Consider the following 115,343-nt stretch of genomic DNA (forward strand, 5'->3'; position numbering starts at 1 on the left):
GTGGGGATGTCGTCGTCCCAGCCCGGGCCGTAGACCGGCCCGGAGTAGACCGAGCCGTCGACGGTGACGCTCGTCGGCGGTGTCCCGCCGAGCGCGGAACGCACCTGGGCGGCCAGATCGTCGAGCCGTGCCGCGCCCGGGTAGTAGCCCTTCTTGTCGATCGCCAGGGTCGGGTCACCGCCACCGACGATCACCACCTCGCCAGCCTTCGCGCCGGCCACCGCACGAGTGGGGATCCGGTAGCCGGGCCCCCGGGCTGCCAGCACCGTCACCGCGGTCACCAGCTTGGTCACCGAGGCGGGGACGGTGCCGTCGTCCGCCCCCTTGGCGAACAGCGTCTGACCGGTGATCACGTCGGCGACCGACACGTTCACCCGGTCACCCAGGGCGGCGACGCCGACCAGGGGATCGAGCACGGCACTGACCCCCTCGGGGGTGGGCACCGGGGCGTTCGAATCGGGGCCGGCCAGCACCTCCGACGGGGCGGGGTCCGGGGGCACGCCGCCCGCGTTCGGCCCGGCCGCGGCGTCGTCGCCCAGCCACCCGGCGACCGGGCCGGGACGGGTGATCACCACTGCGACGCTGGCGAGCACCAGCACGAGCACGGCGGCCAGCACCAGCGGCAACCGCCGGCGGCGCGACGCGGGCGAGGGCTGCGGGGTGGGCGTGGCGCCGGCCGGTGCCGGCAACGCGGAGATCGGCGGGCCCACCGGGGGGACCCCACCGGGGCCGGCACCGACCGAGGGGCTGACCGGCGCCGGGCTGACCGGGACCGTGGCACTGCCGCGCGGCGGGCCGCTCACCGGCCGCTCGCCGGCGACTACCGGGAAGTGACCGGTGTTCGGGGTCGGTGACGCCGGACCGGCCGGCGGACGCCAGGGCAGCGGCGGGGGCCGTTCGGGCACCGTCTCCGGTGCCGTGTTCGGTGCCTCGGGAGCCCGTGGGAGGTGTGCCTCCGGCACCGGGACCCGTCCCTTGGCACTGCCCGAGCCGGATCGTCCGGTACCGTGCGCGGAGCCCCCGTCCGGGCGGTAGTGTGAATCTTCCCTCCCCACGACCCCCTCCTCCCCCAGCGAAAATCGGCTTGGGTGACACTACTTCGGTCCGAAGACTATGCGGCGGCCGGAGTCGGCGGGTGGGCATTCACCTGTCCGGAGGGCAGCCAGTGGTTCCGTTAGCCAGCGTGGGCAGACGAGGGAGCGTGCAGATGGATTTCGACGTGACGGTTGAGATCCCCAAAGGTCACCGGAACAAGTACGAGGTGGACCACAAGACCGGCCGGATCCGGTTGGACCGCACGCTCTTCACCTCCACCCAGTACCCGGCCGACTACGGGTTCATCGAGGGCACGCTGGGCGAGGACGGCGACCCGCTGGACGCCCTCGTGCTGGTCCCCGAACCGACCTTCCCGGGTTGTCTGATCCGCTGCCGCACCATCGGCATGTTCCGGATGACCGACGAGAAGGGCGGGGACGACAAGGTCCTCTGCGTGCCCTACGAGGACCCGCGCCAGGAGCACCTGCGCGACATCCACCACCTGGGCGAGTTCGACCGCCTGGAGATCCAGCACTTCTTCGAGGTGTACAAGGACCTGGAGCCCGGCAAGTCGGTGGAGGGCGCGACCTGGGTCGGCCGCACCGAGGCCGAGGCCGAGATCGTGGCCTCCTACCAGCGGGCCAGGGACGCCGAGGCGCGCGGCGAGACCATCCACTGACACACCCTGACGCACCGGGCCCGAGGGTCGCTCAACCGAGCAGCCCTCTGGCCCGGTCGTACAGGTCGAGCACCGCGCAGGCGATCGGCACCACTGCCACCACCAGTGCCGTGTCGGTGAGGTCCGCGACCCTCCCGACGTACGGCGAGACCGGCCGGCGGGCGTACCCGGTGCCGCTGGCGACCGCCACCACGGCCAGTGCCGCCCCGCCGAGGACCAGCACCAACCGCCCGGTCTCGTCGGCCCGACCGACCAGCGCCGCGCCCAGCACCGCGTAGCCGGCCAGCCCGGCGAGCACCGTCGGCACCCGCTGCCGCAGCGCCACGAACAGCCGCGACCGCAGCAACAGCACGGCCGACGTGACCGCCACCAGCACCCGACCGGCGGTGCCACCGGAAACCACGAGTACGACCGCTGTGGCCGCCGCCAGCAGGGCGTGGCCGATCAGCATCCCGGTGAGCATCTCCTCGGTGCGGATCACCGCGGCGTGCACCCGGCCCCGGTCCGGCAGGTCCCGGGCCCGCTCCGGCTCCGGCGCGGGCGTCGAAGCCGGCAGGGTGATCGGCGGCAGCGGCAACTTGCCCAGCCGGATGGCCAGCAGCGGGATCACGCCGACGGCGAAGACCAGTGCGCTGAGCAGCACCGCCGCCGTACCGGCCGTGGTCATCACCAGCGCACCGAGCGCGGCCCCCGCACCGATCAGCCCGACAGTGACACCGGCCACGAAGACCCGCAGTCGGCTGGCCACCCCGAGGAAACCGATCAGCGCCACCAGCAGCAGCGCGACCGAGCCGGCCAGCAGTTCCGGAGCGCCCACCCAGCGGGCCGGCCCGAACGGTCCGACCGGGTCGCCGGAGCCGATCGCCAGGGCTCCGGCCGTGAACGCGTAGGGCAGCGCGTAGCCGCCGAGCGTCGCCCCGGCGGCGCCGTCGCCGTTGGCCCGGGAGGCCACCGTGGCGGCGACGGTGAGCACCAGCGCCACCGCGCCGGCCGCCAGCCAACCGGCCCGGTGGGTCGGTCCACCGGCGAGCAGCGCGAGCAGTCCGACAGCGAGCGGTACGGCGGCACCGGCCAGACCGGCCGCCCGGGTGGCGGTGGGCGACCAGGCGCCACCCCGGCGACGGGCACCCTCGGCGATCGCCTCGATGACGTCGTCGTACTCCAACTCGGGCCAGTGGGCGCGGGCCGGCACGAGGTGCAGCACCTCACCGTCGCGGACCCCCTGCGGCAACAACGCCTGTGCCGTCACCAGCAGCGCCCCGTCGGTGCGGCGGAGCACCCAACCGCCGTGCTGCTCGCCGTCGTCGGCCAGCCCGACACCGGCGTGTCGGAGCACGTCGGGCAGCAGCTCGGCCAGCGGCACCTGCTCCGGCAGGGCGACGTCCACCCGTCGTTGCGGCGCGCTGATGGTGACGCGTGCCAGCCCGGTAGTCATCGACTGATCTCCATATCGAGTGGGATCGGAGGCTGCGCGGACGACAGGACTTTACCTACCATGAGCCAGGCTCGGGTTACCCAGCGCTGTCAGGAGGCCGAGTGTCCACCGTCGTCATCAAGCGCCCACCACGCCGACCAGCGCCGGAGATTCCCGCCGGTGAGGTGTCGGTGGAGGCGCCGCCGGAGATCCCCGTGGTGACCGGTGGACGGTGGCAGCAGATGCTCATGGTGCTGCCCATGCTCGGCGGCACGGTGGCGATGGCGATGATGTTCGGCCGCGGTGGCGGCGCCTACTCGTACGTGGTGGGCGGGATGTTCGGGCTCTCCTCGTTGGCGATGCTGGTGACGTCCTGGGGCAGCGCCTCCGGCACCCCGAAGAAGTCCGAGATGATGGCCGCTCGCAGGGAGTACCTGCGCCACCTGGCCACGCTGCGGCGGCGGGTCCGGCGGACCGCCGGCCAACAACGGGCCGGGCTCTACTACCGGCACCCGGATCCGGGTCGGCTCTGGTCGACGGTGGACAGCCACCGGGTCTGGGAGCGGCGTCCCGCCGACCGGGATTTCGCCGTGGTACGCGTCGCCGTCGGGCCGCAGACCCTCGCCACGCCACTCGTCCCACCGGTCACCCGACCGTTGGAGGAGCTTGAGCCGATGACCGCCGGCGCGCTGCGCCGCTTCCTGGACGCGTACTCAGTGGTGCCGGACCTGCCGGTGGCGCTGTCGCTGCGCAGCTTCGCCCGGGTGCACGTGCGACCCGCCGGCCGCACCCCGGCGACCACCCCGACCACCGGCGCGCCCCCCAGCGCGGACCCGGCGGCGCAGGCGCTGGTCCGGGCCGTTCTGACCCAACTGGCGGTCTTCCACGCCCCCGACGAACTGCTCGTCGCGGTCTGCGCCGGGCCGGAACGCCGTGCCTGCTGGGAGTGGGTGAAGTGGCTCCCGCACGCCCACCACCCCACCCGCACCGACGCGCTCGGCCCGGTACGGCTGGTCACCAGCTCCGCCGCCGAACTGGAGTCGCTGCTGGCCGACGTGCTGGCCACCCGGTCCCGGTTCAGTCCGGCCGGCCCGGCCACCGACGGCCCGCACGTGGTGGTGGTCCTCGACGGCGGCGACCTGACCGGGGCCAGTGAGCTGACCGGCGACGGCGGCATCGACGCGGTCACCGTGCTGGACCTGGACACTCCGCCGCCCCGACTGCTGGACCGGTACGCGCTGCTGTTGGAGTTGCACGGCCGACGGCTGCACTCGTGGTCGTCCGACGGGCACGCCGAGGTGGGCACCGCCGACCAGTTGGACCTGGCCGACGCCGAGGCGGTCGCCCGACGGTTGGCGCCGCTGCGCCTCGCCGGCACGGCCCGTGGGCCGGACGCCCCGTTCCAGGCCGACCTGGGTCTGCCCGAGCTGCTCGGTCTCGGCGACCCGGAGAGCTTCACAGCGGAACAGGGCTGGTTGCCGCGTTCGGCACGAGACCGGTTGCGGGTGCCGATCGGGGTGGGCGCCGACGGCGGCGCCATCGAGCTGGACCTCAAGGAGTCCGCCCAGGACGGCATGGGCCCGCACGGCCTGCTCATCGGGGCGACCGGGTCCGGCAAGTCCGAGCTGCTCCGCACGCTGGTGCTGGGGCTCGCCGCCACGCACAGCTCCGAGCAGCTCAACTTCGTGCTGGTCGACTTCAAGGGTGGGGCCACCTTCGCCTCGTTCGACCGGCTGCCGCACACCGCGGCCGTGATCACCAACCTGGCCGACGCGTTGCCACTCGTCGACCGCATGGTGGACGCGATCAACGGGGAGCTGGTCCGCCGTCAGGAGTTGCTGCGGCGCGCCGGCAACTTCGCCAGCGTGCGCGACTACGAGCGGGCCCGGGCGGCCGGCAGCCCGCTCGCACCGCTGCCGTCACTGCTGCTGATCTGCGACGAGTTCTCCGAACTGCTCTCCGCCAAGCCCGACTTCATCGACCTGTTCGTGCAGATCGGCCGACTGGGCCGGTCGCTCGGCGTGCACCTGCTGCTCGCCAGCCAACGGTTGGAGGAAGGCCGGCTCCGTGGGTTGGACACCCACCTCTCGTACCGGATCGGGTTGCGCACCTTCTCGGCGCTGGAGTCCCGCACGGTGCTCGGCGTCGCGGACGCCCACGAGCTGCCCCGCTCGCCGGGCCACGGCTACCTGCGCGCCGGCACCGACCCGCTGGCCCGCTTCAAGGCCGCGTACGTGTCCGGTGCCGTCCGCCGACGGACCGCACCGGGCGTCGCCGCCGCCGAGGGGGGTGCCCGGCTGCTCACCTTCACCACCCACGTCGTACCGGTGGCCGAGCCGGCGTCCCCGGTCGTACCGGTCGTGACGGAGGAGGAGGGGGGCAGCACGCTGCTCGACCTGCTGGTGGACCGGCTCGTCGGGCAGGGCCCCCCGGCGCACCAGGTGTGGCTCGCACCGCTCGGTCAGCCGCCGGCCCTGGACGAGGTGCTCGGCCCGGTCGAGGTGCACCCGAAGCGCGGGCTCACCGTCGGCAACCCGGAGCTGCACGGCGCACTCGGCGTGCCGATGGCGATCGTGGACAAACCCTTGGAACAGCGCCGGGACCTGCTCTGGCTGGCACTGGACGGCGCCGCCGGGCACGTCGCGGTGGTCGGTGCGCCGCAGAGCGGCAAGTCCACCGCCCTGCGCACGCTGATCTGCGCGCTGACGCTCACCCACACGCCGGCCGAGGTGCAGGTCTACTGCCTCGACTTCGGTGGCGGCGGGCTGGCCGCACTGCGCGACCTCCCGCACGTGGGCGGTGTGACCGGCCGCGCCGACCCGACCGCGGTACGACGCACCGTCGGCGAGATGACCACCCTGCTGGTCGATCGGGAACGCCGCTTCGCGGAGTTGGGCGTGGAGTCGATGGCCGCGTACCGGCAGCGGCGAGCGGCGGCGGGGACGGCCGGCCAGCCGGGCGTCGACCCGTACGGTGACGTGTTCCTGGTGATCGACGGGTGGAGCACCATCCGCGGCGAGTACGACGACCTGGAGCCACTCGTCACCGACCTGGCCACCCGGGGCCTGTCGTACGGACTGCACGTGGTCGCCACCGCGCTGCGCTGGCTGGACTTCCGCCCGGCGATCCGGGACCTGTTCGGCTCCCGACTGGAGCTGCGCCTGGGCGACCCGGCCGACTCGCTGGTGGCCCGGCGTGCCGCCGCGAACGTGCCGGAGCGCCCCGGCCGAGGGGTGACCGCGGAGGGCCTGCACTTCCTCACCGCACTGCCTCAGCTCGGTACCGCCGGTGGCGACACCGCCGATCTGGTCAAGCGGGCCGCCGAGGGGTGGGCGGGTCCCGTGGCGCCCCGGGTGCGGCTGCTCCCGCCGGCGCTGCCGTACGCCGATCTGGACCTCACCTCGACGACCGGGCTGCGGCTGCCGGTCGGGATCGCGGAGGCGGACCTGCGCCCGGTGCTGCTCGACTTCGCCGCCGAGCCGCACTTCGTGGTCTTCGGGGACTCGGAGTGCGGCAAGTCGTCGTTCCTGCGCGCGCTGGCCACGTCGATCATCACCCGGTTCACTCCCGAGCAGGCCCGGGTGATCCTCGTCGACTATCGGCGCAGCCTGCTCGGCGCGATTGAGACACCACATCTGATCGGGTACGGCACCGCCGCCGCGCACACCGCCGACCTGATCGAGTCGGCCGCCGGTTACCTGGAGCGGCGGGCACCGGGGCCGGAGGTCACCCCGCAGCAGCTGCGGGACCGGTCCTGGTGGTCCGGGCCGGAGCTGTTCGTGCTGGTGGACGACTACGACCTGGTGGCGGCGGGGCCGGCGAACCCGTTGCGGGCGCTGGAGGAGCACCTGCCGCACGCCCGGGATATCGGACTGCACCTGGTGCTGGTCCGCCGTTCCGGTGGGGCGGGCCGCGCCCAGTACGAGCCGATCGTGCAGCGTCTGCGGGAGCTGTCCACCGCCGGCCTGGTGATGGCGGGCAGCCCCGAGGAGGGCGCGCTCGTCGGGCCGGTCCGGCCCGGACCACTGCCGCCGGGGCGTGGCCGACTGGTCACCCGACGGGAGGGCGTACGTCTCGTTCAGCTGGCGCATCTGCCGCCGCAATGAGCTGACTCGCCGGTTCTTCCCGTGACGGGTGGGGAAACCGGTAATCTCCGATCGTCATGGTTCCGTCGGGATGAATGGCTGGGGATGTGACTGGGGTGCGGCACAGCGGTCCGTCAGCGGCCCGACGAACGACCGGCCGAGTGCTGCTCGGCGTCGCCGCGGCGCTCGCCGTCGTGGCACCCACCGCGGCGGCCGTGCCGGTCGCCGCGCCCACGAACGGTGGACAGCTCGCCGGCGCGCCGATGGCGTTCGCCCCCGGTGACGCCGTCGCCCGCACCGACCAGGTCCGCGATGAGCAGTGGCAGCTCGACGAGTTGCAGGCCGAAACGGCGTGGCGCAGCTCGACCGGGCGGGGCGTGACCGTGGCGGTGGTCGACTCCGGAGTGGACGGCACGCATCCCGACCTGGTCGGTCAGGTGCTCCCCGGCAAGGACCTGGTCGGCGCCGGCGGCGCTCCGGGCCCGGACCCGGTGGGCCACGGCACCACTGTCGCCGGCCTGATCGCCGGGCGCAGTGACGACAAGCGGGGCGTGGTCGGCCTGGCACCGGACGCCCGGATCCTGCCGGTCCGGGTGCTGGACGAGGAGAACCGTTACGACGACGCGCTGATCGTCGCCCAGGGCGTGCGCTGGGCGGTCGACAACGGCGCCCGCGTGATCAACTTGTCGCTGGGTGGCAGCGGCGACAGCCCGGCCCTGGCCGCCGCCCTGGACTACGCGTTCGTCCGGGACGTGGTCGTGGTTGCCTGCACCGGCAACCTGGCCACCTCCACCAGCACCAAGGTCTGGTATCCGGCTCGGGAGCCGGGTGTGATCGCGGTGGCCGGTCTCGAACGCAGCAGCGACAACCTGTGGTCCGGGTCGATCACCGGCCGGGCGACGGTGCTCACCGCCCCCGCCAGCGGGCTGGTCGGCGCCAAGCCGCCCAGCGGGTACTGGCGGGTGCAGGGCACCAGCTTCGCCGCGCCGCTGGTGGCCGCCACCGCCGCGCTGGTCCGGTCCCGTTATCCGCAGATGCCGGCGGGTGAGGTGGTCAACCGGTTGTTGGCCACCGCCCGGGACCTCGGCCCGACCGGGCGGGACGACCGCTTCGGGTACGGGGTGGTCGACCCGGTGGCCGCGTTGACCGCCCAGGTGCCGCCGGTGACCGTCAACCCGCTCGACGATCAGACGTCGCCGGGCGTGACCGGCTTCGGTCCGGCGCCCGGCTCGGTCGACGACGGTCCGGTGTCCGGTGCCGGTAGCGATCCCCTGGGTCTCGCCGCGTCCGGTCAGCAGAGCCGGTGGACGGCTCGGGCGGCGGGCGGTGCGGACACCCCCGCGCCGGAGCAACTGGCGACCACCGTCGTGCTCCTGGTCGCGCTGGTCGCCGGGGCGGCGCTGGTGGTTCGCCGGCTCCGCCAGCGGACCCGTTGATCGCAGCCAACCGGTAGGCCTGACCGGCCGTCTGGTCGGGTAGAACAAGGTCATGAGGACGCACCGGCCGCCCACGCTCGCCCCCACCGGCCGGCCGTCGTGGCGGCACCGCCGATTCGACCCGGACCACGCGCTGGGGCTACGGCTCACGCTCGCCGCGACGGCGGCGTTTCTGGTGCTGGTGCCGTTCGCGCTGCTCACACTGCTGGTGCTCGACGCCTGGGCACCGCTGCACCGGTTGGACACGACGGTCACCGACGCGCTGCACGGCTACGCCCAGGATCATCCCGCGTGGGTGGTGCTGATGCGGGTCTGGACCGAGGTGTTCGCCCCGATGCCGCTGCGCGCCGTCGTCCTGCTCCTGGTGGTCTGGTTGCTGCGCCGGGGCGCCCGCCGCCTGGCCCTCTGGGCGGCCACCACCATGGTCGTCGGCGGGTTGCTCGGTCCGCTACTCAAGCTGCTGGTCGGCCGGGACCGACCGGAGCTGCTGGACCCGGTGGCCCGGGCCGCCGGTTACTCGTTCCCCTCCGGGCACGCGCTGAACGCCACCCTGGCCGCCGGGGTGCTGCTGCTGGTGCTCCTTCCGTACGCCCGGCGGTGGCCGGCGCGGGTGGCGCTCTGGGTCGCGGCGGTGCTGCTCACCGTGGTGACCGGCCTGAGCAGGGTGGCGCTCGGCGTGCACTTCACCAGCGACGTGGTGGGTGGATGGCTGCTCGGGGTGGCGGTGGTCGCGGCCACCACCGCCGCGTTCACCAGTTGGCGGGTACACACCGGGCTGCGGCCGGTCCAACCGATTCGCGACGGCGTCGCTCCCGAGGTCGAGCGGCACCCCGGGGCTGCCTGAGGACTGACGACGGGGCCGGCCGGGTACTGGCGCACCCATGTCCGACCTCGTGCTCCAGATCGTTCGGCGGGTGCTGCTGCCGGTGTCCCTCCTACTCGGACTCATGGTGCTGCTCGGGGTGCTGGTCACCCGGGTGTTCGCCCGCACCTGGCCGTTCACCGCAGAGGACACGGTGAACCGGGAACTGGCCGCCGACCGCACCGGTGACTGGAACAACGTCTCGCTGGTGTTCAGCACGCTGGCCAGCACCCAGATGATCGTCGTGGTGACCGTGCTGGTGGCGTTGGCGCTGCGGCTCTGGCTGAAGCGTTGGCGCGAGCCGCTGTTCCTGTGCGCGGCGGTGACCGCCCAGGCGCTGGTGTTCCTGCTGACCACTCTCGCGATCGACCGGCGGCGGCCGGCGGTGGAACACATGGACGTCTCGCCACCGACGTCGAGCTTTCCGTCCGGGCACACCTCGGCGGCGGTGGCGCTCTACGTCGGCATCGCCGTGCTGATGGCGCTGCGCGCCCGGAGCACCGGGGCGAAGGTCGCCTGGTGGACGCTGCTGCTGATGGTGCCGCTGGGCGTGGCGCTGACCCGGATGTACCGGGGGATGCACCATCCGAGCGACGTGGTGGCGTCCTTCGTCAACGGCGGCACCTGCGTCGCGATCATGGCTCGTGCGGTGCTGGACCGGGGGCTGCGATGGGGTCGGGCGAAGTTGCCGACGGCCGGGAGACGCGCTCTGCCGGCTCAGACCTGAGCTGACCCGCGGCGACTCAGGTGCACTCGCCGGTGCCGACCTGCCGGTTGCGTTCGGCTCCCGCCAACGCCACCGGACGGGCCTCGGCCGCCGTCACCGCGAAACCGGTGTTCGGGTCGTCCGACGCCGCCGCGAAGATCACGCCGAGCACCAGGCCGTTGGCGGAGAGCAGCGGGCCGCCCGAGTTGCCGCTGCGGACCAGCGCCCGGATCGTGTAGATCTCCCGGGTCACCTCGTTGGCGGAGTAGATGTCCGGGCCCTTGATCCGGTCGACGTCCCGGACCCGTGCCGACTGCGCGTTGTACGGGCCGTCGAGCGGGAAGCCGAGCACGATGGCGTCGGCGCCGCTGCCCGCGTTGCCGGCGGCGAACCGTAGGGACGGTCCGGGCAGTCCGGGTACCAGCAGCACCGCCAGGTCACGGTTCGGGTCGTAGACGACCACCTTGCCGTCGTACCGCTCGCCGCCCAGCTCCACGGCGACCGAGCGGGTGCCGGCCACGACGTGCGCGTTGGTCATCACCCGGTCGTCCGCGTAGACGAACCCGGAACCCTCGATCCGGCGTGAACAACTGGGTGCCGAGCCGAGCACCTTGACGACCGACTGCTGACCGCTGACCACCACCTGCGAGCCGGCCAGTGCCGGGTCCGGCGGGTCGACCTGCCGGGCCCGGGTGGGCGCGAGGTCGCCGAAGACGTCCGGGAAGCCGTCGGTGTCGACGGTGTCCTCCAACGCCGTGGACAACCGGTGGGCCTGCTCCGGTAGGACCTGGTTGACCACCGTGATCAACGCGCTGTTGCGGACCGAGGCGGCGAGCCAGGGCACCGAGGACGAGCCGAGCGGCACGGCCACCAGCCAGGCCAGCAGGAGCACCGCGAACAGCGAGACCAACGCCCCTCCGACGTCGTCGGCCCGTTTGCCCACGTCGCTGGTGATCGTCTTGCGCAGGTGCGAGCCGAGCCAACCGGCGAGCGCCTGCCCGACCACCGCCAGCCCGAAGATGGCCACGAGCGAGATCAGCACGCGGGTGCCGGCGTCCACGAACTGTCTGGCGAACAGCGGCCCGAGCTGGAGACCCAGCAGGAGACCCAGGAAGAAGCCGGACAACGACGTGACGCCGATGACGAAACCCTGGCGGTATCCGCTGATCGCGAACACGAGCATGAGCAGCAGCAGGACGAGATCCACGACGGACACGGGTCAAGCGTACGGGCAGTGTGCCCGGCGGATGACCATCGCTTGCGGAAGGTGACCGTGCGGTCAGCGCAAGGCGTTCTCGTCGGCCTCTTCGGTGCCGGCGGACGGGGCCGGTGTCGCCCCGCTCGGCGGAAGTTCCAGCACCCGGCCCGGCGACCACGGACGCGCCCAGCCGCCCATCTCGAGCAGGGTGGCGAGCACCCCCGCGGTGAAGCCCCAGACGAGCATCCCACGCGCCGAGAACGCCGGCCCGATCCAGCCGCTCGGGTGGCGGACCCGCAGTCGGTTGGCCGGATCGACCAGCTCGCTCACCGGCAGCCGGGCGACGTGTGCCACCTCGGCCGGCTCCCGTGGGTGCACCGGGTGCGGGTCGTGCCACCAGGCCAGCACCGGCGTGACCACGAAGTCGCTGACCGGGATCCACAGTTTCGGCAGCTCGGCCAGCACCGTCACGCTGGCCGGGTCGAGGCCCACCTCCTCGTTAGCCTCACGCAGGGCGGTGGCACGGACGTCGGCGTCCTCCGGGTCGGCCGCACCGCCGGGGAAGGCCGGCTGACCGGCGTGGTTGCGCAGGTTGGCGGCGCGTTGCAGGACCAGCACGTCGGGGCCCACGCCGGGCTGCTCGCCGAGCAGCACCAGCACAGCGCTCTCCCGACCGCCCTCGGCCGGGGTGGTGAGCCGGGTGAAGTCCTCGGCGCGGGCGGTGCCCAGCCGGGTCAGCAACGGTTCGATCCACTCGGGTGGCCGACGGGTCACGCCGGCACCGCCAGGTTGAGGTGCTGGCGGACCAGCGTGGCGAGCGTGGCGTCGTCGAGAGCGCCGGTGGCGTCGATGTGCCGGATCTGACCGTCGGCGGCGACGAAGAGGGTCAGCGGAATGGCGTTGCGCCTCAGCTCCCGCTGCAGCGCCTCACCCTGGTCGACCAGCATCGGGAACCGGACGCCGAAGTCCTCGCCGATGGACTGGGCGCCGCTGCGGCTGTCCCGGCTGTTGATTCCGACGACCTGGAGCTGACCGGCGGCCCGCTCGCTGAGGCGTTGGAACGCCGGCAACTCCTTGCGGCACGGCGGGCACCACGACGCCCACACGTTGATCACCGCCGGTCCGGCCACCGCCCCCAGCGCGACGGGGGCACCGCCGGTGAAGCAGGAGAGCGTCAGCGCCGGCAGTGCCTGCCCACCGGCGGCGGGCGCTGACGTGCCGGAGCCGGGGGTCGCGGAGGTCGACGCGCCGGAGCCAGGGGTCGCGGCCGTGGGCGCGGTGCTCAGCGTGGCGCAGTCCCGGAACGGCGATGGCCGCTCGGCGGCGGCCGGACGGGGGGCCGGCTCGTCGTCGGCGGTGCCGCTGGTGCAGGCGGTGACGGCCAGCAGCAGTGGCAGGACGGCGAGGGCGAGGCGGCGGTTCACGGCACCTCCGCCGTGACCGCCTGCGCGGGCACCAACTCCGGGTCGACCCCGGCGGCCACCGCGAGGTCGCGTGCCCGAGGGCCCTTGAGCAGCTTGGCGGCGGCTGCCGGCTCGGTCGGGCCGGTGCCGTACGAGGGGCAGAGCCTGGCGAGCGTGCACGCCCCGCAGGCCGGTTTGCGGGCGTGGCAGACCCGTCGCCCGTGGAAGATGATCCGGTGCGAGAGCATGGTCCAGTCGCGCTTGTCGTACAGCGCGCCGATCGCGTGCTCGATCTTGACCGGGTCGGTCTCGGTGGTCAGCCCCCACCGGTGGACCAGCCGTTGGAAGTGCGTGTCGACGGTGATGCCCGGGACGTCGAAGGCGTTGCCGAGGATCACGTTGGCGGTCTTGCGGCCGATGCCGGGGAGCGTCACCAGGTCGACGAGCCGGCCGGGGACCCTGCCGTCGTACCGGTCGAGGAGGGCCTGACCGAGCTTGAGCAGCGAGTCGGTCTTGTTGCGGTAGAAGCCGGTGGGCCGGATCAGCTCCTCCATCTCGCCCCGGTCGGCGCCGGCGTACGCGGCCGCGTCGGGATAGCGGGCGAAGAGCTTCGGGGTGACCTCGTTGACTTTCTTGTCCGTGCACTGCGCGGACAGGATCGTGGCGACGGCCAACTCCAGAGCGTTGGAGTGGTCCAGCTCGCAATGCGCGTCGGGGTGCGTCTCGGCCAGCACCCGGCCGATCTTGCGGGCACGGCGTTTGCGCCCGAGGTCGGTCTCGCTGGCACCGGGAGGGCTACTGGTCACGACGGTCAGCCTACGTCGCACCCCGGACGTCCTCCTCGGGTCAGCCGGCGGTTGGCGGCGAGATCTTCCCCTGCCCGTCGAACCGGGCGCCGGCCTTCGGGAAGTCGGCGCGGCTCAACTCGGTGACCAGACCCAGGCCCCGGTCGTCCGGGTCCATCGTCGGCTTGCCGGCGGAGTTCATGTACGTGGAGGTGAACGAACCACCCGCCCAGCTACCGTCCGGCTTGAGCGACACCTTCAGCACCCCGCCCCAGCCGAGGCGACCGGCGTTGCTCAGCGAGTTGCCGCCGCCGGCGAAGTTGCCCAGGCTGTACGCGATCAGCCGGCCCTGGTAGAACTCCATCCCGCGCAGCACGTGCGGGCCGTGCCCGACGATCAGGTCAGCGCCGGCGTCGATCATCGCGTGTGAGAACTTCACCGGGTCGCCCCGGTTCTCGCCCAGGAACATCTCGGTGCCCGGCTTCACCCGGGTCTTGTCGGCGCCCTCGCCGCCCATGTGCACCTGCACCACGACCAGGTCGGCCATGGTGGCGGCCTTGGCAACCACTGTCTTCGCCTTGGCGATGTCGACGAGACTGTTGGACCAGACGTACGACGAGAAGCCGGCGACAGCGACCTTGACGCCCTTGACGTCGACCACGGTGATCTCGTTCGGCGCGCCGGTGTGCTCCAGCTCGTACTTCTGCAGCGCCTTCTGGGTGTTCTCGTAGCCCTTCGGGCCGTAGTCGTAGCCGTGGTTGTTGGCCTGGTTGAGCACGTCGAAGCCGGCGTCGCGCAGGTGCCCGGCGTACTCCGGCGGGGCGCGGAACTGGAAGCAGCGGGTGGAGTTCGCCCCGCACTTGCCGGTGCCGGTGTCGACGGTCAGCGGCTCCTCCAGGTTGCCCATCACCAGATCGGCCTTGAGCGCCTCGGTGACCGAGTTGAAGAAGCCCTTACCGCCGGCGGCGGGCAGCCGACTGGGCGCGTTGCCCATGATGATGTCGCCGGTGGCGGAGAGCGAGATCGCGCCACCCGCACCGGAGGAGGCGGGCCCGGTGGCCTTCGGGCCGGCGGTGGAGACCGGTGCGCCGGTGCCACCACCTCCCGCGCCGGGCTGCCAGACGGGTGCCTCACCACCGGGGTCGGCACAGCCGGCCACGAGGAGGGCGGCCAGCAGCGCGGCGAGGCCGAGGGCGACGCGGCGACGCGGGCGGGACGCGAGGGGGGCGGGAGCGTACATCGCCCGCGACCCTACCGGTCGTTAAACCCGCCGACGATGGCCGATCGGTTGGACTTTGCACCCTTGAGCTGCTCAGACCACGGCACGACCGGCCGGGCGCCGCCGGCCAGGACTGCCGCGTGCACCGCTCGGGCGAGCGCGGCGCCCCAGGTGGAGCGCGGCCCGCCGTACGCGGCCTCCGGCCCGTCCACCGGGCAGAGCACGGTGACCGCGTCGGTGGGCGTGCCGGTCCCGGGCACCCCCAGCTCGGTGATCGCCTGGGTCTTCGCCTCGGTCGCGGTGGCCACCGCGTTGACGAGTGCCGAGTCGGCGAGCCGGGCCGGCACGTACACCACGATGTTGACTGTGCCGACGCGTTCGGCGAGCGCGGCCGGCGTCGGCGCGGCCGCGGGCACCGGCGTGCCGAGCCCGACCGTCGCCCAGGCCCGCACCCCGGTGTCGGTCCGCGCCACCACCTCGGCCACATCGACGCCGGTCAGCAGACCGACCCCGGCGCCGTCGAGGGCCAGCTCAGCGGCGAGCGAGGCCAGGTGCGCCGCGGGGTCCTCCCGGTCGTACGACATCGGTACCGTCGCGTTCAGCACCCACCGCCGGACCCCGATGCCACCGCCCAGCGGGCCACTGCTCACCGCCCGCAGCGGGACGTCCGCGCGCCAGACGAGCAGCGGGACGTGCCGCCCGTCCTCGGCGCGGCTGGTCAGAATCGGCTCGCTTAGCACGTCGGGCAGGTTACGCCCACCGATCAAGATTCCAGGGGCGACCTCTGATTCATGCTCACGTGCGCCTAGACTTGGCGGCGCGCGAGGGGATCAGCGGACGGCGGCCCCGGCCGACGGACGGCACGCGCAACCGGAGGTGCGCAATGGACGAGGTACTGGCCCGCAGCGGGATCTTCCAGGGTGTTGACCCGGAAGCTGCCGAGGCGCTTGCCAAGGAGATGGAGACGATCGAGGTCCGCAAGGGCGAGATCGTCTTCAATGAGGGCGAGCCCGGTGACAGCCTCTACATCCTGCTGTCCGGGAAGATCAAGGTTGGTCGCCGCGCGGCGGACGGCCGGCAGAACCTGATCGCGGTGATGGGGCCGTCGGACATGGTCGGTGAGCTGTCGCTCTTCGACCCGGGTCCGCGTACGGCGACCGCTACCGCGGTGACCGACACCCGGCTGGTGCGGCTGCGTAAGCAGGCGCTGCGGCCGTGGCTCAACAACCGCCCGGAGATCGCCGAGCAGTTGCTCCGGGTGTTGGCCCGTCGACTGCGCCGGACCAACGACTCGCTCGCCGACCTGATCTTCACGGACGTGCCGGGCCGGGTCGCCAAGAACCTGCTGCAGATGGCGGGTCGCTTCGGCACCCGCGACGGTGGCGTTCTGCGGGTGACCCACGACCTCACCCAGGAGGAGATCGCCCAACTCGTCGGCGCCTCCCGGGAGACCGTCAACAAGGCGCTGGCCGACTTCGCCTCGCGCGGTTGGCTGCGCCTGGACGGCAAGAGCATCATCATTCTGGACCCGGAGCGCCTGGCCCGTCGCGCCCGCGTCTGAGTGGCACAGCACGTCCCCGCCTGCGGCCGGTGCCGGCCGCAGGCGGGGACGTTTGCCATCTGCCTGGCGCAGAATCGCTGGCCCCGGGGCGGTACCAGCGGTGAGGGTGGGGCCATGGTGAACCGTGTTGCGGTGCTCTCTGACATCCATGGTGTTCTGCCGGCGCTGGAGGCCGTACTGGCTGAGCCGGACGTCGCCACCGCCGATCTGATCGTGCTCACCGGTGACATCGCCGCGGGTCCGCAACCGGTCGAGGTGCTGGACGTGCTCGCCGACCTTGGCGACCGGGTGTGCTGGGTCGGTGGCAACGCCGATCGCGAGCTGGTCGAGGCCCGGGCCGGGCATCCCGCGTCGATCGAGGTGTCGAACTGGGCCGCCGGGCAACTGCGTGATGACCAGGTGGCCCGGCTGGGCGCGCTGCCGGCGACGGTGACGTTGGAGGTAAACGGCCTCGGGCCGACGCTGTTCTGCCACGCAACGCCCCGCGACGACGAGGAGGTAGTGCTCGTCGACTCCCGGTTGGGCCGCTGGACGGAGGTGTTCGACGGTCTTCCCGCCGAGGTTTCCACGGTGGTCTGCGGCCACACGCACATGCCCTTCACCCGGCTGGTCGACCGGCGGCTGGTGGTGAACCCGGGCAGCATCGGCATGCCATACGGGGGCGCGGGGGCGTGGTGGGCGCTGCTCGGGCCGGGCGTCCAACTGCGCCGCACCGCCTTCGACATGGACGCCGCCTGCGCGCGGGTGGCAGCGGAGTCGACCTTCCCCGATGCCGCCGCCTGGGCCGACGAGTACCTGCGCTCCCGACACAGCGACGCCGACGCGCTGACCGTCTTCGGCCCCCGCGACGGCCGCTGAGCCGGCAGCCTGACGGCGCAACGGCGGCGCAACGGCGGCGGGCCGAGGCATGGAGCCGACGGTCCGAGACGGCGCACAGCTGGCGGCCCGTCGCTGGGAAGACCGCCCGACAGCCGCTGACACGGCGTCCGGCGGTCGCCGAGCAGGCATCCGACGGGCCACGCCGGCAGCACTCCGATTACGGGTCAGGGGCCCTTTGGAGCTGAATCGTTTGCGGCATCAGCGGTCGGCGATCGGCAGGCCGATCCAAGGCAAGGCCAGTGGGCGACGGGCAGTGGGCATCAGGCATCAGGCATCAGCAACGGGCAACGGGCAATCGGCAAGGAGCAAGGGGCAAGGGGCGATGGGCAACGGGCAGCGGGCAGCGGGCAGCGGGGCCGACGGGTGATTCGTTTGTGACATCAGCTCCAAAGCGAGGCCACTGCCCCCATGCCGTCTCCTGGGCGGCGCCACCATGACCCACCCGAAGTCCCGTCACCCGTCCACTGCGCCCTTCGCGGGGCCCGAGCCCGCCCGGCTCGCGCCCGAGCGACACAGGCCTAGAAAAAGTCAGTCTTGACTGTTTGTTTCGTAGGCCCCAGGCTGTTCGCGTGCCCCCCGCATCGACGCGTGTCCCCCAGCAGGAACGCAGCCGCGCCACCCAGGCCCGGCTGCTGGAGGCGACCGTCGACTGCCTGATCGAGCACGGTTGGTCCGGCACCACGACCACCGTCGTCGCGGCGCGGGCCGGTGTTTCCCGTGGGGCTCAGCTGCACCACTACCCGACGAAGGCGGCGCTGGTCACGGCCGCCGTGGCTCACCTGGCCGAGCGTCGGGCCGACGAGTTGCGCACCGAGGCCGAAGCGTTGCCTGCTGGCCCACAACGGTTGGACCGGGTCGTCGACCTGCTCGCCGTGGCGTTCACCGGTCCGCTTTTCGTGGCCGCGCTCGAGCTCTGGGTCGCCGCCCGCACCGACCGGGAACTCCGCGACGCCCTGGTGCCGCTGGAGGCGACGGTCGGGCGGGAGATGCACCGGCTCACCGTCGCCCTGCTCGGTGTCGACGAGCGTCGACCCGGCGTCCGCGAAGCGGTGCAGGCCACCCTCGACCTGCTCCGCGGGCTCGGGGTGGCCAACCTGCTCAGCGACGACTCGGCCCGCCGGGCCGCCCTGCTGACCACCTGGAAGCGCCAGCTCACCACTCTGCTCACCCCCTGACCGCCGGCCGCACCGGCCCCCACCGACCGGAGGCACCATGGTCGACCTCAGCGACCTGCTCACGGACCTGGCCGACGAGTCCGCCCAGCTGGACGCCCTGGTGGCCACACTGCCCGCAGCCGACTGGGCGAGGCCGACCCCCGCGCCGGGCTGGAGCATCGGGCATCAGATCGCACACCTCGCCTGGACCGACCACGTGGCACTGTTGGCCGCCACCGACGCGGAGGCGTTCTACGCGACGGTGACCTCCGCGCCGGACGTGACGCGGATGGTCGACGCGGGGGCCGAGGAGTTCCTGGCACCGCCGGCCGAGCTGCTCGCCCGCTGGCGGGCCGGACGAACCGCGCTCGTCGACGCGCTGGCCGCCGTTCCGGCCGGTGACAAACTGCCCTGGTACGGCACCCGGATGTCGGCCACCTCGATGGCCACCGCCCGGCTCATGGAGACCTGGGCACACGGCGGGGACGTCGCCGACGCCCTCGGCGTGGTCCGCCCCGACAGCGACCGGCTTCGGCACGTGGCGCACCTGGGCGTGCGTACCCTCGGGCACGGTTTCATCGCGCACGGCCGGGAGGCGCCGACGGCGCCGGTCCGGGTCGAGCTGGTCGGGCCCGGCGGCGACACGTGGAGCTGGGGCCCGGCGGACGCCGCCGACCGGGTCACCGGCCCGGCCCGGGACTTCTGCCAGCTGGTCACCCAGCGCCGACACCGTGCGGACCTCGCACTGGTCGCCACCGGGCCGGTCGCCGACGACTGGCTCGACGTGGCACAGGCCTTCGCCGGGCCGCCGGGTGACGGCCGCAAGCCGGCTGGCGGGAACGGGGTACGGGCATGATCCGTGTCGGCAACGCCTCCGGCTTCTACGGCGACCGGTTCACCGCCTGGCGGGAGATGCTCGACGGCGGTGAGCTGGACGTGCTGACCGGCGACTACCTGGCCGAGTTGACCATGCTGATCCTGGCCCGGGATCGTCTCCGCGACAGCGACCTGGGCTACGCGAAGACGTTCCTGCGGCAACTGGAGACCTGCCTCGGCACCGCCCTCGACCGAGGGGTGCGGATCGTGACCAACGCCGGCGGGTTGAACCCGGCCGGCCTGGCCGCGGCCATCGAGAAGCTCGCCAACCGGCTCGGCCTGGCGGCCCGGATCGGATACGTCGAGGGCGACACGATCCAGCGGCCGGACGCGTTGAGCGCTAACGCCTACCTCGGCGCGTTCGGGATCGCCGCCTGCCTGGACGCGGGTGCCGACGTGGTGGTCACCGGCCGGGTCACCGACGCGTCGCTGGTGGTCGGCCCGGCCGTCGCCCGGTACGGGTGGGGCCGCGACGACCTCGACGAGCTGGCCGGGGCCACCGTCGCGGGGCACCTCGTCGAGTGCGGCGCACAGGTCACCGGCGGCAACTTCAGCTTCTTCACCGAACTGCCCGACGGCGGTCACCGGCCCGGGTTCCCGATCGTCGAGGTGCACTCCGACGGCTCGTCGGTGGTCACCAAGCATCCGGGCACCGGTGGCGCGGTCACCGTGGAGACGGTCACCGCCCAACTGCTCTACGAGATCGGCGGGCCGTCCTATCTCGGGCCGGACGTGGTCACCCGACTGGACACCGTGGCGCTGCACCCCGACGGGCCGGACCGGGTCCGGGTCTCCGGCGTACGGGGCACGCCGCCACCGCCAACCCTCAAGGTGGGCGTCAACAACCTCGGCGGCTTCCGCAACTCGATGACGTTCGTCCTCTGCGGTCTGCACATCGAGGCGAAGGCGGCACTGGTCCGGGGGCAGATCGAGGAGGCGGTGGGCGCTGACGGGCTGGAGTTCACGCTGGCCCGCACCGACCACGAGAACGCCGCCGACACCGAGGCGGCCAGCGCCCTGCTGCACGTACACCTGCGTGACGGCGACAAGACGCGGGCCGGTCGGGCGTTCTCGGCCGCCGCGGTGGAGTTGGCCCTGGCCTCGTACCCGGGCTGCACCCTGACCACGGTGCCCGGCGACGCGACACCGTACGGCGTCTTCACCGCCGACGCGGTGCCGCAGGACGCGGTGGCGCAGGTCGCGGTGCTGCCCGGTGGCGAGCGGGTGCCGATCGCCCCGCCGATCCGCACCGCCCCCACAGCGCAGGACGAGCCCGCCTCGGGTGGCGAGGTGGCGGTCGACGGCCCGACCCGGCGCGGGGCGCTCGGCGAGGTGGTCGGCGCGCGCTCCGGGGACAAGGGCGGGGATGCCAACCTCGGTGTCTGGGCGCGTTCCGACGCCGGGTACGCCTGGCTGCGGGCCTGGCTGACAGTCGACCGGCTGGCCGAACTACTGCCGGAGACCGCGCCGCTGACCGTGCGGCGCTACGAGTTGTCGAACCTGCGCGCTGTCAACTTCGTGATCGAGGGCCTGCTCGGCGCGGGGGTGGCCGCGTCCACCCGGTTCGACCCACAGGCCAAGGCGCTCGGCGAACTGCTGCGCGCCCGGATCGTCGACCTTCCGGCCGACCTGTCGACGGAGGCGCCGTGAGCATCGTGGACACCCCGGAGCGCCGGCAACTGCGCGAACTGACCCGGGCGTTCGTGACCCGGGAGGTGTTGCCGCACCTGGACGACTGGGAGCGGGCCGGCGAGGTGCCCCGGGCGTTGCACGCGACCGCCGCGAAGCTCGGCCTGCTCGGCATCGGCTTCCCGGAGTCGGTCGGTGGCAGCGGCGGTGACCTCCTCGACTCGATCATCGTGACCGAGGAGCTGATCCGCTCCGGCGGCTCGTCCGGGCTGGTGGCGGCCCTGTTCACGCACGGGATCGCGTTGCCGCACATGGTCGCGACGGCCGGTGCCCGCACCGGCGGCTCGCTGGGCGGTCGGCTCGGCGGCACCGCGTCCCCAGCCGACGACAGCCTGATCGAGCGGTACGTCCGGCCCACCCTGTCCGGCACGATGATCGGGGCGCTGGCCATCACCGAGCCGGACGGCGGTTCGGACGTGGCGGGCATCCGCACCACCGCCCGCCGCGACGGCGACCACTACGTGGTGAACGGGTCGAAGACGTACATCACCAGCGGCCACCGGGCCGACTTCGTGACCACCGCCGTGTGTACCGACTTCCCCGGCAGCGGTGAACTCACCCTGCTGGTCATCGACAAGGGGTCGCCCGGGTTCACCGTGGGACGCCGGTTGGAGAAGCTGGGCTGGCACTGTTCGGACACCGCCGAGTTGTCCTTCGCTGACGTGCGGGTGCCGGTCGCCAACCGGATCGGCGCGGAGAACACCGGCTTCCTGGCGATCATGCAGCACTTCGCTGCGGAACGGCTGTCGCTGGCGACCCAGGCGTACGCGACCGCGCAGCGCTGCGTCGAGCTGGCGGTGCGTTGGTGCCGGGACCGGGAGACCTTCGGGCGTCCGCTGGCCAGCCGGCAGCTGATCAGGCACCGGTTGGCCGAGATGCACACCCGCACCGAGGCGGCCCGGTCGTACGTGCACGACGTCGCCGCTCGGGTGGCTGCCGGCGAGCCGGTGGTGACCGAGGTGGCGATGGCCAAGAACATGGCGGTGGCCGCCTGCGACCACGTCGTCGACCAGGCGTTGCAGCTGCACGGCGGCTTCGGCTACCTGCGCGACGCCGAGGTGGAGCGGCACTACCGCGACGCGCGGATCCTCGGCATCGGCGGCGGCACCACCGAGATCATGAACGAGATCATCGCGAAGGGCATGGGCTTATGACGATCCTGGACAGCTCGGTTGACCCGTCCGCGCCCTCGTATGTGGCGAACCGGGCGGCGTTGCTGGAGCGGCTGGCCGAGTTGGACGCCGCGCTGGACCAGGCGCGGGCCGGTGGTGGCGAGAAGTACGTGACCCGGCACCACGCCCGCGGCAAGCTGCTCCCCCGGGAGCGGATCGAGCTGCTGGTGGACGCCGACAGTCCTTTCCTGGAGTTGTCGCCGGTCGCCGCGTACGGCTCGGACTTCCCCGTCGGAGCCAGCGTGGTCACCGGTATCGGGGTGGTCGAGGGCGTGGAGTGCCTGATCGTCGCGAACGATCCGACCGTACGCGGCGGCGCTGTCAATCCGTGGTCGCTGGCGAAGACCCGGCGGGCCGGCGAGATCGCGCTTGCCAACCGGCTGCCCATGGTCAACCTGGTCGAGTCGGCCGGGGCGGATCTGCCCACCCAGGCGGAGATCTTCATCCCCGGTGGTCGGGTGTTTCGTGACCTCACCCGGCTCTCGGCGGCGGGCATCCCCACTGTCAGCGTGGTCTTCGGCAACGCGACGGCCGGTGGCGCGTACGTGCCGGGGATGTCCGATCACGTGATCATGATTCGGGACCGGTCCCAGGTCTACCTGGCCGGTCCGCCGCTGGTGAAGATGGCGACCGGCGAGGTCACCGACGACGAGTCGTTGGGTGGAGCGGCGATGCACGCCGGCACGTCCGGGCTCGCCGATCACCTGGCCGCCGACGAGCGGGACGGCATCCGGCTGGCCCGGCAGTGTGTCCGCCGGCTGAACTGGCGTAAGCAGGGCCCGTCGCCGCGTACGGCGGTGCCGCAGCCGCCGAAGTACGACCCGGAGGAGTTGCTCGGCATCACCAGCGCCGACCTGAAGGTGCCGTTCGACCCCCGGGAGGTGCTGGCCCGGATCCTCGACGGCAGCGACTTCGACGAGTTCAAGCCGGCGTACGGGGACGCGCTGGTCACCGGTTGGGGCGAGCTGCACGGGTACCCGGTGGGGGTGCTGGCGAACGCCCGAGGGGTGCTGTTCAGCGCGGAGGCGCAGAAGGCGGCCCAGTTCATCCAGCTCGCGAACGCCTCGGACACCCCGTTGATCTTCTTGCAGAACACCACCGGCTACATGGTCGGCACCGAGTACGAGCAGCGCGGCATCATCAAGCACGGCGCCCTGATGATCAACGCGGTGTCGAACTCGACGGTGCCGCACCTGACGGTGAACCTGGGTGCCTCGTACGGGGCGGGCAACTACGGCATGTGCGGCCGGGCGTACGAGCCGAGGTTCCTGTTCACCTGGCCGAACGCGAAGTCGGCGGTGATGGGCCCGGCGCAGCTCGCGGGGGTGCTGTCCATCGTGGCCCGGCAGGCGGCTGCCGCCCGGGGGCGCGACTACGACGAGGAGTCCGACGCGGCGATGCGGATGATGGTCGAGCAGCAGATCGAGTCGCAGTCCGGGGCACTCTTCCTCTCCGGCCGGCTCTACGACGACGGGGTGATCGATCCTCGGGACACCCGGACCGTCCTCGGGCTCTGCCTCTCGGCGATCCACAACGGACCCGTCAAGGGTGCCGACGGCTACGGCATCTTCCGGATGTGAGGGGTCAATCGATGATCGAACGCTTGCTCGTGGCCAACCGGGGCGAGATCGCCCGTCGGATCTTCGCCACCTGCCGTGCGATGGGCGTGCAGACCGTCGCCGTGCACTCGGACGCGGACGCCGACGCGCCGTTCGTCGCCGAAGCCGACCAGGCGGTCCGGCTGCCCGGGAACACGCCGGCCGAGACGTACCTGCGGGTGGATCTGATCCTGGACGCGGCCCGGCGCACCGGCGCGGACGCCGTCCATCCCGGTTACGGGTTTCTCGCCGAGAACGCCGAGTTCGCGGCGGCGGTGACCGACGCCGGCCTGACCTGGGTCGGGCCGCCGGCCAAGGTGATCGCCGCGATGGGCGACAAGCTGGCGGCGAAGGCGCTGCTCGCCGAGGCGGGCGTGCCGATGCTGCCCAGTTGGACCGACCCGGACGAGATCACGGACTTCCCGGTGCTGGTGAAGGCGTCGGCCGGCGGTGGCGGCCGGGGGATGCGGATCGTCCGGACCGCCGACGAGCTGGCCGAGGCGGTCGCCTCCGCGCGCCGCGAGGCGGCTGCCGCGTTCGGCGACGGCACTGTCTTCATCGAGCGGTACGTCGAGCGCGGCCGGCACGTCGAGGTGCAGATCTTCGGCGACACCCACGGTCGGGTGGTGGCGCTCGGCGACCGGGAATGCTCGATCCAGCGGCGGCACCAGAAGATCGTCGAGGAGGCACCGGCGGTCGTACCGGAGCGGGTGCGGACGGCGTTGCACGAGGCGGCGGTGGCGGCCGGGCGGGCGGTGGACTACCTGGGCGCGGGCACTGTGGAGTTCCTGCTCGCCCCGGGTGGCGAGTTCTTCTTCCTGGAGATGAACACCCGGCTCCAGGTGGAGCACCCGGTCACCGAGCTGTGCACCGGCCTGGACCTGGTGGGGTTGCAACTGCTCGTCGCCGAGGGTGAGCCGCTGCCGGCGGACCTTCCGGGGAGCACCGGGCACGCGATCGAGGTGCGCCTCTGCGCCGAGGACGCGGCGGCGGGGTGGCGGCCGGACACCGGGACGCTGCACCGGTTCAGCGTCGGCGCGGTGGTGACCGAGTTCGGTGGGCTGGCCGGGCCGGGGCTGCGGCTCGACTCGGGTGTGGTGGCCGGCTCGGTGGTCGGGGTGCACTACGACTCGATGCTCGCGAAGCTGATCGCCTGGGGTCGTACCCGGGCGGAGGCGACCCGGCTGCTGGCCGGCGCGCTGGCCCGGGCCGAGCTGCACGGGGTGACCACGAACCGGGACCTGCTGGTCCGGGTGCTGCGCAGCCCCGCGTTCGCCGCCGTGGAGATCGACACGGGTTTCCTGGACCGGCACCCTGAGGTCTTCGACCCGCTGCTCCCCACTGACCAGGTGCCGCTCACCGCCCTCGCCGCCGCGCTGGCGGGCGCGGCGCACCGTCGGGCGACCGCGCCGGTGCTGTCCGGGCTCCCCTCCGGGTGGCGCAACGTGCCCGCCGTCCCGCAGGTCACCCGCCTCGTCCAGTCGGACGGCCACGAGATCGAGGTCCGCTACCGCCTGGACCGGACCGGCCGGCTCACGGACTGGGGCAGCACAGCCCCGGGCTCCGACGCCGCTGGGTCGGCGGACCCGCCGGCGGTGGCGCTGGTTCAGGCCGCAGCGGACCGGGTGGTGCTCGACGTCGACGGGGTTCGGCGCGGGTACCGCGTACACCGGGTGGGGTCGGCTGTCTTCGTGGACGGCCCGGACGGGGCGGCGAGCCTGACCGAGCTGCCGCGCCTTCCCCTGCCCACGACGGAAGTGGGTGCGGGGTCGCTGCTCGCGCCGCTGCCCGGCGCCGTGACCCGGGTGCACGTCCAGGTCGGCCAGCGGGTCACGGCCGGCGATCCGCTGCTCACGTTGGAAGCGATGAAGCTGGAACATCCCGTGCTCGCCCCGATCGACGGTGTGGTCGCCGAGTTGCCGGTGCCGACCGGTGGTCAGGTGCAGGCGGGCGCAGTGCTGGCCGTCATCGACAGCTCCCCCGCATCCGCCGATCTGGAGCCGTCGAATCCCGAGGAGGACCCCCGATGACCTTCGACCTCACCCCCGAGCAGGACCAGTTGCGCGACGCCGTGCGGGCCCTGGGCCGCCGCTACGGCCACGGCTACTTCGTCGAGAAGGCGAAGGCCGGTGAGCACACCACCGAGTTGTGGGCCGAGGCGGGACGGCTCGGCTACCTGGGGGTCAACATCCCCACCGAGTACGGTGGCGGGGGCGGCGGCATCACCGAACTGGCCATCGTCTGCGAGGAGTTGGCGGCGGCCGGTTGCCCGTTGCTGCTGCTGGTGGTCTCCCCAGCCATCGCGGCGACCGTGATCAACCGACACGGCACCGAGGAGCAGCGCAAACGGCACCTGCCGGGCCTGGCCGACGGCTCCCAGAAGATCGTCTTCGCGATCACCGAGCCGGAGGCCGGTTCCAACTTCCACCGGCTCGGCACGGTGGCCCGGCGCGACGGTGACGACTGGGTGCTCAACGGTCGCAAGTGCTACATCTCCGGAGTCGACGAGGCCGGACACGTGCTGGTGGTGGCGCGTACCGAGGATTCCTCGACCGGCAAGCTCAAGCCGGCGTTGTTCCTGGTGCCGACCGACGCGGCCGGGCTGACCCGGTCCAAGCTGGACATGGAGATCGTGTCTCCGGAGAACCAGTTCCTGCTCTACCTGGACGACGTGCGGGTGCCCGCCGACGCGCTGCTCGGTGAGTCGCTGGACGCGGGACTGCCGGCACTCTTCGCCGGGCTCAACCCGGAGCGGATCACGGTGGCCGCGATGGGCGCCGGCACCGGCCGGTACGCCATCGAGCGGGCCAGCGAGTACACCGCCACCCGCAAGGTCTGGGGTGGTCGGACCATCGGCACCCACCAGGGCGTGTCGCACCCGCTGGCCCACGCGGCGGTGCAGGTGGAGCTGGCCCGGCTCATGATCCAGAAGGCGGCCACGCTGTACGACGCCGGCCGCGACCTGGAGGCCGGGGTGTCCGGCAACATGGCCAAGTACGCGGCCGGTGAGGCCGCCGCGCTCGCCGTGGACACCGCCGTCCAGGTGCTCGGCGGGGCCGGCATGACCACCGAGTACGGGGTGGCGACCCTGCTCGGCGCGGTCCGGGCCGGCCGGATCGCCCCGGTCAGCCGCGAGATGATCCTCAACTTCGTGGCCCAACACGTCCTCGGCCAGGACAAGTCGTACTGACCCGGCCTGCACGGCCACGCCGATCTTGCAGTTTCGGTCGTCGATATGCGTGAGATGCCCTTTACGTCGGGACAGTAAGTGCAAGATCGCGGCATAAGGGGCGGGACGGGGTCAGGCCGGCGTACGGCAGGCGGCGTCGATGCGGTGGACCGGGCGGACCCGACGGCCCATGCCCTCCAACAGTGAATCCTCGACGTGGAAGTCGTGAATGCGCAGTTGGTAGCGGGGCAACTCCTCCTCGCTCGGGCACAGCACCTGGGCGCGGACCTGATCGACAGGGACGTACCGGACCCCACCCCGTTCCTGGAGAATCACCATGTTGACGTCGTCGGTGGTGACCACGTGCCCGCGGACGTCCTCGGTGGGCCCACTCTCCGGGCCCACGGTGGTGACGGTCAGCGGCAGCACCGGTGTGCTGATCACCGGCACCGCTGCCCAGACCAGGGTGGCGAGCACCGCCACCTCGGTCACCGACGCCAGCGGCCGGATCACCATGCCCGGCAGCGGCCCCGCGATGAACAGGGCCAGCAGCGGAGGCACCACGATGAGCGCCAGCACCAGCCACTCGCCACCCTGCTGCACCGCCGCACGCAGAGTCGGCAGCATCAGCCAGCCGTACCCGGCAAGCAGCGCGCCGATCAGCAGCAGCCGAGGCACCACCCGTTCGTGCAGCCGCCCGGGGCGCAGCTGGAACGCGGCCACGAACGCCGGCAACAGCAGCGGAAGGTAGAGCAACGGCCAGGTGATCAGGGCGAGCAGGAAGCTGGCCAGCACCACCCAGGCCGGCGTGATGTCGGCCCAACGGGCGAAGAGCGGGCGACGCCGGGCGCCCGGCGGGAGTCGGTCCGCGCTGACGGCCAGCACCGCGCCGAGCGCGAACACCGCGACCAGGCCGGTGGAGAGCAGCCGGGCCGCCGTGGTCAGGAAGCCGGCGAGCAGGTTGACCGGCCCGACGTTGGCCACCAGCAGCAGCGTGGTCTGAAGCTCGCCGCCGGCCTCCACGCCGAGGCGGAGCACCGAGAAGATCGCGGGTACGCCCACCACGGCGGTCCAGAACGACTGGCTGGCCCGGGCCCGCCGCTCCGCCGGATCCCAGCGGACCCGCCCGGGCTGCACCTCGGCGACGACCGGTTCGGCCGGTTCGGCGACCGGCACGGCGGCCGGCCAGGCGACCTCACCGTCCGGTCCGGCCGGTGGAGGGTCGACGACCGGTGCTGCGGTGACCGTACCGTCGACTCTCGGCGCCTCGGCAGCGCCGCCGGGCACGGAGCTGCGGGGCGGCGGCACCGGCCCGTCGCCGCCGGTGGCGGTCGGTGCCGCGCTCACTTCGCGGGCGCCTTGTCGTCGAAGTCGACGAGCTTCGGCACCTCCAGCGGCTGCGGCTGGCGCTTCTCGGCCTTCAGCCACGGGCCGAGGGTTCGGTTGTACGCGGTCTGCCAGGGGCTGGCATCCCCGTCGCGACCCTGCTCGTAGCTCTTCTGCAGGAAGTACGCGACCAGGTCGCGCAGCGCGGGATCACCGATAGGCACGCCGATGCCCAGCAACTCGCTGGTGCCGAACGGCATGTCGACGATCTCGAACTCCTTGGGGAAGCTGGCCAGGAAGCCGGCGAGGATCGACTCGTCGGAGCTGACCGCGTCGTAGCGGCCCTTCCGGATGCCGTCGACGCAGTCGCCGACGTTCTTGACCACGAACGTCTTGACCTGGTGCTTCTCCAACTCGGCCTCGGTGGTGGAGCCGCCGCTGGTGCAGACCTTGTAGGCCGGGTCGCGCAGGTCCTCAATGGTGCGGATCTTGTCCTTGAGTCGGACCGGCACCATCACCTCCTGCGTGGTGACGAAGTACGGCCCGGCGAAGCTGACCAGCTTCTTACGGTCCTCGGTCATGGAGAAGCTGGACACCACCAGGTCGACGGTGCCGCCCTGGAGTGACGGGATGCGGTCCTCGGTGGCGACCGACACGAACTCCAGCCGCTGCTCACCCTCGTAGCCGAGGGAGGCCGCGATGTACCGGGCGATCTCGACGTCGAACCCGACGTGCTGGCCGTTTCGCAACTCACCCATGAGCGGCTCGTTCGTGGCGACACCGATGCGCAGCTTCGACTGGCCGTAGATGTGGGTCTCGCGCATCTTCTCCTGCACCGACAACAACTCCGGTTCCTTGCGGCTGTCGCAACCGGCGGCAGCGGCCAGGGTGAGAGTCAGGGCGACCGCCAGCGTCGACGCGATCGAGCGGAGCCGGGATTGCGAACTGCCTGAGCTCATGGGCGACCTCGCTGCCGGAAGAGCCTGCGGGACACTGAGAGTAGCGGTTCTTGTCCAGTCCGTGTGGGTGCCGTGGGCCATGTCGGCCGGGTCGGCCGGGATCGACGCCGATCGGCACGACAGTCGGCTCTGCGGTTGACAGCCGGCCTCGTCACGACATGCTGGACGGGTGAGCCGATTGCCCAGACCCGATGCGCGCACAGTGGCGGTGCTCGCGGCGCTCGGAGCCCTTGCGCCGCTGGTCATGCTGGTCGTGTGGCGCCGGCAGGATCTGCTCGGCGTGGTTCTCGCGCTGCTCTGCGTGCTGATGACCATGGTCGCCGGGGTGGCCGTCTCCGCCGCTCGTCAGGTCGACGGTCCGGAGCCGGTGGACCGGTCGGCAGCCGTCGGGCCGCCCGAGCTGATGCCGTACGGCATCGACGCGGACACCCTCGACGCGTTGGACAGTCGGGACGCGTTGCGTGCGGTGCGTGACCGCCGACGCGGGTCGAACGGCCTCAGCGGCCGGTGAGCGTGGGCGCGGTGAGGGCGTCCACGCCGCGCCCCGCCAGACACCGGTAGGTCCGGTCGATGCTGCCGTCGACCGGCGGTAGCACCTCCAGGTGCCAGCCGGTCACCTCGGCGATCCCGGTGGTCAGCCGGAACGTGGTGACGCTGCACACCTGCCGCACCGGTTCAGCGGCGGCCACCTCGTCGTAGGTGGCGCCGACCAGCGACACCGGCAGGATGCCCTCGGCGTACGTCTCCCAGGTGTGTCGGCCGGCGCAGGACAGCCGGGCCGCCTCGGCGCGGCTGCCGCGGATCCGCATCGGGCCGAAGCACTCCAGCTCGGGCAGGCACCGGGCGCCCTCGGGCAGGGCGGTGGGCCCACCGGTGCCGGTCGCGCAGCCGGGCAACGGCCCGGTCGCCGGCGCGGCGATCTGGGTGGCGGACGGGTACGGGGTGGGTGGTGGCGCCCGGTCCGCGACCCAGGCCCCGGCGGTCGCGGAGGCGGCCAGGGCGAGCACCCCGATGCCGCCGAAGAGCCACCGCCGCCAACGCCGGCCGGTGGAGAGGGTCGGCTGGGTGTCCTCAACGGGTGGGCGGGGCACCGGCTGGCTGGCCGCGTACGGGCCGGACAGCGTCGCGCCCCCGCTGATCGGAGCGCCGCTGACCGGTGCCGACGGCGAGCCGAGCGGCAGGTTGCTGAGCAGGTCGTGCAACTCCAGGGCGGAGGGGCGCTCGCCCGGGTCGTTGGCCATGCCCGCGCGCAGCACGTCGATCAGCTCGTCCGGCACGCCCGGCAGGGCGGGGAGCGGCTGGTTGAACATCTCCAGCACGGTGACCAGGCTCGGGTTGCGCTCGGACTGCCAGCGCGGCGGTCGGCCGTGCATCACCGCGTAGAGGGTGGCGCAGAGCGCGTACACGTCGACGGCCGGCGATGGCGGGCTGTGGCTGAACATCTCCGGCGGCGCGTACGCCGGGGTGAGCACCTCGAGGGTGACCGAGGCGTCCCGGTGCTCGGCGAGGACGGCGAGCCCGAAGTCGGCGAGCACCGCCGAGTTGAAGCCCGAGTAGAGGATGTTGGCCGGTTTCACGTCCCGGTGCAGCACCCCGGCGGCGTGCGAGTGGGCCAGGGCGTCCGCGATCTTGATGCCCAGGTCGCGGGCCTCCACCGGGCCCAGCGGCGAGGTGCGCATCCGTTCGGCGTACGAGCCGTCGCAGAGTTCCATGATCAGGTAGGGGTGCTGATCGATGGTGACCCCCACGTCGAAGAGGTCCACCACGTGCGGGTGTGACGACATCCGCCCGGCGGCCCGCGCCTCGCGCAGGAAGCGGGCCTGGTCGCGCTCGCTGTCCAGCGTCCGGTTCTCGACCTTGACGGCGACCTCGCGGTCCACGGAGATCTGGGTGGCTTGGTAGACGGTCGCGTACCCGCCCCGGGCAAAGACCCGCAAATCAGTCAGGCCGGGCACGATCGGCACGCGCACGCCGCCGGTCGGGGAGTCGGTCACCGCTCGAAAATACCCAACCCGACCGATGGCTCAGCGCGCCGCGTCCGCCGGAGCCGCACCGGTGGGACCGGTACCCTCCTCGGCGACCGCGGTCGTCCCGGCACCCTCGGACGTTCCGGACCCGCCGGCCGGGATGCCCCGTCGGGCATCCAGACGCAGACCGATGGCGGTGGCGACCGCGCCCAGCCCCTCCCACGCCGCCACCCCGAAGAACCGGTCGGGAGCGATGTCGGCCAGCACCGCGATGGTGAACACGGTGAACGTGACCAGCCGGAAGACCACTGTGAAGCGGAAGAACACCCGCCACTCGGTCACCGTGGCGAGCAGGTAGTAGACGCCCATGTTGAACGCCGCCATCGACGACGCCAGCAGGAACGTCCCGGTGTGGTCACCGACGGCCCGCGTCGCCGGCACCTCGAACCCGAGCATGCGCAGCTGTGCCTCCGGCCAGAGCAGCCCGACCGCGCCCATCACCAGCGCCAGCACGCCGAAGACCGCGATGGTCCAGCCCGCGATGGATCGCGGCAGCTTCATGAAGGGCCTCCCCAGGCACGGCGACGGTCACCACTGTGGACCCGTACGCGGTGGTGACACGCTAGCCCCTCACCCCGGGCACCACATCCCCAGAACCGGCAGAACCTGCACCCTCCCCGGGACGGGTTCAGACCACTGCGGCCAGGCGGGCGTGGAGGGCGTCCGCCGCGGCCCGCTCGCTGCGCTGCTCGGTCGCGTACGCCAGGCGGACCGCCTCATGCGCACAGGACAGCGCCTCCGCCGGACGCCCGCAGGCGGCCAACGCCTCGGCCAGCACACTCGCCGCGATCACCTGGCTGCGCACGTCCTCGGCGGGTGCGCCGACCGCTCGGCGGGCCCAGTCCAACGCCTGCTCCCGCTGACCGTGCGCGAGCAGCGCCGCAGCGTACTGGGCCATCGTCTGGCGGCGGGAGAAGAGCAGCGAGGGTGCGTTGGCGGCGGCAGTGGCCACCGGAGCGAGCAGTCCCACAGCGGTCGCGGAGTCGCCGGCGGCGAGCCGGGCCGTCGCCAGCAGCACCCGGGGCGCCACCTGCGCCGGGGCCTGCGGGTTGTGCGGCTCCACGGCGGTCAGCACCGCCCGGGCCACCTGCTCGGCCGTCTCGCAGTCGCCCATGTCCAACGCGACGAACCCACGCAGCGTCCCGGCCATCCCGGTGAGCAGGGGGTGCGAGGTGCGCTCCGCGTACGCCAGGGCGTCGGTGAGCAGGTCGGCCGCGTGCTCCGGCTCGCCCAGCCCGCGTGCCACCACCGCCCGCACCACCAGGGCGAAACCCCGGCCCCAGTCGTCGGAGGCGGCAGCGAACTCCCGGTACGCCCGCCGGGCCTCCCGGTCCGCCTCGGCCAGATCGCCCAGCTCGGCGGTGGCGAACGCCGCCACCGCGCGCAACGTCCCCACCGCCCACGCCTCGCCGACCCGCTCACCGAACGGCAGGAACACCTGCGCCATCCGACACGCCTCGCGCAGTCGACCGGCGAGCAGCCGGGCGAACGCCGTGGTGCCGCGCAACCAGGCCCGCCCGTACGGATCCTTCAGCTCGGCGAAGAGCCGGGCCGCCCGGCCGAGCACCGCGTCGGTGCCGGCGAAGTCACCCCGGGTGGTGGTCACCCAGGCCAGGTTCTGCAGGGACCACGCCTGCCCGCGCCGGTCCTGGACGCCCAGGCTCACCTGGTACGCGGCCGCCAAGCGACTGCTCGCCTGACTCAGCCGCCCGGCCACGAAGTCGGCCATGCCGAGCCGGCGCATGGCCGTGGCGCGCTGGGTGGGCAGCTGACCCTCCGTGGCCACCTGCAACGCCTCCTGCCAGGCGGTCACCGCCCGGTCCTGGTCCCCGAGGGTCTCCTGGGCCTGCCCCGCCAGCAGCAGGGCGCTGACCCGGGTGGCCTCGTCCCGCGCGTTCGCGGCGATCTTCTCGGCGTACGCCAACGCGTCGGAGACCCGGCCGACCTGGAGCAACGCCCGGGCGTGCACCACCTGGTCGGCGGCCGGCACCCCGTCGCGGGCCAGTTCGGTGGCGCGCTCGGCGTACTCGACTGCCATTGCCGGCTCACCGGCGGACAGCGACCGGCGCGCGGCCCGGCCGAGCGCGGCGACGCCGAGCGGAACCACCGCCCGGGCCGGCGCGTCCGGACGCAGCTTCACCGCGTCGGCGAGCGTGGCGGCCCGCTCGACGTGCATCGCCACGAAGTCGTCCCGGGCCTCGTCGGTGAACCCGCCCACCGTGCTCGGGGTGGCATCGTCCACCGGTGCCGCCCAGCGGGCCAGCGCGGCGTGCCGCTCAGCCAACTCGGCCTTGCTCACCCCGGCGTACGCGGCCTCCCGCATGAGCGGCGTCGCGAACGAGTAGCCGGCACGCGAGCGGTGCAGCATCCGGCGTTGCAGCAACTCCTCGACCGCCCGGTCGAGTTCGACGGCGACCACCGCCGACGGCCGGCCGTCGCGACCGGCCCGCTGCTCGCGCATCGCCTCCAGCGCGCCGGTCGGCACCGTGTCACCGGTGACCGCCGCGTCGCGCAGCACCGACCGGGCGTCCGGCGGCAGCGCGTCGATCCGGGCCGCCAGCACGGCGGCGAGGTCGCGGGAGAGCAGCCGGCTGCCCAGCGAACCCGGCACCAACCGCCAACTGGCCGTCCCGCTCTGCTCCCGATCACCGGAACCGGACCGCTCCACGGCGACGCCGCGGACGGACGCGGCACCGGCACCGCGCACCGACTCGGTGGTGAGCGCACCCCGCTCGATCAGCAGGGTGACCAGTTCGGCCAGGTAGAACGGGTTGCCCTGGGCGGTGGCGAGCAACCGGTCGGCGTCGGCCTGGGGCAGCTTGCCGCCGCCGAGGTAACTCGTCAGCAGCCGGGCCGCGTCGGCGCCGCGCAGCGGCGGCAACGAGTGCACCTCGGCGTCCGCGACCCGGGTCAGCGCTCCGGCGGTACGCACCAGTTCGGGGCGGCCGAGCAGCAGCACCAGCACCGGGCCGGTGAGCCTGGACAGCGTCAACCCGAGGGCCCTGATCGTCTCTGCGGTGGCATCGTGCAGGTCGTCCACCACGATCACCAGCGGGGCCTCCGAGGCGAGCCCGCTGAGCAGGTCGGCGACCGCGTTCGGCACCACTTCGGCATCCGCGGCCGGGGTACCCGACCCGCCCCACTCGCCGCTGTCGGTGCCGCCGTGCGCCGGGAGTTCGGCATAGCCGAGCAGGGCGAGCAGCTGCTCGGTGGCGATCGGCGCGGTCTCCGCACCGGATCGGGCGAGCCGCTGCCCGAGCCGACGCAGCCGCTCCTCCACCGCCGGGCGGGTCAGTGCGGTGGACGCGTCGCTGGGCAGGCCGACAGCGGCCCGCACCAGGTCGGCGAGGGGCGCGAGCCGTCGCCGCTCGCCGAACGCGGCACAGCGCACCGAGAGCACCCGGGCCCCGGTGTGCGCCGCGTACCGGCCGGCACCGACGTCGTACCCGGCGGCGAGGCGCTCCACCTCGGCGGCGAACCGGGACTTGCCGATACCCGCCTCGGCGGTCATCAGCAGCACCCGTGGGTCGCCCTGGTCGATCACCTCGGCGAGCCGGCCGGCGACCCGACCGATCTCCGTCTCCCGGCCGACGTACGGCGCCTCGTCGCCGAGCCCCGAGCGGGTGCCCGGCGCGTCCAGCAGACCCAACAGCTCGTACGCCTCGACCGGTTCACGCTTGCCCTTGAGGCGCAGCGGGCGCAACGCCCGCCAGGAGGAGACGTGCCTGGTCGCCGCGGCGGTCCGCCCGCCGGCGTAGACGGCTCCGACCGCGGCGGCGTCGGCGAGCCGGGCCGCGGTGTTCACCGTGTCGCCGATGACCGTGTACTCGATGGCGGCCTGGATGCCCGCGATGACGTCGCCGGTGTTCAACCCGACCCGCAGCCCGAGCGGCGCGCCGCCGCCCCGCTCGTCGTCGAGCACCCGGCGGACGGCCCGCTGCATGGACAGGGCGGCCCGCACGGCGCGTTCGGCGTCGTCCTCGTGCGCCACCGGGGCGCCGAAGACCGCCATGATGCCGTCACCGGTCAGCTTGTCGACGTGCCCGCCGAAGGTCTTCACCGCACCGGCGAGGGCGGCGAGCACCCGGTCGGTGACCGCGCCGACGCGTTCCGGGTCGAGGTCCTCCGACCAGGAGGTGAACTCGGAGAGGTCGCCGAAGAGCACGGTGACCACCCGACGCTCGGCAGCCGGCAACGTGGCGGCGGCCGGCAGCGCGGCACCACAGTTGTGGCAGAACCGCGCACCGGGAACGGCAACGGTTCCACACACGGGGCAGGTCACATGTGCTCCAACCCACTGACCCCGGGCGGGGATTCCCCGGTGTCGACGCCCAGATACTCCAGCTGGGCACGGACCGACCATTCGGCCGCCCACCAGAGCGAGCGGTCCACGTCCGCGTAGACCGCTGCCACCACGTCGGCGGGAGTGTGGGCACCGGCGGCGACCGCCGCCCGGACCTGGTCGAGCCGGGCCCGACGGTGGGCGAGGTAGAAATCGGCGGCGGCGGCGCAGTCGGCCAGCGCCGGGCCGTGTCCGGGCAACGCCGGAATCCCCCGGTACGCGGACAGCAGCTCCAGGCTGGTCAGGTAGTCACCGAGGTGCCCATCCGGGTGGGCGACCACGGTGGTGCCCCGGCCGAGGATGGTGTCGCCGGTGAGCACCACCCGCTCGTCGTCGTGCTCGACCAGGAAGCAGACCGAGTCGGCGGTGTGCCCCGGCGTCGGCAGCGGACGGATGCGCAGACCGAAGTCACCGAAGCTCTCGCCCGGCCCGGTCAGCGGCTCCACGCCGATGGTGTGCGCCGGGTCGACGGCGAGGACGGGCACCGCGCCGAGCAGCTCGCTCAGCCGGGCGGCGCCCTCGGTGTGGTCGGGATGGCCGTGGGTGATCAGGATCAGCCCGACCGGACCGTGCTCGACGATCCGGGTCAGGTGCCCCTCGTCGGCCGGCCCCGGGTCGACCACGGTGGCGTACTCGGCGGCCGGGGCGCGCAGCACCCAGGTGTTGGTGCCGTCGAGGGTCATCGGCCCCGGGTTGGGGGCACGCAGCAGCGAAACCCAGCGGGGCAACTCGTCGGCAAGCGCCGCCACCGCCCCCGTCACGTGCCCGCTCATGGCTGCGATCGTACGACCCCGCCCGCCACACCCCACGATCTTGCACTGGCGGCCCCTGATTCATCCCCGTTCAGGGCTTTCGTCCGAGCAGAAAGTGCAAGATCGCGGGGCGATGGGGACGCGTCAGGCGACCTCGACGATCAGTTCGATCTCCACCGGGGCGTCGAGGGGCAGCTCGGCCACACCTACCGCACTACGCGCGTGGCGGCCGGCCTCCCCGAAGACGGTGCCGAGGAGGTCGGAGGCACCGTTGACCACGGCGGGCTGACCGGTGAAGCCGGGCGCGGAGGCCACGAACCCGGTCACCTTCACCACCTTGACCACGTTCTCCAGGCCGACCAGCGAGTCGACAGCGGCCAGCGCGTTGAGCGCACACCGCTGGGCCAGATCCTTCGCCTGCTCGGCGGAGATCCCGGCGCCGACCTTGCCGGTCCCGAGCAGCTTGCCCTCGGCCATCGGCAACTGGCCGGAAACGTACACGTGCTGCCCGGACTGCACGGCCGGGACGTAGCTGGCCACCGGCGGCACGACCTCGGGCAGTTCGAGGCCGAGCTCGGCGAGCTTCGCGTGCGGACCGTTGCTCACGCCTTCGGCCGCTTCAGGTAGGCGACCAGCTGGTCCGGGTTCGGGCCGGGGACCACGGCGACGAGCTCCCACCCGTCCTCGCCCCAGTTGTCGAGGATCTGCTTGGTCGCGTGGACCAGCAGCGGGACCGTGGAGTATTCCCACTTCTGCATCGCTGAAGGGCTCCCTCTCGGTGCGGAATTGTTCGAGGGACAGCCTACGGTCCGCTGGCGGGACGGGGTACGGGACGCTGCTCCGACGTGGCCGGCAGTTCCCCGCAGCGCCCTTCGTGCTCGTACCCCTGGGGGCAGCGGGACCGGTCCGGCAGCAGCAGGTCGCAGAAGACCCGGTGCCGGTTGTTCTGATCGTCGGCATTGGACACGGTGGTCTCGCCGGCGTCCAGCTCGGGCAGGAACCCCAGGGACACCGCGACCCGTCCGGCCAGCACCGTCGCCGCCGCCAGGTTCGGCACCCGGATCGGCAGATGGATGACGAAGCCCGGCTCGTCGTCGTCGCGGATCCGCTCGACGGGCTGGCTCGGCACCCGGGCCGCCTCCGCCTGCTCCGGCGTCCGGCGGTACGACCGTTCGTTGATCGGCTGGTTGGTGACCTGCCCGCCGGCCTCGGCCACGGTCCCCGGCCGGCGGGGCCGGTCGTTCGTCGGGAAGTGGGTACGAGGAACGTTGTCCGCGTCGCGCATGCACTGCCTCCGGTCGTACCTCTCGGACCATGCTTCCGGCCCGGCCCCATTCGTCCGTTCCGGCCCCCGCACCGGGGACGAAGGTAGGTCTGTGGCCCCAGTCCCGCCAACAGGACGCGCACAAGAGGTCACCAACAGTCACATATGCGACACACCGCAGGTCGGGGGCCCGACACCGGAACCGACCCGGGTACCGCTCACCGGATCGCTGGACCTCCCGGGCAGGCAGGGGCGACACCGAGGGGGTCATCGACCGCTACCCTTCCGGTCGGACGGTCGCGCAGCGCCCGGACGCCCGCTCGATCACGCTCGGCGCCAGGGGTGGCGGCGGGCGCCGCACCCCTGGGGGAAAGACATGACCCACCCGCCCAGCGGCGACCAGGCCGGCCCACCCGTCCACCCGCCGGCGCACCCGGATCAGCCCGGCGCGCCGGGTGTCCCCAGCCAGTCCACCCCCACCCCGCCGCCGGGGCAGCCCAGTCTCCCCGCGCCCCCCGCCCGGGCGGCGCTGCCCGCCGCCCCGGCCTCGGCCGCCGCGCCGACGTCGGGCACCCCGAACCCCTCGCCGATCCCCCCGGCCCCGCCGGCCTACCCGCCCTACCCGGGCACGGCCGAGCCGAAGAAGAAGCGCGGCCTGCTGATCGCGGCCATCGCACTCGTTGTGATCATGGTGCTGTGCGTGGGCGGCGGCGTGGTGGCCTTCCTGACCCTGCGCAATGCCGAGACCGGCGAGGGCGCCAAGGAGCCGGCGGTCGCCGTCGACGAGTTCCTCACCGCGATCTACAAGGACCGCGACGCGACAAAGGCCGCCAGTCGCGTCTGCGCCGCGGCCCGCGACGACGACAAGATCGCCGCGAAGGTCGCCGAGGTGGACAAGTACGCCTCCGCGTACCAGAACCCGCGCTTCCGGTGGACCACCCCGAAGGTGGACAACCAGACCGGGGAACGGGCCACCGTCTCCACCCGGCTCACCATGACCACCGCCGACGAGAAGGTGGCCGACCAGGAACTGCGCTTCACTGTGGTGCAGAAGACGGGTTGGTGGGTCTGCGAGGTCGCGTGACCCCGATGCCTGGATAGGCTCGACGGGTGTGTGCAGCTGAGCGCCCGATCGACCCGGCCGGTGCCGGATGGCCTGCCCGTCTCCACGTGGTGACCGGCAAGGGCGGCACCGGTAAGACCAGCGTGGCGGCGGCGCTGGCCCTCGCGCTCGCCGCCGGGGGTCGGCGCACCCTGCTGGTCGAGGTCGAGGGGCGGCAGGGCATCGCGCAGCTGTTCGGCATCGACCCGCTGCCCTACGAGGAGCGGCACCTCGCCGACGCGCCGGACGGCGGTGAGGTGCGGGCGCTCGCGGTGGACGCCGAGGAGGCGCTGCTCGAGTACCTGGACATGTTCTACAAGCTGGGCGCGGCCGGCCGGGCACTGCGCAAGCTCGGTGCCATCGACTTCGCCACCACCATCGCGCCCGGCCTGCGCGACGTCCTGCTCACCGGCAAGGTGAAGGAGGCCACCACCCGCACCAACGGGCAGCGGCGCACGTACGACGCCGTGGTGCTGGACGCCCCGCCGACCGGGCGGATCGGCCGGTTCCTCAACGTGACGGCGGAGACCGCCCGGCTGGCCAAGGTGGGCCCGATCAAGACCCAGAGCGAGGGGGTGGCCGCGTTGCTGCGGTCCCCGATGACCGCTGTGCACGTGGTCACGCTGCTGGAGGAGATGCCGATCCAGGAGACCGTCGACGCGATCGCCGACCTGACCGCGCTCGGCTTCGGCGTCGGGAAGGTGCTCGTCAACGGCGTCCGACCCCCGCTGCCCGCCGGGCAGGCGGTCACCGCTGCGGAGTTGCGGCGCGGACTGGTCGCCGCCGGGCTCCCGGCCGATCGGGACATCGTGGCCGGGCTGCACGACGAGGCACGTGACCAGGTCATCCGGCGCGAACTGGAGGATTCGCTCCGCGCCGACCTGGTGGAGTTGGGGCTGCCGATGATCGAGCTGCCGTTGCTGCCCGACGGGGTGGACCGGGCGGGGCTGGCGACGCTGGCCCAGGCGCTCGTCCGCGCCGAATGACTCACACCTGAGCGCAGCACGGGCGCGCGGGCCCACCGGCCCGATACGCTCGATTGGTGCCTTCCGAAGACGCGGCGCCGCAGCTGGACGTCGACCAGATCCTCGCCGATCCGGGCGTGCGGATCGTCGTGTGCTGCGGTGCCGGCGGAGTGGGAAAGACGACCACGGCCGCGGCGCTGGCGCTGCGGGCCGCCGAGCACCACGGCCGACGCACCGTGGTGCTCACCATCGACCCGGCCCGCCGGCTGGCCCAGTCGCTGGGCCTGACCGAGCTGGACAACACCCCTCGCCAGGTCAAGGGGATCGACGTCGAGGGCAGCGGCGGCGAGTTGCACGCCATGATGCTGGACATGAAGCGCACCTTCGACGACGTGGTGTTGCAGCACACCGACCCGGCGAAGGCCGCGGAGATCTTCGCGAACCCGTTCTACCAGGCGATGAGCTCGACCTTCGCCGGCACTCAGGAATACATGGCGATGGAGAAGCTGGGTCAGCTGCACGCCCGGGGCGAATGGGACCTGATCGTGGTGGACACGCCACCGTCCCGTTCGGCACTTGACTTCCTGGACGCGCCGGCCCGACTCTCCCGTTTCCTCGACGGCCGGATGCTGCGACTGCTGCTGGCCCCGGCGCGAAGCGGCGGCCGGAGCATGTTCAGCCTGGTCACCGCCTCGTTCGGGATGTTCTCGAAGGTGGTGCAGAAGGTGCTCGGCGCGCAGCTGCTCACCGACCTGTCCGGCTTCGTGGCGGCGCTGGATTCGATGTTCGGCGGTTTCCGGCAGCGCGCCGAGCAGACGTACCGCATCCTGCAGGCGCGGGAGACGGCCTTTCTCCTGGTCGCGACGCCGGAGCCGGACGCGGTCCGGGAAGCCGCCTACTTCGCGGGCCGGCTGCGCGAGGAGCAGATGCCACTGGCCGGCCTGGTGCTCAACCGGGTGCACCGCCCGGCGGTCCCGGAGCTGGACGCCGAGCAGAGCCGGGTCGCCGCCGAGCGGCTGACCGAGCTGGGTGGGCACGAGGCCACCGCCGACGTGCTGCGGGCGCACGCGGCGCTGGCGCGCCAGGCGGTACGCGAGCAGCAGGTCGCCGCACGCTTCACCGAGGCGTTCCCGGCCGTGCCGGCGGTTTCGGTTACGGCGCAGCCCGCCGACGTGCACGACGTCGACGGGCTACGGACGATCGGCGCGGCGATCAGCCGGCCGTGACCGGCGTCAGTTGGCCGCGCTGACGAGAATCTTGTCCTTGCCGGCCTTGTCCTTGCTGTTCTTCTTCATCGCGGCCTCGAACATCTTGCGCCAGCTCGTCACCTGCGGGTGACGACGCAGCAGCGCCCGCCGTTCGCGTTCGGTCATGCCGCCCCACACACCGAACTCGATCCGGTTGTCCAGCGCGTCGGCCAGGCACTCGTACCGAACTGGGCAGCTCCGGCAGATCCGCTTCGCCACGTTCTGTTCGGCGCCCTGTACGAACAACGCGTCCGGGTCCCCGTTCTGACATGCCGCCAGTGACGGCCAGTCAGTGATCATGCCCATGTGTACACGTCCCCCCTTGCAGTACCTACCGACCTCGTCGATGCACGTCAGCCGGCAATTCCCCCCGATCGCCCGGCCCGCCTTCCCCAAGGCGGCGCGGACGACATGTGGCGCTGTCGCCGCCCCCATCATGCTCTGTAGTCGACCGATTACGCAACGTTGTCGACGAAATCCATCATTCCGGACACTCCCGGCTTCCCGGGCCTTCGACCGCCGGTTACCCCGCCGAGGTCAGCGATAACGCTGCGCCGCCTCACTGAATCGGAGGAGACTCACGCCAGGTCACACGCAACCAAGCACCGGGGGTCGTGCGTTTAGCACAACGAGGGCAGCGCGCGCAGGAAATGGGGAAAGAACGCCCCAGCGCCCCTCGTTCCCTACTCGCGTACCCTGTCGAGGTGACCTGGATGCGGAAACGTGACCACAATGTGCTGACCAACGCCGCATCGCTACTCGTGTGTGGCCTGCTGGCCGGCGTGGTGGTCGCCGCGGCGGCCTTCCCCGCGGTAGCGATGTCCGGCCTGGCCGCGAAGGCCGGCGCCGAGACATTCGGTGCCCTGCCCACGGAGCTGACGGTGGCCCGCGCGCCACAGATCAGCTACCTGATGGCCTCGGACGGCAAGACCCCGCTCGCGACGATGTACGACGAGAACCGGCGGGACGTGAAGCTCCCAGACATCTCGCCGGCAATGCAGAAGGCCATCATCGCGGCCGAGGACCACGACTTCTACAAGCACAACGGCGTCGACATCAACGGTGTCGCCCGCGCGTTCGTGAACAACCAGAGCGAGGGCGCCGGTCGGCAGGGCGCATCGACGCTGACCATGCAGTACGTCCGGCTGGCCATCGCCTACTCGGCCACCCACCCGGCGGACGTCGTCGCGGCGACCGAGGACACCAGCGCCCGCAAGCTCCGCGAGATGCGGCTGGCTCTCCAGGTCGACAAGGAATTCTCCAAGGACGAGATCCTCACCCGCTACCTCAACCTCGCCTCGTTCGGCAACGGCGCGTACGGCATCTACGCCGCCAGCCAGGTCTACTTCGGCAAGCCGCCGAGCAAGCTGAAGATCGAGGAAGCGGCCCTGCTGGCCGGCATGGTCAAGGCGCCGACGACGAACGACCCGACCACCGAGGCCGGCTACCCGCTCGCACTGGAGCGGCGTAACTACGTCATCCAGAACATGGTCGACATCAAGGCCATCACCCAGCAGGAGGCGGACGCCGCCAAGGCGACCAAGCTGGTCGTGAAGGACAAGCGCACCCCGAACGGCTGCGTCGCCGCCAACGTCAACGAGTGGGGCTTCTTCTGCGACTACTTCTACCGCTGGTGGATGGATCAGGAGACGTTCGGCTCGACCACGTACGACCGGGAGCGTCGGCTCAAGAGCGGCGGCTACACCGTCGTGACCTCGCTCGACGTCCAGGCGCAGCGCGGTGCGGACAAGGCCGTCCGTAAGGCCAAGAGCGTGAACAGCAAGGAAGCGGCAATGGTCGCGGTGGTCGAGCCGGGCAGCGGCCGGGTGCGGGCCCTCGCGGTCAACCGGCAGTTCAAGCTCGACGACCCGAAGAACCCGAAGAACAAGCTCTCCAGCGACCCGGCCAAAAGCAGGAAGGGCATCCGGGGCAACTACCCGGCGACAGTGAACCCGCTGCTCACCGGCGGCAACGGCATCACCGGTTACCAGGCCGGCTCGACCTTCAAGATCTTCAGCATCCTGGCCGCGCTGGAGAAGGGCATTCCGCTCAGCTACACGATCAACGCGCCCCAGCAGTTCAAGTCGGAATACATCATCGACAGCAGCAGCCCGGCCGCCTGCAAGGGCACCCACTTCTACTGCCCGACCAACTCCGGCCTGAAGGCCGGCGGCGTGCAGAACATGTGGAGCGCCTTCAGCGCGTCGATCAACACGTACTTCGTCCCGCTGCAACAGCAGGTCGGCGCGGAGAACGTGGTCGACGCCGCCCGGCGGGCCGGCATCCAGTTCCGGGCGAGCAACGACGCCAAGTTCGCCGCGACCAAGGATGCCGCCCACCAGTGGGGCGCGTTCACCCTCGGTGTCTCCTCCACCACGCCGCTCGACCTGGCCAACGCGTACGCCACCCTCGCGGCGGACGGGAAGTACTGCGAGCCGATCCCGGTGCAGGAAATCCGCGACCCGGAGGGCAACAAGCTGGACATCGCCAACCCTCGCTGCGAGAAGCGGTTCAGCACCGAGGTGGCACGGGCCGCCGTGGACGCCGCCCGCTGCCCGGTCGGTGACAATTCCAGCACCAGCAAGTGCGGTGGCAGCCGTACGGCCCGCGTGGTGAAGGGCATCGTCGACGCGCCGGTGGCCGGCAAGTCCGGCACCACCGACTCGGAGAAGACGGCCGCCCTGGTCGCCATGACCAAGCAGTACTCGGTGGCCGGCATCATGGCCGACCCGGACTGGCCGCAGACGAACGTCAAGATGAAGCACGCCGAGAAGGACGGCATCAACCCACCGGTGTACGAGACCCTGCGCGATGCCATGAAGGGCAAGGACCGGGTCCAGTTCACACCACCCGGCCAGAAGATCTCCGAGGGTGACCAGCGCAGCATCCCCGACGTGAAGTGCGTGTCGGTGGAGCAGGCGAAGTCCCGGCTCAAGGGCGCCGGCTTCGAGCCGGTCGTCTCCAGCGCCAAGGTGCCGTCCTCCTGCAAGGCGGGCGACGCGGCCGGCACCAGCCCGGACGGACGCACGATCAAGGGTGGTGTGGTCACCATCCAGGTCAGCAGCGGCGGCGGCACGCCGGGCAACACCGACGGCACTCCGGGCAACCCGCCCGGCAACCAGCCAGGTAGACCCGGCAACGGCCGCCCCAACGGCTGAGCCGACGGGTAGGACACGACGGGCGGGCACCCTCCTCGGGTGCCCGCCCGTTTCGTCTGCCCGGACCAGCTGGCGGCCACGACCACAGTCGTGCCGCGCCACCGACCCGGTGAGTCAGAGACCGAGCTGTCGGCGTACCTCGGCGGCCACCCGGCCACCCTCGGCCTGGCCCGCCACAGCGGCCTGGGCCGCCTTCATCGCCGGGCCCATCTGGGCCTTGCCGGTGAAGCCGCCCGCGGCGAGCGCCCCCGACACCAGCTCGGTCAACTCGGCGTCCGAGAGCTGCTTGGGCAGGTAGCGGTCCAACACCTCGCCCTCGGCGCTCTCCTTCGCGGCCTGCTCGGCGCGGCCGGCGTCGGCGAAGGCGGTGGCCGCCTCCCGACGCTTCTTGGCTTCCTTGGTCAACACCGCGAGCACCTCGTCATCGGTGAGCTCGCGCTTGGCCTTGCCGGCGACCTCGGCGGTGCCGACGGCGGCCAGGGCCATCCGCAGCGTGGAGGTGGTCAGCTCGTCGCGCGCCTTGAGCGCGGAACGCATGTCGGCGGTGAGGCGGTCCTTCAGCGTGCTCATGGACGGTCAAACTACCCTGAACGCCATGCGAAAGCGCACACTATTCCGGCTCGCCGCCGGAACCGCCACGATCGGCGCGGCCACCCTCGCGTACGCGTCGCTCATCGAGCGCAACATGTTCACACTGCGGCGGTACGACGTGCCGGTGCTCCCGACCGACGCGGAGCCGCTACGTGTGCTGCACCTGTCGGACCTGCACATGATGCCCGACCAGGCGCGCAAGCAGCGCTGGGTGGCGTCGCTGGCCGCCCTCGACCCCGACCTGGTGGTGGTGACCGGCGACAACATGGCGCACCCGGGCGCGGTGCCCGGGGTGCTGCGGGCCCTGCAACCGCTGCTGGACTACCCGGGCGCGTTCGTGTTCGGCTCCAACGACTACACCGGGCCGGTGTTGAAGAATCCCTTCACCTACTTCCTGCCCGACCGGGAGTACACCGAGGGCGTGGAGCTTCCCTACGAGGAGCTGCGTCAGGTCTTCACCGGCGCCGGCTGGGCGGACCTGAACAACGCGCGGACGAGCCTCAAGGCCGGCGGCCGGGAGCTGGACCTCGTCGGCGTCGACGACCCCCACATCGACCGGGACGACTACCCGTCCGTGTCGGGCCGGGTGGCGTCCTCCGCCGACCTGTCCATCGCCGTGACGCACTCCCCCGAGCCACGGGTGCTCGACCAGATGGCGGCGGACGGATTCGGCCTCCTGCTGGCCGGGCACACCCACGGTGGTCAGGTGTGCGTACCGGGCTTCGGGGCCCTGGTGACCAACTGCGGCCTGCCGCGCTCGATGGCGCAAGGGCTGCACCGGTGGCCCGGCTCGGACTCCTGGCTGCACGTCTCCGCCGGTCTCGGCACCCACCCGACCGCCCCGGTCCGCTTCGCCTGCCCCCCGGAGGCCAGCATCCTCACCCTCATCCCCCGCTGACCCCTCTCGCGCCACCCGTCGCGGCGAGACCAGGCAGCTGTCGTTGATCGACTCGGGTTCCTGAAAGTTGGGGTGTCCTGGTCACGTCGACAGCCCGGCTTCCTGGAACCCGAGTCGATCAACGAACCAGCCCGGCCGGCGATCGCGCTGACGGGTCCGGTCGGCGGGGGTACCGAGTTTGACCATCGGGGCGGGTGGGCTACTATTTGTCGGCACGCCTCGGGGTGTGGCGCAGCTTGGTAGCGCGCTTCGTTCGGGACGAAGAGGTCGTCGGTTCGAATCCGGCCACCCCGACCAGAGGTAAGAGGGCACATCCGATCACGGATGTGCCCTCTGGCGTTTGTTGACCATGCACGGCCCAGCGCTGTGGCGATGCTGCCCAGCTGCGGCCATCCGGGGCACGTTGAACGCGCCCGCTGCCGCCTTCAACCTTTTGACCCTCGGCGGGGTCGTGACAGGTAACCAATCGAGGCGGGGGCTTATGGCAGCTGACGACGAGCATTTCCGAGAGTTCGTCGACACGCGCTACATGGATCTCTTGCGCGTGGCGTACCACCTCACCGGGTCGGCACAGGATGCGGAGGATCTGGTGCAGGCGGCGCTGGTGAAGGTGATGCGTCGGTGGCGGCGGGTCGAAGATCCGATGGCCTACCTGCGGCGCGTCATGATCAATCAGCACATCAGTAGTTGGCGCCGCTACCGGGTGCACGAGTTGGTGACGGCGATTCTGCCGGAGCGGTCCACCCGGGACATGACGGATGCGGTGGCGGAGCGGCACGCCCTGTACGCGGCGATGCGGGCACTGACGCCGCGCACCCGGGCCGTGATCGTGCTGCGGTACGTGGTCGATCTGCCGGAGGCGGAGGTCGCCGCCACCCTGGGCTGCTCGGTCGGGTCAGTCAAGAGCCGTGCGTCGAGGGGCCTGGCTCGCCTGCGGCTGGCACTGGCAGCGGACGCGCCGCCGTCGACACCGGCATCAACGGCAGCTCAGCCGGCACCGGACGGCACAACGAGGATGACGGGGGCAACGCCATGACTGTCGACGAGGAGCTGGGCCGGGCCCTGGCCGAGCTGAGCAGCACGCTGACCCCGCAGCCGGATCCGTACGGTCGAGTCCTGGCGCGTTATCGACGGAGGCGGCAGCGACGCCTCGGCGGGCTGGCCCTGGCCCTCGTGGTCTCGGTGGGTGGCACAGCCTTCGCCGTGGCCGGCCCGGCCCGGACCACGCAGCCACCACCAGCGAACTCGAACGAGTCCATCGCACCCGTACTGGCCTGGTCGGACAAACTGCTTCAGTCGCCGCCACGCGGTGCGGTCGCCCGGGACACCAGCTATGTCCGCCAGCTTTCCGACCTTTTGTTGGACGCCCAGCGCCGAGGAGACTTTCCCAACCTGACGGTGCCGGTCAACGCGGTGAAGGTCCTCTTCATCGACGACGTCAACGACCAACGGATCGCGCTCGCCGCCTTCGTCCGTGCCCAGCCCGATCCGGTCACCGGCTGGCCCAGCGCCGCAGTGTGGCTCGTCGCCGAGAAGGGCGCCAGCGCCGAGAAGCTGGCCAGCACCGGCTCTGTTCGGGGTACGAGCGACGCTCTGGAACCCTACGAGAGCCTTGCCGTGGACGACCCGTCCGGTCCGGGAAAGGCGATACACGTGGCGATCGCACCCGCCGGCTGCGCCTTCCTCACCTCACCGGTGCTCAACGGCAACGCGTTCCAGTGGGCCTCGGAGCCGACCGGTTCCTACCTGATCCGCACGCCGCAGACCCAGCGACCCGAGTGGTGGCGGGTCAACTGCGGCGCGGTGACGCGCAAGATAACTCCCGGGCCGGGCTCACTGGCGGCCAAGCCGATCACCGACGCCCAGCTCGCGACCGCGATGTCCCGGGTACGGGGAGATGTCACGGCGCAGCGGGCCCGAGAGCTGGTGTACCAGTCGGCCCAGTCGGCGGGCTACCGCCTGACCGCCCTGCCGAGCGTGGTGTGGGGCGGGCACGTTGCCGGCATCCCGACCGGCGGATCACCAACCGCCGGCGAGCCGTCGGTGACGAACGGCCAGGTGACCGTCCTGGCTGCTCCCGCAGTCGACGGCAGCTGGGTCGGCGAGGTGACGATCGAGCCCGATCAACCACGGTCCGACAGCGTCATCAGCACCGGCACCTCGTTCACCGTGCCGACGGATCCGACCGATCCCGCAAGCGTGCTGGCCGTGCCGATCGACGGCGACGCGGCCGGTGGCGGGGACCAGCAGTTCCTGCTGGTGGTGACCCCGGTTGCGGCCACCACTGTGCGCGTCCTACGGGACGGGCAAGAGGTGGCGAGGGCCCCGGCCAGCGGCTCCGGGGCGGCGTTGACAGTGCCCCGACCCACCGCGGGTCTCGTGGTGACGGCGCTCGACGGCTCCGGCAGGACACTCGCCAGCGCGCAGGTGTCTGACGAGGGTGCGCAGGGGACACCGGAGACGGATGCCTGGAACCAGGAATGACCGCGAGGAAGTGGCCCGGTCCGAACGACCGGGCCACCTCCGGGTACGCCGTCAGTCCGTCTTCCGCTTCACGTGAGGCAGGTCTGCGCCGGGTACGGGAGCCTGGTCACTCGACCACGATCCTGGTGCGTCGGCATCGGGCAAGCCCCACGACAGTGGCGCCAACGACGAGCAGCAGCAGGCCACCAACAGTCAGAGCGGTCACCGGGGTGCCGGTCACCGGAAGCCCCCCACCGGATTCGCTGCCCCCACCGGCACCGCCGCCGGGGGAAGAGGTGCCGGTTGGCTGGACCGTGCCATCACCATCCGGGGACTGTCGCGTGGGCGTGGGCGTAGTCGTGGGTTGGGCGGCCGACGGGCTCGGAGTCGGTGTCGCTCCAGCCGTCACGGTGACGTCGAGCGACTGGTCCTCATACGGGTGGTCACCGGACCAGACCCACTGGGTGATGGGCACGGTCGGGGTGATCTTCCAGCTGCCATCCCTGTTGCGGCCCACATTGCGGTAGGACGTGTTCGCGGGCATGTAGTAAAGGCCGACCGGGTAGGTCCCCGCCTTGGCCGTCGGCGGTGCCGTGACCCGGAATGGGTTGCTGGCCCCCCACGTCTCGGACGTCTGCCCGGGGGTGATCACCTCGGGGAGGTAGCAGAGCAGCTCGACGTCTCCGGTGCACGTCGCGCCCGTCGGGCCCGTCAGCGTCAACGGCGATTTGCCATAGGTCTGGATGGTCACGAAGGCCCCCTCGGCGTCGTAGTTGCCGAGGACGCTGAGGGGCATCGGAAGCTCTGCGGATTGCCCCGGAGCCAAGGTGATGTCGGCAATCTGGGGTGCCGACATGAACGTCCGGTACTCGACGTCGGCTCTGGCCGGGGCTGCGACAGCTAGCGGAACGCACATGGCCATAAGGGAGGCCAGACCGAACCGTGCCACCGCTGTACTTCGTTGCATGAACTGTTCCTTCGGGGTGCCTGAAGGGCGATGACCGTACAGGGGGGGTGAGCAAGACCTACGAAGCTAGCGAATGACCAGCAACCTCGTTGTCCCACAAGCCGGAATCCGGATCAGTTCAACCAAACGAACGATGTCCCTCCCGGCTTTCCCCCGGTCCGGGCCACGTTCGTTGAGCTGTCCGCCGTCCCGTCCCCGCGTGACGATCCCGAATGTGCCAGCGCTGTACGAGCGGCTGCCCGTACAAGCCCTCGGGGGATCTGGAGATGCGTATGTTGTCGCAACTGCGGTTGCTGAATCGTGGCGTGCTGGCCTTACTGACGGCCCTGCTGGTGTTGGTTGCGTCCGGTACACCGGCGTTCGCGGCGGCCCTGCCGCCACCCGCTCCGGTCAGCGCGAAACTGGTGTCCGAGACCCAGGTCGAGGTGAGCTGGCCGGCGGTGGCGGGCGCCAGCAGCTACGAGGTACGGCGTGGGACCGTCTCGGGTGGCCCGTACACGACGGTGGGTACCGTCACCGGGACGTCGTACCTGGACGGAACCGTCGCCGCCGAGACCACGTACTACTACGTGGTGCGGTCCCGATCCGGCAAGCGGGCGTCGGGTGACTCGTCCGAGGTGTCGGTGCAGACCTCGCTGGCGAAGCCCGTTAACGTACGGGCGACCGCGGCGGAGACCAGCATGACCCTGCGGTGGAAGGCCGTGGCCGGCACCGCGCGGTACGAGATCGTCCGCCTGAGTAACGATGCCCCGGTGGAGACGGTGGTCGGCACCACGACGTCAACCGAGTACGTGGACACCGGCCTCACTGTCGCCACCCGCTACGTCTACTGGATCCGGGCGGTCGCCACGGGCGGCGCCACTGCCACGTCCGACGCCGTGCGGGTCTACACCGGACCTGCCACCACGACGACTGTCACTGTGTCGCCGGGCTCGGTGGAGCAGGGACAGCGGATCCTGCTCATCGCGAACGTGCGGTACGCCGACGGTCGGATCCCTGGCGGTGAGGTCGCGTTCATGTCCGCCGCCGGAGCTGTCGCGTTCGCCACTGTCAACGGCACCGACGGCACGGCGATCGCCATGGTCAACGGCGCCGGCTGGACTCCGACCTCGGTCTACGCCCAGTTCCAGGGCTACGACTGGCCGGCGGCCGGGGCGAGCGTGTCCGGCGACGCGGTGCCAGTGGTCACCCAGCCCTACGGCGCGGTGGCCTTCAACGGCCCCTCATGGCTGAAGCTCGGTTCCTGGGAGGAGGCGGTCGCCGCCGGCGACCTGACCGGCGATGGCCTCTCCGACGTGGTGATCACGACGACCGAGTACTTCGACGACGCCAACGACCATTCCGCTTTCCTGTTCGTGCAGGAGGCGGACAACCAGCTCGTGATGAAGCAGCAGGTGGCGATGTCCACCTCCAGCGGCGGCAGTATGTATCCGGTGATCGGCGACCTGGACGGTGACGGCGCGAACGAGCTGGTCGTCGCCACCGGCGACGGTGTCGACGTGTTCCGCCGTACCGGATCGGGGCTCTCGGCGGCGGAGCACCTGTCGTTCGGCGACGACCTCATCGACCTCAGGCTCCGCGACCTCGATGGTGACGGCCGGACGGACATCGTCGCGGTGAGCGACAACGGCGTCCTGGTGCGGTACGGCGACGACAACGGCAGCTTCGCGCCCGCCGCTCTCGTCTCTGCGCACCGCGGCTTCGTCCTGGACGTGGTCGACATGACCGGGGACGGCCGGGCGGACCTGGTGGTGCAGCTCGGGCAGCTGATCCAGATCAGCGCCCAGGTGCAGCCCCGGTCGTTCGCGGCCCCCGTGGGATATCAGGCGCCCGCCGGGCATCAGCAGACGGTGGCTTCCATGGCGGTCGGCGACGTGACCGGCGACGGCAGGAAGGACGTCGTCGTCACCGTGTCCGGCAACGCGCCGAACGCCCAGGTGCAGGTGCTCACGCACGACAGCGCCGGTGTGCTCGGACGGTGGATCCGCTACCCGGTGTACGAGATGCCGGACGCCATCGCGATCGCGGACGTCAACAACGACGGTCGGGACGACGTCGCCATCACCCACGGCGGTTGGAGCGCGGCGAGTGTCCTGTTGCAGCGGCCGGACGGCTGGCTGGGCAACGAGTTCCGGGTCTCCCAGTTGCCGCCCGCCAGTTCCTTCACCCCGCGTGGCCTCGCGGTGGCCGACATCAACAACGACGGCCTGAAGGACCTGCTGATGGCCAACTACAACTACGGTCTGGTGGTCGTACCGCAGCGGCCCGCAGCCACGTCGGCGGCGTCACCGAAGGTCCAGGTGGGTCGGGCCTGAGCGACGGTGGCGACGGGCCCGCTTCCCGGGCCCGGGCGGGCTTTGCCTGCAACCACCAGTGAGCACGAGGAACGGCCCGGTCGCTTCGACCGGGCCGTTTCCTCGTACGCAGCGAGTTCGGCGCCTTCTCAGCGGCGTTCGCGCCTGTCAGTCCTGTCGTTCGGTGCGTTCGATCTCCGCGAACGCGGCGGCCAGGTAGTCGCCCAACGGCACGCTGGTCGTCGCCAACAGGTCGGCCACCAGCAGCGGGGCATGCCGGGCCAGCGCCGACGCGTCAGGCGGCGCCTCGTCGCCGTCGGGGTCGTACACCCCGAGCGCGCCGGCCAGCAGGACGAGCACCACGTGCGGGTCGACATCGGAACGCCACCGCGTCGACTGCTGCACGCAGCGGGTCAACACCTGGCGGATGTCGTCGCCGGTCAACCCGTCCGGATGGCTCTCCTCCAGCAGCAGTCGGACCACCGCGCCGAGCACCAGCCCGGACCGCTCGTCCGCGGCGAGACCGCCGACTGCCTCGTCGTACGCCTGACCGTCGCGTGCCTGGGCGGCGGCGACGGCCGTCGTGGCGGTGACCGCGATGGCGCGGGCGGTAGCGGGCAGGTGTCGCCAGGTGCCGGTCATCGGGTCAGCATCGCAGACCCGGCGGACAACGCCGGACCGCCGTCAGCCGAGTGGATCATCGTGGGATTGGTCACCCGGCGGCCTGCGGCCAGCGGGGCGACGTCCAAAAGTGTTCGCGCGGTGTCGCACCCGGCGAACAGAATGCCGGACATGCTGCGTCGTGCCCTACCCCGCCGTTTCGAAGCTCGCCGACTCCTGATCGGCACCCTGTTGTCGGCGATCGGGCGCGGTCTGACCCTGCCGTTCCTGTTCATCTACTTCACCGACGTACGCGGACTCACCGACACCCGGGCGGGCCTGGTGATCGGCTGGTACGGCGCGGTCACCCTGGCGCTGTCACCGCTGGGCGGGACGCTCATCGACCGATTCGGCGCCCGCCGGGTGGTGGTGCCCTGCCTGCTGATCGAGGCCATCGGCACCGGCTCGCTGGCGCTGGTGAACTCGACCGGCTCGGCGGTGCTGGTGATGACGGTGATCGCCGTCGGCAGCTCGGCGATCTGGTCCGGGCAGAACACGATCCTCGCCTCGTTGACCGGAGACGACGAACGGCAACGGGTCTTCGGGCTGAACTTCGCCCTGCTCAACCTCGGTATCGGCATTGGTGGCATGACGTCCGGCGCGATCGTCGACACCGCCCGGCCAGGCACGTTCCAGATCATCTACGTGCTCGACGCGGTGAGTTACCTGATGCCGGCGCTGATCCTGCTGACCCTGCCGGGCGTCGGTCACCGACTCGTCCGCCCCAGGACCGGCGGCGAGCCGTCCGCCGGTGGCTACCTGACAGTGCTCCGCGACCGCCCGTTCCGCCGACTGGTGATCTTCGGTCTCATCCTCACCACCTGCGGGTACGCCCAGATCGAGGTGGGCTTCGCCGCGTACGCCGTGCGGGTCGTCGAGGTGACGCCCCAGGTGGTCGCCTGGGCGCTCGCGGCCAACACGGTAATGATCGTGCTGGCCCAGCTCCTGGTGCTCCGCCGGATCGAGGGGCGTAGCCGTACCGGTGCACTCGCCGTGGTCGGGGCGGTGTTCGCCGGCGCCTGGTTGGTCCTCGGTGCCGGCGGCCTGGTCAGCGCCGAAAACGCCGTCTTTGCCGCGCTGTGCGTGGTGGCCTGCTCGGCGATCTTCGGCTTTGGCGAGACGATGCTGTCGCCGGTGATGCCCGCGCTGACGAACGCGCTGGCCACCGACGAGCTGCGCGGCCGGTACAACGCCATGAGTTCAATGATCTTCGGGATCAGCGGCGTGATCGGACCGGTGACCGCCGGCCCGCTCCTCGGCGCCGCCCACGGCAGCGTCTGGGTGGCGACAGTGGTCGGCGGTTGCCTGATCGCCTCGCTGGTCGCCCTCTCCCTGCGCCGACTGCTCACCGCCGAGCAGGACGGCGTAGCGACGAGCGCCCCGACGTCCCGCACCGCCGCGCCCACCCCCGCCTGACGTGCTCGATCCTGGATGTAGTGGCCTCGATGCGTGTCAATGCCACTACCTCCATGTTCGAGCGCGATCTTGCAGCAGGCGGCGGGCGCGCGGCGGGCGGCGAGCGGCGGGCGCGGGCTGATGCGGGGCGGCGGGCTTTGGAACGGGTCGGGCCCCGGAGCTGGTGCTCCGGGGCCCGATCTCGCGGGGTCGGCCGTCAGGCGGCGGGGACCTCAGCGGTGGTGCGGATCCGGTCCAGCGTCGGTGCGGAGACCGGCGACTGGGCGGTCAGGTAGTCCACGAACGCGTCCAGGTCGATCTGGCCGGTGACCAGGTTCGTCCCGGCGGTGAGGGCGCTGAACCCGTCGCCGCCGCCAGCCAGGAAGTTGTTCACCGTCACCCGGTAGGTGGCGGCGGTGTCGACGGCGGTGCCGCCGAGGGTGAGGCTGCCCCGGACGACGCGGGTGCCGGCGCACGGGTCGGCGGTGGGGGCGGTAGTGCCGTTGAGGTCGACCACGTAGCCCACGGTGGAGGACGGGTACAAGATCCGGCCGGTGACGAACTGCTGCTCCAGTACGCAGTAGAGCTGCGCACCGGTCAGGTCCAGCGTCACCAGGTTGTTGGCGAACGGCTGCACCGTGAACGCCTCCTCGTAGGTGACCGGGCCGGCGTCGAGGTCGGCCCGGACCCCGCCCGGGTTCATGAAGGCAGCGACGGCGTTCTGCTCGTCGTCGGTGGCAGCAAGCTGCGCGTCGGCGATCAGGTTGCCCAGTGGCGATTCACCGCACGAGGCTGGCACCTGCGGCGAGCAGGTGGCGAGCAGATTCTCCTGGGTCTTGGTGATCGCGGTCGTGGTCTCGCCGACCTGGCGGTCGGCGACCGGGCCGAGCACGGTCTTGTACCGCTCGATCAGCGCGGTCTGCTTCCGGTCCGGGTCGACGTCCCGGCTGACCACCACGTTGTTCGCGCTGGCGGAGACCACGTCACCGCTGTGCCGGTCGATCTTGAGGTCGATGTCGGTGACCAGGCGACCGAACGAGCTGGCGCTGGTGACCAGCTTGCCGTTGATGTCGCAGTTGTACGCCTGGTGGGTGTGCCCGCTGACCACCACGTCGATCGACGGGTCCATCCGGTTGGTGATGTCCACGATGGGGCCGGTCATGCCGACGCAGTCGTTGATCCCGCCGGTCGCCGCCTGGGTGCCACCCTCGTGCAGCAGCACGACGATCGCCTCCACGCCCTTGCGGCGCAGCTCGCGAGCGTACCGGTTGGCGGTGTCCGCCTCGTCGGCGAAGCTGAGACCGGCGACGCCCTGCTGGCTGACGATCTGCGGGGTGCCCTCCAGGGTCATGCCGATGAAGCCGACCTTGACGCCCTGCACCTTGTGAATCGCGTACGGGGCCATCAGCGGCTTGCCGGTGGCGGTCGTGAAGGCGTTCGCGGACAGGTACTGGAAGTCGGCCCCCCGGTACGGGGTGCCGTCGACGCAGCCGTCCACCGGGTGGCAGCCGCCGTTCTGGATCCGCAGCAGCTCGGCGGCGCCCTCGTCGAACTCGTGGTTGCCGACGCTGGCGTAGTCCAGCCCGGCCATGCTCAGCGCCTCGATGGTCGGCTCGTCGTGGAACGCGGCCGAGAGCAGCGGGGACGCGCCGATCAGGTCACCGGCGGCGACCGTGATGGTGTTCTTCTTCTTGGCTGCGGCGCGCAGCTCGGCCAGGTGGGTGGCCAGGAACTCGACGCCACCCGCGGTCTGCCCGGCGATGGTGCCGCTGGACCCGCTCGGCGGTTCGAGGTTGCCGTGGAAGTCGTTGAGGGCCAGCAGGGTGACGTCGACCGGCTTCGGCCGCGCGTCGGCTTGCTCAGGGCTGGTGGCGACCGCGCCGAAAGCGGCCACCGCGAGCGCGGTCAGGCCGACAGCGGCCCGGCGCATCCCGGGTATGAACATGGATCTCCTCGTGAGAATCGGCGCGGACGGTGCCCGGCCTCTGGGTCGACCGGGCCGCCGACGGACGCCGTCGGAAGGGTCGCGGTTGGGCGGCGGTTGAGCATGGCCCCCGCCCCGACAGCCTCTCATCCGTACGCCGACCGGTCGAGCCGGGCAGCACATCGGAGCAGCGCGTACGCCGGGACCAGAATCGATCACCGTTTACCGCGGTCTGCCGGACAGTGTCGGAGCCAGGGTCTAGAAAGGACGGGACAGTCATCGCGGGCAGGAGGCATCGTGAGCGGAACGACACCGGTGGCGGAGCAGGTGCGATCGGCCGACGGCACGCCCATCGCGTTCGAGCGGTCCGGTGCCGGGCCGGCGCTCATCCTGGTCGGCGGCGCGTTCGCCGATCGCCAGGCGACCCGTGACCTGGCCGCCGCGTTGGCGACGGACTTCACCGCCTTCGGCTATGACCGTCGGGGTCGCGGCTACAGCGGCGACACCGCACCGTACGAGGTCGGTCGTGAGATCGACGACCTGGCCGCCGTGATCGCCGCGGCAGGTGGTTCCGCCGCCCTCTACGGCATCTCCTCCGGTGCCGTCCTGGCCGCCCTCGCCACCGCACAGGGCCTGCCGGTGACCAGGCTGGTGCTGTTCGAGCCACCGTTTCAGGTTGGTTCGCACGTGGGCGTCAGCAAGGACATCACCCCGCAGCTCATCGAGCTGATCGCCGCCGACGACCGGGACGGCGCGGTGACGACCTTCCTCAGCGCCTCGGTGGGGCTGCCGGCCGAGCAGATCACCGCGATGCGGTCGCAGCCGATGTGGGCGGGGCTGACGGCGCTCGCGCACACCCTGGTGTACGACGCGATCGTCACCGCCGGAGGGCGACTCCCCGCCGAACGGCTGGCGGCCATCACCGCGCCGACCCTCGCCCTGGACAGCACTGGCAGTCCAGAGTGGTTGCGGGACGCGAGTCGGGCGGCGGCCGAGGCAGTGCCGGGCGGCCGGTCGGTGAGCCTCGACGGCGGCTACCACGACGTGCCGCCGGCGACGTTGGCCCCGGTGCTGCGCGAGTTCCTGCTCGGCTGACGACACCGGCGCGCCGCCCGACCAGCGCACCGCCGACCAGCACACCGGCGACCAGCACACCGCCGACCACCGCACCGACGGGACATGACTGGCGGGCGCGAGCCCGGCGGGTCAGCCGTCGATCAGTGCCTCGTCGACCAGTGCCGTCACGGCGTCCGGTGGCCAGGTGCCCGCGACGCCGGGGCGGGCCGACAGGTAGGTGGCGATCCGCTCGGCCGGCCAGCCGTGCGACTCGCGTAGCCCTTTGGCGATCATGCCGAGGTAGATCGGCGCGGGTGGCCGGCACCGCGCGGCAGACGCCCTCTCGGGGGCGGTGAAGGTGAGCAGCGGAACGCCGTCGCGGTGGCCCGGGCAGACGAGCGTTTCGTACCGGCCCGGGCCGAGGGTCGCCCGTCCGTTGGCGACGGCGGCGGCAATGGCCGCGCCGGTCGCCGGAATCAGGTCGGTCGGGTCGCCCGGCGGGCGGTACATCTCCTGCGCGGCGATGTCGGTGAACTGCTCCAGGGTGACCAGGTAGGCGCGGGCGGCGGCCTCGCCCGGTAGGTGCGGGTCGTAGAAGGCCATGCCGCCGGTCCAGGCACCCGACTCGCCGGCGAAGTAGATGCCGCCGGGCAGCGACACGGCCGCCGACCGGCTCGGTGGGCGCCGGTCGCGGCAGCCGGGGTACGTCCGCTTTCCGCCGGGTGGGCAGCCACCACCGATGTACCAGCCCAACCGGGCGGCGTGCATGTTCGAGCCGTACGAGACGTACCAGACCAGCACGACGACGCCTCAGAAGCCGCAGGTCTGCCCGGCGGAGTGGCTCACCGGCACGGTGTGGGTCACGCAGCCGCCGGCCTGAACGGAGTGCAGCAGGAAGGCGGTGGGCTCGTGGACCCAACCGATCTGCTCGTCGGCGCTCATGGTGAGCGTGCTCTGCTTCCAGGTGCTGGGTGCCACGGTGAGGACCGTGCCCGCGTACGCCGTGGTGACCGGGCGGTGCAGGTGGCCGGCGGCGACCCGTACGACGTGCCGGTGCCGGCCGATCACCTCGGCGAGCGCGTCACCGTCGGCGAGCCGGATGGCGTCCGCCACCGGGATGCCGACAGCGACGGGTGGGTGGTGCAGGAAGATCAGTGCCGGCGCCTCGGGTCGCCCGGCCAGCACCCCGTCGAGCCAGCCGAGCTGTTCCTCGCCGAGTTGGCCACCGTCGCTGCCGGGGACGAGCGAGTCGAGCACCACGACGGTCGCCGCCTCGTGGTCGACGTGGTAGTAGGCCGAGAAGCCGCCGCCGAGCCACTGAGTGCCGCCGAACGCGTCGAGCAGGGACTCCCGGTCGTCATGGTTGCCGGCGGCCAGGTGCACCGGCAGCGGGAACCGGCCGATGACCTCGCGCAGCGCCGCGTACTCGTCGGGCTGGCCGTGGTCGACCAGGTCGCCGCTGATCACCACGCAGTCCGGGCGGGGTCGTATCGCCAGCACCCGGCCGAGCGCTCGGTGCAACCCGGCGGCCGGTTCGGCGGCGAGCAGGCCGGTGGTCAGGTGCGGATCACTGAGCTGGGCGATGAGCATGGGCTCGCCTCCTCGGCGCCGGATGCCTCACGCTATCGCCGGACGCGGCATCCCGGGAACCGGGTTACCGGGATGCCGGAGCTGCGGCGGCGGGAGTCCACAGGCTGCGTCCACAGCCTGTGGATAGCACGTGTGTACGAAGACGGATTGGTCCCCGCCGCCGTGAGTACGCTTGATCGAGCGGCTCGGCGTCAGCCGGGCCCCTCCCCTACCTGGAACGACGTGCGAGTGGATCATCAGCGAGTCATCCGTGACGTCACCGTCCGCCTGCCGATGGCGTCGAGCACGCCGGAGGCGTGTCGATGGACGGTCACCGCGCTGTCCCGCCACACCCCGGCGACCATCTCCGTGCTGCTCGCGGTCCACGACCGCCTGCGCTGCGTCGCGGCGACCGGGGCCTGGCAGGTCTTCGCCACCGTGCCGGCGCGCACCGGCATCGTCGGCCGGGTGTACGCGACGGGCGTTCCCGCCGTCGTCCCGGACGTCAGCGTCGACCCGGACTACCTACCGGTGCGCCCGGACGTGACGGCCGAGCTGTGCGTACCGGTGCTGGACCCGACGGGCCGGGCGATCGGCGTGCTCGACCTGCAGTGGAGTGAGCCGACCGACCTGGAGCCGTGGCGGGGGACCGCGCAGCGGCTGGCCGACGGGCTCGGCGCGCGGATCGCCGCCCTCGGCGGCCCACCGGCGGAGAGCCGCAGCGAGACGTTGCTCCGGCACGCCGCCGCGCTCTCCTCCGCCCCGACCGAGGGGGAGGTGATGGGGGCGGCGGCCCGCGCCGCCCGGGAGGTCTCCACGCTCTCCACAGCGCTGCTGCTGATCGGCGGTCAGCTCGGCCCGTCCCCGGCGACGCCGAGCGATCTGGAGACCCGGATCCGCGCCGAGCTGGCCGGGGCGGGTCCGGTTGCCCTGGACCGGATGGTCGACCGAGCTCACCGGTACGGCGCCGGGTACACGCTGGGCGAGGCCGGGCACCCGCCGACCGAGGACTACCGCCCGCTGACCCGGGCGGGGGTACGCACGCTGGTCGCCGTGCCGGTCGGGCCGGCGGATGCCGGTGGGGTGTTGCTGGTCGCCGACGAACGCGCGCTGCGGCCGGACCCGACCACCGTCAGCCTGATGGAGTTGCTCGCCGGGCAGGCCTGGACGAGCGTGGACCGGCTGCGCACGCTGGCCCGGTTGCGCGAGCAGGCCAGCTCCGACCCGCTGACCGGGTTGCGGCACACCGGCCCGTTCGGGCAGCGGATCGCGGCGGCCACCCCCGGCCGTACGGCCCTGCTGGCGATCGACGTGGACGGCTTCAAGACCGTGAACGACACGTACGGCCACCAGGCCGGCGACCGGGTGCTGGTCGGGTTGGCCCGGGCGTTGGAGGCGGCGTTGCGGCACGGCGACGAGTTGTACCGGATCGGCGGCGACGAGTTCGTTGCGGTGATCGAGGTGAGCCGCCCGGAGGAGGCGGTCCGGATCGCCGAACGGCTGACCGAGGCCGCCCGACGGATCGGCCGCACGATCAGCGTGGGTGTCGCAGTACCCCGCCCCGGCGAAGCCCCCGAACGCACCCTGAGAAGAGCCGACCAGGCCCTCTATGCGGTGAAACGCCAGGGCCGAGACGGCGTACACCTCTCAGCAGCCTGACCCCCCGCGGCCCGCAGCCGTCGATCTTGCGCTTTCGGTAGGCGTTTTGCCGCTCTTACCCCTTGTGTCGCCACCGAAAGTGCAAGATCGCCGCAGTCGGGGAAGGGCAGGGCGGGGGTCAGGACGTGTGGAGTTCCTTGGCCAGGAGCTCGGCGATCTGGGCGGTGTTGAGGGCCGCACCCTTGCGGAGGTTGTCGCCGGTGACGAAGAAGTCGAGGGCGCGCGGGTCGTCCAGAGCGCGGCGGATCCGCCCGACCCAGGACGGGTCGGTGCCGACGGCGTCGATCGGCATCGGGAACTCCCCGGCTGCGGGGTCGTCGACCAGGATCACCCCGGGAGCGTTGCGCAGCGCCTCGCGGGCGCCCTCGGCGTCCACCTCGCTGGCGAAGACCGCGTGCACGGCCACCGAGTGCGCGGTGACCACCGGCACCCGGACGCAGGTGGCGGAGACCTTGAGGTCGGGCAGGCCGAGGATCTTCCGCGACTCGTTGCGGATCTTCACCTCTTCCGACGACCAGCCGCTGTCCGCCGGGGAGCCGGCCCAGGGGACCACGTTGAGCGCCATGGGTGCCGGGAACGGACCCAGGTCGTCACCGACCGCCTGGCGTACGTCGCCGGTGCGCGAACCGAGCGTCCGGTCGCCGGCGACCTTGGTGAGCTGGTCGTGCAGGATGTCGACGCCGGACTGACCGGCGCCGGAGACCGCCTGGTAGGAGGCGAGCACCAGCTCTCGCAGGCCGTACTCGCGGTGCAGTGGCGCGACCGCGACGATCATCGCGAGGGTCGTGCAGTTGGCGTTGGCGATGATGCCCCGGGGCCGGTTGCGGACCTGCTCGGGGTTGATCTCGGGAACGACGAGCGGGACGTCACGGTCCATGCGGAACGCGCCGGAGTTGTCGACGGCGATCGCGCCCCGGGCGACGGCGATCGGCGCCCACTCGGCGGAGACCTCGTCGGGCACGTCGAACATGGCCACGTCGACACCGTCGAACGCCTCGGGGGTCAGCGCCTGGACGACGAGTTCCTCACCCCGACAGCGCACCCGACGCCCGACGGAGCGCTCGGAGGCGAGCAGGCGGATCTCACCCCAGACGTTGCGCCGCCCGGTGAGCAGCTCACACATCACGGTGCCGACGGCACCTGTCGCTCCGACCACGGCGAGGGTGGGCAGCGCCGTCATCGGCGCTACCTACCCGTCCCCGCGTAGACCACGGCTTCGGTGTCGCCGCCCAGCTCGAACGCGTCGTGGATGGCGCGGACGGCGGCGTCGAGGTCGGTGTCCCGGCAGACGACGGAGACCCGGATCTCGGAGGTGGAGATCATTTCGATGTTGACTCCGGCCGCGCCGAGCGCGGCGAAGAAGCCGGCTGCCACACCGGGGTGCGAGCGCATGCCGGCGCCGATCAGCGAGACCTTGCCGACGTGGTCGTCGTAGAGCAGGCCCTTGAACTTGACCGGCTCCTGGATCTTGCTGAGCGCCGCCATCGCGGTGGGCCCGTCGGCCTTGGGCAGGGTGAACGAGATGTCCGTCCGGCCGGTGCCCTCGGTGGAGACGTTCTGCACGATCATGTCGATGTTGATCTCGGCACCGGCGACGGTGTCGAAGATCCGCGCGGCGGCACCGGGCTCGTCGGGCACCCCGACGATCGTGATCTTGGCCTCGCTGCGGTCGTGTGCGACCCCGGTGATCAGTGCCTGCTCCACGGAAAGGTCCTCCATCGATCCGGTGACCATCGTGCCGGTGTTGGTCGAGTATGACGAACGGACGTGGATCGGCAACCCCGCCCGGCGGGCGTACTCCACGCTACGCAGGTGCAGCACCTTCGCGCCGCAGGCGGCCAGCTCCAGCATCTCCTCGTAGGTGATGTCCTTGATGTGCCGGGCGTTGGGCACGATCCGCGGGTCGGCGGTGAAGACGCCGTCCACGTCGGTGTAGATCTCGCAGACGTCGGCGTGCAGGGCGGCGGCGAGCGCCACCGCTGTGGTGTCCGAACCACCACGGCCCAGCGTGGTGACGTCCTTGGTGTCCTGCGAGACGCCCTGGAAGCCGGCCACGATGACCACCGACCCCTCGTCGAGCGCGCCCTTGAGCCGCCCGGGGGTGACGTCGATGATCCGGGCGCGGCCGTGCACCGAGGTGGTGATCACGCCGGCCTGCGAACCGGTGAACGAGCGGGCTTCGTACCCCAGGTTGTGGATGGCCATGGCCAGCAGGGCCATGGAGATCCGCTCCCCGGCGGTGAGCAGCATGTCCAGTTCGCGACCCGGCGGCAGCGGACTGACCTGGTTGGCCAGGTCGAGCAGCTCGTCGGTGGTGTCGCCCATCGCGGACACCACCACCACCACGTCGTCGCCGGCCTTGCGGGCGGCGACGATGCGCTCGGCCACCCGCTTGATCCGCTCGGCGTTGGCGACGGAGGACCCGCCGTACTTCTGCACCACGAGTGCCACGACGGTGCACTCCCTCCCAGCGACCCTGAGCGTGCCGACGCCGCCGGAACCGGGGCCGGCGGCGCGTGTCAGACCCCTTGAGGGTATCCGGCGGGTAACGAGGCCGGGTCAGGTGATCCCACCATCCGGCCCGCCGGACGCCGGCGGGGCCGGTCCCACCAGGTCGGGCGGTACGCGGGAACGGCCCGCCCGACACGCCGGGACGAGCGCGGTACGCGCGGCGCCCACCGATCGCCCGCACCCACCAGAATGGGCCGGTGCCCGTCCTCCTCCGCTCGGCCGGCCGCGTGCTCGGGCCGCTCGTCCTCGCCCTACCGACGCTCCTGGCCGCCTGCACCAGTGAGCAGCCACCGGCTCCACCACCCGCCGATGCCGCGCCGGTCCAGGTGGACGCCGCGTGGGACGAGTTGGCCGCGCTGGCCGCGGCTGCTCAGGACCGCCACCTGGTGGCGCAGTACGTGTACGGCCGGCCCGGTCAACCGGACCGGACCATCGTCTTCACCAGCGCGAACGACGGCAGTTGGCGGGTCGACGTGCCGGGGGGCGCGTTGGGCGGCACCGCCGATGTCTCGATGGCCAGCACGGCCGACGGGCTGTTCCAGTGCGCCCTGCCGTCGGCCGGTCACGCCGGGTCGGCGAGCTGCGTACGCCTGGGTGACCGCGACGACGCGGTGCCGCGCCGGTTGGACCCCCGGGTGCAGCACCCGCTCACCGACTGGCTGGATGTGCTCACCGACCGACGTGCCCCGCTGGCGGTCGCCCCGGCCACCGCGCCCGAGGGCGTCACCGGCACCTGTTACTCGGTGGAATCCACCTCGGCGTCGCTCAACGCCCCGCTGGACGTGGGCATCTACTGCTACGACCGGGACGGCACGCCGACCGGTGTCCGGACCGGGGCCGGGACGCTGCGGCTGGCCGCTCCCCCCGCCCCGGCACCGGCCACCGTGCAACTGGCCGGCCCGGTGGTGATCGACCGGGAGCCGCTCGACACCGCGGCGCCGCCGACCCCGGACCCGTCGGAGAGCCCGAGCGCGGGAACGCCCTGATCTTCGTCCCGTTACGGGTGCTCTTGCCCACATTTCGCCACCCCGTCCTGAGCGACGAATCACCCATACGGGACGATCCGTCTTATGGCCGATCTCACCCCGCTGCTCGCCTACCGCTGGAGTCCGCTGGCGTTCCACCCCACCGCGGAGCTGAGCGCGGCCGACGCGTCCTCCCTGCTGGAGGCCGCCCGCTGGGCACCCTCCCTGGGCAACCGCCAGCCCTGGCGGTTCACAGTGGGCTACCGCAACGACGACACCTGGAAGCGCATCCTGGTCAACCTGACCGAGCGCGACCAACGCTGGGCGCACCGGGCCGCCGCGCTGCTGCTCGCCGCGCACGTCGACCCGGACGCCGCGCCGGCTGACGGGATCGCGTACGACCTGGGCCAGGCGGTCGCCCACCTCACCGTGCAGGCCACCGCGCTGGGGTTGCACGTCCGGCAGGTGCTGAGCGTGGACCGCGGCGGGCTCGCCGCCGACCTGCACCTCCCCGCCGACGTGCGGCCGTACGCGGTGCTCGTCGTCGGGCAGCTCGGCGACCCGCTCAGCCTGCCGGCGGACCTCGTCGCCGAGGAGACCGGCCTGCGCCGCCGCCGACCGTTGGCCGACCTGCTGCTCGGCTGACCGGTCAGCCGGCTACCCGCCGCGGCTGGCGCGCAGCAGGACCACTGCGGCCTCGGTGTTGCGATAGAGCACGTGCCGGCCCTGTCGGGACCGGTTGACCAGGCCGGCGGCGTGCAGCGCGGCCAGGTGTTGGGAGACGTTCCCGGCGGACATCCCGGTGAGTCGGGCCAGATCGGTGGTGGTGGCCGCCGTGTCGAGCCGGTGCAGCAGCACGGCCCGGCCGGGGCCGATCACCCGCCCCAGCGGGTCGCCCGGCGGCGGCGCTGTCGCCTCCCAGAGCGTCCCGACCGCTCGGACCGGGTACGCGCCGGCCGGCAGCGAATCCTCCAGCAGGTTCCACAGCACCCGCCGCCCGCTGAACACCGTCGGGTTCAGCGCCAGTCCACGACCCCGCAGGTCGAAGTCCCGCTCGAACGGGTCGTCGCTGACCACCCGGTCGCCGAGCCAGCGCAGGCTCGGGTGCAGCTGCTCGAAGAACCGGCCGGCGCCGTTCTCCGCGAGCTGGGCGGCCCGGTACGTCACGTCGGCGTCGAGCAGGGCCTGCATCCGTGGCCAGTCCGGGGCGATCGCCTCGTCGTACCAGACCCGCACCGCGTCGACGAGCTGCGGCAGCAGCCCACCGGGGTCGGCGAGCAGCGCCTGCCCGAACGTACCCAGCGGCCGGCGCGGGGTGGTCGCCAGCAGGTCCTGGACCACCACGGCCGGCGGCGTGGCGGCGATCTGTTCGAGTTGCTCGGCCATCTCCACGTTCGGCCGGGCGGCCGGGGTGAGGAAGTCGGGCAGCCAGCAACGCGGTCGGGCCAGCTCCACCAGCGGTCGGACCCGGGAGGCCACCTCGGGCCGACGCAGGGTCACCCGGGCGCGGTCGATCCAGGGCAGGTGCACCGCGTAGTGAATTGGGCTGGCCAGCGCCCACATGCTCATGACCGTCTCGTTGACCGGCGACACGGCCAACCGCACTCCCGCCACGTCGGCCACGTTGAACCGCAACTCGGACACGCACCCTCCCCGGGAGCAGGATTCGGTTGAGCCTAAAAGACTCGACCACCGTCATGGGGGCACGGTTCACTCACCGGCCATGGGGGCCAGAGACACCATTCGCACCGTTGTCCACCACGTCGTACCGCCGGCCGGGCTGACCCGCGCGCTGGCCGTACAGGCCATGGTCGGAGCCGTCGGCAGCGGCCTGTTCCACGCCGGCAGCGCCGTCTTCTTCACCCGGGCACTCGGGCTCAGCGCCGCCCAGGTGGGGCTGGGCCTGTCCGTAGCGGCGGGGGTGTCGCTGCTCGGCACGGTGCCGCTGGGTGGGCTCACCGACCGGTACGGGCCGCAGCGGGTCTGGGTGGTCGGGCTGGTGCTGGACGCGGCGCTCTTCGCGACCTACCCGTTCGTCGGCGGCTTCACGGGTTTCCTCGCCGTGGTGGTGGCGCTGGCCGCCGTGGAGGCCGCGACCGGTGTGGCCCGGCAGGTCTACTCGATCAACGCGCTCCCCCCGGCCGAACGGGTCACGGCGATGGCGTACCAGCGCTCGTCGTTGAATGTCGGCTTCGGGCTCGGCGCGGTGATCAGCGGCGTGGTGCTGGCGGTCGACACGATGGCGGCCTACCGGGGGATGGTCTGGTTCATCGCGACGGTCTTCCTGGTGACGGCCCTCTTCGTGCGACGACTGCCCCGCCTGCCGCAGGTGGCCCGGCCGGTTGAGCCGATGAGTCGGCTCGCCGTGCTCCGGGACCGTCCGTTCATGGCGGCATCCCTACTCTCCGGGCTGCTCACCGCGCACCAGACGCTCTACCTGACGGTGATGCCGCTCTGGATCCTCACCCACACCGACGCCCCGAAGACGGTGATCGCCGCCCTGGTGCTGCTCAACACGGTCCTGATCGTGCTGCTCCAGGTACGCGCCAGCCGAGGCGCTGACACCGCGTCGGGCGCGGCCCGGGCCTCCCGCCGGGGCGCCCTGCTGATCGCCCTGTTCTGTCTGGTCCTGCCGATCTCCGGGCTGACCCGGGGCGGCCTCACCGTCGTGGTGCTGGTGGCCGCCGCGACGCTGCTGATCCTGGCTGAGCTGATCGAGTCGGCGGGCGCCTGGGGGCTCACCGCCACCCTGCCGCCGGCCGCCCAGCGCGGCGCGTATGTGGGGGCGTTCCGGCTCGGCTCCCAGGTGCAGTATCTGATAGCCCCGGCGGGGTTGACCGCGCTCGGGGTGAGCACCGGCGGCTGGGGTTGGTTACCGACGGCAGCGATCTTCGCGCTGGTCGGGCTGGCGATCGTGCCCGCCGTGGCCTGGGCCGAACGGACGCCGAGGCTGGGTTGCCAGGCCCCGGAGCCGGCGATGACCTCGGTCCCATAGTCCGGACCGGCCTTTCCACCCCCCGTTCCATCACGTAGGGTGACCTGGTCATGTGGCAGGCGCTGCTCCTCCTTAGCCGCCGCGACGAGGCCTGACCGGCCGGCACCTCGTCGCGGAGTCGCATCGCGCCGTCCAGCACATCTGAGTTTCCTCTCGGCACCGCCGCGCATCGTCGCCCGGCATCCGCCGACACTTTCCGATCTGCTGACGCCACATGTTCCAGGGAGCACTCTGAGATGGCTCAACCTGTCACCGACACCGAGTCCAATCCGTTCGCCCGGCAACGCCCCAGCCGGATGCCGTACCACCGCTACCAGCCCTACCAGGAGCAGTTCCGGGTCGACCTGCCGGACCGCACCTGGCCCACCCGCACCGTCGACGCCGCCCCCCGGTGGTGCGCGGTGGATCTCCGCGACGGCAACCAGGCCCTGATCGACCCGATGTCGCCGGAGCGCAAGCGCCGGATGTTCCAGCTGCTGGTCCAGATGGGCTACAAGGAGATCGAGGTCGGCTTCCCGTCGGCCAGCCAGACCGACTTCGACTTCGTCCGGCAGCTCATCGAGCAGGACATGATCCCCGAGGACGTCACCATCCAGGTGCTCACCCAGTGCCGGGAGCACCTGATCGACCGGACGTTCGAGTCGCTGCGCGGCGCCAAGCGGGCCATCGTGCACTTCTACAACTCGACCTCCACCCTGCAGCGGCGGGTGGTCTTCGGCCTGGACAAGGACGGCATCGCCGACATCGCCACCACCGGGGCGCGGCTCTGCCAGAAGTACGCGGAGATCCACACCCCGGACACCGAGATCTTCTACGAGTACTCCCCGGAGTCGTACACGGGCACCGAGCTGGAGTACGCGCTGGAGGTCTGCTCCCGGGTGATCGACGTGATCGACCCGACCCCCGACCGGCCGCTGATCATCAACTTGCCGGCCACCGTCGAGATGGCCACCCCCAACGTGTACGCCGACTCGATCGAGTGGATGCACCGGCACCTGCCGCGCCGGGACAGCGTGGTGCTGAGCCTGCACCCGCACAACGACCGGGGCACCGGCGTTGCCGCCGCTGAGCTGGGCCTGCTGGCCGGCGCGGACCGCATCGAGGGCTGCCTGTTCGGCAACGGTGAGCGCACCGGCAACGTCGACCTGGTGACCCTGGGGCTCAACATCTTCTCCCAGGGCATCGACCCGATGATCGACTTCTCGAACATCGACGAGATCCGGCGGGCGGTCGAGTACTGCAACCAGCTGCCGGTGCACGAGCGCCACCCGTACGCGGGCGACCTGGTCTACACCGCCTTCTCCGGCTCCCACCAGGACGCCATCAAGAAGGGCTTCGACGCCCTCGCCGCCGACGCGAAGGCGGCCGGCGTGCCGGTGGACGAGCACACCTGGGCGGTGCCGTACCTGCCGATCGACCCGAAGGACCTGGGCCGCACCTACGAGGCGGTGATCCGGGTCAACTCGCAGTCCGGCAAGGGCGGCGTCGCGTACATCATGAAGAGCGAGCACCAGCTGGACCTGCCGCGCCGGCTCCAGATCGAGTTCTCCGGGGTGGTGCAGCAGGTCACCGATCACGACGGCGGCGAGGTCGACCCGGCCGCCATGTGGGAGATCTTCGCGACGCACTACCTGCTCGACCACCAGCCCGACCCGGCGGTCCGGCTGGCCGGCTACACGATCGGCACGGCGGACGGCAAGGTCGAGATCGAGGCCCACGTCGGGGTGGGCGGCGAGCAGCGGTCCCTCGCCGCGGTCGGCAACGGCCCGATCGACGCGTACGTCAACGCGTTGCAGTCGGTCGACGTGGGCGTGCGGGTGCTCGACTACCACGAGCACGCGCTCTCCTCCGGCGGTGACGCGCAGGCGGCCGCGTACGTGGAGTGTGAGGTGGACGGGAAGACGGTCTGGGGCGTCGGCACCGACGCCAACATCGTCACCGCGTCGATCAAGGCGGTCACCAGCGCCGTCAACCGCGCACGTCGCTGATCCCAGGCGTCGCGTCCCCGAGGTGGTCCGCTACCTCGGGGGCGTGGCGGCGGGCAGCGAGTGGCAGGGCTGCGACGGCGGGGCCTCCCGGGGCGGTCGGTGGACCAGCACGAGGGCCAGCACCGCGCCGGCCAGCAGCAGCCCCGCGCACCAGGCCAACGCCGCGCGGTACGCGTCGGTCAGGTCGGCCTTCTGCTCGTAGCCGGCGCCGGAGAGACCGACCAGCAGCGGCAGCGCCGCCACCGCGAGCAGGCCGCCGGCACGGGACGCGGCGTTGTTGAAGCCGCTGGCGACCCCGGAGAAGCGGTCCTGCACGGCGGCCAGCACCGACGCGGTCAGCGGTGCCACCACCAGGGTCAGCCCGATGCCGAAGAGCAGCACGCCGGGCAGCACGTCGCGCCAGTACGACGCGCCCGGTCCGACGCCGCGCAGCAGCAGCAGACCGACCGCGGCGATCAGCGGTCCGACGGCGAGGGGCAGGCGCGGGCCGATCCGCGCTGACAGCGCGCCGGCCCGCGCCGACCCGACCAACAGCAGCAGCGTCATCGGCAGCAACGCGATGCCGGTGCGGAAGGCCGACCACTCGACCACGTTCTGCAGGTAGACGGCGAAGAAGAAGGTGAAGCCGCCGAGCGCCGCGTAGACGACCACCGTGAAGAGGTTCAGCACCGAGAAGAGTCGGCTGCTGAACAGCCCGGTGGGCAGCATCGCGGCGTCGCCCCGCCGCCGCTCCAGCAGCACGAAGGCCACCGCGGCGAGCACACCGACCGCTGCCGCGATCAGCACCTCGGCGGAGTCGAACCCGCGAGCCGGCGCGTCGATCAGGGCGTAGGTGACGCCGGCGAGCGCGAGCGCTCCGAGGAGGGCTCCGGCGACGTCGAACCGACGTCGGGTCCGATCCCGTCCCTCGATCCGGGAGGCGCTCTCGTCCCGGCTCTCCGGCACCCAGCGCAGCGCGGCCAGCAGCACCAGCACGGCGATCGGCAGGTTGAGGAAGAAGATCCAGCGCCAGGAGAGCGCGTCGATGAGCCAGCCGCCGATGAACGGGCCCAGCGCGGTGGACACGCCGGACAGCCCGGCCCAGGCACCGATCGCGCGGCCCCGGTCGTCGGGGTGGAAGCTCGACTGGAGCACCGACAGCGACCCGGGCGTGAGCAGCGCGCCGCCGGCACCCTGGAGGAACCGCGCTCCGATCAGCCAACCGGTGTCCTGGGCGAGCCCACAGAGCACGGAGGCGGCGGTGAACCAGACCACGCCGATGAGGAAGATGCGTCGCCGGCCGAAGCGGTCCCCCAGCGCACCACCGAGCAACACGAACGCCGCCAGCATCAGCAGATAGCCGTTGATGGTCCACTGGAGATCGGCGACGTTCGCGCCGAGATCCTGCCCGAGCCTCGGCAGCGCCACGTTGACGACAGTGCTGTCGAGGAAGACCATGCCAGAGGCGAGTACGGCGGCGAGCAGCGTGCCCCGGCCGGCGGTGGTGCCCATCCGGAGGGCTGCGGCCGGCACGGGTGCGGTCATCCCACCAATCTGCCTTGCATCATGTGGGAGACGCCACGAAACGCCGAAACCGTTCCCGGGTACTGTGCGCAATCGCCGGGAGCCCCCAAGCTGGAGAGGTGTCGTCTGTGCGTACCAGATCAGGACCGCGAGCGGCGGTGGCTGCGCTTGCCGCGGCGCTGGCGCTCGGCGTGGCCGGTTGCGTCCCGCCGGATGAGCCGGCCACCCCGCCGCCGAGTGACGGCGGCAACGCGGTGGAGCAGTTGAGCGAGCTCACCGTCGCCACCGCCGGCTCGATGAAGGGCTACAGCCGGGACCGTTTCCCGCACTGGCGGGACACCGGCAAGAACTGCGACGTCCGGGACAGCATCCTCCAGCGCGACGGCAAGGACGTGAAGCTGTCCGGCTGCAACGTGGTCGGTGGGCGCTGGGAGAGCGTGTACGACGGTCGCAGCTTCTCGGATCCCTCCGACGTGGACATCGACCACATGGTGCCGTTGGCCAACGCGTGGCGCTCGGGTGCCGACGAGTGGGACAACGCGAAGCGCGGCGACTTCGCCAACGACACCACCCGTCCGCAGCTGTTCGCGGTTTCCGCCTCGTCGAACCGGGCAAAGGGTGACCAGGACCCGTCCCAGTGGAAGCCGGCAAACCGATCGTACTGGTGCAAATACGCCCAGGACTGGGTGACGGTCAAGCACTACTGGCGACTGACGGTGACCAGCGCCGAGAAGTCCGCACTGACCGACATGTTGGAGGGCTGTTGAGTGGGGAGCGAATCGTGACCGCCGCCGGGGAGGGCGTCCCGTCCGCCGCCGGTATGACCGCCGACGGCACCGCCGAGACTCCCGCCGCCGTGCCAGGTGCCGGCATGGTCGCGGATTCCGGCGGCGCGTCCGGCCCGCAGAGCCGCACCACCGACATCGTGCCCGGCCCGGGCGGCGTGATGACCGACGAGGTCGGCGTCGTCACCGGTGACCTGACGCTGCGCACCGAGTACGCGGACGGCAAGGTCACGGTGCGGGTGCAGTACAAGGACGCGGACGAGTGGTACGCGGTGACCGGCACGTCGGTCACGTTGGCCGACCCGGCCGGGCTGGACGCGGTGCACGGCGTCGCGGTGGGGCTGCTGAACCGCCCCGAGGGCTGACGACCGCCGGCACCGCGTCCTGCGGCTCAGACGTACGAACCGGGCTCGGTGGGCGCGGAGACCACGCCCGGCGCGTCCCCCTCGCCCTCGGGCCGGACGATCTGCGCGCTGACCCCGTGCGGACGCAGTTCGCCACTGGCGATCTGCTCGGCGAAGTGACACGCCACCCGGCTGCCACCGATCTCCCGCAACACCGGTCGCTCGTCGGCGCAGCGGGTGGGCTGCGCCCACGGGCAGCGCGTGTGGAAGCGGCAGCCGGACGGCGGGTTGGCCGGCGACGGCAGGTCACCGGCGAGCAGGATCCGCTCCCGGCGGTCCTCCACGTCCGGGTCCGGCACCGGCACCGCGGACATCAGCGCCCGCGTGTACGGGTGCAGCGGCTCGTTGTAGAGCCGGTCGCTCGGCGCCTCCTCGACCAACGCCCCCAGGTACATGACGCCGACCGTGTCGGAGATGTGCCGGACCACCGCGAGGTCGTGCGCGATCACCAGGTAGGTCAGCCCCAGGCTGTCCTGGAGTTCGTCCAGCAGGTTGACCACCTGGGCCTGGATCGACACGTCGAGCGCCGAGACCGGCTCGTCGGCGACGATCAGCTCCGGCCCGAGGACCAGCGCGCGGGCGATGCCGATGCGCTGCCGCTGCCCGCCGGAGAACTCGTGCGGGTAACGGGACAGCGCCCAGCGCGGCAGCCCGACCGCGTCCAGGGTCTCGCCGATGATCCGTCGACGGTCGGTGCGGTCGGCGCCGATCCCGTGGGTCTGCAGACCCTCGGTCAGGATCGACTCGACGTTCTGCCGGGGGTCGAGACTGGACATCGGGTCCTGGAAGATCATCTGCATCCGGCGACGCATGCCGCGCAGCTTGCCGGGCGGCAGCGTGGTCAACTCGACACCGTCGAAGCTGACCTCACCGGCGGTCGGCGGGGTGAGCTGGAGCAGCGCACGGCCCAACGTGGACTTGCCGCAGCCGGACTCACCCACCAGGCCGTACGTCTTGCCCCGCGCGATGCTCAGGTCGACTCCGTCGACGGCCTTCACCTGGCCGACCACCCGGTCGAAGAGCACCCCCCGTTTGATCGGGAAGTGCACCTTCAGATCGCGCACCTCGACGAGGACGTCGTTCTCGGTTCGCTCGCTACGCTCGCTCACGCTGATTCCTCCTCGCGCGGGGCGGGCACCGTGCCGGGCACCGGCTCCGGGTTCACGCACCGGTAGCTACGTCCGTCGTACGCCTGCACCAGCTCCGGCGGCTCGCCCACGCACTCGTCGATCCGTCGGGAGCAGCGCGGGGCGAAGGCACAACCGTCCGGCCAGGGCAGCAGGTCGCGGACCGAACCAGGAATCGGGTTGAGCTTCTCGCCCCGCCCGGCGTCCAGGCGCGGCACCGAACCGAGCAGACCCACCGTGTACGGGTGACGCGGCTGGCGGAACAGCGGGCGTCGGCGGGCCGTCTCCACCACCCGGCCGCCGTAGAGCACGTTCACGGTGTCGCACATGCCGGCCACCACGCCCAGATCGTGCGTGATCATCAACAGCGCGGTGCCGGAGTCCCGGACCAGTTCCTTCAGCAGCTCCAGGATCTGGGCCTGGATGGTGACGTCGAGCGCGGTGGTCGGCTCGTCGGCGATCAGCAGCCGCGGCTGGCAGGCCACCGCCATCGCGATGAGCGCACGCTGGCGCATCCCACCGGAGAGCTGGTGCGGGTACTCCTTCAGCCGCCGCTTCGGGTCGGGGATGCCGACCCGGTCGAGCAGCGCCGCCGCCTCCTTCGCCGCGGTCTCACCCTTCATCCCCCGGTGCCGGGTGAGCACCTCGGTCACCTGCAACCCGATCGGGATCACCGGGTTCAGCGAGGAGAGCGGATCCTGGAAGATCATCGCGATGTCCCGGCCCCGGATGTCCCGCCGCGACCGGTCGTCGAGCTGGAGCAGGTCGGTGCCGTCGAAGACGGCCTTGCCGCCGACCCGCAGGCCCGGCTGCTTGGGCAACAGACCCATGATCGCGAGCGAGGTGACGCTCTTGCCGCAGCCGGACTCACCGACCAGGCCGACCACCTCACCGGCGTCGACCGAGAAGGACACCCCGTCGACAGCGTGCACGGCCCGCTGACCGCGGCGGGCGAACGTGACGGCGAGATCTTCAACTTCGAGCAGTGCCATCAGGGGCCTACTTCCGCAGCTTCGGGTCGAGGGCCTCACGCATCGCCTCACCCAGCAGGGTGAAGCCGAGCGCGGTGATGATGATCGCGACCGCCGGGTAGATCGCCAGCGACGGCCGGATGCCGAGGTACTGCTGCGCGTCGGCGAGCATGACCCCCCACTCCGGTACGGCGGTGTCCGGGTTACCCAGACCGAGGAACGACAACGCCGCAGCCTCGATGATCGCGGTGGCCAGGGTCAGGGTGGCCTGCACGATCACCGGGGCGAGCGAGTTGGGCACCACGTGGGTCAGCGCGATCTTCGACTTCTTGACGCCGAGCGAGGTGGCCGCCAGCACGTAGTCGCTGTTGGCCTGCGAGATCATCGAGCCGCGCAGCAGCCGGGCGAACACCGGCACCGAGACCACACCGACAGCGATCATCACAGTGGTCAGGCTGGCCCCGAGCAGGGCGGCGATGCTCACCGCCAGCAGCAGGCTCGGCATCGCCAGCAGCATGTCGATGAAGCGCATCAGGGTGGTGTCGACCCACCGCCCCCACCGGCCACCGAGACCGGCCGCGGCACCGGAGATGCCACCGATCAGCGCGCCGATGGCCAGACCGATCAGGGTGGAGACCACACCGACCAGCAGGGTCTGACGGGCTCCCACGATCATGCGGCTGAACTCGTCACGGCCCTGGTGGTCGTAACCGAACCAGTGATCGCCGTCGGGCCCGGGGATGACACCCGGCTTGATCAGCCCTTCCCGGATACCGATCGTGTCCGTCGGCGCGTACGGCACGAGGAACGGGCCGAGCACCGCTACCAACACGAAGAGCGCCAGGATGACCGCGCCGACGATCGCGGCCGGGTTGCCGCGCAGCCGCCGGAACGCCTCCTGCCAGAGGCTGACACCCCGCTCGTCGTCGCGGGCGGCCAGTTCGGAGAGCCGGTCGATCTTTTCGCGCTTCTTGCCCGGGCTGAGGGTCATCGCACCCTCACCCTCGGGTCGATGAAGCTGTAGGAGAGATCAACCAGGAGGTTCACCAGCACGTACACCACCGCGATGATCAGAATGAAGCCCATCAGCACCGGATAGTCGCGCTGGCCGATGGCCTCGGCGACGAACGCTCCGATGCCACTGAAGGCGAAGACGGTCTCGGTCAGCACGGCGCCGGAGAGCAGGCCGCCCGCGAGCAGACCGATCGAGGTGGCCACCGGCAGCATGGCGTTGCGCAGGACGTGCCGGCGACGGACCGTCTGCTCGGTCAGGCCCTTCGCCTCGGCGGTGCGTACGAAGTCCTCGTTGAGCACCTCGAGCACGCTCGCCCGGGTGATCCGGACGATGATCGCCAGCGGGATGCTGGCCAGCGCGATGGCGGGCAGCACCAGATGCCAGAGGGCGTCGGCTGCGGCGTCCCACTCCCGGGTCATCAACCCGTCGAGGACGAAGAAGTTGGTCACCCGGGTCGCCCCGAGCGTCGGGTCCTGCCGGCCGCTGGACGGGAACCAGTGCAGGTTCTCCGAGAAGATCGCTTTGAGCACGTAGCCCAGGAAGAAGACCGGGATGCAGATGCCGATCAGCGAGCCGCCCACAGACGCGTGGTCCAGGAAGCGGCCGCGACGACGGGCGGCCAGGTAGCCCAGCGGGATGCCGACACCGATCGCAATGATCATCGCGGTGATGGTCAGCTCGACGGTGCCGGGGAAGCGCTCGATGAACTCCGTGGTGACCGCCCGCTTGGTGGAGGTCGAGGTGCCCAGATCAAGCTTGATCATCCGCCGTACGAAGCGGCCGTACTGGACCAGGATGGGCTCGTCGAGCCCCATGTTGCGGCGGATCGCGGCCCGCATCTCGGGGGTGCCGCGCTCGCCGAGGATGGCGGTCTCGGGGCCGCCGGGGAGACGGCGGAGCCAGATGAAGAGCAGGAGGGAGAGCCCGAACAGCGTGGGTATCAGCTGAAGCAGGCGCCTGACGATGAACCGGAACACGGCGGCCTCGAAGGGGTGCGGAGGGTTGCGGGCGGGCGCTGTGCGACAGCGCCCGCCCGCGTTCCTTGCTGCGTCAGATCAGGACTTACTTGAACTCGGCGGTGGCGAAACGCTCGTCGGTGAGCGGGCTCGCCTTGACGCCGGTCACGTCCTTGCCGAACACGATCGCCGGCGGCGAGTGCGAGATCGGCACACCGGGCAGGAACTCCATCACGGACTTGTTCAGGGCCTTGTACTTCTCGGTACGGGCCGCGATGTCCGCGGTGGTGTCCGCGTCCTTGAACTGGTCGAACAGGGCCTTGTTGTTGAAGCCCCACTCGTCCTTCGGCCGGTCGAAGAAGGTGCCGATGAAGTTGTAGGCGTCGCCGTAGTCACCGGTCCAGCCCAGGAAGTGGATGTCGTGCTTGCTACCCGAGGTGGTGGCGTTCAGGTAGTCCGGGCTCCACTTCAGCGGGATCGCCTCGACGGTGATGCCAACGGCCTTCAGGTCCGCCGAGAGCAACTCGAAGATGTCCTTCGGGTTCGGCATGTACGGCCGGGTGACCTCGGTCGGGTAGTGGAACTTCAGGGTCAGGTTCGACGCGCCCGCCTCGGCCAGCAGCGCCTTCGCCTTGGCCGGGTCGTAGGTGTACTTCGGAACGTCGCCGTTCCAGCCCTCGACGGTGTCCGGCATGAAGTTGTCGGCGACCTTGGCGCCCGGCGGCAGCTTGGAGGTGACCAGCTGCTCACGGTTCAGGGCGTACGCGATGGCCTGCCGGACCCGGAGGTCGGCGAGCTTCGGGTTGCCCTTCTGGTTGATCGCCAGGTAGAGCACGTTGAACGCCGGGCGGGTGAGCATGTTGAAGCCTTCGCTCTTCAACGGCTCGACGTCGGCCGGGCCAACCAGGTCGTAGCCCTGGATGTCACCGGAGCGCAGCGCCTGCTTGCGGGCGTTCTCGTCCGAGATCGTCTTGAAGATGAGGGTCTTCAGCTTGGCCTTGGGGCCCGAGTAGTCCTCGTTGCGCTCCAGGGTCAGCGTCTTGTTTGCGACGTCCCAGGCCTTGAACTTGAACGGGCCGGTGCCGGTCGGGTGCTCCGTCGCGTACGCCGGGTACTTGATGTCCTCGGCGCTGCCCGCGACGTTGCTGGCGTCGAACTCCTGCAGCGCCTTCGGGCTGTGGATGGAGAACGAGGGGAGCATCAGCGCGGCCGGGATCTTGCTGGAGACCCGGGTGAACGAGAGGTCCACAGTGGTCGCGTCCTTGGCGGTGCACGACTTGAAGAGGCTCGGCGGAAGGTCCGCGTTCTCGTTGTTGGCGAAGCCGCCCATGACGTCCTGCCAGTACGCCGTAACATCCGGGCTCTGCATGAGGCCCTTGGCGTTGTACCAGCGGTTGAAGTTGACGCAGACGGCCTCGGCGTTGAAGTCGGTGCCGTCGTGGAACTTCACGCCCGAGCGGAGCTTGAAGGTCCAGGTGGTGCCGGCAGCGTCCGGGGTCCAGGACTCGGCCAGGCCGGGGGTGACCTTCGTGCCACCCTCCTCCGGCCGGACCAGGGTCTCGAAGACCTGACGCGCCACACGCAGCGACTCACCGTCGCTGGCGAAGCTCGGGTCGAGCACCTTCGGGTCTCCGGCGACGCCGAAGACGAGGGTGTCCTTCTTGCTTCCACCGGATTTGTCGTCGCGGTTGCTCTCGGCGCAGCCTGCTACCGCGAGGGCCGCGACCGCGACGGCCGCGATCGCGACCTTCGGCCTGGGTGCACGCATGTGTGCTTCACCTCGTCCTTGGGGGTACGGACAACGTGGTGACAGGGGTCACCGATGGCGGTGACCATAGCTCCCGATGCGACCAGCCGGAAACAGCCGGGTGGACTGTTGGTATCGGATCGTGCCTCAACCGCCGCTTGACATTCGATTCGTAGGTAAACGGCGGCCAAAACCGATCAATCAGCACCCGCGATGCCAAACTGTTACGTCGAACAGCCCCGATGAGGGCACAGGTGTCAGATCATTTCCGGGCAGGGACACAGCGGTGGCCGGCACCCACCCGGGTGCCGGCCACCGGTCGTACGCCAGGGGGTCAGACCGCGCGACGCCCCTCGAAGGCCCGACCGAGGGTGATCTCGTCGGCGTACTCCAGATCGCCGCCGACCGGCAGCCCGCTGGCCAGCCGGGTCACCGAGATGCCCATCGGCTTCACCATCAACGCCAGGTAGGTCGCTGTCGCCTCGCCCTCGGTGTTCGGGTCTGTGGCCAGGATCAGCTCCCGCACCCCGCCGCCACCGAGCCGGATCATCAGCTCCCGGATGCGCAGATTGTCCGGGCCGATCCCCTCCAGCGGATTGATCGCACCGCCCAGCACGTGGTAGCGACCGCGGAACTCACCAGTCCGCTCGATGGCCACCACGTCCTTGGGCTCCTCCACCACGCACAGCACCTCGTCGGTGCGGCGCGGGTCGCGGCAGATCCGGCACTGCTCGGACTCGGCCACGTTGTAGCAGGTAGTGCAGAACCGGACCAGCTCCTTGACCTTGCGCAGCGCGCCGGCCAGCCGGTTGACGTCGGCCGGATCCGCCGAGAGAACGTGGAACGCGATCCGCTGAGCGCTCTTCGGACCCACGCCCGGCAGCCGACCCAGTTCGTCGATCAGATCCTGGATGGCACCTTCGTACATCTGCCGGCTCAGAAACCGGGCAGGCCGAGGCCGCCCATGCCGCCGGCGACCGGGCCCATCTTGCGCTCGGTCAGCTCCCGGGCCGCCTCGGCGGCGTTGTGCACGGCCGCGATGACCAGATCCTCCAGCGTCTCCACGTCCTCCGGGTCGACGGCCTTCGGGTCGATCTTGATGGCCTTCAGCTCACCGGAGCCGGAGACGGTCGCGGTGACCAGCCCGCCACCGGCGGTGCCGGTCAGCTCGGCCTCGGCCAGCTCGGCCTGCGCGGCGGCGATCTGCTGCTGCATCTTCTGCGCCTGCTTCAGCATCTGCTGCATGTTCGGCTGTCCACCTGGGCGCACGGGATGGCTCCTTCTCGCACTCGTCTGCTCGACCGCCGCTCAGCCTATCCGCTGGGACCGACCTCGCCCCGCCCGGTGCGTCCGCCCACGCCGGGCGCTCCGGGTACGGCTACCCCTACCCCGAACCGGCCATCTGGTGGTAGTGCGCCCACGCCGCCGCACTGGTCTGCTCGGGGTATGAACCTCACCCGTACCGGCCGGGTCGGCGCGCTGTGCTGGCTGGCGGCCACGCCCGTCTTCCTCGTCGCCAGTCTGGTCACCGGGCTGCGCTGGCGCGAGCCGACCTACAGCTGGGCCACCCACAACATCAGCGACCTCGGCAACGTCCACTGCGGCAGCTGGGACACCACCCGCCCCCGCTACGTCTGCTCGCCGTGGCACCCGCTGATGAACACCGCGACAGTGGCCACCGCCGTACTGCTCGCCGTCGGGCTCCTGCTGACCTGGCGGATCCTCGGCCGCGGCCCGGTGGTGCGGTCGGCTCAGACCCTCCTGTTGCTGGCCGCCGGCGGATACGCCCTAGCGGCCGGCTACCCGGCCGACGTCAACGAGAACCTGCACGTTCTCGGCGCATTCCTGATCATGGGTCTGGGCAACGTCGGTCTGCTCCTCGCCGGCTTCGCCCCGAGCGGCACGACGCTCGGCCGGTACCGACGACTCACCCTCACCGCAGGGCTCATCGCGCTGGTCGGGACGGCATTGTTCGCCGCCCAGCAGGGCCTGGGAATCGGGGTAGGCGGCATGGAACGAATAGCCGTCCTACCCTTCCCCCTCTGGGCCTGCTGCCTGGGAGTCTCGCTGGCCGAACCCCCTCCCCTGCGCGATCTTGCACTTTCCGCGCCGACATCGGAGGGCATTCTGCCCATTTCGACTACTGAAACTGCAAGATCGGGGAGCTGAGGGCGAGGCGAGGGCTAGCGGGCGTCGACTTCGTTGATCTTCTCGGCGCCGAAGGTTTCCCGGAGCAGCCGTACCGCCTGCTCCTCGCTCGACTCCCGCGCGGTCTTCTCGTCGATGATCTCGTCCAACGGCTCGTCGCCCGGGTCGAACCCCTCATAGACCGGGGTCGCCGCCGGTGCCGCGCCGCCGGGCCGGCCGGCTCGCGTCGGACCATCGAAGTCCGGGTCGTAGGGCGGCTCGCCGGCCCATTCGGCGTCCGCGATGGGCCGGGCCGCCGCTCCGGTACGCGCACCGCGCCCCGCCGCCGCCGCGCGAGCCGCGGCGATGGCGCTGCTCACCGGGGCACCACCGGCTGTCGCCGGCTGCCGGGCCGCCGGCGTCGGGTTACCCCGCCCGCCCGGCCTACCGCCACCGGCCGCCGCCCCGGGACCACCCGAACCGCCGGGTCCGGCACCGTTCGCACCGCCGCCGCCGTTGGTGCCGGTGCCGTTGGTACCGCCGCCGTTGGTGCCGCTGCCGTTCGCGCCCCCGCCGTACGCGCCGGTCGACGCCGATGCAGGCTGGGAGCCGTCCGGGCTCGACCCGCTGCCGGCCGACGCGCCGCCGGGTCGGGCGGCCTCCGGCCAGTCCTCGTCATCCGTCGCCTCGGCGACGGGCGCACCGCCGCCGGGGCGGGCCGCCTCCGGCCAGTCGCCCTCGTCGTCCGCCGCCGGGGACGGCACCGCACCCTGACCACCGCTACCCGCGCCGACACCGCCCCGCGAAGCCGGGCCGGCAGCGCCGGTCGGGTTCACCGCAGCGTTCGACCCTGACGCAGGGTCGAAGCCTGACGCGGGGTTCGAGCCCGGCGCGGGGTTGAAGCCAGAGGCAGGGTTCGAGCCCAGCGCAGCGTTCGAGCCTGACGCAGGGTTGGAGCCCGGCGCAGGGTTCGAGCCAGGCGCAGCGTTGAGGCCTGACGCAGGGTTCAAGCCCGGCGCGGAGTTCGAGCCCGGCGCACCGTTCGACCCTGACGCAGGGTCGAAGCCTGACGCGGGGTTCGAGCCCGGCGCAGGGTTGAAGCCAGAGACAGGGTTCGAGCCCGGCGCGGAGGGCGAGCCAGGGGCGTTCGAGTTCGGAACGGCTGGCGGCGCGCTCGTCGGGCCGGCCGTCGGGGTCGCGGCGGGCGGGGCTGCGGAGCGGGCCGGGGCGGCGGGTTGCGAGCGCGGAGGGCCGGACAGCGACGCGCCACCGCGCTCGCCGGCCACCTCACACCGGATCTGCCAGCGCCCGCCCAACTCCTCGTAGAGCGCGTCGGTGAGCACCGCCGCGTGGTCGGCCATCATCTTGGCCAGCACTGTGGACTTCACCGTCAGGACCAGCATGTCGCCGTCGAGTTCACGGACCACCGCGTCCCGCATCAGGGCGGCGATCCGCTTGTTGGTCCGGTTGACCTTGCCGACCACGTCGGGCCAGACGCGGCGCACCGCGACCGCGTCCAGCGCGGGGGCCGGTGCCCCCGGACGGGGCGGCGCGGGCGTGGCCGGGTCGGGAAGCACCGCCGACGGTGGCACCACGCGACGCGGGGCCGGCCCGGCGGGCGAGACGGGGACGGTCGGGTCAGCGGCGGCCGAGCCGGTCGACGCGCCCGGGGACGCCGGGATCGGCGAGTCGGCCGTCGACACGTACGAGGCCGGCGCACCGGAGGTCGGAGCACCCGAGCTGGGAGCGCTTGACATCGAAGCGCCGAAGGCGGGTGCCCCGGTGGCCGAGGCGGCCGGCGCGGGAGCACCCGGGGCCGCAACGCCCCGGGTCGGGGACGCGGCCGGGTCGACCTCCCACGGCGGGGCGGAGGTCGGGGCGTTCGCGGGGGTGGCGGCAGCCGGGACCGGTGCGGCGGGCTGTGGGCGTACCCCTGGGTGGTTGGCGGGCGCGGAGCCGGCGGCTGCCGACGGCGCGTCGGTGCCGCCCAGGGTGAGCCGGCGTTCCATCCGTTCCAGGCGCTGGAGGAGGCCGCCGGTGGTGTCGTCGACGCCGGGCAGCAGCATCCGCGCGCAGATCAGCTCCAGCAGCAGGCGGGGCGCTGTGGTGCCGCGCATCTCCACCAGGCCGTCGTGCACGATGTCGGCGCAACGGGAGAGCGTGGCCGGGCCGAGTTGCGAGGCCTGGGCGGCCATCCGCTCGATCTGGTCGGCCGGACCGTCGATCAGGCCCTTCGCGGCGGCGTCCGGCACCTGCTGGATCACGATCAGGTCGCGCAGCCGTTCCAGCAGGTCGGAGGCGAACCGGCGCGGGTCGTGCCCGGCCTCGGCGACCCGGTCGACGGTGGCGTACGCGGCGGCCCCGTCCCCGGCGGCCAGCGCGTCGCACATCTCGTCGATCAACGCGGCGTCGGTGACCCCGAGCAGCGCGGCGGCCCGGGCATAGGTGACCCCCTCCGGGCCGGCCCCGGCGATGAGCTGGTCGAGCACGGAGAGGCTGTCCCGGGCGCTGCCGCCGCCGGCGCGGACCACCAGCGGGAAGACCGCCGGCTCGACGGCGACGCCCTCGGCCTGGGTGAGCTGCTCCAGGTACGGGCGGAGCACCTTCGGCGGGATCAGCCGGAACGGGTAGTGGTGGGTCCGCGACCGGATCGTCCCGAGGACCTTCTCCGGCTCGGTGGTGGCGAAGATGAACTTGACGTACTCCGGAGGCTCCTCGACCAGCTTGAGCAGGGCGTTGAAGCCCTGGGTCGAGACCATGTGCGCCTCGTCGATGACGTAGATCTTGAAGCGGCTGCTGGCTGGCGCGAAGAAGGCGCGCTCGCGCAGCTCACGGGCGTCGTCGACACCACCGTGGCTGGCCGCGTCGATCTCGATCACGTCGATCGAGCCGGCACCGTCGGTGGCCAGCGAGCGGCAGGACTCACACTTGCCGCACGGCTCCGGGGTGGGGCCCTGCTCACAGTTGAGCGACCGGGCCAGGATCCGGGCGCTGGAGGTCTTGCCGCAGCCGCGTGGGCCGGAGAAGAGGTAGGCGTGGTTGAGCCGTCCGCTGCGCAGCGCCTGCGACAGCGGCTCGGTCACGTGCTCCTGACCGATGACCTCAGCGAAGGTACGCGGCCGGTACTTGCGGTAGAGCGCCAGCGTCACTCGTCCCGCCTCCTCTCGACCGAGCCATTCTGCGCCGGTCGGGCGCGGGTGACCACCCACCCCGCCGCGGCGCCCGGGCCTACGGACTTGATCGACTCGGCTTCCTGGCCGCCGCGCTTGATCGACTCGGCTTCCTGGAAACCGCGATGTCCGTCTGGCCGGGACACCGCGACATCATGAATGTCGAGTGGATCAACCAGCCCACAGACAAAAAGGCCTCCCGTGCACCCGGCAGAGCTCGCTTATCCTTGCTGCCTTCCGGCCCTGGGGAGGTTCACGAGATACCGCCGCACGGGAGGTGACGCCCAGCTTACCCGACCGCCCGTCGATCTTCAGGGGGTGGTGGGGTGGCCCGGCCGACACGGGCCTGTATCCTGGCTCGCGGAGGATTCGCCTAGAGGCCTAGGGCGCACGCTTGGAAAGCGTGTTGGGTTTACACCCTCACGAGTTCGAATCTCGTATCCTCCGCTCACCTGAGCAGCACGAACGACAGGGCCGGCCCCAACGGGACCGGCCCTGAGTCGTCTGCGCGGTGACGTCAGCCGGCCACCTGGACGTGCCGGGGCGTCGCCTTCAGCAGGGACACCTTGTGGTGCTGGAGCACGACGCCACCCGGGGTGAGCGCGGACGGCGGGTACGGTCCCGGGGCCGGTGGAGCCCGCCGCCGTCGTACACATGTTCTATCCACACCCTGTGGACGACGGGGGACTGATGAGTTACCAGCTCAGCGCGGTGGTCGCGGACGCCGAACTGCTCCACGAGCAGACCGCCGAGCTGGACCACGCCGTCCTTGGCGAACTGCGTCAGGACTTCGCGTTGCTGCCGGTCACCCCACAGTTGGTGATCGAACTGACCGGGTCGTTACCGGATTTCGCGACTGACGACCGGAGCGCCGAGCGTCCGTTCGGCCTGGTGCTGTCCACGGCCCTGGTCGAGGTGCTGAGCCGCTGGTCGCGGTCGGGGCCGGTGGCGTACCTGGAGGCGGAGTTCGGTGCCGGCGCCGGCTACCAGTCGGCGGCGGTGTGGTTGGGCGGGGAGCTGTCCTGGGGCCCGTGCTTCGACGACGAGTTGGAAGCGCCGCGCCCGCTCTGGCCGATCAACGGGGCCCTGACCCGGCTCGGCGTCGAGCCCGGCACCTGGATCGACCCGTTCGCCGAACTGGGGTTGCACCTGGAGCGAAACACCGACGGCTGGTTGGCACACGGGCGGCGCCGGCTCAGCGCCGACTACTGGGACGAGCTGGTCGAGCAGTGGGAAAATCAGTAATCCGGCCACTGGCAGCAACCTGAATGCTCCCGTTCCGTTGGGGACTGGGGGATTCCATGAAATTGCGACAATTTGCGTTTATCGCCACGCTGATGACTGCTGCCTCAATCGCCGGCAGCGGCGTACCACCAACCGGGCCGATCCCGGACGGCCGGCCCGTCGGCAGCGTGGAGATCATCGACCTGAACGGCCTACGGAACATCGAATTCGGTGCCACCGAGGACGAGCTGACCAGGCGCGGCATCCTGCGTACCAGCCTGGACGCCTGCGGGCCGGTGCTCGCCGGCCACGACACCGTCAGCCCGGTCTTCATGGACGACAAACTCGTGCTGCTCTGGGTCGGCGACCCGATGCGGACACCGGAGGGCATCACCGTCGGCTCGCCCGTCGACCAGGTCTGGGACAGCTACCCCCAGGTCAGCCGACTTCGCGCTCCACAGGGGACACATCGCCTCGACGGGCTGCTCGCCCGCAGCGGCGACCGCGCGTACCTGTTCCTCCACGACGGGCGCACGGTCCGGAAAACCATCGCCGGGTACGCCGACTGGGCCCGCCGCCTCTTCCACGACGGCGTCGGCCCCTGCTGACCCACCACCACCGCGCTACCGGCCGACGAAGAAACGCCCGACTCGATCCTCGCGGGTCGAACCGGGCGTTTCCGCACTACAGAGCGGTGGCGGAGGGATTTGAACCCTCGGAGGGCGTTAACCCTCACACGCTTTCGAGGCGTGCTCCTTAGGCCGCTCGGACACGCCACCGCCGACGAGGGTACAGGACCGCTGGTTCCGACGCCGAACCGGTATCGCCCGGGCCGGCCTGGCAGGATCTTTGCCATGAGTACGCACATCGGCGCGAAGCCGGGCGAGATCGCCGAGCGGGTCCTGATGCCGGGTGACCCCCTGCGGGCCAAGTGGATCGCGGAGACCTACCTCGAGGGCGCCACCTGCTACTCGACGGTCCGGGGCATGCTGGGCTTCACCGGCCGCTGGAACGGCGTCGAGGTTTCCGTCCAGGGCTCCGGCATGGGCATGCCGTCGGCCTCCATCTACGCCCATGAGCTGATCAACGAGTACGGCGTGAAGACGCTGATCCGGGTCGGCTCCTGCGGTGCCCTCAGCACCGACCTGCAACTGCGGGACGTGGTGGCGGCGATCGGGTCGTCCACCGACTCGAACATGAACCGGATGCGCTTCGACGGGCTGATCGACTACGCCCCGGTGGCCGACTTCGGGCTGCTGCGGACGTCGGTCGAGGTGGCGGAGCGGCGCGGCATCAGCATGCACGTCGGGCCGATCCTGGCGGCGGACGCCTTCTACACCGACCGGCCGGACCTCTACGACACCCTCGCCGACTACGGCGTGCTGGCCGTGGAGATGGAGTCGGCGGCGCTCTACACGATCGCCGCGCGGTTCAAGGCCCGCGCGCTGACCGTGTTGACCGTCAGCGACCACATCAAGACCGGCGAGAAGACCACCTCCGAGGAGCGGGAGCAGACCTTCAGCCAGATGGTCGAGATCGCCCTCGACACGATCATCGCCTGACCCGTTCCGGCGGCAATACCGCGAAGAGCGTGATGACTGTGTGGCATCAAGATGCCTCAGAGTCATCACGCTCTTTCGCATCAGGCCGCCGGGCCACAGCCGCAGAAAGTCAGACGGCGGCCAGCGCCTCGGTCGGTGAGAGGCGAGCGGCGCGCACGGCCGGGTAGAGGCCGGCGAAGCCGCCGATGATCAGCGTGGCACCCACCCCGCCGAGCATCGCCCAGGCCGGCACCACTGTCGGCCAGTGCTGCGACAGCGCGTATCCCGAGGTGACCAGGATGCCCAGCACCACCCCACCGATCCCGCCGAGCGCGGAGAGCAGCAGCGACTCGGCGAGGAACTGGGTCCGAACCTGACCACGGGTGGCCCCGAGTGACCGGCGTAGGCCGATCTCGGCTCGGCGTTCCAGCACCGAGATCACCATGGTGTTCGCCACACCGACCCCACCGACCAGCAGGGCGACCGCGCCCAGACCCAGCAACAGACCGGTGAACGCGTCGTCGGTCGCCTCGGCGGCGGCCAACGCGTCCGAGGGCCGGGACACCTCCACCTCGTTCGGCGCCTCCGGGTTGGCGGTCGCGCCGAGCACCGACCGGACCGCCTCGACCTGCGACTCCTCGGCCCGCGTGTAGACGATGGTGGGGTGGCCGTCGAAGCCCAGGTATTCGGTCGCCGCCGACCAGCCGATCAACGCCGAGGTGTCCAGCTCCGGGGCGAGAGGTGCGGCGGCGAGGGTTCCGACCACGGTGAACGGGCGTCCACCCAGCCACACCTGCACCTGCGGGTCGGCCGCGGTGATCCCGAGCCGCTGCGCCGCGGTGGCGCCGAGCACGACCGCCGGGTAGCGGGCGGTCGCCTCGTTGAGCCAGGTGCCGGTGGCCACCTCGGCCCCGACGGTGCCGAGCAGATCCAGCCCTGCCGCCCGGGTGGCGATGCCGCCGGTCTCCGCCGCCGGGATCCGGTCCGAGCGGTACACCTTGGCGTCGGAGACCTGCCCGGTCGCGGACACCTCGGTCACCGGGCCGATCCGCCCGATCATCGCGATTGACTCCTCGGGCAGTTGCGCGTCCGCACCAAACAGGGTGCTGCCCGGCTCGACGGTGAGCAGGTTGGTGCCGAGCGCGTCGAGCGCCCGGTCCAGTTCGGCCCGGGACGACGAGGAGATGCCGACCACCGCGATCATCGCGGCGATGCCGATCGCGATGCCCAACGCGGAGAGGAACGCCCGCAGCGGACGGGTCCGCAGCCCCACCCCGCCGACGCGCAGCACGTCCGCCGGTCCCAGGCGGGCCGGGGTCAGCGTCGCCATCAGCCGACCCCGTCCGACGTGCGGGCCGAGTCGTGTCGGACCGCGCCGTCGCGCATCCGCACCTGCCGGGGCAGGCTTGCCGCGATCTCCCGGTCGTGGGTGATCACCACGACGGTGGTCCCGGCCCGATGCAGGTCGTGCAGCAGCTCCAACACCTCGGCACCGGAGTGGGAGTCCAGGTTGCCGGTCGGCTCGTCGGCGAGCAGCACCGCCGGCTCGCCGACCACCGCACGGGCCACGGCGACCCGCTGCCGTTCCCCGCCGGAGAGTTCGTGCGGCCGGTGCCCCAACCGGTGGCCCAGGCCAACCCGGACCAGCGCGGCCTCCGCACGGTCGCGCCGCCGCCGCAGCGGTACGCCGGAGTAGAGCAACCCGTCGGCGACGTTGTCCACCACCGGAACGCCCGGGGCGAGGTGGAACTGCTGGAACACGAAGCCGATCCGGGTGGCCCGCAACGCGGACAGCTCCCGGTCGGTCAGCTTCGCCGCGTCGTACCCGTCGATGAGCACGCTGCCCGACGACGGCCGGTCCAGGGTGCCGATCAGGTGCAGCATCGTCGACTTTCCCGACCCGGACGGGCCGACGATCGCTACCAACTCGCCGTGGCCGATCCGCAGCGACACGTCGTCCAGGGCGACGACGCCGCCGGCATACCGCTTGCTGACCCGGTCGAGCACGATCACCTCGCCGCTCACGTCGGCACCACCACCGTCGCGCCCTCGGTGAGGCCCGTGCCGGTGACCTCCACCCGCCCGCCGGCGAACAACCCGGTGGTCACCGCGAGGATCCGGCTCGTGCCACCCTCGGCGACCTGGACGCCGTAGCCGCCCTCGGCCAGAGCCAACAGCGCCGCCACCGGCACGGTGAGCACGTCGCGGCGCTCCGAGACGGTGAACGTGACGTCCGCGCTGGCCCGGTCGAACCCGGTGAGGGCCTTCGGATCGGTCACCGCGACGGTCACCTCGATCTTCGTCTCGGCGTCGCCGGACTGTCCGTTGGCACCAGCCGTACCGGCCTGGACGACCGTCTCGACAGTGCTGATCGTGCCCGCCACCGTCTGGCCGTCGGGCAGCCGCACGGAGACCTTCGCGTCGCGCCTGGCCAGCCGCTGGTCGTCCACGTCCAACTCGACTGTGACAACCCGGCTGGTGCCGGTGTAGGTCAGCACCGCCTGGCCGGGCTGTGTCAGGTCGCCGACGTCGGCCTGGTGGCCGTCCACCCGGACCTCCCGGCCGGCGTACACGATTCGCCCTGGCTCGACCCGACCGGTCTCGGTCAGACCCAGGTCCTCCTGCCACTGCCGGACCGCGTCCGCGGTGGCGCCGGTGTACTCGTCGTCGACGGTGAAACCGGTGTAGCCCAGTGCGTCGAGGTTCCGCTCGAACTGCGCGACGTCGGCCCCCTCCACCCCGGGGGCGAGGGTCCGGTACGCGGGCAGCCCGCCGTAGAGGAGCACCACCGCCTCGTTGTCGACCCGGTAGAGCGCCTTGCCCCGCCGTACCGTCGACCCGGTCGCCGCCAGCGCGGTGACGGTGCCGCTGAGCTTCGCCGTGGCGGTACGCGTGGTGCCGTACCCCAGCTCACCGTCGGCGGTCTCCGAGTCGGCGAGGGTCTGCCGGGTGACGGTGGCGGTGGCGGGTGGTGCGCTGCCGGCCTGGGCGCGTCCGCCGTCGGCACCGCCGCCGAAGCCCACCGCGGCGACCACGCCCACCGCCGCGACCAGCAGGACGATGCCTCCGGTGACGGCGGCGCGCAGCCGCGAGCGTCGGATCGTCACCGGTCACCCCCGAACTGCGGTGCGTGCTGCCGGCACTTCTCCAGCGCGGCCTTCATGGCCGGGTCGCCGATGTTGATCGCGTTGTCCCCCGCCCCGATCCGGACCCGTCCGTCGGCGTCCGGGTCCGGGAAGTCGGGCACCCCGTTCTCCCGCATGCACTTGGCGAGCGTGCGCATCCGCTCGGCCTGCTCGGGGTTGAGCTGCGGTCCCTGCCCGCCGTTGGGCAGCTTGTCCTGGCACTTCTCCATGGCCGCCTGGACCTTCTGCTGATCCACGTCAGCGCCGAACCGGAAGCCGGGACGGCCGCCCGCCTCCGGGTCGGGCAGGTCCACCCCGTTCTCCCGCATGCACCTGGCGAAGGCGAGCTGCCGGTCCGAGTCACTGACCGGCGTGCCGGTCGCCGTCGCGTCGGCCTTCGTCCCGCCGGCGGTAGCGACCCCGCCGCCGTCGTCACCTCCCGCGCCGCACCCGGACAGCGCCAGGGCGAGCAGGACGGGGATCGCAAGCAGATGTCGTCGCATGATGTCCACCTCCGCTCAGGTCCGGCGCGGTTCGCCGAACGTGGCACCCAGTGCACGGCAGCGCGCGTATCCCCGGCGTTACCGTCGGCGGTTATGCCGCCGTTACGGAGCCCCGAGCACCATTGAGGGGTGAGAGTGCTGGTGGTCGAGGACGAGAACGTGCTGGCGGACGCCATCGCCGAGTGGCTGCGCCGGGAGTCGTTCGCTGTCGACGTGGCGTACGACGGGGACGCCGCGTTGGAACGGCTCGGCGTCAACGAGTACGCGGTGGTGGTCCTGGACCGGGACCTGCCGGTGGTGCACGGCGACGACGTGTGCCGGGCGATCGTGGATGCGGGCGGGGAGACCCGGGTGCTGATGCTGACCGCGTCGGCGGCGGTCCGGGAGCGGGTGGCCGGGCTGGCGCTCGGCGCCGACGACTACCTGACCAAGCCCTTCGCCCTGGTTGAGCTATCGGCCCGGGTGCACGCGTTGACCCGCCGGTCTCGCCCGGCGGCGCCGCCGACGCTACGGCGCGCCGGCATCCAGCTCGACCCGGCCCGACACGAGGTACGCCGGGACGACCGGTACGTGGCGCTGTCCCGCAAGGAGTTCGCGGTGCTGGCCGAGCTGCTGCGTGCCGACGGCGCGGTGGTCTCCGCCGAGGACCTGCTGGAACGCGCCTGGGACGAGCACATCGACCCGTTCACGAACGTGGTCCGGGTGACAGTCATGAAGCTGCGCCGCAAACTCGGCGACCCGCCGGTGATCGAGACGGTGCCCGGGGCGGGGTACCAGATCCGATGAAACGCCTGACGATCCGCGCCCGGCTCACCCTCATCTACGGCGGGCTCTTCCTGCTGGCCGGCGTGGTCCTGCTCGCCGTCACGTACGTGCTGGTGGATCAGCGGATGCCGCAGCCGTTCGGGGTGAGCCTGCGCGACCTGCCGAGGACCACCCCCACGACGCCCAGCGGGCAGAACCTCGACAACCTGCGCGCCCTGGTGCAGGAGGTGCAGGACGAAGCGAAACGCAACGCGTTGGAGTCGCTGCTCACCCAGGGCGGCATCGCGTTGATAGTGGTGTCGACGGTGGCGATCGCGTTCGGCTGGTTGCTCGCCGGCCGGGCGTTGCAGCCACTGCACCAGATCACCGGCACGGCCCGCCGGATCGCCGGCGCGGACACCGCCGGCCGTGGTCTGCACGAGCGCATCGCGCTGACCGGCCCTCCCGACGAGGTACGCGAACTCGCCGACACGTTCGACGAGATGCTGGAACGACTGGACCGCTCCTTCGACGGGCAGCGCCGGTTCGTGGCGAACGCCTCGCACGAGCTGCGTACCCCGCTGGCGCTCAACCGCGCCCTGGTGGAGCTGGCGGTCACCCGCCCGGACGCCTCGGCCGAGACCCGGCGACTGGGTGAGTCGCTGCTGGCGGTCAACGAACGCCACGAGCGGCTGATCGACGGCCTGCTGACCCTGGCCGACTCGGAGAACGAGCTGACCGAGCGTGCGCCGGTCGACCTGGCCGAGGTCTGCGCGCACACCACCGATCAGGCCGGCGGGCAGGCACCCGGCGTGCGGGTACGGCGGGTGCTGGCCCCGGCGCCGACGAGCGGCGACCCGGTGCTGTTGGAGCGGCTCACGTTCAACCTGGTGGAGAACGCGTTGCGGCACAACCTGCCCGCCGACGGCTGGGTGGAGGTGCGTACCGGGCTGGTCGGGGGTCGGCCCACCCTCACGGTGACCAACACCGGCCCGGTCGTTCCCGGCTACGACGTGGAGACGATGTTCCAGCCGTTCCGGCGGCTGTCGCGGGAGCGGGTCGTCGGCGCGCGGGGCTTCGGGCTGGGGTTGTCCATCGTCCGCGCGGTGGCCCGCGCCCACGGTGGCATCGCCGAGGCGCAGCCCCGTCCGGGCGGCGGGCTGGTCGTCACCGTCACCCTGCCGCCGGTCTGACCGGCGACCCGGCCTCAGCGGAAGAACGCGCGCAGGACGGTGGCGGTTTCGGTCTCCAGCACGCCGCCGTAGACCTCGGGGCGGTGGTTGAGCCGGCGGTCGCGCAGCACGTCCCAGAGCGATCCGGCCGCGCCGGTCTTGGGTTCCCAGGCGCCGAAGACGACGGTGGAGACCCGGGCGAGCACCAGCGCCCCGGCGCACATGGTGCACGGTTCGAGGGTGACCACCAGGGTGCAGCCGTCGAGCCGCCACCGGCCGGTGCGTTCGGCGCCTCGGCGCAGGGCCAGCACCTCGGCGTGCGCGGTGGGGTCCCCGGTCAACTCCCGTTCGTTGCGGCCGGTGGCCAGCTCGGTGCCGTCCGGGCCGTAGAGCACCGCCCCCACCGGCACGTCGTCGACGTCGGTGCTGACCGCGTCGTCGACCGGCGGACCGGCGACGGCGACCTCCAGGGCGCGGCGCATCCACAGTTCGTGCCGCTGCCGCCGGCCGATCTCACCAGTGTCGGCAAGGCCCTCGTGGGCACCGGGCCCGGCGCGGCCCACCGCACCGGGGGTGGGTTGGCCCGGCCGGATCGACTCCAGCGATGGATCGGTGGCGTCGGCCGGCTCAGACCTCACGCAGCTCCTCGACCTCGTCGGCGCAGCCGAGCACCTGGCAGATCTCGGCGGTGACGTCCGCCGGCATCATCCCCTCGTGGGTGCAGAGGGTCAGCAGCTTCTGCGCGGAGATGCCGAGGTTGGCCAGCAGGTCGGCGTCACCGACCGGGTCGGCCTCCGGGTCGACGACGGGCTGCTCGCTCTCGTCGTCGCCGGTGCTCGCCGGGCGGGGCTCGTCGTCACCGTCGAGCCCGGTGACCGAGGTCTTCAGGTCACCGACCAGCAGCGCCCCCAGCTGCGACTCCTCGGCGTACGCGGAGTCCGAACCGAACACCCGCAGGTCCTCGCCCTCGTCCAGGCGCAGGATCACCAGGTACGCGTCGTCGGCCTCGACGAAGAGCAGCGACACGTCGGCCTCCTGGTCGACGTCACGCAGCCGGTCGGCGACCTCGTCGATGTCGGTCGCGCCACGCAGGCTGACCTCGGCGGCGGTCCAGCCACTGTCGTCGCGCACCACGGCCGCAGCGAAGTACGACACGGTCCCCCCAATAGCCCTCGACACAGCGTCGACTCGTTACGCGTGCACGTTAGCCGGTCGGGTCGGCAGGCGACCCGTCAACGCCCCGAAGGGCGGGTCATTCCTGACAAAGTCGAATCAGCCGACGACTCGACGGCGGGTGGCGATGAGTTGCCGCAGACGCTCGGTGCGCTGCCGCTGTGGTCGGCTGCGCTGGCGGACCGCCCGGGCACCCGCCAGCTCGGCCAGCAACTGCAGGCGGCGGCGGCTGCGATCGGGATCCTGTCGCGGAGTGGTCCAGACCATAGTGCCGAGCGTGCCGAGTCTGGGCGGCCACGTCAAGACGGCGTTCGCTACGCAGCCAACCGGGCACGCGGCGCAGTCAACCGGGCGACGTTCCGGGGCCGGTCCGTGCTGGTCACCACAGCGGCCAGTCACCACTGGTGGCCCAGCGGACCGCCACCACGGCGGCGGCGATGCTCCAGCCACCGGCCGTGACGATGGCGACCCCGGTGGCCACCCCCCGGTCGCCGTAGCGGACCAGCACCAGGGCGGTGACCCAGGCCAGCAGGCCGGCGAACACCGTCCACCAGGCGTAGCTGGCCACGTCGGTGCCGAGCAGGCCGAACAGCAGCAACCAACCGGCTGCCGCGCCACCACCGGCGGCGACGCCACCGCCGGTGACCGGGTGCGGCTCGCGGTAGGTGGGTCGGGTCGGAGGACCGGAGGGGAAAAGACCCGACGGGGTACGCGGCATCGGGCGGGCGGCACCGAAGTCCGGGCCAGGTTCGGGTCGGGCAAAGGTCACCGTCGCTGCCCTCCCTCACGCGTGCCGCTCGTGCCCACGGTACCGGCTCTGCCAGGATGACCGGATGGCCTCGCCGACGATCAGCCGCCGCGCTCGTCCGGCGTACCCCATCCTGCTGCTGCTCGCCCCGGTGCTGGCCGCCGGTTGCGCGACCACCCGGCCGGGGGTGCCCGACGGCGCCGCGCCGACGCCACCGGCGGTCTGGGCGACAGCCGACCAGCCGGCGTCGCAGCCGCCGTCGCCGGCGGCGACCGACCCGAGCCCGCCCGCGCCGTCGTCGGCCACGCCGTCGGCGACGGCACCCCGCGTCGGGCTGAAGCATGTCTTTCCGGTACGCGCCGACAACGTCGACTACCACCCGACGCACGGGGCGTACCCGGCGACGGACCTCTTCGCCGACTGCGGCGAGCCGTTCGTGGCGGTGACCGACGGGACGGTGCTGGAGGTGAGCCGCGTCGACCGGTACCGCAAGCGCGGGCCACAGGGCCCGGACAACGGCGGCCTGTCGGTCTCCCTGCTCGGCGACGACGGGGTGCGGTACTACGGCTCGCACCTGAGCGCCGTGACCAGCGGTGTCGACGCCGGGGTGCGGGTCCGCGCCGGGCAGCAGCTCGGCAAGGTGGGCCGCACGGGCAACGCGAACAACGTCTGCCACGTGCACTTCGGCATCTCGCCGGGGTGCACCGGTAAGGACGGCTGGTGGATCCGGCGTGGGGTGATCTGGCCGGCGCGTTACCTGGACTCCTGGCGGCGCGGCGGCAACCGGGAGCCGGCCGCCGAGGTCACCGCGTGGCAACGCCGGCACGGCTGCCCGAAGGCGCCCTGACATGGCTCGCGCGAGAGATCCCATCGCCGACCTGCGCCGGATCGCGTTCCTTCTGGAACGGGCCAACGAGGCCACCTACCGGGTACGCGCGTTCCGGTCGGCGGCGAAGGCGTTGGCCGGCCTACCAGCGGCCGAGCTGACCGAACGGGCCGGCAACGGCACGCTCACCGAGCTGGCCGGGGTCGGTGACGTGACGGCCCGCTGTGTGGCGGAGTCCCTCGCCGGTGAGGAGCCGGTCTACCTGCGCCGGCTGGTGGCGACCGAGGGCAGCGACCTGGACGCCGAGGCCACGGCGCTGCGCGCCGCCCTGCGCGGCGACTGCCACACCCATTCGGACTGGTCCGACGGCGGTTCGCCCATCGAGGAGATGGCGTTGGCCGCGGTGGAGTTGGGCCACGAGTATCTGGTGCTGACCGACCACTCGCCCCGGCTGACGGTGGCCCGGGGGCTGACCGCGGCCCGGCTGCGCCAGCAGCTCGACCATGTGGCGCAGGTCAACGCGGCGCTGCCCGAGGGTTTCCGGATCCTCACCGGGATCGAGGTGGACATCCTCGCTGACGGCTCCCTGGACCAGGACGACGACCTGCTGGCGCGCCTCGATGTGGTGGTCGGGTCGGTGCACAGCGGGCTGAAGGACGAGCGGTCGAAGATGACCCGGCGCATGGTGAAGGCGGTTGCCAACCCGCACCTGGACATCCTCGGCCACGTCACCGGCCGGATGGTGTCGTCCCGGCCCGCCGGGGTGACCGGTCCGGGCGATCGGGGGCACCGGGCGCGTACCCGGGCGGAGAGCGACTTCGACGCGGACGCCGTCTTCGCCGCCTGCGCCGAGCACGACACCGCCGTCGAGATCAACTCTCGGCCGGAGCGGCAGGACCCACCGAAGCGTCTGATCCGCCGCGCGTTGGAGGCCGGCTGCCGGTTCGCCATCAACACCGATGCGCACGCGCCCGGCCAGCTCGACTGGCAGCGGTTCGGCTGCGAACGCGCGGCACTGTGCGGTGTCCCTGCCGACCGGGTGGTCAACACGTGGTCGGCGGAGCAACTGGTGGCCTGGACGCACGACCGGCGCTGATCCACTCGCGTTTCTGGACATCGGGGTGTCCGGGTCCGCCGGACACCCCGATTTCTGAAAAGCCGTGTCGATCAGGTGGTCGCTCAGCGGCGGGCGGGTTCGGCGGCCGGGGTGGCGGGTGCGCCGACGCCGACCACCGGGCTGGTCCGGCGGCGACTGAACATCCCCTGCGAGACCGCGACCCCGAGCAGCACGATCAGCGCGCCGACCGGTTGGTGCCAGTTGAGTCGTTCGTCGAGCGCCACGGCACCGATCAGCACCGCGAAGATCGGGATCAGGTACGTGACGGTGGACGCGGTGCTCGCGCCGGCCACCCGGATGTTGCGCATGTTGATCACGAACGCGAGGCCGGTGCCGAGCGCGCCGAGGGTCAGCACGCTCGCCACCACCCCCGCCGAAAGCTCGGTGGGCAGCGGCGGCAGGCCGGCGACGAAGGGGGTGACGATTGCCAACTGCGCGGCGGCGAGCAGCAGTTGCGCGGTGGAGAGCGACAGACCCGAGTGCGTGCTGCCGGCGACGAACCGCTTCTGGTACGGGATGGCCACGCCGTAGCAGGCCGCCGCGCCGAAGCACATGAGCTGCCCGACGAAGTGGGCCCCGCCGATGCCCTCCCAGACCCCGAGCACCACCAGCACCCCGACGAAACCGAGCCCGAGCCCGACCGCCCGGCGCACCGTGAGCCGCTCGGTGCGGAAGACCAGCACCGCCAGCGGCAGCACGATCAACGGGGTGGTGGCGTTCCAGATGCCGGCCAGCATCGACTCGACCCGCTGCTCCCCGTAACCGAAGAGGGTGAACGGCACTGACACGCCGAAGGCGGCGACGACGGTCAGGTGCGCCCAGACCCGGGGCTCGCGGGGCAGTCGGTCGCGGAGCACGGCGAGGACCACCAGCAGAGTCAGCGCCCCGGCGAGGACCCGGTAGAGGGTGAGTTGAACAGGGTGCAGCTCGGCCACCCCGACCTTGATGAACAGGAAACTGGAGCCCCAGATCGCGGCGAGGGCGACGAAGCCGGGCAGCCAGGCGCGGACCGGCGCTTTGTCAGGAGTGGTATCGGTGGTCACCCCTGACACTCTGCCGTAACCGTACGACAAAGTCGCGCGCCTTTCGGCCGTCACGCCGTGCCCGAACCCGCAGCTCGAACACAACAAACGTCGGCGACAAAGCGGTGGGGCGGTCACGTAGTGTCGCAGCGTGGGACGAATTGATGAACTCGCCAACCGCTACGTGGCCGAGTGGGCGCCGTTGAGCCCCACCGGCGCGACCTTCGTCGGCATCGCCGGCCATGACGATCAGCTCGACGACCTGTCGCCCGACGGCTACCGGGCCCGCGCGGACCTCACCCGCCGGACGCTCGCCGAGCTGGAGGTGACCGAGCCGGAGACCGAATCGGAACGGACCGCCAAGGAGGCCATGCAGGAACGACTCGGCCTGGACCTCGCCCGGTACGACGCCGGCGAGGTGACCAGCGAGGTCAGTGTGATCACCAGCGGGCTGCACGAGATCCGCATGGTGTTCGACCTGATGCCCACCGCGACCAGCGACGACCAGGCCAACATCGCCGCCCGGCTCAACGGTTTCGGCGCCGCGCTGGAGGGCTACAAGACCACCCTGCGCGAGGCGCTCGCCGTCGGTGCGGTCAGCTCGAAGGTGCAGTTGGTCGAGGTGGCCAAGCAGTGCGACATCTGGGTCGACCCGACCGGTGACAACTTCTTCCACGGGCTGGTCGAGCGGCTGGGAGCGGAGGGCACGCTCGGCTCGGAGCTGCGTCGGGGCGCGGCATCGGCGACGGCGGCGACCGCCGAGTTCGGCCAGTTCCTGCGTACCGAGCTGGCCCCGCACGGGCGGGACAAGCAGGCCGCCGGCCGGGAGCGCTACGAACTCGCCTCTCAGTACTTCCTCGGCGCCAAGGTCGACCTGGACGAGACGTACGCCTGGGGTTTCGCGGAGCTGGCCCGGCTGGAGGAGGAGATGCGCGTCGTGGCGGGGCGCATCGCCGGCTCCGGTGCCACAGTCGACGAGGCAGTGGCCCGGTTGGACGCCGACCCGGCCCGGACCATCCAGGGCAAGGAGGCCTTCCGGGACTGGATGCAGGCGCTGGCCGACAAGGCGATCACCGAGCTGCACGGCACCCACTTCGACATCCCGGAGCAGGTCCGCCACATCGAGTGCTGCCTCGCCCCGACCAGCGACGGCGCCATCTACTACACCGGCCCCAGTGAGGACTTCTCCCGCCCGGGTCGGATGTGGTGGGCGGTGCCGCAGGGCATCACCGACTTCTCCACCTGGCGGGAGGTGACCACGGTCTACCACGAGGGCGTGCCCGGTCACCACCTCCAGGTGGCGCAGACCGCCGTCCGGGCCGACCTGCTCAACCGCTGGCAGCGGCTGCTCTGCTGGGTCTCCGGGCACGGCGAGGGCTGGGCGCTCTACTCGGAGCGGTTGATGGACGAGCTGGGTTACCTGGACGACCCGGGCGACAAGCTGGGCATGCTCGACGGCCAGGCGATGCGCGCGGCACGGGTGATCGTGGACATCGGCATGCACCTGGAGCTGGAGATCCCGAAGGACAATCCCTTCGGCTTCCACCCGGGCGAGCGCTGGACGCCCGAGCTGGGCTGGGAGTTCATGCGGGCGCACTGCCGGGTCCCGGACGAGAACCTGCGCTTCGAGCTGAACCGCTACCTCGGTTGGCCGGGGCAGGCGCCGTCGTACAAGGTGGGTGAGCGGATCTGGTTGCAGGCCCGCGAGGACGCCAAGGCCCGCAAGGGTGCCGACTTCGACCTGCGGGAGTTCCACCGGCAGGCGTTGGACCTGGGTGCGCTGGGTCTCGACCCGCTGCGTCGGGCGCTGGCCCGGCTCTGAGTCTCTGACGGCCCGGGTGCTGGCGGTTCGTCGTACCGCCAGCACCCGGAGCCATCGGGACGGTTGTCGTTCAGCCGAGTGCCAGCGCCAACGAGGGCCGGGCGGTCAGCGTGTCACTGGTGACGAACGCCAGATCGATGACCGGGTCGGTGAACGTGATCGAGATCGGCAGGGTGACCGGGATCCCGTCCGGCAACGGCAGGTCCGGGGTCAGAGTGAGCTTGATGCCGAGCAGCTTGCCGACGAACCGGGTGGAGTAGAAGGCCACGTCACCGCGGACGGTCAGCCGGTCGGTCTTGTACCGCTGGGTGCGCCCGTCGGGGCCGTCGGCGACCAGCAGGAAGTCGTCGGTCACCGCCTCCCGCATGCTGAACTTCAGCACCTTGAGGCTGCCCTTCTCGGTCCGCAGCTCGGTGGTCCCGTCGAACCGCAGCCCGGTCATGGTGACCTTGGAGCCGGTGAGCTTGGACGGCGTCTCGCCCACCATCGGCAGATTCGGGTCGGCCGCGATGCGGGGCAGCGGCTTGCCCGGCTCCGCTTTGTCTGGCTTGTCGGGTGTCGTGGTCCCGGGCTTACCTGACCCGCCCGGGTTCGGTGACGGGCAGGCCGTGGACCCGGGACGGGCCGTCGGCGTGACTGTCGGCTTCGCCGACGGGTTGGCGGTCGGGGTGGCCGCCGGCGTCGCGGTCTTCTCGTCGCGTCCACCGTTGAGCAGGTCCCCGATTCCATCCAGGATGTCGGTGATGATGTTGCCGTCCCGCTCCGGGCTGACGCTCGGTGTCGGGGTCGGCGTCCTGGTGGGAGTGGAGGGGCTGCGCGACGGCGTGACGGACCGGGACGGGGTCGGGCAGGCGGTCGCGGCGGGTCGGGTCGGTGCGGCCTGCACCGCTCCGGGCTGGGTGGCCAGGCCGGCCGCGGCGAGGCCCAGCACCAGCAGCGCGACTCCGAACACCCGCGGATCAGCAGGACGTCCCGGCCACTCGGGGGGTGCTCCCGCGTCGGTCGCGTCGCTCGCCGGGCGGTCCACCGGTTCGCCGGCCGCGTCGGTCTGCCCGACTCCGATCCGCTCCGTGTCGAGCCGCTCGACTCCGCGCTGCTCCGCGCCAGGCTGATCCGCATCGATTCGTTCGGTGAGGGGCAGTTCGGTGTCGGACAGGTCGGCAGCGGCTGGCGCAGGTCGGGTCGGGGTCCAGGCGAAGGCGAGCGCGCTGCCGACGATGCCGAGCAGAAGACCGACGAAGAAGCCGCCGAGGTTGAGCCCGATCAGCGAATAGACCGTGGTGACCGCCGCGACGACCGAGTAGAACAGCCGCTGCGCCGGGCTCAACCAGAGCAGCAGGGCGCAGGTCACCAGGATGACCGGGATCAGGAGCGAGAGCAGACCGGTGGCTCCGCTGTGGAAGCTCAGGCCGTTGATCGTCATCCGGGTGGAGGCGAACATCTCCACCCCGGCCAGGGCGACGAAGAGGCCTCCCCAGAACGGTCGGCTCCGCTGCCAGCGGCGGAAGGTCTGCCACGCCTGGGCCGTGCCGCCGGGCCGGGCGTGGGACGCGTTGGCGGTTGTCACGTACTCCTCCTGGCGGAGCGGGGACGGGGAAGGGGACGGCACCCCCGGTGGTCGGCCACCGCGGGCCCGACTCACCTCAGAAGCACTCCTTGCCCTTGGCCTCGTCGCCCACGTTGACCTTCAACCGGAGTCCGACCAGGTTGAAGGTGGCCGCCGTGGTGTACCGGGACACCTGCTGCAGGTTCGTGATGCTGACGTGGTCGGAGTTCTGGCCGAATGAGCCCTTCTGCGCCGTGGCGTTCAGGTCGCTCGCGTCCCGGCCAATCTTGATGTTGGTGAACGTCGCGTTGCCGTCGAGCGAGTCCATGGCGATCAGCAGGTCCTTGGCCCGGGCGGGCTCCTTGCCCTCACCGGCGTTGATGGTGAGCACCACGGGCAGGCCGGGCAGGTCGGAGCGGATGGACTGGCAGAGGTTGTAGAGCTCCGCGCTGCTGATTTCGGCGACGGCGATCGGGTGGGTCCTGCCGTCCTCACCCTTCTCGCGGACGACGCCGCCGTACTGCTTGAAGCCGTCGCCCTCGAGGCGCGCCGCGCCGATCTTGAACGTCTGTCCGGACACGGTGACGTCGGACGCGATGGCGCCGGTCGACATGCCGAACAGGATGGCGCCGACGGCGGCGGTGGCGGGGACCGCCATGGCGGCGAACCGCCGCCAACGGGTACGGCCCTGATCCTCAAAGCGATCCTGCACGGGTTCCTCCTCAGGTGGCCGGTCCCGGACTGGCGGCCTCGCACCGGGCACGGCATGTGTTACCGGCGGGTAACGATCGAGCCTGATCGTGCACCCGTTGCGGCGCGACTCACAACCCCCTGACCATCCGGCGGTAACAGGAGGGCGATCCAACAGACGGTCGACGTCACGATTCGTGGAACTACCTGTGTGGACAGAAGCCTCGGCAGGCGACAAAAGCGGCACAACCCCGCCCCCCGACAGCAGAGAGTCGCAGGGCATCGAGGAATTACAATTAGGTAACGGATGTAAAGTACGCAGGCTGCGGAGAGCCGTTCGGCTCGTCCTCTCGCCCGAACATCCAGGCGATCCCGGAGACAGCAGGACCCCACCGAGCGGCCCGAGGTCCTAGGGTTTCGGCGTGCATCTGAACGACGTGCGACGCGACTGGACCAAGCTCGGAGCTGAAGATCCGCTCTGGGCCGTACTCGTCGAGCCCGGCAAACGCGGCGGACGGTGGGACGTCGGGGAGTTCCTGGCCACCGGCCGCACCGACGTCGAGGAGACGACCGGCCAACTTCGCCAACTCGGCCTGCCCACCCGCTGGGAGCGGGTGCTCGACTTCGGCTGCGGCGTCGGGCGACTGTCGCAGGCACTCGCCCCACACGCGGACGAGGTCGTCGGTGTGGACATCGCTCCGACGATGCTGGAGACCGCCCGGCGACTGAACCAGAGCGCCGAGAACATCCGGTTCGTCCTCAACGACGCACCGGACCTGAGCCAGTTCCCCGACGGTCACTTCGACCTGGTCTACAGCGCCCTGGTGCTGCAACACCTACCGCGCCCCGCCATCGATCGCTATCTGGCCGAGTTCCTGCGCGTGTTGCGGCCAGGCGGCACCGCCGTCGTGGGATTCCCCACCGAACCGGCGCACACGGCCAGGGGCATCGTCTGGCACCTGGCGCCGGCCCGCCTGATCAGCTGGGCACAGCGTCACCTGCTCAATTACCCGGCGCCGATGAAGATGACGGTCGTACCGCACGCCGACATGGTGCGGCTCATGGCCGCACACGACGGGGAGATCGTCGGGCAGTGGCGCGATCGGCTGTACAGCGAAGACTGGGTCTGCACGCGGTACGCCGTGCGCCACGCAGGGCATCCGAGGCAGACGCCGCCTCACGACTGAGGGGTGGACCGCACCCGCGGTCCACCCCTCGAACGTGCATCGCGTCGTACCCGTCTAGCGCTGCTCGACCTCGCCGTGCGCCGGGCGCTGGGTCGGCACCGTCGGGTCCTCGGACTTCCAGTTCGTCGACGCCGGCGGGATCTCGTCGGTCAGTGGACCGCCTGCGGGCTCGGTCCGGGGCTGCTCGGCGGTGTCCGCGTCGCGTACCGGCTCCTGGTCCACCCGGGTACGGGTCGGGTCGGTGCCGGGTGCCACAGCCGCGTCGGCGCGGTGCCGGGCGGCACCGTCGTCGTTCCGCATCACCAGCCACACGCCGACGACGAGGGCGATCAGACCGAGGACACCGGCGGCGATCGGGCCCCAGACACTGATCAGGCCGATCTTGAAGCGGTTGTCCTTGACCGTCTCGACACTGCGGCTGACCGTGTCGTCGTTGTAGTTGAAGTCCGCGTCCAGCAACACCGTGGCGGTGCCGGTGTCCGGGCGCAACTCCTTCTTCTGCTGTTCCCGGACGTTCACGTAGGAGCCCGTCACCGGGTCGACCCAGAGCGTACGGGTGTTGCTGTAGACGATCTGACCGCTGGTGGCGGTGGGGGCGAACCTGCCGAGCAGCGGCTTGAGGCTCGCCTCCGGGGTGTTGAGCGCCTCGTTCTCGATGCGCTGCTCGAAGCGGTACGCCTCGATGCCCTTGATCTTTTCGGTGCCGACGAACTTCGCCGGGACGGCCCGCTTCAGGTCACGGTCGAAAACCTGGTAGTCCCGCTTGTCGGTGCCGAACGGGAACTTGTAGATCTGGCCGGAGTAGGTCACGTTCCCGACCGGAGTCTGCTCCGCGCCGCTCTCGTTGAGCCACTGCTCCTTCCACGGGGCGGCCGCGCCGGAGATCCGGTCGAGAGCCAGCTCGGTGCTGTACTGGCTGACCACATCAGGGGTGTCGGCACGCCTGACGGTCTGGTAGACGTCCCAGATCACCGCGTCGCCCTTGAGGTCCTCGGGTAGCCGGTCCCTTGTGTCGTCCGGCTGAGGAATGACCTCGACGCTGGAGACGAGGTCACCTTGCAGGACCTCGATGCTCACCGACTCGCCGACGCGAGTGATCTTCAGGAACTTGGCGTTCTTTGCCTCCGCGACGGACGTCGTTGGTTCAAGGTCATACGGGAGCTTGGTCACGGAAGGGGCCACGTAGAACGGCAGCCCAGCCGCGAAGACCAGCAACAAAACACCGAGCCCGAAGAGCGCGGCGCCCACGCGAAGCTTCACTCATCCTCCTGTAGCCTGCCGCCCTACGACCTGTTGTCCGGGGCACCCGATCCTTAACATGGCGGGAGGTTACTCCCCGGTCACCTTCAAAGCGACCCCCTGGATGTCCAGATGTCCACAGCCGCCGCGCCAACAATTCCGCAGACTTCGGTTACCGACCGACTCCCCGCACTCGACGCGCTGCGAGCAATTGGCGCCGTGGCGGTCGTCGGTCACCACATCGGGTTCCAGACCGCTGCCACCATGAACACCCCGTGGGGCGGTTGGCTGGCTCGGCTCGACGTCGGCGTTGCCATCTTCTTCGTGCTCTCCGGATTCCTGCTGTTCCGACCGTGGGCCCTGAACGCCGCGACGGGACAGGCCCGACCGCGCGCCGGGCGGTACCTCTGGCGGCGGGCGCTACGAATCCTGCCCGCCTACTGGCTGGCGGTGCTGGTCTGCCTGATCGTCCTGCCGCAGAATCGGCCGGCGTCCGTCGGTGACTGGATTCGCCATCTCACCTTCACCCAGATCTACGAGCCGGGCCAGTTGCGCTCCGGGCTCAGCCAGACCTGGAGTCTCGCCACCGAGGTCGCGTTCTACCTGATCCTGCCGCTGATCGCCGTGCTCGCTGTTGGTCGGTCGTGGCGTCCCGTCCGAACCGTCGTGATCGTCTGCGGGGGTTTGTTGGTGACCGCCGGATGGCTTGCGCTGCTGGGGATCGGCTGGCTCAGCAATGGCCTGCACACCATGTGGCTCCCCTCGTACGCGGCCTGGTTCGGCGCGGGGATGGCCCTGGCGGCGGCGCACGTCGCCCTGCGCACCGGGACCGCGCCCGCCGCCTTCCGCGTACTGGACGACCTCGCTTCGGCGCCGATTGCCTGCTGGGCAGCGGCGGTCGCCCTGATGGCGATCGCGACGACGCCCATCGCCGGACCCCGCGACCTCACCGGTCCGACAGCCGCCGAATTCGCGGTCAAGCTGGCCCTGTACCTCGCGATCGCGACGCTGATCCTGATCCCGGTGGCCTTCGGCGGGCGGACGCGGGCCAAGGAAATCTTCGCCGCCGAGTCGGCCCGATGGCTCGGCACCGTCTCGTACGGGCTGTTCCTGTGGCACCCGCTGGTCATCGAACTCATCTACCTGATCGACGACCGACCGCTCTTCACCGGCGGACTGTTCAACACCTTCGCACTCACCATGGTCTTCGGTCTGATGTACGCCACCGTCAGCTACTACGGCGTCGAGCGGCCCCTGCAGGTGCTCGGATCGCAACGTCGGAAGCGACCGGCCAGGCGCGGGCAGGCGTCCGGCACACCCACCGTCGACGTGGCCGCACCGGCCGTCGCGGCGCCGACGGTCACGCCGGCACCCACTGTCGGCACGTAACGCCAGTCGATCAGCGCTGCCCCATCAGGGCATTGCCGGCCGGCACCCCGGCCCCCTAGTGTGACGCGCGTCCCTAAATTACTTGAGAGTAGGGTTCGCGTGGAGCGTCGCTTCGGCATGCCCGGACACGTGCTGTTCCTCAACTGGCGAGACACCCGCAACCCCGAGGGTGGCGGGTCCGAGGTGTACGTGGAACGGATCGCCGCCGAGTTGGTGGCGCGCGGTTTCCGCGCCACCCTCTTCTGCGCCGCCCACAGCGAGGCACCCGGCGACGAGGTCAACGAGGCAGGCGTTCGGCTGGTGCGGCGCGGCGGCAGACACACCGTCTACCTCTGGGCGGCGCTCAGCTACCTGGCCGGCGCGCTGGGCGTGGGCCCGCTGTCGAGCCGTCGGGGCGGCCGGCCCGACATCCTGGTCGACGTCTGCAACGGGTTGCCGTTCCTCTCCCCGCTGTGGGCACGGCGCCCGGTGGTCAAGCTGATCCACCACGTGCATCGCGAGCAGTGGCCGGTGGTCCTTCCGAAATGGGCCGCCCGGTTCGGCTGGTGGGTCGAGTCGTCGCTGGCCGTGCGCGTCTACCGGCGGTGCCGGTACGTCACCGTCTCCGAGGCCACCCGCAGCGAGCTGGCCGTGCTGGGCGTACCGCCGGAGCAGGTCGCCGTGGTGCACAACGGCACCCCGGCGCTGCCCCGCACCGACGCCGAGCGGGCGCCGTTCCCGCTGCTCGTGACGCTGAATCGGCTGGTGCCACACAAGCGGGTCGAGGTGGCGTTGCGGGCGGTCGCGGCCCTCGCCGACGAGTTGCCCCAGCTGCGGCTGGTCGTCGCCGGCCAGGGCTGGTGGGAGTCGCACCTGCGTGAACTCGCCGCGGAGCTGGACATCACCGAGCGGGTGGACTTCCGGGGCTTCGTGACGGAAGAGGAAAAAGCGGCTCTGCTCGCCTCGGCCTGGGTCGCCCTGACCCCGTCGCTCAAGGAGGGCTGGGGCCTGACGATTGTCGAGGCGGGTTCCGCCGGCACGCCAACGGTTGCGTTCCGGGAAGCGGGTGGGGTCGCCGAAGCTGTCGTCGACGGGCGTACCGGCCTGCTGGCCGACGACATCGACGACTACCTGGCGAAGGTGCGCACGCTTCTGCGCGAGGACGACATGCGGCGAGAGATGGGGGCGCAGGCCCGGGAGCACGCGGCGAGCTTCACCTGGCAGGTCGCGGGTGGGCGCTTCGCGGACCTGCTGAGCGGGGTGGAGTCGCCCCGCCCAGTGCAGCAGCGGGGCGAGCCGTCCTACCTGTCGCCGTAGACCTCGGGGGCGTACGGGTCCTTCTTTCCGGCACGCTTGGCCGCTTCCGAAACACTCTTGGCCTCGTTGGCCGCCTCTTTGTCGGTGGCGGTCGCGGCGGCCGAGAGCCCGCCGAGGGCCAGGATCCCCAGCAACGCCGCCACCATGCCGGAGACGACCAGGGTCAGAGCTCTACGCATGCCAATCCTCCAATGGCGAGACGTGCGAGCGGACGTTACCACGCGGTAGGACGCCGGTGTAGTGCCGAAATGGCGGCCGCCATGACCACCAGAAGGGCAGCGCCGAGCGCCATCACGACAGCCCACGCACCACGTCCAGGGGCATCCGATTCCGGAGGAACGGCCGGGTTTCGGTAGAGAGTGAGAAACGGTCCCTCGTGGACGACTTCGAGATCACGAAGGGTCGCCGGGTCGACCTCGCTGGGCCCTTGGTGCTGCACGACCACCCAGCGCACACCGGTGGCCGAGACGGGCCGCCCCTCGGCCAGCACCCGGCGCACCTCGCGGAGCCGTGGGTTCTCCCCGGCCACCGCGACGTCGCCGACCCGGAGCGTGTCGTCGGTCAGCACCGTCCCCGGCAGGTAGCGCGGCGCCGGATCCAGGACGATACGTCCCGGGTTCCATGGGTAGGCCCGGTAGGCGGACAGCGGCAGCGCGAGGATCTCCCCCGGCTCGCCGGCCACCCGCTCGGCCACCGCCTGCCAGTCCGCCGGATAGCTCACCGGACGAAGCCGACCGGCACCGCCGAAGGCAAGGTCCGGCATGACGGCCACCGGCAGGAGCAGCAGGCCGACCAGAACCACCCCCGCCACCTCCCGGTCGATCCTGGCCACCAACCGCTCGGCTCCCAACGCGGCACACACCACCAGCAGCAGAGCGTACGGGGCCAGGAACTTCTGGCCGTCTCGAAGCAGCCCCGCGCCCGGCAGATGCACCACCGCCCAGCGCAACACAGCGGCCCCACCGGGGAGCACCCCGAGGGCAGCGAGAAGGCAGGCGATCCCGGCGAGCACCGCCAGCCGCACCGCCACACCCGGGGGCACCCGGCGCCGCAACAGGCCGGCACCGACACCGGCCAGGACCAGCAGGAGCAGGGTCGCCAGCGGCACCAGCGGCGCAGCGCGACTGGCGGGGGTCGCCTGTGCGCTCCAGACGCCACCCGTACCCGCGAGCGCCACCAGCGGACCGGCCCAGTTCTCCGAACGCGCCGCGAACGCCGCCACCCCCGCCGGATCGGATGACCCGCCAGCGCCGGTGACCAGGGCCGCGGTCACCCAGGGGGCGTTGAGTAACGCGACGCCGCCCACCACGAGCGCCGACCGGCGAAGGCGCGTCCGGTCCGGCACCAGCAGGGCCACAGTGCCCAACGCGATCAACCCACCGGTCGGGGTGATCGCGGCGGGAGCCGCGGCGAGCACCACCCGGGCGAGCGCGCCATCACGACCCGTCCGCAGGTCCAGCGCCGCCCGGACCAACCAGGGCAGCGCGGCGTACGCGAGCAGCAGCCCCCACTGTCCGATCAGCAACCGCTCGGCCAGGTACGGCGTCCACGCGTACGCCACCGCGGCCAGCAATCGGACCGCGAGCCGTTCCGTCGGCACCAGACGGCCGGCACCGACCGCGGCCAGGAGAACCGCTCCACCGAGCGCCACCCGCTGCACCGCCCAGCCCGGCACGAGCTGGGTGACCAGGGACATCAGTGCGTCCATCGGCACCGCCCGGGGCAGAGTCTGCGCAGGGGCGACGAGATCCCAACTCAGCGGCTGCCGGGGTACGAACACCATGTCGTACAGCAGCGCGTATCCCGGTGCCGCGAGCGGGGCCAGCACCAGCACCGTGACAGCCGCCGCAACGGCGTACAGCGGCAACGTGTCCCGCGCCCGCCGCACCGGTGGGGCCCCGACGCCGGTGGTCTGCTCAACCATTCACAGTGCCGGCACCGCGCGGCCGACGGTGATCAGTTGGGTGCACACCCGGACCCCCGAGGTGCTCACGGTGACCTCGACGGCGTCCCCAGCCCCCTCCAGCAGGAAGAACACGTCGTTCAGCCCGCGCTTCAGGGTGATTACCCGGACCGCGTCCCCGAGACGGAAGAGTGCCGTCGAGTCGCCCGAACTGACATAGCCGAAATGGACCGCGTACGGCCACTCCTCCAGGTACCCGTCCAACGGGATCCGGGCGGGTACACCACCCTCCGCCAGGTGCCCGCAGTTGGGCACCGTCCCGGGCACGACCTTCCGCCCCTGAACCACTACCGGACGGATCCGGCCGAAGTCGTCGAACATGAACGGCTTCTCGGCCTCCTCCACGAAGGTAGGCCGCCGCTCGGCCGGGCGGAAGAAGTGCGACTGGAGATTGTCCGGCCAGAAGTAGCCGGCGATGACGCGGTCCGGGACGGTGGTCTCCAGGAAGACGGTGCCCGGCGCGGCGGCGGCAAGCTCGATCTGCGTCGTCGCGAGGTAGTCCCGTCCGTACTTGGTGCTCCAGTTGTCCCCGAAACGGGCCGTGCTCCACAGCGTGCCCACCCCGATGGTGGCCAGGACGACGATTATCGAGACCAGACCGACCGCGAAGGCACCCGGCTCCCGCAGAACGGTCGGCAGCGGCCACGCGGACACGTCGTCCTCATCGGCGTCCTTCGTCCCCAACAGGGCCGCGCCGACACAGATCGCGGCGACCAGCACCACGTCGGCGACGTACCGGGGAATGATGCCCACGAACGAGCCGAGCGGCCCACCGAGGCGGGTCACGGCGAAGAGCGCGGCGACCAGCCCGAGGTAGCACGCGAGCAGCAACCAGGCCCGCCGGGCCGACGGGCGCCGCCGCGCGGTGACCACGATGAGAGCCCCCAGCACCGCCCACGACAGCCACTTGGCGATGTCGTACGGGTTCACGGCCGGCGGACCGTCACCGGCGTACGCCCAACGCCAGGGTCCGCCGAGCAGACCCGGAACGACGGTTTCGCCGACCAGGTCACCGAGGAATTTGAGGACCTGACCGACGGATGTGGGTTCGTCCAACTCGCGGGCGGGACGGGTCAGATAGAACGCCAGGTACGCCCCCGAGAGCGCACCGAGCACCAGCCACGCCGGCCAGTGCCGGCGGACCGTCGTCACCAGGCTGCGCCAGGGGCCGCCCGACGTGAAGAGGAAGACGGTCAGCAGGAACAGCAGCGGCACGATCAGCAGGGACTTGGTGTCGAAGAGCAGGCCGAACACCACCCACAGGACAACCACCACGAGGTGTCGCAGCCGACCGGTCCGCACGTACCAGACCTGAGCCGTCGCCGCCATGACCAGGGCCAACTGCATCGGCATCACGAGCAGCCCGACCAACCACAGCGAGGAGACCTCAAGCGTCAGCGGGCTGAACACGAACAGGCACAGCGGGATGAGCAGCCCCCAGCCTGGTCGGAGCAGATCGCGCAGCAACCGGTAGACGGCGAACCCGATCGCCGCCTGACCGACCGCCAGCAGCAGCACCCAGGGCCAGGTGACAAAGCCCGCCACCCGCACCATCGCCCACGCCACCAGCAGGCCGCCGGGCATGAGGTGGTTGTTGAAGGTACGCAGGAGGAAGTCCACGTCCAACCGGGTGTCGAGGACCTGGGCGGCGATGACGAACTCGTCCTGCGAGAACCAGCCACGGGTGGCAAGGCCGGCGCGCCAGGCGACGGACACGACGATGAGGGCGATCGCCACCGCGCGGACGCGGTCGGCACGGACCCATCGGCCGATCGGCCCCGGCCGGTCACCGTCGGACGTGACGCCTTCCGGATGCGTCTCGGCCTCAGCTTCTGGCATTGACATGGTCGGCAGCCTGCCACACGCTTACACGCCGTGGGGACGGCCGTTCTCCCGATAACGCCACCGCAGCGCCCCTGGTCGCCCGTCCGTGCCCGGTCCGGATAACGTCGCGCGACAGTAGTCGGCTGCAGGTGCGCGTCCGGCCGGTGAAGACAGGAGCCGAAATGCGTGCAGAGGTGACCGGTGGCGCCGCTCCGGTGTCCAGTCGAAGCCGGCACACGGCCCGACGGTTCCGGCACCTGGTCATCTGCATCGCGCTGACCGCCCTCGCCTTTCAGCAGGCCCCGGGCCAGGTCGTCCCCGACACCAAGATCGACCTGAGTGTCAACCCGGCCGGCTGGCTGCTCCGCTCGCTGCACCTCTGGGACCCCAACGGCACGTTCGGTCAGCTACAGAACCAGGCGTACGGATATCTCTGGCCGATGGGCCCGTTCTTCCTGCTCGGATCGGAACTCGGCATCGCGCCGTGGGTGGTCCAGCGGCTGTGGTGGGCGCTGATCTTCTGTGTCGCCTACCTGGGAGTGGTACGGCTGGCGGGCAGGCTGGGTATCGGCACGCCCGCCGGACGCATGATCGCCGGTGTCGCCTTCGCGCTGTCACCCCGCATCCTCACCCAACTCGGCTACGCCTCGGTCGAGTCCTGGCCCAGCGCCATCGCCCCCTGGGTGCTCATCCCGCTGGTGGGCCTCGCCGGCGGCACCCCGCTGCGGCGCGCCGTCGCCGGGTCGGCCGTCGCCGTCGCCTGCGCCGGCGGAGTCAACGCCACAGCCGTGGCCGCGGTGGTGCCACTCGCCCTGCTCTGGCTCGCCACCCTCCAGCCCGTACGCCGCCGCGTCACCGCCATCGCCGCGTGGTGTGGCGCGGTGGCGCTGGCCACGGCGTGGTGGTTGGTTCCGCTGCTCGTTCTGGGCCGGTACAGCCCACCCTTCCTGGACTACATCGAGACCGCCCGGAACACGACCAGCGTCACCGACGCGGTGACGACCCTCCGCGGCGCCTCCTACTGGCTCGCCTACCTCGCCACCCCGTTCGGGCCGATCCTTCCGGCCGGCGCACGACTCGCCAACGAGGCGCTACTGGTCGCCGCCACCCTGGTGGTCGCCGCCCTCGGTGTCCTCGGGCTGTCCCGACGCGGGATGCCGCACCGCCGGTTCCTCATCACCGGTCTGGTGCTGGGCGCCGCGCTCGTCGGTCTCGGGCACGTCGGTGACCTGCCGAACATCCTCGCCGGCCCGCAGCGGGAGTTCCTCGACGGCGTCGGTGCCCCCCTGCGTAACGTGCACAAGTTCGACGTTCTGCTCCGCCTGCCCCTGGCCCTGGGTATGGCGCACCTGATCGGCCTGGCCATCCGCGCGGCACGCACCGCGCCCGAGCAGCACCGCCCACGAACTGTCGCACGCGCCTGGCTCACAGCCGGTGTGGCCATGGTCGCCGTCACGGCGGTTGCCACGCCCGCGCTCGCCGGCGGTCTCGCCACGCCAGGCAGCGTCAAGGCGGTGCCCGGCTACTGGCACGAGGCCACCGACTGGCTCGACGCGAACACCGGGCGCGGGCGGGTACTCGTCGTACCCGGGGCGCGCTTCCCCTCGTACGACTGGGGCAACACCACCGATGAGATCGCCCAGCCGCTGCTGAACAGCCGGTGGGCGGTACGCAACTCCATCCCCTTCACCCCACCGACCACGATCCGGCTGCTGGACGCGATCGAGTCGACACTCGCCACCGGCGCCGGGTCGGCGGGCCTGGCCGACCTGCTCGCCCGGTCCGGGATCAGCCACGTCCTGTTCCGCGCCGACCTGGACCACGGCCGCTCGGACACGGCGCGCCCGGCTGTGGTCCGCCAGGCACTGGACCGCTCACCCGGATTGACCCGCGTCACCTCCTTCGGCCCCCTGCGCGGCGGGCCCTCGTCCCCGGACGAGTTCCGCGACCAGGGGCTCGACGTGCCCGTCCGGGCGTTGGAGGTCTACCGGGTCGACCGGCCGGTCGAGCCGGTTGTCGCGTACGACCGTGACGCCGTGACCACAGTTGTGGGCGGCCCCGAGTCGCTCCTCGACCTCGCCGCGGCAGGGCAGCTCGGCACGGCGCCGACGGTCCTGGCCGGCGATGCGACGGCGGCCGGCATCACCGGGCCGGTCGCGATGACCGACGGGCTGCGCAGGCGCGACGTGTCGTTCGGCCGCTCGCGCGACAACGCCTCACAGACTCTCACCGCCGACGACACCTTCGAGGTGACAGCGCCCGCCCACGACTACCTGCCCGAGTGGGGGGCGCAGCAGTCCACCGTCGCCCGTTTCGAGGGCATCAGCGCGATCCGCGCGTCGACCGCCCGCTCGCAGGTGGACTCCCCCGGCGGTGCCCGCCCCGAGCACCAGCCGTACGCGGCGATGGATGGCAATCCGGAAACGTCCTGGCAGTCCGCGCCGTACTCGCCCAGCGACCGTCAGTGGGTCGAGGTGGGCCTCGCCAACCCGACCCGGGTCACCCGGGTCGAGGTCTGGTTCGACCTGAAGGCCGACGCCCTGCCCACGACGGTGACCGTCGCCGCCGGGTACGAGAGCCGCACCGTCGAACAGTTCAGCGATCACATGGTCTTCGAGCTGCCCGGCGTCCACGCCACCCGCACGGTCAAGATCTCGATCGACGACGCGTACGACCTCCGCTCGTTCGGCAACGGGTCGGTCGGCCTCGCCGAGATCACGATTCCCGGCGTCCAGACGAGCCGGACCCTTGTCCTTCCCGCCGCACCGACCACCGACCGGCCGGCGACCGTCGTCGTGTCGGCGCCGCCCACCACCCCGGCCTGCTTCACCGTCGACGGCCACCCCCACTGTTCCACCGACGCCGTCCGCGGTTCCGAGGACGGCTCCAGCATCGACCGGACCCTCACCCTGCCCGCCGCCGGGGCTTACGAGGCCAAGCTGTGGGCGCGGCCGACGGCCGGCCCGGACCTGGACAACACTCTCGACAAGCTGGTGGCCGACGCACAGCCACTGCGCCTCGCGGCGCAGGTCAGCGCCTCCTCAACGGCCGTTCCCGACCCGACAGGTCGGGCCGGCGCGGCACTCGACGGGGACCCGACCACCAGTTGGTCACCGGCGGTCAGCGACGAGGCACCGATCCTGCGCCTCAAGTGGCTCAAGCCGCAGACCATCACCGGACTCCGGTTCTCCGTGGACGACGAGGCGGCCGCCACCCGCCTCGGCAGTGTGCGGGTGGTCGGTGACGACGGTTTCCGAAGCAGCCTGCTCGGCGACGACGGGCTCCTTCGCCTGGACCCGCCGATGCGGACCGACGAGATCACCATCCAGTTCCTCGACAAGCCGGCCGCCACCAGCACGGACCCGTACAAGCTGCGGTTGCCGGAGAAGCTGCCCGTCGCGGTCGGCGAGGTGACAGTGCTGCCCGGAGCGTCAACGGTCAAACCGCGCCCCGACGCACCGGTGACGCTGGCCTGCGGGTCGGGTCCGACGCTGCGGATCGGCGCGTCCCGGGTGACCACCACGCTCCGCGGGACACTCCGCGACCTGCTGGAACTACGCGAGATGGCGGTGACACCGTGCGGGCGGGACACGCCCCGACAGCTCGACCTGGGCCGCGGGGAGCACCGCATCGTGACCACACCGAGCAAGCTCGCCTCGCCCACTCGGGTCGCCCTGGTGCCGCGGACGCCCACGCCGACCCCTGCGGCGGTCGCCAGCGCCATCGAGGTCGGCTCCTGGACGGCCACCGAGCGGCGGGTACGGGTGGCCGACCACCCCGTCGACCGCGTACTCGCCGTTCGGGAGAACACCAACACCGGCTGGGAGGCGACCATCGGCGGGCGGACGCTGAAGCCGCTGGTGGTGGACGGATGGCAGCAGGGCTGGATTCTTCCCGCTGGCACCTCCGGGGAGGTGGTACTCCGCTTCGCCCCGGACACGACGTACCGGGCGGGCCTTCTGCTCGGCGGCGTCCTGCTGGCGGCGGTGGTCCTCCTCGCGGTGCTGCCCGCCCGCCAGCCCACCGGGCGAACCTCGACGTGCGCCCTACCGCGTGGCAGACGCCGGGTCACCCGCTCACTGCCACTGCTGGCGGTCGGGGCCGGCGCGTTGGTGCTGTGGAGCGGCCTCATCGGCGGCCTGCTGGTCGCCGCCGGATTCATGCTGGCGGTGCCCGGGCCACGCCGCCTGCCCTGGTCAGCTGACCCACGTCGGGCCAGGACGATCAGCCGGGCCGTGGAGACCTGGCTGCCGGGAGCGCTCCTGGTGCTCGCCGGGTGGCTCTACCTGAATTCGACGCAACGCGACACCGACGCCCTGCTGCAACTCACGACCGTCGTCGCCCTGGGTGCTCTCTGGCTCTCCACCGCCGCCCGTCGACGACCCGTACGCCGGACCACGCCGACCGCCGTGACCTCGGCCGTTGCGGCGACTGCGCTGGTCGCGGAGGAATCGAAACCGGACGCGGCGAAGCCCGACCAGACCGAGCCCGACGCGGCCGAGCCCGACCCGGCGACCGGCCCGGACCAGGCGACCGGCCCGGCCGACGGGCAGCGTCCGACCTTCTCGGAGATCACGTGAGCCTTCGGCGACCCGTCCGTCCGAAGGCGACAGAGCGGATGGCGGAGACGGAGGAGCCGGGCCGACGGAACAACGGTCTCGGTGCGGCCGGGATCAGCGTCACGGTGGCCGGCGTACTCGTCAACGGCCTGGCGTACGTGGTGCCGGTGCTGGCCGCCCGGCGGCTCGACCCGGCCGACCTCAGCGCGCTCGCCGCCGCCCTCGGTCTGGTGGCCATCGCCGGTGTGCCCGGGCTCGGTCTGCAACTGGCCGTCGCCGTGCACCACGCCCGGCACGGGTCCTCCGACACTCGACGGCTCACCGCGATCACCGCGGCCATCTGCGCGGGGGCCCTCATCGCGGCGACGCCACTGCTGGTCACCGCCCTGGACCTTCCGGCCGAGATGCCCGCACTGCTGGCGGTCAGCACAGCGGCGATCGTGCTCTCCTCCCGGTCCCTCGGCGAGTTGCAGGGTGGCCAGCGCTTCGTACGACTCGCCGTCGGGATGGCAGTGCTCGCCGCCGGCCGCTACGGCGGCGTGATCGCCGGACTGCTGCTCGGCGCGGGACCGACCGGCGCGCTGGCGGCCGGCGCGCTGACCGCCGCGCTCGCCCCGCCGGTGCTGGCCCGACTCGCCCGCGAGCCCGGACGACAGTCCGACGTCCCACGGCTGGCCGTCGCTCAGATTGTCGCCGGCTGCGGTGCGACGCTGGCGATGCTCGTCGTCTCCTACGCCGATCTGCTGCTGGCCCGGCAACTGCTGCCCCCGTCGGATGCCGGGGCGTACTCGGTCGGCACCGTGCTGAGCAAGGGCGCGCTCTGGGCGCCGCAGGTCGCCGCCGTCCTCGCCCTACCGCGGCTGGCCCGCGGTGACCGGCGCAGCCGAACGGTTGCGCTCGCGGTGACCGGCGGATGCGGCCTGGTCCTGGTGCTCGCCTCGGCGCTCGCCGGAGGGCTCGCCTTCCGCCTCGCCGGTGGGCCCGACTACGACCACCTCGGCCGGTACGCGCCCCTCTTCGCGGCGGTCGGCGCCCTCTACGCGGTGACGTTCGTGCTGCTCAACGACCGGCTCGCGGCCGGCACGCGGTGGGCGGCGACGCCGTTGTGGGTGGGCATGGCCGGCCTGGTGGCCGTCACCGCGACGCTGCGGCCGCACACCGTCCCCGGTCTCCTTCTCGCCGCCCTGGGCACGGCTGTCGTCGTCACCGCCATCATGGCGGTGGCGGCCCGTCGGCCAGCCCGGGCGCCGGTGGGCGAGCCCGACTAACCCTCCGCGAGCCAGTCCGCCAGGAGGCGGTGGTCGATCGCGTCCACCCGACCGAGCTGACGACCCGAGGCCACCCGGTCCCGCAGCTGCGCCCGCGTGAACCAGCGCGCCTCCAGCAGTTCCTCGCCGTCGACGCGTACCTCGTCGGACGTGGCGGTGGCCCGGAAGCCCACCATCAGGCCGGCGGGGAACGGCCACGCCTGCGACCCCTGGTAGGTCACGTCGGTGACGGTCACGCCCGCCTCCTCGGCCATCTCCCGACGGACCGCGTCCTCCAGGCTCTCGCCGACCTCGACGAAACCGGCGAGCGTCGAGTACGCGTCCTCGGCCGCGCCCGCGTGCCGGGCCAGCAGACACCGCCCGGGCGGACCGGGTGCCTCGACCAACACGATGATCGCCGGCTCGATCCGGGGAAACAGCAGACGCCCGCACTCCGCGCCGGTGCAGGTCCGCAGGTGCCCGCCGCCGCCGGTGACGGCCGCCGCGCCGCACGTCCCGCAAAATCGCTGCTGCCGGTGCCAGTGCAACAAACCCCTGGCGTACGCCTGGACGGCCGCGTGACCGGGTTCGAGCCGCCCGACCAGGGCCCGCACGTCGACGGACCGCACCGCACCGGCCAGTTCGACGGCGGACCGCTCGGGCAGGTCGGAGAGGTCCGCGGCGAACACGGCGGTCTCCGCGTCCAGCCCCAGGAAGACGGTCTCGGCGGCGGCGGATCGGACCAGCGCCGCGCGCTCCGCGCTGAGCCGAACCGGCCCGTCGCCGTCGACGAGACAGCGGTCCCGCCATATGGCCAGCAGCACCGTGGTCGGCTCGGCGAACAGCTCGCTCAACCGCGTCGGATCGGTGCGCAACGGGCCTGCCCGGTCCAGCCAGCCGCCCCCGTACGCCAACACCCGCTCCGCAGTGCCCACCCGGTCACCGTGCCACGTCGGTGATCCGCCCCCGGCACCGCCCCCGGCTCGGTGCGACACGCCGTACGACACGCGGTGGCAGCGCCTGGTGGGCGCAGCCACGAGGACGGCTGGGCATTCGTTACCGTAGGTGGCTCCGGGAGGGAAGGACCTCCCGCGGCACCCTGGCGATCGAGGTTGCAGTGACGCTGTACGGCGAAAGCAGTCCACCTGTCGACGACCGGCCCACCGTGCAGGTCACCGCCGTCACCTGGCCGGACGATGGACCTGAGCCGGTCACGACAGCCGCTCCCGGCGAACCCGACAACGGCCCGCGCCGGTCACGCCGGGTGCGGATGCTGCTCGCCGCCGGCATCACCGGTGGTGTCCTCGCCGCCGTGGCGGGCGCCGGCGCCTGGGCGTACGCCGGTGACGTTCCCCGTGGCACCAGCGTGCTCGGCACCGAACTGGGCGGCCGGAGCCGCGCGGACGCCGACCGGGAGTTGCGGGCGGAGCTGGACCGGCGGGCGGCGACGCTGGCCACACCGCTGAAGGTGACCGTCGACGGGCGTACCGCCGAGATCAAACCGGCCGACGTGGGGCTGGCCGTCGACGTGCCGGCGACCGTCGCGGCGGCGGCCGAGGCCGACGCGCACCCGGTCAGCCGGCT

At 71.7% G+C, this 115,343-nt stretch carries 99 protein-coding genes, 3 tRNA genes and 1 other RNA gene (2 of these 103 running past the window's edge); 49 read left to right on the plus strand and 54 right to left on the minus strand.

Annotation, left to right across the window (positions count from 1 at the left end; genetic code table 11):
* Window positions 1–710, minus strand: partial view of a D-alanyl-D-alanine carboxypeptidase/D-alanyl-D-alanine endopeptidase gene (dacB, locus tag IF22_RS32795; RefSeq protein WP_342446897.1) — the start only. Its footprint begins 781 nt before the window's first position; 710 of the gene's 1,491 nt are visible here — the first part of the coding sequence; its start codon is at window positions 708–710; its stop codon lies beyond the left edge, outside the window.
* Window positions 711–1,207: 497 nt separating this feature from the next.
* Here dacB and IF22_RS0102735 point away from each other — a divergent pair, with 497 nt between their 5' ends.
* Window positions 1,208–1,714, plus strand: coding sequence for an inorganic diphosphatase (locus IF22_RS0102735; RefSeq protein WP_030328015.1), 507 nt, complete (start codon window positions 1,208–1,210; stop codon window positions 1,712–1,714).
* A gap of 31 nt (window positions 1,715–1,745) precedes the next feature.
* Here IF22_RS0102735 and eccD read toward each other — a convergent pair whose 3' ends face one another.
* Window positions 1,746–3,149 (minus strand): type VII secretion integral membrane protein EccD, encoded by a 1,404-nt coding sequence (gene eccD, locus IF22_RS0102740; protein WP_030328017.1) that lies wholly within the window; start codon window positions 3,147–3,149, stop codon window positions 1,746–1,748.
* Between the two features lie 101 nt (window positions 3,150–3,250).
* Between eccD and IF22_RS0102745 the strand changes: the two genes are divergently transcribed.
* The 4 genes from IF22_RS0102745 (at window position 3,251) to IF22_RS0102760 (ending at window position 10,238) form a co-directional block, all read left to right on the plus strand.
* Window positions 3,251–7,234, plus strand: coding sequence for a type VII secretion protein EccC (locus tag IF22_RS0102745; RefSeq protein WP_030328018.1), 3,984 nt, complete (start codon window positions 3,251–3,253; stop codon window positions 7,232–7,234).
* Window positions 7,235–7,308: 74 nt separating this feature from the next.
* Window positions 7,309–8,649 (plus strand): type VII secretion-associated serine protease mycosin, encoded by a 1,341-nt coding sequence (gene mycP, locus IF22_RS0102750; RefSeq protein WP_030328020.1) that lies wholly within the window; start codon window positions 7,309–7,311, stop codon window positions 8,647–8,649.
* A gap of 52 nt (window positions 8,650–8,701) precedes the next feature.
* Window positions 8,702–9,493 (plus strand): phosphatase PAP2 family protein, encoded by a 792-nt coding sequence (locus IF22_RS0102755; protein ID WP_030328022.1) that lies wholly within the window; start codon window positions 8,702–8,704, stop codon window positions 9,491–9,493.
* Window positions 9,494–9,530: 37 nt separating this feature from the next.
* Window positions 9,531–10,238 (plus strand): phosphatase PAP2 family protein, encoded by a 708-nt coding sequence (locus IF22_RS0102760; protein WP_030328024.1) that lies wholly within the window; start codon window positions 9,531–9,533, stop codon window positions 10,236–10,238.
* Window positions 10,239–10,254: 16 nt separating this feature from the next.
* Here IF22_RS0102760 and IF22_RS0102765 read toward each other — a convergent pair whose 3' ends face one another.
* The 6 genes from IF22_RS0102765 to IF22_RS0102790 all read right to left on the minus strand — a co-directional run bounded on the left by IF22_RS0102765 (window position 10,255) and on the right by IF22_RS0102790 (window position 15,562).
* Window positions 10,255–11,433 carry a MarP family serine protease gene (locus IF22_RS0102765; protein ID WP_030328027.1) on the minus strand — a complete coding sequence of 393 codons (1,179 nt, stop codon included), beginning with the start codon at window positions 11,431–11,433 and terminating at the stop codon, window positions 10,255–10,257.
* A gap of 63 nt (window positions 11,434–11,496) precedes the next feature.
* Window positions 11,497–12,189 carry an NUDIX hydrolase gene (locus IF22_RS0102770; protein WP_030328028.1) on the minus strand — a complete coding sequence of 231 codons (693 nt, stop codon included), beginning with the start codon at window positions 12,187–12,189 and terminating at the stop codon, window positions 11,497–11,499.
* Window positions 12,186–12,839: a TlpA family protein disulfide reductase gene (locus tag IF22_RS0102775; protein ID WP_030328030.1), complete on the minus strand. Its 654-nt coding sequence runs from the start codon at window positions 12,837–12,839 to the stop codon at window positions 12,186–12,188. The genes IF22_RS0102770 and IF22_RS0102775 overlap by 4 nt, the downstream gene beginning before the upstream one ends.
* Window positions 12,836–13,624 (minus strand): endonuclease III, encoded by a 789-nt coding sequence (nth, locus tag IF22_RS0102780; RefSeq protein WP_030328031.1) that lies wholly within the window; start codon window positions 13,622–13,624, stop codon window positions 12,836–12,838. Before nth ends, IF22_RS0102775 begins: the two co-directional genes overlap by 4 nt.
* 40 nt (window positions 13,625–13,664) lie before the next feature.
* Window positions 13,665–14,843: a CapA family protein gene (locus tag IF22_RS0102785; RefSeq protein ID WP_030328033.1), complete on the minus strand. Its 1,179-nt coding sequence runs from the start codon at window positions 14,841–14,843 to the stop codon at window positions 13,665–13,667.
* Window positions 14,844–14,854: 11 nt separating this feature from the next.
* Complete coding sequence (locus tag IF22_RS0102790; RefSeq protein WP_051708138.1) at window positions 14,855–15,562, minus strand: adenosylcobinamide amidohydrolase; 708 nt, start codon at window positions 15,560–15,562, stop codon at window positions 14,855–14,857.
* A 143-nt stretch (window positions 15,563–15,705) separates the two neighbouring features.
* Here IF22_RS0102790 and IF22_RS0102795 point away from each other — a divergent pair, with 143 nt between their 5' ends.
* The 9 genes from IF22_RS0102795 to IF22_RS0102835 all read left to right on the plus strand — a co-directional run bounded on the left by IF22_RS0102795 (window position 15,706) and on the right by IF22_RS0102835 (window position 26,941).
* A complete protein-coding gene (locus IF22_RS0102795) occupies window positions 15,706–16,383 on the plus strand; it encodes a Crp/Fnr family transcriptional regulator (protein WP_007466162.1) in 678 nt (225 codons plus the stop codon).
* 114 nt (window positions 16,384–16,497) lie between these two features.
* A complete protein-coding gene (locus IF22_RS0102800; RefSeq protein ID WP_030328037.1) occupies window positions 16,498–17,241 on the plus strand; it encodes a metallophosphoesterase family protein in 744 nt (247 codons plus the stop codon).
* 590 nt (window positions 17,242–17,831) lie between these two features.
* Window positions 17,832–18,437 carry a TetR/AcrR family transcriptional regulator gene (locus tag IF22_RS0102805; protein ID WP_030328039.1) on the plus strand — a complete coding sequence of 202 codons (606 nt, stop codon included), beginning with the start codon at window positions 17,832–17,834 and terminating at the stop codon, window positions 18,435–18,437.
* A 37-nt stretch (window positions 18,438–18,474) separates the two neighbouring features.
* The gene (locus tag IF22_RS0102810; RefSeq protein WP_030328041.1) at window positions 18,475–19,272 is read left to right on the plus strand and encodes a TIGR03084 family metal-binding protein; all 798 of its coding nucleotides are present in this window, start codon (window positions 18,475–18,477) and stop codon (window positions 19,270–19,272) included.
* Window positions 19,269–20,942, plus strand: coding sequence for an acyclic terpene utilization AtuA family protein (locus IF22_RS0102815; protein ID WP_030328043.1), 1,674 nt, complete (start codon window positions 19,269–19,271; stop codon window positions 20,940–20,942). Before IF22_RS0102810 ends, IF22_RS0102815 begins: the two co-directional genes overlap by 4 nt.
* Window positions 20,939–22,135 (plus strand): acyl-CoA dehydrogenase family protein, encoded by a 1,197-nt coding sequence (locus tag IF22_RS0102820; RefSeq protein WP_030328045.1) that lies wholly within the window; start codon window positions 20,939–20,941, stop codon window positions 22,133–22,135. The genes IF22_RS0102815 and IF22_RS0102820 overlap by 4 nt, the downstream gene beginning before the upstream one ends.
* Window positions 22,132–23,733 (plus strand): acyl-CoA carboxylase subunit beta, encoded by a 1,602-nt coding sequence (locus IF22_RS0102825; protein WP_030328048.1) that lies wholly within the window; start codon window positions 22,132–22,134, stop codon window positions 23,731–23,733. The genes IF22_RS0102820 and IF22_RS0102825 overlap by 4 nt, the downstream gene beginning before the upstream one ends.
* Window positions 23,734–23,744: 11 nt before the next feature.
* Window positions 23,745–25,781 (plus strand): acetyl/propionyl/methylcrotonyl-CoA carboxylase subunit alpha, encoded by a 2,037-nt coding sequence (locus IF22_RS0102830; protein WP_030328050.1) that lies wholly within the window; start codon window positions 23,745–23,747, stop codon window positions 25,779–25,781.
* Window positions 25,778–26,941 carry an acyl-CoA dehydrogenase family protein gene (locus IF22_RS0102835; RefSeq protein ID WP_030328052.1) on the plus strand — a complete coding sequence of 388 codons (1,164 nt, stop codon included), beginning with the start codon at window positions 25,778–25,780 and terminating at the stop codon, window positions 26,939–26,941. Before IF22_RS0102830 ends, IF22_RS0102835 begins: the two co-directional genes overlap by 4 nt.
* Before the next feature lie 111 nt (window positions 26,942–27,052).
* Here the strand turns inward: IF22_RS0102835 and IF22_RS0102840 are convergent, their stop codons facing one another.
* Together IF22_RS0102840 and IF22_RS0102845 are read right to left on the minus strand one after the other, a co-directional pair.
* On the minus strand, window positions 27,053–28,267 hold the full coding sequence (locus tag IF22_RS0102840; RefSeq protein WP_030328054.1) for a hypothetical protein: 1,215 nt from the start codon (window positions 28,265–28,267) through the stop codon (window positions 27,053–27,055).
* Window positions 28,264–29,205 (minus strand): transporter substrate-binding domain-containing protein, encoded by a 942-nt coding sequence (locus IF22_RS0102845; protein WP_030328056.1) that lies wholly within the window; start codon window positions 29,203–29,205, stop codon window positions 28,264–28,266. The genes IF22_RS0102840 and IF22_RS0102845 overlap by 4 nt, the downstream gene beginning before the upstream one ends.
* Before the next feature lie 169 nt (window positions 29,206–29,374).
* On the opposite strand from IF22_RS0102845, the gene IF22_RS0102850 reads away from it, so the two are divergent.
* Window positions 29,375–29,716 carry a hypothetical protein gene (locus tag IF22_RS0102850; RefSeq protein ID WP_156057243.1) on the plus strand — a complete coding sequence of 114 codons (342 nt, stop codon included), beginning with the start codon at window positions 29,375–29,377 and terminating at the stop codon, window positions 29,714–29,716.
* On the opposite strand, the gene IF22_RS0102855 is transcribed toward IF22_RS0102850, so the two are convergent.
* The 7 genes from IF22_RS0102855 to IF22_RS0102885 form a co-directional block, all read right to left on the minus strand.
* Entirely contained in the window at window positions 29,703–31,199 is a 1,497-nt protein-coding gene (locus tag IF22_RS0102855; protein WP_030328060.1) for a serine/threonine-protein kinase, read from the minus strand. The two genes, IF22_RS0102850 and IF22_RS0102855, sit on opposite strands and share 14 nt — an antisense overlap.
* Before the next feature lie 30 nt (window positions 31,200–31,229).
* Window positions 31,230–31,733, minus strand: coding sequence for a hypothetical protein (locus IF22_RS0102860; protein WP_030328062.1), 504 nt, complete (start codon window positions 31,731–31,733; stop codon window positions 31,230–31,232).
* A 127-nt stretch (window positions 31,734–31,860) separates the two neighbouring features.
* Window positions 31,861–35,514, minus strand: a complete 3,654-nt coding sequence (locus IF22_RS0102865) for an adenylate/guanylate cyclase domain-containing protein (protein ID WP_030328064.1) — start codon at window positions 35,512–35,514, stop codon at window positions 31,861–31,863.
* The gene (locus IF22_RS0102870; RefSeq protein WP_030328066.1) at window positions 35,511–36,347 is read right to left on the minus strand and encodes an MBL fold metallo-hydrolase; all 837 of its coding nucleotides are present in this window, start codon (window positions 36,345–36,347) and stop codon (window positions 35,511–35,513) included. The genes IF22_RS0102865 and IF22_RS0102870 overlap by 4 nt, the downstream gene beginning before the upstream one ends.
* Before the next feature lie 123 nt (window positions 36,348–36,470).
* Complete coding sequence (locus IF22_RS0102875) at window positions 36,471–36,932, minus strand: RidA family protein (protein ID WP_030328068.1); 462 nt, start codon at window positions 36,930–36,932, stop codon at window positions 36,471–36,473.
* Window positions 36,929–37,084, minus strand: a complete 156-nt coding sequence (gene sp36, locus IF22_RS35295; protein WP_007466198.1) for a Sp36 family protein — start codon at window positions 37,082–37,084, stop codon at window positions 36,929–36,931. Before sp36 ends, IF22_RS0102875 begins: the two co-directional genes overlap by 4 nt.
* A 44-nt stretch (window positions 37,085–37,128) precedes the next feature.
* Window positions 37,129–37,611 carry a hypothetical protein gene (locus tag IF22_RS0102885; protein ID WP_030328070.1) on the minus strand — a complete coding sequence of 161 codons (483 nt, stop codon included), beginning with the start codon at window positions 37,609–37,611 and terminating at the stop codon, window positions 37,129–37,131.
* 355 nt (window positions 37,612–37,966) lie between these two features.
* On the opposite strand from IF22_RS0102885, the gene IF22_RS0102890 reads away from it, so the two are divergent.
* The 3 genes from IF22_RS0102890 to bagB are packed head-to-tail and all read left to right on the plus strand — an operon-like array spanning window position 37,967 to window position 40,883.
* Window positions 37,967–38,674, plus strand: a complete 708-nt coding sequence (locus IF22_RS0102890; protein WP_245233497.1) for an Rv0361 family membrane protein — start codon at window positions 37,967–37,969, stop codon at window positions 38,672–38,674.
* Between the two features lie 26 nt (window positions 38,675–38,700).
* Window positions 38,701–39,678, plus strand: a complete 978-nt coding sequence (gene bagA, locus IF22_RS0102895; protein WP_030328074.1) for an ATPase BagA — start codon at window positions 38,701–38,703, stop codon at window positions 39,676–39,678.
* Window positions 39,679–39,731: 53 nt separating this feature from the next.
* The gene (bagB, locus tag IF22_RS0102900; RefSeq protein WP_030328076.1) at window positions 39,732–40,883 is read left to right on the plus strand and encodes an ArsA family ATPase; all 1,152 of its coding nucleotides are present in this window, start codon (window positions 39,732–39,734) and stop codon (window positions 40,881–40,883) included.
* A 6-nt stretch (window positions 40,884–40,889) separates the two neighbouring features.
* Here the strand turns inward: bagB and IF22_RS0102905 are convergent, their stop codons facing one another.
* On the minus strand, window positions 40,890–41,210 hold the full coding sequence (locus IF22_RS0102905; RefSeq protein ID WP_030328078.1) for a WhiB family transcriptional regulator: 321 nt from the start codon (window positions 41,208–41,210) through the stop codon (window positions 40,890–40,892).
* A gap of 407 nt (window positions 41,211–41,617) precedes the next feature.
* Here IF22_RS0102905 and IF22_RS0102910 point away from each other — a divergent pair, with 407 nt between their 5' ends.
* Window positions 41,618–44,062: a penicillin-binding protein gene (locus IF22_RS0102910; RefSeq protein WP_036410680.1), complete on the plus strand. Its 2,445-nt coding sequence runs from the start codon at window positions 41,618–41,620 to the stop codon at window positions 44,060–44,062.
* Window positions 44,063–44,176: 114 nt separating this feature from the next.
* On the opposite strand, the gene IF22_RS0102915 is transcribed toward IF22_RS0102910, so the two are convergent.
* Window positions 44,177–44,632: a GatB/YqeY domain-containing protein gene (locus IF22_RS0102915; RefSeq protein ID WP_030328082.1), complete on the minus strand. Its 456-nt coding sequence runs from the start codon at window positions 44,630–44,632 to the stop codon at window positions 44,177–44,179.
* Between the two features lie 25 nt (window positions 44,633–44,657).
* Here IF22_RS0102915 and IF22_RS0102920 point away from each other — a divergent pair, with 25 nt between their 5' ends.
* The 4 genes from IF22_RS0102920 (at window position 44,658) to IF22_RS0102935 (ending at window position 48,035) form a co-directional block, all read left to right on the plus strand.
* Entirely contained in the window at window positions 44,658–45,551 is an 894-nt protein-coding gene (locus IF22_RS0102920; RefSeq protein WP_030328084.1) for a metallophosphoesterase, read from the plus strand.
* A gap of 220 nt (window positions 45,552–45,771) precedes the next feature.
* A tRNA-Pro gene (locus IF22_RS0102925) sits at window positions 45,772–45,848 on the plus strand.
* Between the two features lie 106 nt (window positions 45,849–45,954).
* On the plus strand, window positions 45,955–46,587 hold the full coding sequence (locus IF22_RS0102930) for a SigE family RNA polymerase sigma factor (protein ID WP_245233498.1): 633 nt from the start codon (window positions 45,955–45,957) through the stop codon (window positions 46,585–46,587).
* A complete protein-coding gene (locus tag IF22_RS0102935; RefSeq protein WP_030328089.1) occupies window positions 46,584–48,035 on the plus strand; it encodes a hypothetical protein in 1,452 nt (483 codons plus the stop codon). Before IF22_RS0102930 ends, IF22_RS0102935 begins: the two co-directional genes overlap by 4 nt.
* Window positions 48,036–48,141: 106 nt before the next feature.
* On the opposite strand, the gene IF22_RS33565 is transcribed toward IF22_RS0102935, so the two are convergent.
* On the minus strand, window positions 48,142–48,870 hold the full coding sequence (locus tag IF22_RS33565) for a COG1361 family protein (RefSeq protein WP_156057245.1): 729 nt from the start codon (window positions 48,868–48,870) through the stop codon (window positions 48,142–48,144).
* Between the two features lie 377 nt (window positions 48,871–49,247).
* Here IF22_RS33565 and IF22_RS0102945 point away from each other — a divergent pair, with 377 nt between their 5' ends.
* The gene (locus IF22_RS0102945; RefSeq protein WP_167337264.1) at window positions 49,248–51,296 is read left to right on the plus strand and encodes an FG-GAP-like repeat-containing protein; all 2,049 of its coding nucleotides are present in this window, start codon (window positions 49,248–49,250) and stop codon (window positions 51,294–51,296) included.
* Between the two features lie 147 nt (window positions 51,297–51,443).
* On the opposite strand, the gene IF22_RS0102950 is transcribed toward IF22_RS0102945, so the two are convergent.
* Window positions 51,444–51,917, minus strand: a complete 474-nt coding sequence (locus IF22_RS0102950) for a hypothetical protein (RefSeq protein WP_030328096.1) — start codon at window positions 51,915–51,917, stop codon at window positions 51,444–51,446.
* Between the two features lie 150 nt (window positions 51,918–52,067).
* Between IF22_RS0102950 and IF22_RS0102955 the strand changes: the two genes are divergently transcribed.
* Window positions 52,068–53,351: an MFS transporter gene (locus IF22_RS0102955; protein WP_036410686.1), complete on the plus strand. Its 1,284-nt coding sequence runs from the start codon at window positions 52,068–52,070 to the stop codon at window positions 53,349–53,351.
* A gap of 196 nt (window positions 53,352–53,547) precedes the next feature.
* On the opposite strand, the gene IF22_RS0102960 is transcribed toward IF22_RS0102955, so the two are convergent.
* Window positions 53,548–55,275, minus strand: a complete 1,728-nt coding sequence (locus IF22_RS0102960) for a bifunctional metallophosphatase/5'-nucleotidase (RefSeq protein WP_030328100.1) — start codon at window positions 55,273–55,275, stop codon at window positions 53,548–53,550.
* Between the two features lie 276 nt (window positions 55,276–55,551).
* Here IF22_RS0102960 and IF22_RS0102965 point away from each other — a divergent pair, with 276 nt between their 5' ends.
* A complete protein-coding gene (locus tag IF22_RS0102965; protein ID WP_245233499.1) occupies window positions 55,552–56,349 on the plus strand; it encodes an alpha/beta fold hydrolase in 798 nt (265 codons plus the stop codon).
* A 111-nt stretch (window positions 56,350–56,460) separates the two neighbouring features.
* Here IF22_RS0102965 and IF22_RS0102970 read toward each other — a convergent pair whose 3' ends face one another.
* Together IF22_RS0102970 and IF22_RS0102975 are read right to left on the minus strand one after the other, a co-directional pair.
* Window positions 56,461–57,111: a hypothetical protein gene (locus IF22_RS0102970; protein ID WP_051708125.1), complete on the minus strand. Its 651-nt coding sequence runs from the start codon at window positions 57,109–57,111 to the stop codon at window positions 56,461–56,463.
* Between the two features lie 9 nt (window positions 57,112–57,120).
* Window positions 57,121–57,900, minus strand: coding sequence for a phosphodiesterase (locus IF22_RS0102975; RefSeq protein WP_030328106.1), 780 nt, complete (start codon window positions 57,898–57,900; stop codon window positions 57,121–57,123).
* 228 nt (window positions 57,901–58,128) lie between these two features.
* Here IF22_RS0102975 and IF22_RS0102980 point away from each other — a divergent pair, with 228 nt between their 5' ends.
* Window positions 58,129–59,538: a sensor domain-containing diguanylate cyclase gene (locus IF22_RS0102980; RefSeq protein ID WP_030328108.1), complete on the plus strand. Its 1,410-nt coding sequence runs from the start codon at window positions 58,129–58,131 to the stop codon at window positions 59,536–59,538.
* A gap of 118 nt (window positions 59,539–59,656) precedes the next feature.
* Here the strand turns inward: IF22_RS0102980 and IF22_RS0102985 are convergent, their stop codons facing one another.
* Together IF22_RS0102985 and IF22_RS0102990 are read right to left on the minus strand one after the other, a co-directional pair.
* A complete protein-coding gene (locus tag IF22_RS0102985) occupies window positions 59,657–60,718 on the minus strand; it encodes an aspartate-semialdehyde dehydrogenase (protein WP_030328109.1) in 1,062 nt (353 codons plus the stop codon).
* A gap of 5 nt (window positions 60,719–60,723) precedes the next feature.
* Window positions 60,724–61,989 (minus strand): aspartate kinase, encoded by a 1,266-nt coding sequence (locus tag IF22_RS0102990; RefSeq protein ID WP_030328111.1) that lies wholly within the window; start codon window positions 61,987–61,989, stop codon window positions 60,724–60,726.
* Window positions 61,990–62,246: 257 nt separating this feature from the next.
* On the opposite strand from IF22_RS0102990, the gene IF22_RS0102995 reads away from it, so the two are divergent.
* Both IF22_RS0102995 and IF22_RS0103000 read left to right on the plus strand, forming a co-directional pair.
* Window positions 62,247–63,035 (plus strand): hypothetical protein, encoded by a 789-nt coding sequence (locus IF22_RS0102995; RefSeq protein ID WP_245233500.1) that lies wholly within the window; start codon window positions 62,247–62,249, stop codon window positions 63,033–63,035.
* 84 nt (window positions 63,036–63,119) lie between these two features.
* On the plus strand, window positions 63,120–63,659 hold the full coding sequence (locus IF22_RS0103000; protein WP_030328114.1) for a nitroreductase family protein: 540 nt from the start codon (window positions 63,120–63,122) through the stop codon (window positions 63,657–63,659).
* 12 nt (window positions 63,660–63,671) lie between these two features.
* Here the strand turns inward: IF22_RS0103000 and IF22_RS0103005 are convergent, their stop codons facing one another.
* Window positions 63,672–64,658, minus strand: a complete 987-nt coding sequence (locus tag IF22_RS0103005) for an ArsR/SmtB family transcription factor (protein ID WP_030328116.1) — start codon at window positions 64,656–64,658, stop codon at window positions 63,672–63,674.
* A gap of 79 nt (window positions 64,659–64,737) precedes the next feature.
* Here IF22_RS0103005 and IF22_RS0103010 point away from each other — a divergent pair, with 79 nt between their 5' ends.
* Together IF22_RS0103010 and leuA are read left to right on the plus strand one after the other, a co-directional pair.
* Window positions 64,738–66,009, plus strand: coding sequence for an MFS transporter (locus IF22_RS0103010; protein ID WP_051708126.1), 1,272 nt, complete (start codon window positions 64,738–64,740; stop codon window positions 66,007–66,009).
* A gap of 236 nt (window positions 66,010–66,245) precedes the next feature.
* A complete protein-coding gene (gene leuA / locus IF22_RS0103015; protein ID WP_030328119.1) occupies window positions 66,246–67,997 on the plus strand; it encodes a 2-isopropylmalate synthase in 1,752 nt (583 codons plus the stop codon).
* A 30-nt stretch (window positions 67,998–68,027) separates the two neighbouring features.
* On the opposite strand, the gene IF22_RS0103020 is transcribed toward leuA, so the two are convergent.
* Window positions 68,028–69,521 (minus strand): MFS transporter, encoded by a 1,494-nt coding sequence (locus tag IF22_RS0103020; RefSeq protein WP_030328121.1) that lies wholly within the window; start codon window positions 69,519–69,521, stop codon window positions 68,028–68,030.
* A 107-nt stretch (window positions 69,522–69,628) separates the two neighbouring features.
* Here IF22_RS0103020 and IF22_RS32805 point away from each other — a divergent pair, with 107 nt between their 5' ends.
* Window positions 69,629–70,267: an HNH endonuclease family protein gene (locus IF22_RS32805; protein ID WP_036410691.1), complete on the plus strand. Its 639-nt coding sequence runs from the start codon at window positions 69,629–69,631 to the stop codon at window positions 70,265–70,267.
* A complete protein-coding gene (locus IF22_RS0103030; RefSeq protein ID WP_051708139.1) occupies window positions 70,261–70,650 on the plus strand; it encodes a hypothetical protein in 390 nt (129 codons plus the stop codon). Before IF22_RS32805 ends, IF22_RS0103030 begins: the two co-directional genes overlap by 7 nt.
* A 26-nt stretch (window positions 70,651–70,676) precedes the next feature.
* Here the strand turns inward: IF22_RS0103030 and IF22_RS0103035 are convergent, their stop codons facing one another.
* From IF22_RS0103035 to IF22_RS0103065, 7 genes are all read right to left on the minus strand, one after another.
* The gene (locus IF22_RS0103035) at window positions 70,677–71,798 is read right to left on the minus strand and encodes an ABC transporter ATP-binding protein (RefSeq protein WP_030328126.1); all 1,122 of its coding nucleotides are present in this window, start codon (window positions 71,796–71,798) and stop codon (window positions 70,677–70,679) included.
* Window positions 71,795–72,808 (minus strand): ABC transporter ATP-binding protein, encoded by a 1,014-nt coding sequence (locus IF22_RS0103040; RefSeq protein WP_030328128.1) that lies wholly within the window; start codon window positions 72,806–72,808, stop codon window positions 71,795–71,797. The genes IF22_RS0103035 and IF22_RS0103040 overlap by 4 nt, the downstream gene beginning before the upstream one ends.
* Window positions 72,809–72,815: 7 nt before the next feature.
* Complete coding sequence (locus IF22_RS0103045) at window positions 72,816–73,778, minus strand: ABC transporter permease (RefSeq protein WP_030328130.1); 963 nt, start codon at window positions 73,776–73,778, stop codon at window positions 72,816–72,818.
* Entirely contained in the window at window positions 73,775–74,779 is a 1,005-nt protein-coding gene (locus IF22_RS0103050) for an ABC transporter permease (protein WP_030328131.1), read from the minus strand. The genes IF22_RS0103045 and IF22_RS0103050 overlap by 4 nt, the downstream gene beginning before the upstream one ends.
* Window positions 74,780–74,864: 85 nt before the next feature.
* Window positions 74,865–76,526 carry an ABC transporter substrate-binding protein gene (locus IF22_RS0103055; protein ID WP_030328133.1) on the minus strand — a complete coding sequence of 554 codons (1,662 nt, stop codon included), beginning with the start codon at window positions 76,524–76,526 and terminating at the stop codon, window positions 74,865–74,867.
* 313 nt (window positions 76,527–76,839) lie between these two features.
* A complete protein-coding gene (recR, locus tag IF22_RS0103060; protein WP_030328135.1) occupies window positions 76,840–77,433 on the minus strand; it encodes a recombination mediator RecR in 594 nt (197 codons plus the stop codon).
* 8 nt (window positions 77,434–77,441) lie between these two features.
* Window positions 77,442–77,750, minus strand: coding sequence for a YbaB/EbfC family nucleoid-associated protein (locus IF22_RS0103065; RefSeq protein WP_030328137.1), 309 nt, complete (start codon window positions 77,748–77,750; stop codon window positions 77,442–77,444).
* Between the two features lie 201 nt (window positions 77,751–77,951).
* Here IF22_RS0103065 and IF22_RS0103070 point away from each other — a divergent pair, with 201 nt between their 5' ends.
* Window positions 77,952–78,674 (plus strand): DUF998 domain-containing protein, encoded by a 723-nt coding sequence (locus IF22_RS0103070; protein WP_051708127.1) that lies wholly within the window; start codon window positions 77,952–77,954, stop codon window positions 78,672–78,674.
* A gap of 14 nt (window positions 78,675–78,688) precedes the next feature.
* On the opposite strand, the gene IF22_RS0103075 is transcribed toward IF22_RS0103070, so the two are convergent.
* Both IF22_RS0103075 and ffs read right to left on the minus strand, forming a co-directional pair.
* Window positions 78,689–81,781 (minus strand): DNA polymerase III subunit gamma and tau, encoded by a 3,093-nt coding sequence (locus tag IF22_RS0103075; protein ID WP_030328140.1) that lies wholly within the window; start codon window positions 81,779–81,781, stop codon window positions 78,689–78,691.
* 211 nt (window positions 81,782–81,992) lie between these two features.
* An RNA gene (gene ffs / locus IF22_RS34140) (signal recognition particle sRNA small type) lies at window positions 81,993–82,082 on the minus strand.
* Window positions 82,083–82,164: 82 nt separating this feature from the next.
* On the opposite strand from ffs, the gene IF22_RS0103080 reads away from it, so the two are divergent.
* The 3 genes from IF22_RS0103080 (at window position 82,165) to IF22_RS0103090 (ending at window position 83,634) form a co-directional block, all read left to right on the plus strand.
* Window positions 82,165–82,249 (plus strand) — tRNA-Ser (locus tag IF22_RS0103080).
* Window positions 82,250–82,492: 243 nt separating this feature from the next.
* Window positions 82,493–83,047 carry a hypothetical protein gene (locus tag IF22_RS0103085; protein ID WP_030328142.1) on the plus strand — a complete coding sequence of 185 codons (555 nt, stop codon included), beginning with the start codon at window positions 82,493–82,495 and terminating at the stop codon, window positions 83,045–83,047.
* Between the two features lie 92 nt (window positions 83,048–83,139).
* On the plus strand, window positions 83,140–83,634 hold the full coding sequence (locus IF22_RS0103090; protein WP_030328144.1) for a hypothetical protein: 495 nt from the start codon (window positions 83,140–83,142) through the stop codon (window positions 83,632–83,634).
* An 84-nt stretch (window positions 83,635–83,718) separates the two neighbouring features.
* Here IF22_RS0103090 and IF22_RS0103095 read toward each other — a convergent pair.
* Window positions 83,719–83,805: transfer RNA gene (locus IF22_RS0103095), tRNA-Ser, on the minus strand.
* 75 nt (window positions 83,806–83,880) lie between these two features.
* On the opposite strand from IF22_RS0103095, the gene deoD reads away from it, so the two are divergent.
* Window positions 83,881–84,588 (plus strand): purine-nucleoside phosphorylase, encoded by a 708-nt coding sequence (gene deoD, locus IF22_RS0103100; RefSeq protein WP_030328147.1) that lies wholly within the window; start codon window positions 83,881–83,883, stop codon window positions 84,586–84,588.
* A 109-nt stretch (window positions 84,589–84,697) separates the two neighbouring features.
* Here deoD and IF22_RS0103105 read toward each other — a convergent pair whose 3' ends face one another.
* From IF22_RS0103105 to IF22_RS0103120, 4 genes are read right to left on the minus strand one after another with little or no spacing between them, the layout of a single operon-like run.
* On the minus strand, window positions 84,698–85,897 hold the full coding sequence (locus IF22_RS0103105; protein WP_030328149.1) for an ABC transporter permease: 1,200 nt from the start codon (window positions 85,895–85,897) through the stop codon (window positions 84,698–84,700).
* A complete protein-coding gene (locus IF22_RS0103110) occupies window positions 85,897–86,580 on the minus strand; it encodes an ABC transporter ATP-binding protein (RefSeq protein ID WP_209444469.1) in 684 nt (227 codons plus the stop codon). Before IF22_RS0103110 ends, IF22_RS0103105 begins: the two co-directional genes overlap by 1 nt.
* Window positions 86,581–86,588: 8 nt before the next feature.
* On the minus strand, window positions 86,589–87,674 hold the full coding sequence (locus IF22_RS0103115; protein WP_030328152.1) for an efflux RND transporter periplasmic adaptor subunit: 1,086 nt from the start codon (window positions 87,672–87,674) through the stop codon (window positions 86,589–86,591).
* A complete protein-coding gene (locus IF22_RS0103120; RefSeq protein WP_030328154.1) occupies window positions 87,671–88,195 on the minus strand; it encodes a hypothetical protein in 525 nt (174 codons plus the stop codon). The genes IF22_RS0103115 and IF22_RS0103120 overlap by 4 nt, the downstream gene beginning before the upstream one ends.
* A gap of 129 nt (window positions 88,196–88,324) precedes the next feature.
* On the opposite strand from IF22_RS0103120, the gene IF22_RS0103125 reads away from it, so the two are divergent.
* Entirely contained in the window at window positions 88,325–88,981 is a 657-nt protein-coding gene (locus IF22_RS0103125; protein ID WP_030328157.1) for a response regulator transcription factor, read from the plus strand.
* A complete protein-coding gene (locus tag IF22_RS0103130; RefSeq protein WP_030328159.1) occupies window positions 88,978–90,132 on the plus strand; it encodes a sensor histidine kinase in 1,155 nt (384 codons plus the stop codon). The genes IF22_RS0103125 and IF22_RS0103130 overlap by 4 nt, the downstream gene beginning before the upstream one ends.
* Window positions 90,133–90,146: 14 nt before the next feature.
* Here the strand turns inward: IF22_RS0103130 and IF22_RS0103135 are convergent, their stop codons facing one another.
* The 4 genes from IF22_RS0103135 to IF22_RS0103150 all read right to left on the minus strand — a co-directional run bounded on the left by IF22_RS0103135 (window position 90,147) and on the right by IF22_RS0103150 (window position 92,002).
* Window positions 90,147–90,593 (minus strand): nucleoside deaminase, encoded by a 447-nt coding sequence (locus IF22_RS0103135; RefSeq protein ID WP_209444471.1) that lies wholly within the window; start codon window positions 90,591–90,593, stop codon window positions 90,147–90,149.
* A 145-nt stretch (window positions 90,594–90,738) separates the two neighbouring features.
* Window positions 90,739–91,266: a tRNA adenosine deaminase-associated protein gene (locus IF22_RS0103140; RefSeq protein ID WP_030328163.1), complete on the minus strand. Its 528-nt coding sequence runs from the start codon at window positions 91,264–91,266 to the stop codon at window positions 90,739–90,741.
* 117 nt (window positions 91,267–91,383) lie between these two features.
* Window positions 91,384–91,551: a hypothetical protein gene (locus IF22_RS35300; RefSeq protein WP_167337265.1), complete on the minus strand. Its 168-nt coding sequence runs from the start codon at window positions 91,549–91,551 to the stop codon at window positions 91,384–91,386.
* Between the two features lie 112 nt (window positions 91,552–91,663).
* Window positions 91,664–92,002 (minus strand): hypothetical protein, encoded by a 339-nt coding sequence (locus tag IF22_RS0103150; protein ID WP_030328166.1) that lies wholly within the window; start codon window positions 92,000–92,002, stop codon window positions 91,664–91,666.
* Between the two features lie 115 nt (window positions 92,003–92,117).
* Here IF22_RS0103150 and IF22_RS0103155 point away from each other — a divergent pair, with 115 nt between their 5' ends.
* Both IF22_RS0103155 and IF22_RS0103160 read left to right on the plus strand, forming a co-directional pair.
* Window positions 92,118–92,879, plus strand: a complete 762-nt coding sequence (locus tag IF22_RS0103155; RefSeq protein WP_030328168.1) for a M23 family metallopeptidase — start codon at window positions 92,118–92,120, stop codon at window positions 92,877–92,879.
* A 1-nt stretch (window position 92,880) separates the two neighbouring features.
* The gene (locus tag IF22_RS0103160; protein WP_030328170.1) at window positions 92,881–93,954 is read left to right on the plus strand and encodes a PHP domain-containing protein; all 1,074 of its coding nucleotides are present in this window, start codon (window positions 92,881–92,883) and stop codon (window positions 93,952–93,954) included.
* Window positions 93,955–94,037: 83 nt separating this feature from the next.
* Here IF22_RS0103160 and IF22_RS0103165 read toward each other — a convergent pair whose 3' ends face one another.
* Window positions 94,038–95,018 carry a DMT family transporter gene (locus IF22_RS0103165; RefSeq protein ID WP_209444463.1) on the minus strand — a complete coding sequence of 327 codons (981 nt, stop codon included), beginning with the start codon at window positions 95,016–95,018 and terminating at the stop codon, window positions 94,038–94,040.
* Window positions 95,019–95,148: 130 nt separating this feature from the next.
* Here IF22_RS0103165 and IF22_RS0103170 point away from each other — a divergent pair, with 130 nt between their 5' ends.
* Window positions 95,149–96,819: a DUF885 domain-containing protein gene (locus IF22_RS0103170; protein WP_030328174.1), complete on the plus strand. Its 1,671-nt coding sequence runs from the start codon at window positions 95,149–95,151 to the stop codon at window positions 96,817–96,819.
* 70 nt (window positions 96,820–96,889) lie between these two features.
* Here IF22_RS0103170 and IF22_RS0103175 read toward each other — a convergent pair whose 3' ends face one another.
* A complete protein-coding gene (locus IF22_RS0103175) occupies window positions 96,890–98,386 on the minus strand; it encodes a DUF6114 domain-containing protein (protein ID WP_030328176.1) in 1,497 nt (498 codons plus the stop codon).
* 76 nt (window positions 98,387–98,462) lie between these two features.
* On the minus strand, window positions 98,463–99,077 hold the full coding sequence (locus tag IF22_RS0103180) for a DUF6230 family protein (protein WP_030328177.1): 615 nt from the start codon (window positions 99,075–99,077) through the stop codon (window positions 98,463–98,465).
* Between the two features lie 400 nt (window positions 99,078–99,477).
* Here IF22_RS0103180 and IF22_RS0103185 point away from each other — a divergent pair, with 400 nt between their 5' ends.
* A complete protein-coding gene (locus tag IF22_RS0103185) occupies window positions 99,478–100,242 on the plus strand; it encodes a class I SAM-dependent methyltransferase (RefSeq protein WP_051708130.1) in 765 nt (254 codons plus the stop codon).
* A 54-nt stretch (window positions 100,243–100,296) separates the two neighbouring features.
* Here the strand turns inward: IF22_RS0103185 and pgfA are convergent, their stop codons facing one another.
* The gene (gene pgfA / locus IF22_RS0103190) at window positions 100,297–101,502 is read right to left on the minus strand and encodes a cell envelope lipid trafficking protein PgfA (protein ID WP_030328181.1); all 1,206 of its coding nucleotides are present in this window, start codon (window positions 101,500–101,502) and stop codon (window positions 100,297–100,299) included.
* A 111-nt stretch (window positions 101,503–101,613) separates the two neighbouring features.
* Between pgfA and IF22_RS0103195 the strand changes: the two genes are divergently transcribed.
* Window positions 101,614–102,870 (plus strand): acyltransferase family protein, encoded by a 1,257-nt coding sequence (locus IF22_RS0103195; protein ID WP_081883664.1) that lies wholly within the window; start codon window positions 101,614–101,616, stop codon window positions 102,868–102,870.
* Between the two features lie 117 nt (window positions 102,871–102,987).
* Entirely contained in the window at window positions 102,988–104,166 is a 1,179-nt protein-coding gene (locus IF22_RS0103200) for a glycosyltransferase family 4 protein (protein ID WP_156057253.1), read from the plus strand.
* On the opposite strand, the gene IF22_RS0103205 is transcribed toward IF22_RS0103200, so the two are convergent.
* The 3 genes from IF22_RS0103205 to IF22_RS0103215 are packed head-to-tail and all read right to left on the minus strand — an operon-like array spanning window position 104,151 to window position 107,968.
* Entirely contained in the window at window positions 104,151–104,345 is a 195-nt protein-coding gene (locus tag IF22_RS0103205; protein WP_030328187.1) for a hypothetical protein, read from the minus strand. The genes IF22_RS0103200 and IF22_RS0103205 overlap by 16 nt on opposite strands.
* Window positions 104,346–104,380: 35 nt before the next feature.
* The gene (locus tag IF22_RS0103210; RefSeq protein WP_036410646.1) at window positions 104,381–106,090 is read right to left on the minus strand and encodes an MmpA family trehalose lipid delivery protein; all 1,710 of its coding nucleotides are present in this window, start codon (window positions 106,088–106,090) and stop codon (window positions 104,381–104,383) included.
* Window positions 106,091–107,968, minus strand: a complete 1,878-nt coding sequence (locus IF22_RS0103215) for a hypothetical protein (RefSeq protein WP_425339837.1) — start codon at window positions 107,966–107,968, stop codon at window positions 106,091–106,093. It lies immediately after the preceding gene.
* 167 nt (window positions 107,969–108,135) lie between these two features.
* Here IF22_RS0103215 and IF22_RS0103220 point away from each other — a divergent pair, with 167 nt between their 5' ends.
* Together IF22_RS0103220 and IF22_RS0103225 are read left to right on the plus strand one after the other, a co-directional pair.
* On the plus strand, window positions 108,136–112,533 hold the full coding sequence (locus IF22_RS0103220) for an alpha-(1->3)-arabinofuranosyltransferase (RefSeq protein WP_081883665.1): 4,398 nt from the start codon (window positions 108,136–108,138) through the stop codon (window positions 112,531–112,533).
* 38 nt (window positions 112,534–112,571) lie between these two features.
* Window positions 112,572–113,780 (plus strand): lipopolysaccharide biosynthesis protein, encoded by a 1,209-nt coding sequence (locus IF22_RS0103225; protein ID WP_051708132.1) that lies wholly within the window; start codon window positions 112,572–112,574, stop codon window positions 113,778–113,780.
* Here the strand turns inward: IF22_RS0103225 and nudC are convergent.
* Window positions 113,777–114,694: an NAD(+) diphosphatase gene (gene nudC / locus IF22_RS0103230; RefSeq protein WP_030328196.1), complete on the minus strand. Its 918-nt coding sequence runs from the start codon at window positions 114,692–114,694 to the stop codon at window positions 113,777–113,779. The genes IF22_RS0103225 and nudC overlap by 4 nt on opposite strands.
* A gap of 182 nt (window positions 114,695–114,876) precedes the next feature.
* Between nudC and IF22_RS0103235 the strand changes: the two genes are divergently transcribed.
* Window positions 114,877–115,343, plus strand: the 5' portion of a protein-coding gene (locus tag IF22_RS0103235) for a VanW family protein (protein ID WP_030328198.1). It continues 1,354 nt past the right edge of the window; the window shows 467 of its 1,821 coding nt (coding positions 1–467); its start codon is at window positions 114,877–114,879; its stop codon lies off the right edge, out of view.

This window comes from Micromonospora parva (assembly GCF_000718515.1).
GTDB classification, from domain to species: Bacteria; Actinomycetota; Actinomycetes; order Mycobacteriales; family Micromonosporaceae; genus Micromonospora; species Micromonospora parva.

Bases quoted from the DNA above. Each gene is read 5' to 3' on its own strand.
- IF22_RS0102735 (WP_030328015.1), top strand. From the start codon at position 1,208: ATGGATTTCGACGTGACGGTTGAGATCCCCAAAGGTCACCGGAACAAG.
- eccD (WP_030328017.1), bottom strand. From the start codon at position 3,149: ATGACTACCGGGCTGGCACGCGTCACCATCAGCGCGCCGCAACGACGG.
- mycP (WP_030328020.1), top strand. From the start codon at position 7,309: ATGGCTGGGGATGTGACTGGGGTGCGGCACAGCGGTCCGTCAGCGGCC.
- IF22_RS0102755 (WP_030328022.1), top strand. From the start codon at position 8,702: ATGAGGACGCACCGGCCGCCCACGCTCGCCCCCACCGGCCGGCCGTCG.
- IF22_RS0102760 (WP_030328024.1), top strand. From the start codon at position 9,531: ATGTCCGACCTCGTGCTCCAGATCGTTCGGCGGGTGCTGCTGCCGGTG.
- IF22_RS0102785 (WP_030328033.1), bottom strand. From the start codon at position 14,843: ATGTACGCTCCCGCCCCCCTCGCGTCCCGCCCGCGTCGCCGCGTCGCC.
- IF22_RS0102795 (WP_007466162.1), top strand. From the start codon at position 15,706: ATGGACGAGGTACTGGCCCGCAGCGGGATCTTCCAGGGTGTTGACCCG.
- IF22_RS0102800 (WP_030328037.1), top strand. From the start codon at position 16,498: ATGGTGAACCGTGTTGCGGTGCTCTCTGACATCCATGGTGTTCTGCCG.
- IF22_RS0102810 (WP_030328041.1), top strand. From the start codon at position 18,475: ATGGTCGACCTCAGCGACCTGCTCACGGACCTGGCCGACGAGTCCGCC.
- IF22_RS0102815 (WP_030328043.1), top strand. From the start codon at position 19,269: ATGATCCGTGTCGGCAACGCCTCCGGCTTCTACGGCGACCGGTTCACC.
- IF22_RS0102825 (WP_030328048.1), top strand. From the start codon at position 22,132: ATGACGATCCTGGACAGCTCGGTTGACCCGTCCGCGCCCTCGTATGTG.
- IF22_RS0102830 (WP_030328050.1), top strand. From the start codon at position 23,745: ATGATCGAACGCTTGCTCGTGGCCAACCGGGGCGAGATCGCCCGTCGG.
- IF22_RS0102835 (WP_030328052.1), top strand. From the start codon at position 25,778: ATGACCTTCGACCTCACCCCCGAGCAGGACCAGTTGCGCGACGCCGTG.
- IF22_RS0102845 (WP_030328056.1), bottom strand. From the start codon at position 29,205: ATGAGCTCAGGCAGTTCGCAATCCCGGCTCCGCTCGATCGCGTCGACG.
- IF22_RS0102860 (WP_030328062.1), bottom strand. From the start codon at position 31,733: ATGAAGCTGCCGCGATCCATCGCGGGCTGGACCATCGCGGTCTTCGGC.
- IF22_RS0102870 (WP_030328066.1), bottom strand. From the start codon at position 36,347: ATGAGCGGGCACGTGACGGGGGCGGTGGCGGCGCTTGCCGACGAGTTG.
- sp36 (WP_007466198.1), bottom strand. From the start codon at position 37,084: ATGCAGAAGTGGGAATACTCCACGGTCCCGCTGCTGGTCCACGCGACC.
- IF22_RS0102885 (WP_030328070.1), bottom strand. From the start codon at position 37,611: ATGCGCGACGCGGACAACGTTCCTCGTACCCACTTCCCGACGAACGAC.
- IF22_RS0102890 (WP_245233497.1), top strand. From the start codon at position 37,967: ATGACCCACCCGCCCAGCGGCGACCAGGCCGGCCCACCCGTCCACCCG.
- IF22_RS0102905 (WP_030328078.1), bottom strand. From the start codon at position 41,210: ATGGGCATGATCACTGACTGGCCGTCACTGGCGGCATGTCAGAACGGG.
- IF22_RS0102910 (WP_036410680.1), top strand. From the start codon at position 41,618: ATGCGGAAACGTGACCACAATGTGCTGACCAACGCCGCATCGCTACTC.
- IF22_RS0102915 (WP_030328082.1), bottom strand. From the start codon at position 44,632: ATGAGCACGCTGAAGGACCGCCTCACCGCCGACATGCGTTCCGCGCTC.
- IF22_RS0102920 (WP_030328084.1), top strand. From the start codon at position 44,658: ATGCGAAAGCGCACACTATTCCGGCTCGCCGCCGGAACCGCCACGATC.
- IF22_RS0102935 (WP_030328089.1), top strand. From the start codon at position 46,584: ATGACTGTCGACGAGGAGCTGGGCCGGGCCCTGGCCGAGCTGAGCAGC.
- IF22_RS33565 (WP_156057245.1), bottom strand. From the start codon at position 48,870: ATGTCGGCACCCCAGATTGCCGACATCACCTTGGCTCCGGGGCAATCC.
- IF22_RS0102945 (WP_167337264.1), top strand. From the start codon at position 49,248: ATGCGTATGTTGTCGCAACTGCGGTTGCTGAATCGTGGCGTGCTGGCC.
- IF22_RS0102950 (WP_030328096.1), bottom strand. From the start codon at position 51,917: ATGACCGGCACCTGGCGACACCTGCCCGCTACCGCCCGCGCCATCGCG.
- IF22_RS0102955 (WP_036410686.1), top strand. From the start codon at position 52,068: ATGCTGCGTCGTGCCCTACCCCGCCGTTTCGAAGCTCGCCGACTCCTG.
- IF22_RS0102960 (WP_030328100.1), bottom strand. From the start codon at position 55,275: ATGTTCATACCCGGGATGCGCCGGGCCGCTGTCGGCCTGACCGCGCTC.
- IF22_RS0102975 (WP_030328106.1), bottom strand. From the start codon at position 57,900: ATGCTCATCGCCCAGCTCAGTGATCCGCACCTGACCACCGGCCTGCTC.
- IF22_RS0102985 (WP_030328109.1), bottom strand. From the start codon at position 60,718: ATGACGGCGCTGCCCACCCTCGCCGTGGTCGGAGCGACAGGTGCCGTC.
- IF22_RS0103000 (WP_030328114.1), top strand. From the start codon at position 63,120: ATGGCCGATCTCACCCCGCTGCTCGCCTACCGCTGGAGTCCGCTGGCG.
- IF22_RS0103010 (WP_051708126.1), top strand. From the start codon at position 64,738: ATGGGGGCCAGAGACACCATTCGCACCGTTGTCCACCACGTCGTACCG.
- leuA (WP_030328119.1), top strand. From the start codon at position 66,246: ATGGCTCAACCTGTCACCGACACCGAGTCCAATCCGTTCGCCCGGCAA.
- IF22_RS0103020 (WP_030328121.1), bottom strand. From the start codon at position 69,521: ATGACCGCACCCGTGCCGGCCGCAGCCCTCCGGATGGGCACCACCGCC.
- IF22_RS0103040 (WP_030328128.1), bottom strand. From the start codon at position 72,808: ATGGCACTGCTCGAAGTTGAAGATCTCGCCGTCACGTTCGCCCGCCGC.
- IF22_RS0103045 (WP_030328130.1), bottom strand. From the start codon at position 73,778: ATGACCCTCAGCCCGGGCAAGAAGCGCGAAAAGATCGACCGGCTCTCC.
- IF22_RS0103055 (WP_030328133.1), bottom strand. From the start codon at position 76,526: ATGCGTGCACCCAGGCCGAAGGTCGCGATCGCGGCCGTCGCGGTCGCG.
- recR (WP_030328135.1), bottom strand. From the start codon at position 77,433: ATGTACGAAGGTGCCATCCAGGATCTGATCGACGAACTGGGTCGGCTG.
- IF22_RS0103065 (WP_030328137.1), bottom strand. From the start codon at position 77,750: ATGCAGCAGATGCTGAAGCAGGCGCAGAAGATGCAGCAGCAGATCGCC.
- IF22_RS0103070 (WP_051708127.1), top strand. From the start codon at position 77,952: ATGAACCTCACCCGTACCGGCCGGGTCGGCGCGCTGTGCTGGCTGGCG.
- IF22_RS0103085 (WP_030328142.1), top strand. From the start codon at position 82,493: ATGAGTTACCAGCTCAGCGCGGTGGTCGCGGACGCCGAACTGCTCCAC.
- IF22_RS0103090 (WP_030328144.1), top strand. From the start codon at position 83,140: ATGACTGCTGCCTCAATCGCCGGCAGCGGCGTACCACCAACCGGGCCG.
- deoD (WP_030328147.1), top strand. From the start codon at position 83,881: ATGAGTACGCACATCGGCGCGAAGCCGGGCGAGATCGCCGAGCGGGTC.
- IF22_RS0103105 (WP_030328149.1), bottom strand. From the start codon at position 85,897: ATGGCGACGCTGACCCCGGCCCGCCTGGGACCGGCGGACGTGCTGCGC.
- IF22_RS0103120 (WP_030328154.1), bottom strand. From the start codon at position 88,195: ATGCGACGACATCTGCTTGCGATCCCCGTCCTGCTCGCCCTGGCGCTG.
- IF22_RS0103130 (WP_030328159.1), top strand. From the start codon at position 88,978: ATGAAACGCCTGACGATCCGCGCCCGGCTCACCCTCATCTACGGCGGG.
- IF22_RS0103135 (WP_209444471.1), bottom strand. From the start codon at position 90,593: ATGCGCCGCGCCCTGGAGGTCGCCGTCGCCGGTCCGCCGGTCGACGAC.
- IF22_RS35300 (WP_167337265.1), bottom strand. From the start codon at position 91,551: ATGGTCTGGACCACTCCGCGACAGGATCCCGATCGCAGCCGCCGCCGC.
- IF22_RS0103150 (WP_030328166.1), bottom strand. From the start codon at position 92,002: ATGCCGCGTACCCCGTCGGGTCTTTTCCCCTCCGGTCCTCCGACCCGA.
- IF22_RS0103155 (WP_030328168.1), top strand. From the start codon at position 92,118: ATGGCCTCGCCGACGATCAGCCGCCGCGCTCGTCCGGCGTACCCCATC.
- IF22_RS0103160 (WP_030328170.1), top strand. From the start codon at position 92,881: ATGGCTCGCGCGAGAGATCCCATCGCCGACCTGCGCCGGATCGCGTTC.
- IF22_RS0103195 (WP_081883664.1), top strand. From the start codon at position 101,614: ATGTCCACAGCCGCCGCGCCAACAATTCCGCAGACTTCGGTTACCGAC.
- IF22_RS0103200 (WP_156057253.1), top strand. From the start codon at position 102,988: ATGCCCGGACACGTGCTGTTCCTCAACTGGCGAGACACCCGCAACCCC.
- IF22_RS0103205 (WP_030328187.1), bottom strand. From the start codon at position 104,345: ATGCGTAGAGCTCTGACCCTGGTCGTCTCCGGCATGGTGGCGGCGTTG.
- IF22_RS0103210 (WP_036410646.1), bottom strand. From the start codon at position 106,090: ATGGTTGAGCAGACCACCGGCGTCGGGGCCCCACCGGTGCGGCGGGCG.
- IF22_RS0103215 (WP_425339837.1), bottom strand. From the start codon at position 107,968: ATGCCAGAAGCTGAGGCCGAGACGCATCCGGAAGGCGTCACGTCCGAC.
- IF22_RS0103220 (WP_081883665.1), top strand. From the start codon at position 108,136: ATGCGTGCAGAGGTGACCGGTGGCGCCGCTCCGGTGTCCAGTCGAAGC.
- IF22_RS0103225 (WP_051708132.1), top strand. From the start codon at position 112,572: ATGGCGGAGACGGAGGAGCCGGGCCGACGGAACAACGGTCTCGGTGCG.